The sequence below is a fragment of the Vibrio sp. 2-Bac 85 genome, from assembly GCF_037546705.1.
Lineage (GTDB): Bacteria > Pseudomonadota > Gammaproteobacteria > Enterobacterales > Psychromonadaceae > Psychromonas.
This window is the reverse complement of record NZ_JALAAB010000004.1, coordinates 173,015-288,357: the sequence shown is the minus strand read 5'-3', so window position 1 is coordinate 288,357 and position 115,343 is coordinate 173,015. Positions and strand designations below refer to the sequence as shown.

The 115,343-nt window shown below is 36.5% G+C and carries 95 protein-coding genes, 1 other RNA gene and 2 pseudogenes (2 of these 98 running past the window's edge); 35 read left to right on the top strand and 63 right to left on the bottom strand.

Annotation, left to right across the window (positions count from 1 at the left end):
- On the bottom strand, positions 1-411 hold the beginning of the coding sequence (locus MT390_RS06965) for a LysR family transcriptional regulator (RefSeq protein ID WP_499440336.1). It extends 483 nt beyond the left edge of the window; 411 of the gene's 894 nt are visible here — the first part of the coding sequence; it begins with the start codon at positions 409-411; the stop codon falls past the left edge of the window.
- A 223-nt stretch (positions 412-634) separates the two neighbouring features.
- Here MT390_RS06965 and MT390_RS06960 point away from each other — a divergent pair, with 223 nt between their 5' ends.
- A complete protein-coding gene (locus MT390_RS06960) occupies positions 635-1,432 on the top strand; it encodes an SDR family NAD(P)-dependent oxidoreductase (RefSeq protein ID WP_499440334.1) in 798 nt (265 codons plus the stop codon).
- Between the two features lie 105 nt (positions 1,433-1,537).
- A complete protein-coding gene (locus tag MT390_RS06955; protein ID WP_499440333.1) occupies positions 1,538-2,236 on the top strand; it encodes a sulfotransferase in 699 nt (232 codons plus the stop codon).
- A gap of 29 nt (positions 2,237-2,265) precedes the next feature.
- On the opposite strand, the gene MT390_RS06950 is transcribed toward MT390_RS06955, so the two are convergent.
- Positions 2,266-3,096: a tRNA1(Val) (adenine(37)-N6)-methyltransferase gene (locus tag MT390_RS06950; RefSeq protein ID WP_499440331.1), complete on the bottom strand. Its 831-nt coding sequence runs from the start codon at positions 3,094-3,096 to the stop codon at positions 2,266-2,268.
- Between the two features lie 347 nt (positions 3,097-3,443).
- Here MT390_RS06950 and MT390_RS06945 point away from each other — a divergent pair, with 347 nt between their 5' ends.
- Both MT390_RS06945 and MT390_RS06940 read left to right on the top strand, forming a co-directional pair.
- Positions 3,444-4,547 carry a phosphoribosylaminoimidazolesuccinocarboxamide synthase gene (locus tag MT390_RS06945; protein WP_299663483.1) on the top strand — a complete coding sequence of 368 codons (1,104 nt, stop codon included), beginning with the start codon at positions 3,444-3,446 and terminating at the stop codon, positions 4,545-4,547.
- Positions 4,548-4,627: 80 nt separating this feature from the next.
- On the top strand, positions 4,628-4,837 hold the full coding sequence (locus MT390_RS06940) for a DUF2897 family protein (RefSeq protein ID WP_499440329.1): 210 nt from the start codon (positions 4,628-4,630) through the stop codon (positions 4,835-4,837).
- 119 nt (positions 4,838-4,956) lie between these two features.
- Here the strand turns inward: MT390_RS06940 and bamC are convergent, their stop codons facing one another.
- Both bamC and dapA read right to left on the bottom strand, forming a co-directional pair.
- A complete protein-coding gene (bamC, locus tag MT390_RS06935; protein ID WP_499440327.1) occupies positions 4,957-6,075 on the bottom strand; it encodes an NlpB/DapX family lipoprotein in 1,119 nt (372 codons plus the stop codon).
- Positions 6,072-6,953: a 4-hydroxy-tetrahydrodipicolinate synthase gene (gene dapA / locus MT390_RS06930; RefSeq protein ID WP_166369427.1), complete on the bottom strand. Its 882-nt coding sequence runs from the start codon at positions 6,951-6,953 to the stop codon at positions 6,072-6,074. The genes bamC and dapA overlap by 4 nt, the downstream gene beginning before the upstream one ends.
- A gap of 243 nt (positions 6,954-7,196) precedes the next feature.
- Between dapA and MT390_RS06925 the strand changes: the two genes are divergently transcribed.
- Complete coding sequence (locus MT390_RS06925) at positions 7,197-8,066, top strand: tetratricopeptide repeat protein (protein ID WP_499440326.1); 870 nt, start codon at positions 7,197-7,199, stop codon at positions 8,064-8,066.
- A gap of 288 nt (positions 8,067-8,354) precedes the next feature.
- Here MT390_RS06925 and MT390_RS06920 read toward each other — a convergent pair whose 3' ends face one another.
- From MT390_RS06920 to MT390_RS06875, 10 genes are all read right to left on the bottom strand, one after another.
- Positions 8,355-9,032: a PASTA domain-containing protein gene (locus tag MT390_RS06920; RefSeq protein WP_499440324.1), complete on the bottom strand. Its 678-nt coding sequence runs from the start codon at positions 9,030-9,032 to the stop codon at positions 8,355-8,357.
- Positions 9,029-10,084: a PASTA domain-containing protein gene (locus MT390_RS06915; protein WP_499440322.1), complete on the bottom strand. Its 1,056-nt coding sequence runs from the start codon at positions 10,082-10,084 to the stop codon at positions 9,029-9,031. The genes MT390_RS06920 and MT390_RS06915 overlap by 4 nt, the downstream gene beginning before the upstream one ends.
- Entirely contained in the window at positions 10,081-10,695 is a 615-nt protein-coding gene (locus MT390_RS06910; RefSeq protein WP_166369419.1) for a hypothetical protein, read from the bottom strand. Before MT390_RS06910 ends, MT390_RS06915 begins: the two co-directional genes overlap by 4 nt.
- A gap of 2 nt (positions 10,696-10,697) precedes the next feature.
- Positions 10,698-11,540, bottom strand: coding sequence for a hypothetical protein (locus MT390_RS06905; protein WP_499440320.1), 843 nt, complete (start codon positions 11,538-11,540; stop codon positions 10,698-10,700).
- A gap of 33 nt (positions 11,541-11,573) precedes the next feature.
- Complete coding sequence (locus MT390_RS06900) at positions 11,574-12,143, bottom strand: hypothetical protein (protein ID WP_166369415.1); 570 nt, start codon at positions 12,141-12,143, stop codon at positions 11,574-11,576.
- Between the two features lie 90 nt (positions 12,144-12,233).
- A complete protein-coding gene (locus tag MT390_RS06895) occupies positions 12,234-13,100 on the bottom strand; it encodes a hypothetical protein (protein ID WP_166369413.1) in 867 nt (288 codons plus the stop codon).
- A 28-nt stretch (positions 13,101-13,128) separates the two neighbouring features.
- A complete protein-coding gene (locus tag MT390_RS06890; protein WP_166369411.1) occupies positions 13,129-13,575 on the bottom strand; it encodes a hypothetical protein in 447 nt (148 codons plus the stop codon).
- The gene (locus MT390_RS06885) at positions 13,572-15,353 is read right to left on the bottom strand and encodes an OmpA family protein (protein ID WP_205962952.1); all 1,782 of its coding nucleotides are present in this window, start codon (positions 15,351-15,353) and stop codon (positions 13,572-13,574) included. Before MT390_RS06885 ends, MT390_RS06890 begins: the two co-directional genes overlap by 4 nt.
- A gap of 19 nt (positions 15,354-15,372) precedes the next feature.
- The gene (locus MT390_RS06880) at positions 15,373-15,909 is read right to left on the bottom strand and encodes a hypothetical protein (protein WP_166369409.1); all 537 of its coding nucleotides are present in this window, start codon (positions 15,907-15,909) and stop codon (positions 15,373-15,375) included.
- Positions 15,906-16,976 (bottom strand): hypothetical protein, encoded by a 1,071-nt coding sequence (locus tag MT390_RS06875; protein WP_499440317.1) that lies wholly within the window; start codon positions 16,974-16,976, stop codon positions 15,906-15,908. Before MT390_RS06875 ends, MT390_RS06880 begins: the two co-directional genes overlap by 4 nt.
- 481 nt (positions 16,977-17,457) lie before the next feature.
- Between MT390_RS06875 and MT390_RS06870 the strand changes: the two genes are divergently transcribed.
- Complete coding sequence (locus tag MT390_RS06870) at positions 17,458-17,928, top strand: pyrimidine dimer DNA glycosylase/endonuclease V (protein ID WP_166369405.1); 471 nt, start codon at positions 17,458-17,460, stop codon at positions 17,926-17,928.
- A 57-nt stretch (positions 17,929-17,985) separates the two neighbouring features.
- Here the strand turns inward: MT390_RS06870 and bioD are convergent, their stop codons facing one another.
- From bioD to bioB, 4 genes and pseudogenes are all read right to left on the bottom strand, one after another.
- The gene (gene bioD, locus MT390_RS06865; RefSeq protein ID WP_499440316.1) at positions 17,986-18,729 is read right to left on the bottom strand and encodes a dethiobiotin synthase; all 744 of its coding nucleotides are present in this window, start codon (positions 18,727-18,729) and stop codon (positions 17,986-17,988) included.
- Positions 18,730-18,791: 62 nt separating this feature from the next.
- Positions 18,792-19,667, bottom strand: a complete 876-nt coding sequence (bioC, locus tag MT390_RS06860; RefSeq protein ID WP_499440315.1) for a malonyl-ACP O-methyltransferase BioC — start codon at positions 19,665-19,667, stop codon at positions 18,792-18,794.
- Positions 19,648-20,823 (bottom strand): 8-amino-7-oxononanoate synthase, encoded by a 1,176-nt coding sequence (gene bioF / locus MT390_RS06855; RefSeq protein ID WP_499440314.1) that lies wholly within the window; start codon positions 20,821-20,823, stop codon positions 19,648-19,650. Before bioF ends, bioC begins: the two co-directional genes overlap by 20 nt.
- A gap of 103 nt (positions 20,824-20,926) precedes the next feature.
- Positions 20,927-21,905: pseudogene (gene bioB / locus MT390_RS06850) on the bottom strand (biotin synthase BioB); the annotation flags it as partial.
- 97 nt (positions 21,906-22,002) lie between these two features.
- On the opposite strand from bioB, the gene bioA reads away from it, so the two are divergent.
- Both bioA and asnS read left to right on the top strand, forming a co-directional pair.
- Positions 22,003-23,304 carry an adenosylmethionine--8-amino-7-oxononanoate transaminase gene (gene bioA / locus MT390_RS06845; RefSeq protein WP_499440312.1) on the top strand — a complete coding sequence of 434 codons (1,302 nt, stop codon included), beginning with the start codon at positions 22,003-22,005 and terminating at the stop codon, positions 23,302-23,304.
- A 278-nt stretch (positions 23,305-23,582) separates the two neighbouring features.
- The gene (gene asnS, locus MT390_RS06840) at positions 23,583-24,983 is read left to right on the top strand and encodes an asparagine--tRNA ligase (RefSeq protein ID WP_499440310.1); all 1,401 of its coding nucleotides are present in this window, start codon (positions 23,583-23,585) and stop codon (positions 24,981-24,983) included.
- A 273-nt stretch (positions 24,984-25,256) separates the two neighbouring features.
- Here asnS and purF read toward each other — a convergent pair whose 3' ends face one another.
- From purF to sohB, 7 genes are all read right to left on the bottom strand, one after another.
- A complete protein-coding gene (gene purF / locus MT390_RS06835; protein ID WP_166369395.1) occupies positions 25,257-26,771 on the bottom strand; it encodes an amidophosphoribosyltransferase in 1,515 nt (504 codons plus the stop codon).
- Between the two features lie 88 nt (positions 26,772-26,859).
- Complete coding sequence (locus tag MT390_RS06830) at positions 26,860-27,363, bottom strand: CvpA family protein (protein WP_166369393.1); 504 nt, start codon at positions 27,361-27,363, stop codon at positions 26,860-26,862.
- 71 nt (positions 27,364-27,434) lie between these two features.
- Positions 27,435-28,085 carry an SPOR domain-containing protein gene (locus MT390_RS06825; RefSeq protein ID WP_499440308.1) on the bottom strand — a complete coding sequence of 217 codons (651 nt, stop codon included), beginning with the start codon at positions 28,083-28,085 and terminating at the stop codon, positions 27,435-27,437.
- A gap of 3 nt (positions 28,086-28,088) precedes the next feature.
- Entirely contained in the window at positions 28,089-29,456 is a 1,368-nt protein-coding gene (gene folC, locus MT390_RS06820) for a bifunctional tetrahydrofolate synthase/dihydrofolate synthase (protein ID WP_499440306.1), read from the bottom strand.
- 15 nt (positions 29,457-29,471) lie between these two features.
- Entirely contained in the window at positions 29,472-30,257 is a 786-nt protein-coding gene (truA, locus tag MT390_RS06815) for a tRNA pseudouridine(38-40) synthase TruA (RefSeq protein WP_499440305.1), read from the bottom strand.
- 237 nt (positions 30,258-30,494) lie between these two features.
- Positions 30,495-33,155, bottom strand: coding sequence for a type I DNA topoisomerase (gene topA, locus MT390_RS06810; RefSeq protein ID WP_499440303.1), 2,661 nt, complete (start codon positions 33,153-33,155; stop codon positions 30,495-30,497).
- A gap of 175 nt (positions 33,156-33,330) precedes the next feature.
- Entirely contained in the window at positions 33,331-34,380 is a 1,050-nt protein-coding gene (gene sohB, locus MT390_RS06805) for a protease SohB (protein ID WP_499440301.1), read from the bottom strand.
- A gap of 127 nt (positions 34,381-34,507) precedes the next feature.
- Between sohB and MT390_RS06800 the strand changes: the two genes are divergently transcribed.
- Positions 34,508-35,242 carry a YciK family oxidoreductase gene (locus MT390_RS06800; protein WP_499440300.1) on the top strand — a complete coding sequence of 245 codons (735 nt, stop codon included), beginning with the start codon at positions 34,508-34,510 and terminating at the stop codon, positions 35,240-35,242.
- Positions 35,243-35,396: 154 nt separating this feature from the next.
- On the opposite strand, the gene MT390_RS06795 is transcribed toward MT390_RS06800, so the two are convergent.
- The 5 genes from MT390_RS06795 to MT390_RS06775 form a co-directional block, all read right to left on the bottom strand.
- Positions 35,397-36,368 carry an LpxL/LpxP family acyltransferase gene (locus MT390_RS06795; RefSeq protein WP_499440299.1) on the bottom strand — a complete coding sequence of 324 codons (972 nt, stop codon included), beginning with the start codon at positions 36,366-36,368 and terminating at the stop codon, positions 35,397-35,399.
- A gap of 113 nt (positions 36,369-36,481) precedes the next feature.
- An RNA gene (gene ffs, locus MT390_RS06790) (signal recognition particle sRNA small type) lies at positions 36,482-36,577 on the bottom strand.
- Positions 36,578-37,048: 471 nt separating this feature from the next.
- The gene (gene pssA / locus MT390_RS06785) at positions 37,049-38,398 is read right to left on the bottom strand and encodes a CDP-diacylglycerol--serine O-phosphatidyltransferase (protein ID WP_499440298.1); all 1,350 of its coding nucleotides are present in this window, start codon (positions 38,396-38,398) and stop codon (positions 37,049-37,051) included.
- A gap of 317 nt (positions 38,399-38,715) precedes the next feature.
- Complete coding sequence (locus MT390_RS06780) at positions 38,716-39,906, bottom strand: amino acid aminotransferase (RefSeq protein WP_499440297.1); 1,191 nt, start codon at positions 39,904-39,906, stop codon at positions 38,716-38,718.
- An 84-nt stretch (positions 39,907-39,990) separates the two neighbouring features.
- On the bottom strand, positions 39,991-41,532 hold the full coding sequence (locus MT390_RS06775) for a fumarate hydratase (RefSeq protein ID WP_166369373.1): 1,542 nt from the start codon (positions 41,530-41,532) through the stop codon (positions 39,991-39,993).
- 107 nt (positions 41,533-41,639) lie between these two features.
- On the opposite strand from MT390_RS06775, the gene pabB reads away from it, so the two are divergent.
- Positions 41,640-43,070, top strand: coding sequence for an aminodeoxychorismate synthase component I (gene pabB, locus MT390_RS06770; protein ID WP_499440296.1), 1,431 nt, complete (start codon positions 41,640-41,642; stop codon positions 43,068-43,070).
- A 157-nt stretch (positions 43,071-43,227) separates the two neighbouring features.
- Here the strand turns inward: pabB and cysB are convergent, their stop codons facing one another.
- Positions 43,228-44,196: an HTH-type transcriptional regulator CysB gene (gene cysB, locus MT390_RS06765; RefSeq protein ID WP_028870139.1), complete on the bottom strand. Its 969-nt coding sequence runs from the start codon at positions 44,194-44,196 to the stop codon at positions 43,228-43,230.
- Between the two features lie 250 nt (positions 44,197-44,446).
- On the opposite strand from cysB, the gene MT390_RS06760 reads away from it, so the two are divergent.
- From MT390_RS06760 to sppA, 6 genes are all read left to right on the top strand, one after another.
- Positions 44,447-45,133: a sensor histidine kinase gene (locus MT390_RS06760; RefSeq protein ID WP_166369369.1), complete on the top strand. Its 687-nt coding sequence runs from the start codon at positions 44,447-44,449 to the stop codon at positions 45,131-45,133.
- 74 nt (positions 45,134-45,207) lie between these two features.
- Entirely contained in the window at positions 45,208-45,984 is a 777-nt protein-coding gene (locus MT390_RS06755; protein ID WP_166369367.1) for a DNA repair ATPase, read from the top strand.
- Between the two features lie 199 nt (positions 45,985-46,183).
- The gene (locus tag MT390_RS06750) at positions 46,184-46,591 is read left to right on the top strand and encodes a molecular chaperone DnaK (RefSeq protein ID WP_299663405.1); all 408 of its coding nucleotides are present in this window, start codon (positions 46,184-46,186) and stop codon (positions 46,589-46,591) included.
- Between the two features lie 75 nt (positions 46,592-46,666).
- Positions 46,667-48,364: an AAA family ATPase gene (locus MT390_RS06745; protein WP_499440294.1), complete on the top strand. Its 1,698-nt coding sequence runs from the start codon at positions 46,667-46,669 to the stop codon at positions 48,362-48,364.
- 150 nt (positions 48,365-48,514) lie between these two features.
- Positions 48,515-49,054 carry a bifunctional 3-hydroxydecanoyl-ACP dehydratase/trans-2-decenoyl-ACP isomerase gene (fabA, locus tag MT390_RS06740; protein ID WP_499440293.1) on the top strand — a complete coding sequence of 180 codons (540 nt, stop codon included), beginning with the start codon at positions 48,515-48,517 and terminating at the stop codon, positions 49,052-49,054.
- A 475-nt stretch (positions 49,055-49,529) separates the two neighbouring features.
- Positions 49,530-51,392: a signal peptide peptidase SppA gene (gene sppA / locus MT390_RS06735; RefSeq protein ID WP_499440292.1), complete on the top strand. Its 1,863-nt coding sequence runs from the start codon at positions 49,530-49,532 to the stop codon at positions 51,390-51,392.
- Positions 51,393-51,491: 99 nt separating this feature from the next.
- On the opposite strand, the gene MT390_RS06730 is transcribed toward sppA, so the two are convergent.
- On the bottom strand, positions 51,492-52,457 hold the full coding sequence (locus MT390_RS06730) for a Gfo/Idh/MocA family protein (RefSeq protein ID WP_499440290.1): 966 nt from the start codon (positions 52,455-52,457) through the stop codon (positions 51,492-51,494).
- A 66-nt stretch (positions 52,458-52,523) separates the two neighbouring features.
- On the opposite strand from MT390_RS06730, the gene MT390_RS06725 reads away from it, so the two are divergent.
- Positions 52,524-52,985 carry a DUF2919 domain-containing protein gene (locus tag MT390_RS06725; protein WP_499440289.1) on the top strand — a complete coding sequence of 154 codons (462 nt, stop codon included), beginning with the start codon at positions 52,524-52,526 and terminating at the stop codon, positions 52,983-52,985.
- A 111-nt stretch (positions 52,986-53,096) separates the two neighbouring features.
- Here the strand turns inward: MT390_RS06725 and MT390_RS06720 are convergent, their stop codons facing one another.
- The 7 genes from MT390_RS06720 to fabB form a co-directional block, all read right to left on the bottom strand.
- A complete protein-coding gene (locus MT390_RS06720) occupies positions 53,097-54,383 on the bottom strand; it encodes an NAD(P)/FAD-dependent oxidoreductase (RefSeq protein WP_205962951.1) in 1,287 nt (428 codons plus the stop codon).
- A gap of 288 nt (positions 54,384-54,671) precedes the next feature.
- Positions 54,672-55,211 (bottom strand): alpha/beta hydrolase YcfP, encoded by a 540-nt coding sequence (gene ycfP, locus MT390_RS06715; RefSeq protein WP_499440287.1) that lies wholly within the window; start codon positions 55,209-55,211, stop codon positions 54,672-54,674.
- Between the two features lie 263 nt (positions 55,212-55,474).
- Positions 55,475-56,494: a beta-N-acetylhexosaminidase gene (gene nagZ / locus MT390_RS06710; RefSeq protein WP_499440285.1), complete on the bottom strand. Its 1,020-nt coding sequence runs from the start codon at positions 56,492-56,494 to the stop codon at positions 55,475-55,477.
- 162 nt (positions 56,495-56,656) lie between these two features.
- Entirely contained in the window at positions 56,657-59,380 is a 2,724-nt protein-coding gene (locus MT390_RS06705; protein WP_499440283.1) for a FimV/HubP family polar landmark protein, read from the bottom strand.
- A 132-nt stretch (positions 59,381-59,512) separates the two neighbouring features.
- A complete protein-coding gene (locus tag MT390_RS06700; protein WP_166369349.1) occupies positions 59,513-60,526 on the bottom strand; it encodes an aspartate-semialdehyde dehydrogenase in 1,014 nt (337 codons plus the stop codon).
- A 9-nt stretch (positions 60,527-60,535) separates the two neighbouring features.
- Positions 60,536-61,675 (bottom strand): 4-phosphoerythronate dehydrogenase, encoded by a 1,140-nt coding sequence (locus MT390_RS06695; RefSeq protein ID WP_499440282.1) that lies wholly within the window; start codon positions 61,673-61,675, stop codon positions 60,536-60,538.
- 257 nt (positions 61,676-61,932) lie between these two features.
- On the bottom strand, positions 61,933-63,147 hold the full coding sequence (fabB, locus tag MT390_RS06690) for a beta-ketoacyl-ACP synthase I (protein WP_499440280.1): 1,215 nt from the start codon (positions 63,145-63,147) through the stop codon (positions 61,933-61,935).
- A 113-nt stretch (positions 63,148-63,260) separates the two neighbouring features.
- Between fabB and mnmC1 the strand changes: the two genes are divergently transcribed.
- The 5 genes from mnmC1 to oleD all read left to right on the top strand — a co-directional run bounded on the left by mnmC1 (position 63,261) and on the right by oleD (position 70,296).
- A complete protein-coding gene (gene mnmC1, locus MT390_RS06685) occupies positions 63,261-65,387 on the top strand; it encodes an FAD-dependent 5-carboxymethylaminomethyl-2-thiouridine(34) oxidoreductase MnmC1 (RefSeq protein WP_499440278.1) in 2,127 nt (708 codons plus the stop codon).
- A gap of 153 nt (positions 65,388-65,540) precedes the next feature.
- Positions 65,541-66,590: a 3-oxoacyl-ACP synthase III gene (locus MT390_RS06680; RefSeq protein WP_299663381.1), complete on the top strand. Its 1,050-nt coding sequence runs from the start codon at positions 65,541-65,543 to the stop codon at positions 66,588-66,590.
- Between the two features lies 1 nt (position 66,591).
- The gene (locus MT390_RS06675) at positions 66,592-67,473 is read left to right on the top strand and encodes an alpha/beta fold hydrolase (protein ID WP_499440276.1); all 882 of its coding nucleotides are present in this window, start codon (positions 66,592-66,594) and stop codon (positions 67,471-67,473) included.
- Positions 67,474-69,174 (top strand): olefin beta-lactone synthetase, encoded by a 1,701-nt coding sequence (gene oleC, locus MT390_RS06670; protein WP_499440275.1) that lies wholly within the window; start codon positions 67,474-67,476, stop codon positions 69,172-69,174.
- 48 nt (positions 69,175-69,222) lie between these two features.
- Positions 69,223-70,296: a 2-alkyl-3-oxoalkanoate reductase gene (gene oleD, locus MT390_RS06665; protein ID WP_499440273.1), complete on the top strand. Its 1,074-nt coding sequence runs from the start codon at positions 69,223-69,225 to the stop codon at positions 70,294-70,296.
- Between the two features lie 123 nt (positions 70,297-70,419).
- Here the strand turns inward: oleD and MT390_RS06660 are convergent, their stop codons facing one another.
- From MT390_RS06660 to MT390_RS06650, 3 genes and pseudogenes are all read right to left on the bottom strand, one after another.
- On the bottom strand, positions 70,420-70,944 hold the full coding sequence (locus MT390_RS06660) for a YgjP-like metallopeptidase domain-containing protein (RefSeq protein WP_499440272.1): 525 nt from the start codon (positions 70,942-70,944) through the stop codon (positions 70,420-70,422).
- Between the two features lie 300 nt (positions 70,945-71,244).
- Entirely contained in the window at positions 71,245-72,249 is a 1,005-nt protein-coding gene (locus MT390_RS06655) for a CobW family GTP-binding protein (RefSeq protein WP_499440271.1), read from the bottom strand.
- 406 nt (positions 72,250-72,655) lie between these two features.
- A pseudogene (locus MT390_RS06650) lies at positions 72,656-73,184 on the bottom strand (amidohydrolase family protein); the annotation flags it as partial.
- Positions 73,185-73,502: 318 nt separating this feature from the next.
- Between MT390_RS06650 and sbmA the strand changes: the two are divergent.
- Positions 73,503-74,738, top strand: a complete 1,236-nt coding sequence (gene sbmA, locus MT390_RS06645) for a peptide antibiotic transporter SbmA (RefSeq protein ID WP_499440270.1) — start codon at positions 73,503-73,505, stop codon at positions 74,736-74,738.
- Positions 74,739-75,202: 464 nt separating this feature from the next.
- A complete protein-coding gene (locus tag MT390_RS06640) occupies positions 75,203-75,358 on the top strand; it encodes a hypothetical protein (protein ID WP_499440268.1) in 156 nt (51 codons plus the stop codon).
- A 317-nt stretch (positions 75,359-75,675) separates the two neighbouring features.
- On the opposite strand, the gene MT390_RS06635 is transcribed toward MT390_RS06640, so the two are convergent.
- Entirely contained in the window at positions 75,676-76,650 is a 975-nt protein-coding gene (locus MT390_RS06635; RefSeq protein WP_499440266.1) for a LysR substrate-binding domain-containing protein, read from the bottom strand.
- Between the two features lie 252 nt (positions 76,651-76,902).
- On the opposite strand from MT390_RS06635, the gene MT390_RS06630 reads away from it, so the two are divergent.
- The 5 genes from MT390_RS06630 to MT390_RS06610 all read left to right on the top strand — a co-directional run bounded on the left by MT390_RS06630 (position 76,903) and on the right by MT390_RS06610 (position 83,066).
- Positions 76,903-77,679, top strand: coding sequence for a HalD/BesD family halogenase (locus tag MT390_RS06630; RefSeq protein ID WP_499440264.1), 777 nt, complete (start codon positions 76,903-76,905; stop codon positions 77,677-77,679).
- 483 nt (positions 77,680-78,162) lie between these two features.
- Positions 78,163-78,513 carry a RidA family protein gene (locus MT390_RS06625; RefSeq protein ID WP_166369323.1) on the top strand — a complete coding sequence of 117 codons (351 nt, stop codon included), beginning with the start codon at positions 78,163-78,165 and terminating at the stop codon, positions 78,511-78,513.
- 136 nt (positions 78,514-78,649) lie between these two features.
- Entirely contained in the window at positions 78,650-80,281 is a 1,632-nt protein-coding gene (locus MT390_RS06620; RefSeq protein ID WP_499440261.1) for a protein adenylyltransferase SelO, read from the top strand.
- A 163-nt stretch (positions 80,282-80,444) separates the two neighbouring features.
- Positions 80,445-82,154, top strand: coding sequence for a flagellar assembly protein A (locus tag MT390_RS06615; protein WP_499440259.1), 1,710 nt, complete (start codon positions 80,445-80,447; stop codon positions 82,152-82,154).
- Positions 82,155-82,343: 189 nt separating this feature from the next.
- The gene (locus MT390_RS06610) at positions 82,344-83,066 is read left to right on the top strand and encodes a YebC/PmpR family DNA-binding transcriptional regulator (protein ID WP_299663349.1); all 723 of its coding nucleotides are present in this window, start codon (positions 82,344-82,346) and stop codon (positions 83,064-83,066) included.
- 340 nt (positions 83,067-83,406) lie between these two features.
- On the opposite strand, the gene putP is transcribed toward MT390_RS06610, so the two are convergent.
- The 12 genes from putP to MT390_RS06550 all read right to left on the bottom strand — a co-directional run bounded on the left by putP (position 83,407) and on the right by MT390_RS06550 (position 99,863).
- A complete protein-coding gene (gene putP, locus MT390_RS06605; RefSeq protein ID WP_499440257.1) occupies positions 83,407-84,903 on the bottom strand; it encodes a sodium/proline symporter PutP in 1,497 nt (498 codons plus the stop codon).
- Between the two features lie 30 nt (positions 84,904-84,933).
- Entirely contained in the window at positions 84,934-85,647 is a 714-nt protein-coding gene (locus MT390_RS06600; protein WP_499440256.1) for an aldehyde dehydrogenase family protein, read from the bottom strand.
- An 11-nt stretch (positions 85,648-85,658) separates the two neighbouring features.
- Complete coding sequence (gene putA / locus MT390_RS06595; RefSeq protein ID WP_499440254.1) at positions 85,659-88,793, bottom strand: bifunctional proline dehydrogenase/L-glutamate gamma-semialdehyde dehydrogenase PutA; 3,135 nt, start codon at positions 88,791-88,793, stop codon at positions 85,659-85,661.
- 464 nt (positions 88,794-89,257) lie between these two features.
- Positions 89,258-90,022, bottom strand: a complete 765-nt coding sequence (locus MT390_RS06590; RefSeq protein WP_499440252.1) for a helix-turn-helix domain-containing protein — start codon at positions 90,020-90,022, stop codon at positions 89,258-89,260.
- A 307-nt stretch (positions 90,023-90,329) separates the two neighbouring features.
- A complete protein-coding gene (locus MT390_RS06585) occupies positions 90,330-90,560 on the bottom strand; it encodes a glutaredoxin family protein (protein ID WP_166369306.1) in 231 nt (76 codons plus the stop codon).
- 175 nt (positions 90,561-90,735) lie between these two features.
- Positions 90,736-91,215, bottom strand: a complete 480-nt coding sequence (locus MT390_RS06580; RefSeq protein WP_499440250.1) for an FKBP-type peptidyl-prolyl cis-trans isomerase — start codon at positions 91,213-91,215, stop codon at positions 90,736-90,738.
- 206 nt (positions 91,216-91,421) lie between these two features.
- Entirely contained in the window at positions 91,422-92,306 is an 885-nt protein-coding gene (locus tag MT390_RS06575; protein WP_499440248.1) for a DUF7281 domain-containing protein, read from the bottom strand.
- A 57-nt stretch (positions 92,307-92,363) separates the two neighbouring features.
- Entirely contained in the window at positions 92,364-93,608 is a 1,245-nt protein-coding gene (locus MT390_RS06570; RefSeq protein ID WP_166369300.1) for a hypothetical protein, read from the bottom strand.
- On the bottom strand, positions 93,608-94,231 hold the full coding sequence (locus tag MT390_RS06565) for a hypothetical protein (RefSeq protein ID WP_166369298.1): 624 nt from the start codon (positions 94,229-94,231) through the stop codon (positions 93,608-93,610). The genes MT390_RS06570 and MT390_RS06565 overlap by 1 nt, the downstream gene beginning before the upstream one ends.
- Positions 94,224-98,075, bottom strand: a complete 3,852-nt coding sequence (locus MT390_RS06560) for an ATP-binding protein (RefSeq protein ID WP_499440245.1) — start codon at positions 98,073-98,075, stop codon at positions 94,224-94,226. Before MT390_RS06560 ends, MT390_RS06565 begins: the two co-directional genes overlap by 8 nt.
- Before the next feature lie 269 nt (positions 98,076-98,344).
- On the bottom strand, positions 98,345-98,887 hold the full coding sequence (locus tag MT390_RS06555) for a DUF1415 domain-containing protein (protein ID WP_499440243.1): 543 nt from the start codon (positions 98,885-98,887) through the stop codon (positions 98,345-98,347).
- A 46-nt stretch (positions 98,888-98,933) separates the two neighbouring features.
- Positions 98,934-99,863: a patatin-like phospholipase family protein gene (locus MT390_RS06550; RefSeq protein ID WP_166369292.1), complete on the bottom strand. Its 930-nt coding sequence runs from the start codon at positions 99,861-99,863 to the stop codon at positions 98,934-98,936.
- Positions 99,864-100,164: 301 nt separating this feature from the next.
- Between MT390_RS06550 and MT390_RS06545 the strand changes: the two genes are divergently transcribed.
- The gene (locus MT390_RS06545) at positions 100,165-100,809 is read left to right on the top strand and encodes a DUF2913 family protein (protein ID WP_166369290.1); all 645 of its coding nucleotides are present in this window, start codon (positions 100,165-100,167) and stop codon (positions 100,807-100,809) included.
- A gap of 217 nt (positions 100,810-101,026) precedes the next feature.
- Positions 101,027-103,045 carry a sensor domain-containing diguanylate cyclase gene (locus MT390_RS06540; RefSeq protein ID WP_499440240.1) on the top strand — a complete coding sequence of 673 codons (2,019 nt, stop codon included), beginning with the start codon at positions 101,027-101,029 and terminating at the stop codon, positions 103,043-103,045.
- A 150-nt stretch (positions 103,046-103,195) separates the two neighbouring features.
- Here MT390_RS06540 and MT390_RS06535 read toward each other — a convergent pair whose 3' ends face one another.
- Entirely contained in the window at positions 103,196-103,744 is a 549-nt protein-coding gene (locus tag MT390_RS06535) for an NUDIX hydrolase (protein WP_499440238.1), read from the bottom strand.
- Between the two features lie 313 nt (positions 103,745-104,057).
- On the opposite strand from MT390_RS06535, the gene MT390_RS06530 reads away from it, so the two are divergent.
- From MT390_RS06530 to MT390_RS06520, 3 genes are all read left to right on the top strand, one after another.
- A complete protein-coding gene (locus MT390_RS06530; RefSeq protein WP_499440236.1) occupies positions 104,058-104,330 on the top strand; it encodes a hypothetical protein in 273 nt (90 codons plus the stop codon).
- A gap of 190 nt (positions 104,331-104,520) precedes the next feature.
- Positions 104,521-105,528 carry a putative metalloprotease CJM1_0395 family protein gene (locus MT390_RS06525; RefSeq protein WP_499440234.1) on the top strand — a complete coding sequence of 336 codons (1,008 nt, stop codon included), beginning with the start codon at positions 104,521-104,523 and terminating at the stop codon, positions 105,526-105,528.
- Positions 105,529-106,197: 669 nt separating this feature from the next.
- Positions 106,198-106,953: an SDR family NAD(P)-dependent oxidoreductase gene (locus MT390_RS06520; RefSeq protein WP_499440232.1), complete on the top strand. Its 756-nt coding sequence runs from the start codon at positions 106,198-106,200 to the stop codon at positions 106,951-106,953.
- A gap of 107 nt (positions 106,954-107,060) precedes the next feature.
- Here MT390_RS06520 and MT390_RS06515 read toward each other — a convergent pair whose 3' ends face one another.
- From MT390_RS06515 to MT390_RS06485, 7 genes are all read right to left on the bottom strand, one after another.
- Positions 107,061-107,660, bottom strand: coding sequence for a DVUA0089 family protein (locus MT390_RS06515; protein WP_499440231.1), 600 nt, complete (start codon positions 107,658-107,660; stop codon positions 107,061-107,063).
- Between the two features lie 192 nt (positions 107,661-107,852).
- The gene (locus MT390_RS06510) at positions 107,853-109,034 is read right to left on the bottom strand and encodes a sensor domain-containing diguanylate cyclase (RefSeq protein ID WP_499440229.1); all 1,182 of its coding nucleotides are present in this window, start codon (positions 109,032-109,034) and stop codon (positions 107,853-107,855) included.
- A gap of 150 nt (positions 109,035-109,184) precedes the next feature.
- Positions 109,185-109,940: a tRNA (adenine(22)-N(1))-methyltransferase TrmK gene (locus tag MT390_RS06505; protein ID WP_499440228.1), complete on the bottom strand. Its 756-nt coding sequence runs from the start codon at positions 109,938-109,940 to the stop codon at positions 109,185-109,187.
- 93 nt (positions 109,941-110,033) lie between these two features.
- The gene (locus MT390_RS06500; protein ID WP_499440226.1) at positions 110,034-112,241 is read right to left on the bottom strand and encodes a helix-hairpin-helix domain-containing protein; all 2,208 of its coding nucleotides are present in this window, start codon (positions 112,239-112,241) and stop codon (positions 110,034-110,036) included.
- A gap of 204 nt (positions 112,242-112,445) precedes the next feature.
- Positions 112,446-113,606 (bottom strand): cyclic di-GMP phosphodiesterase, encoded by a 1,161-nt coding sequence (locus MT390_RS06495; protein ID WP_166369270.1) that lies wholly within the window; start codon positions 113,604-113,606, stop codon positions 112,446-112,448.
- An 8-nt stretch (positions 113,607-113,614) separates the two neighbouring features.
- A complete protein-coding gene (locus MT390_RS06490) occupies positions 113,615-113,953 on the bottom strand; it encodes a hypothetical protein (RefSeq protein WP_166369268.1) in 339 nt (112 codons plus the stop codon).
- Positions 113,954-114,341: 388 nt separating this feature from the next.
- The gene (locus MT390_RS06485) at positions 114,342-114,707 is read right to left on the bottom strand and encodes a thioredoxin domain-containing protein (protein ID WP_499440223.1); all 366 of its coding nucleotides are present in this window, start codon (positions 114,705-114,707) and stop codon (positions 114,342-114,344) included.
- 413 nt (positions 114,708-115,120) lie between these two features.
- Between MT390_RS06485 and MT390_RS06480 the strand changes: the two genes are divergently transcribed.
- Positions 115,121-115,343, top strand: partial view of a DEAD/DEAH box helicase gene (locus MT390_RS06480; protein ID WP_166369264.1) — the 5' portion only. Its footprint extends 1,070 nt past the window's final position; the window shows 223 of its 1,293 coding nt (coding positions 1-223); the start codon lies at positions 115,121-115,123; the stop codon falls past the right edge of the window.

Genomic DNA, 115,343 nt, shown 5'->3' with positions numbered 1-115,343 from the left:
CCCTCCTTCTACTAAATCGACTATGGAATCAGATAACTTTAAATCAATATTCAATCCTGGGTGCTGTGCTAAAAAGTCCGTTAAAGCAGGGATTAGATGCATTCGCCCAAACGAAGCAGGTGCAGTTAAGCGTAACGTCCCTTTCAAAGCATTATCAGTAAACCTTAACGCAGCTTGTGCAGAAGCTACGCTTGCAATAACATCTTCGGCATAGGGTAAAAAGGCTTTTCCCTCTTCGGTTAACGAAACTTTACGTGTTGTTCTATGAACCAGACGAACCTTTAAATTCTCCTCTAGTTTACTTATATGATTACTTGCAACCGCTGCTGATAACCCTAATTTTTGTCCTGCTAAACTAATGTTATTTGTCGCAGCAACGCGTAAGAATAATTTTAAATGTTCGATATTCAAAATTGTATAACCTCTATCATTATCAACATAAGATATAAAGTGATTCACTGTTTAAGTATATTATCAAGATTGTCACTAGGTCATATAATTATTTAACTTAAACAACACCAACTAGAATTTATGGGTTAGCTTTTAAATCCACTACAAATTATAACTACCCCTTAACCTGGGCATATTCAATACAGGATTATTATCATCTTTCTTTTTATTTTGGAGCTATATAATGCATAAAACAATTTTAATTACGGGTGCTACAGATGGTATTGGCTTTGAAACAGCAAAGAAATTAGCATCTCTAGGGCACGATTTAATCATTCATGGTCGTAACAAAGAAAAATTAAAGTCTGCACAACTTAAACTACTTGTTTTAACGAATGTGTCTAAAGTAGACACCATGCTCGCAGATTTATCCGATCTCGAGGCAGTGAAAGATCTTGCCGCTACGATATTAGCTAAATATAAAAACATCGATGTGCTGATCAATAATGCAGGTGTATTTAAAACATCAACAACAAAAAATAAACAAGGATTAGATGTTCGATTTGTTGTTAATTGCATCGCTCCTTATTATTTGAGTCAATTGCTGACATCTGTTTTGGGTACAAATGGTCGTATTGTTAATTTATCATCAGCCGCGCAATCACCAGTAAATATCGATGCAATGTTAGGGAGACTCGACCTTGAAGACATGCAAGCTTATGCACAAAGTAAATTAGCCATTAGATTATGGACACATTCATCCAGCCTTAACAGTGAAAGCCCAGACTGTATTTCGGTCAACCCAGGATCATTATTAGCCAGTAAAATGGTGAAAGAAGGCTTTGGTATTGCAGGAAACGATTTAAGTATTGGTGCAAACATAGTGAGTGAAATTGCATTATCGCCAGATATGGCTGAGCACAATGGCCAATATTTTGATAATGACCTAGGCCACTTTGCAACTGAGCCTTTATCCAAGCAACAGCTAACGATGGCGGTTGATATTATTGATACAATGCAACACATCATTAATAATGGTTAATTGCTAATGAATGACAAAGCTGCCTAATAATTAATAATAACTTTTGATTTAACTTTACTTGGTATTCGTTACAATCCTCTTCATTAATTGATCAGAGACGAATACATGAGTAAGGTTTTTATTATCGGTTTACCTAGAACTGGCACGACTAGTATCAGCGTTGCATTTTTAAACTTAGGTTTTAAAGTGGCGCATACTGCTTTCACTAAACAGACCTTTGCTCTTGCCGATGTAGTAACTGATTGCCCATGTTTTTCAGATTATAAACAATTAGATAAATTATTTCCGGGATCCCAGTTTATCTATTTAACACGAGACTTAACCGCTTGGTTACCTTCCGTTCAACGTTTATTACAAAGAATGTTGCCACACCTAACGCTTAAAACAGGTCAATTTAGTCCCGTATTAAAACGTTCATTTGATCAAACCTTTCAGTTATCCCACCCTGATTTATTAACCGATGAACATCTAACGGCTTGTTATCAAAATCATAAAACAGAAGTAATGGATTATTTCTCAGGCAAGTCTTGTTTTCTATCCATTGATATAAGTAAGCAAAATAGCTATCAAATGCTTTGTGATTTTTTAAAAATTTCTATTGATGAAAAGAATACCTCATCGCATGTCAGTTCTTCACCACATGACAGCTCCTTTCCTCATGTAAACTCCTTTCCTCATGTAAGCTCCTTTCCTCATGTAAATAGGGGCGCACAGGTTGCACATTGGAAAGCAGTAAAACACAGCAATAAGATAAGCAGTTTTAGTGCAGGTAAAGACCATAGACAATTTTTTGATTACACCTAACAGGTTAAATAAGTTAAAAATAGCTTAACCTACATTTTCAAATAAAAGTCTTTGGTAAGTGCAATAAACTCCTTTGAATAACCATTCCCTTCATTAATTGTTAATATCTCAAATTGGGTTTCGTGTTTGCTCGCCATAGTTGCAAGAGCAGTGTTAATTTGCGGATCAGGCATTTGTGACAAGGTTGTTTTAGAATCTGTTATTTTAGAGTCAGCTACTTTAGGTTCAGGGAGTAACGACTTAGTTATCTCTATTAATAAGCGCGTTGGTTGTTTATCTTGGCGCGTTTTTACCAAAGTCAAACGTGATAATTTTAGTACATTACTACTAATAATATCGCAACTATCCAATAGTGCGATAAAATTCATGCCTTCGACTTTAGGTAAAATAAAACTAGCAGTGCCCCCTGTAATTAGTAAGTCAGAACAAGCATTAAGTAATGTTTGATGTGATAAACCCGAAGTATGCCTAGCCAAGGCTCTTTGTGATAACAGTGCTTCTTCACCATTATTAAAATAAGGTGGATTACATATAATGTTTGAGAATGTTTGAACATTTGTAACAAAATCCTGTAACGAGCTATTTTTGATCGTAATTCTATCAGACCATGGACTTTGCTCACTATTATCCGTTGCCGCACCCACCGCATTTTCTTCTATATCTATACCTGTAATAAACGCTTTTTTATTGCGTTGCGCACACATAATAGATAATAAACCTGTACCACAACCAATATCTAAAATACTTTGTGCATTACTAATATTGGCCCATGCACCTAGTAACACACCATCGGTGCTGACAGGCATACCACAAAGAGCGGCATCAATATGAAATTGTTTAAATGTGAAGCCTTTAGCCATTTAACACTTTACCTATTTTGTTAATCATTTTTTCGTTTTTTGTTCTATTGCTTAGTAATGAGTTTATTAGTATCGGCACCCCTTTGAGTGACTTGAAATTAATGATTTAAAATCACCTCATCTATAGATAATACAAAACTATAAGTACTCGATTACAGTTATTTTTATAAGTGCTAGTCGGTCTATTTATGCAACTTTTAGTATCAGGAGCTCCGCTTAGATAAGCTATTCTATTAGTTTTTTATTATAATTATCATAAAACTTTTTACATACAATCTGCTATCATCCTGACTTTATTATTTTTTGCAGAACTTTCTGCTCACTTTGACTTTTTATAGGATATTTTTATGAGTCTTGCCGACAAAGTATTAGCTGTAAACAACGATTTACCAATTCGTACTGACCAGCCAGTCCACAGTGGTAAAGTGCGTTCAGTTTATTGGTTAACAGCTGACGATAGCAAACGTTTAATTGAAGAAAAAGGTTACGATGTAGCAGCAGATGCTCCACTAGCCATCATGGTGATCAGCGATCGTATTTCTGCGTTTGATTGCATTTGGCACGGCGAAGGTGGAATGAATGGCGTACCAGGTAAAGGTGCAGCATTAAACGCTATTTCAAATCACTGGTTCAGACTATTTAAAGAACAAGGCTTAGCAGACAGCCACATTCTAGATATCCCACATCCTTTTGTTTGGATTGTACAAAAAGCTCGTCCAGTAATGATTGAAGCGATTGCACGCCAATATATTACAGGTTCGATGTGGCGTGCCTATGAAAAAGGTGAACGTGAATTTTGCGGTATCGAAATAGCAGAGGGTTTATCTAATAATACAAAATTACCTGAGTTGTTAATCACTCCTTCTACTAAAGGTATTTTAAAAGGTATTGAAGGCGTTCAAGAAGCTGATGACGTAAATATTACACGTAAAAATATCGAAGATAATTTTGCTGCATTTAACTTTACTTCAGCATCGCACATTGCTGATTATGAAAAACTACTAAAAGAAGGTTTTGATGTGATCAGTAGTGAGTTAGCTAAATTGGACCAAATTTTTGTTGATACAAAATTTGAGTTTGGTTATGTCACGGATAAAGCGGGCAATGAAAAACTAATCTATATGGATGAAGTCGGTACTCCCGATTCATCTCGAATTTGGGATGGCCCAGCCTATCGTGAAGGTAAAATTGTTGAAAATTCTAAAGAAGATTTCCGTCAATTATTACTTAAACATTTTCCTGATCCTGATATTCTTTTGAATAAAGAGCGTATGCCAGAACGTTTTGCATTAGCACAAGAAAATGCCTTACCTGAATCTGTATTAATGAAAATTTCTGAAACCTACATTGGTATTGCTGAAAAAGTGATTGGTAAAAAAATAGTACTTTCAGACAATCCAAAACAAGAAATCATCGATATTCTTCGTGAGCAATACAATCTGATCGACTAATACTAGCTAATCTACAGGTAAAGGTTAATATCGAAGCAGAACTAAGTTCTGCTTTTTTTATATCCATCGGAGAAATAATTATGTCTACAGGTTGGGTGATCTTTATCGTGGTGATTGTATTAGGAATCATCCTTAGCAATATATTACTGTTAAAACAAAGCGCGAATATGAAACTACCCGATAGTGTATTGAAAGCGATTAAAGAGAAAAAAGAAAAAGAGGCATTAGAACAGCAAAAACAACTTGAAGAAGAACAGGCACAACAACAAAAAGATCAAGATAATAAATAGTTTTAAAAGTTAAAAGATAAGGAGTGTTATTAGTAATAAAATTTTTAATGCTTACAGTGAATAGAAACAAAAAAGCCTAACTCATCACAAGTCAGGCTTTCAATATCTAAACACTATTCTTATAAAGGTTTAGTCTGAATATCATTTTCTAAAATAACACTGCGAATATTATCAGTGATACTTAAATATAACTCAGTCACTTCCTGTTCAGAAAGTTGTTTTTTATCAGAGTTTAACCAAGTTAAAGATGTATCCCCACCGGTTAATTCACCTAATTGAACAAAGTACTCGCCTTCTTCCAGGTTAATTGGATTCAAGTTTCTTTTCTGCCAATATTGTGCATCTTGAGATTCAAATTTTACTAGGAAATAACCTAGATTCTTATCATTATCAACAGGACTAAAGCTCATTAACTGCAATAAGGCAGGCAGTTTACGCCAAACTTCTGTAAATTCTGCATCAATAATCCAAGCCGTTTGATGACTTTCATCAAAACCAAGTTTAATTGGTAAAGGCTTATTGTCAGCCGCGATTAACGCCTCTGATTCTTGCTTCAAATAAGCAAAATTGAGCATGTCGTTGATAAAGCGAATTTCTATGCTGCGTTTATTGCGGCCTTCTAAAATTTCTTTAACCGGCTCATTATCATTTAACTGTTGATAGCTTGTCGCGTCAACAGATAAAGAAATACTTCGCCCATCTCCGCCTTCCGCTAATTGTAATTGATATTCACCTACTTCACGCACTGTATTTTTACTTAAACTGCCGTAACTACGTTGGTTAACAACAACACCAGTATCAATAGATAGCGCTGATCTGTCTGCAACAACATCCTTCGCATCTTTGGATGCTAAGTACTGTAGCGCTAAGTCCCACACTTTTTGTTCAATATTGGTTTCTTGTTTAAAAGCATTAAACCAAACTTTACTCTGTGTAAGATCGGGGTCGAGTAAAACACCATCAAGTACAGCCATCAATTGACTTGGAGGGCGAACATCTACATCTTTACCACTTAATCCTAGCTTTTCTTGTTGCGTTGAAAGCCCTTGAATATCAAAAGTAGAACGATTTTCTAATGTTGAAAAATCTCCACTATCAAATTTTTCTATTAGTGTAGCTTGTAGATAATCATCATTACCTTCTGCTTGTGTTCTGGTATCAAACCTAGCACAGCTAGTGATCGCTGAACTTAGGATCACCAAACTAGCAATTTTAGTCAGTGCGTTGTTTTTAATCATGACAGTAATTTTGCTTCTATTAAGGCATTTCGAACAGTACCCTGATATTGCTCAGATAATGTTGTTAATGGCAAACGTAACGTAGCCGTAGGAATTAAACCTAGCTCCGCACAGGCCCATTTAACTGGAATTGGGTTCGCTTCATGATAAAGGTTGGTATGAATAGGCATTAATTGAGTATTGATTGCTTGTGCTTTTTCAACTTCACCTGCCAAAGCATATTCACACATTTCAGCCATTTCAACGGGAGCAATATTGGTTGATACAGAAATCACACCATGACCTCCTTGTAACATAAAGTCACAACCCGTTGCATCGTCTCCACTATAGAGTACAAAGTCTTCAGGCAAGATTGCTTTTAATTCAGCAAGGCGTTGTAAGTCACCAGTTGCTTCTTTAATACCAATAATATTTGGAATTTTAGCTAAACGCGCAACCGTTTCAGGCAACATATCAACCGCAGTTCTACCAGGTACGTTGTATAAAATTTGTGGTAATTCGCACGATTCTGCAATCGCTTTAAAATGAAGGTATAAACCTTCTTGCGTTGGTTTATTGTAATAAGGAGTTACATTTAAACCTGCAACAATGCCACTATTAGTAAATAATTTGCTTAATGCAATTGCTTCAGATGTTGAATTAGCGCCATTACCAGCAATCACAGGGATTCGACCCGCAGCATAAGTGATAGTACGTTCAACAACTTTAACATGATCATCAACACTGAAAGTTGCTGACTCACCAGACGTGCCTACTGCAACAATAGCTGCAGTTTTTGATTTAATATGGAACTCTACAAGTTCTTTTAATGCATTATAATCAATTTCGCCGGTCTCATCCATTGGGGTTACGAGTGCTACGATACTACCTGTTAACATGTAAATGCTCCTTTTATTGAGCGTCTAATGTTACTTTTGCAAGCCTTTAAAAACAAGAAGAAAAATCAACTCATTACTTCTCAAAGCGAATATTTATAACATTGTTGCTGATGCTCACCTTTTTATACGTTAATCACTTGATAATAGCGCTAATATCAAACGCATAGTCTTTGCTGTCCAACAATCTTCACGTATCATTGGCAAACATTTCGTAGAATATTTAATAAAGAGGAAAAACCGAATATGCAAGCAGATATATTTGATGTAACCGTGCAAGATTTTCAAACTATTATTGCACAAGGTTCAGTGAATAAACCTGTGCTGGCTGTTTTTTGGTCAAGCCAATGCACTATCTGTCGTTCTTTGTTGCCTTTACTTGAACAACTACAAAGAGAACATGCTAATGGCTTTACACTCGCGAAAATAAACTGCGAGACAGAACAGCAAATTGTGCAGCATTTTGAAATAAAAAGTGTTCCAACTGTTTACATGTTTGTTAATGGACAAGGTGTAGACGGTTTTGCTGGAGAGCAAAATGCTGACTTCATCAATAACTTCATCAATAAACACCTTCCCGACCCAGCGCAATCGTTGTTAGGTGATGCTCAAACACTATTTGCTCAAGGTAAATTAGATGAAGCGAAAGCAACAATTGTGCAAGCGCAAAATCTTAATCCTGAAGATAACCAAATTAAACTTGCAACGGCACAAATTTATTTAGCATTGGGTGAGTTTGAAAATGCAAAACCTATCTTAGCGGTGATTCCTATGGCAGATCAAAATATGATTTATCATAGCTTGATGTCAGAGTTAAAACTCGCTGAACAATCAGCACAAACGCCAGAAATAATAGCGTTAGAAAATGCGTTAATCGATGCTTCGAATAAACAACCGATTCAATACCAACTTGCGATTCAATACCAACTTGCGATTCAATACCATCAAAACAAACGCTTTAGTGAAGCGCTTGCTCTTTTATATAGTCTGTTATGCCAGGACTTAGGTTATGAAAATGGCGATGCAAAAAAAACCATGTTAGATATTTTGGCCACAATAGATGATGCGGCATTAGTCTCTGAATACCGCCGTAAACTTTATAGTTTACTGTATTAAAGTAGGTAACATCCTTTTTATATCGCTGTTTTAAAATTGCTGGAACTTGTATTAAATAGATCAAGGTTAGAATAACGAGTAACTATCTAGTGCCGTGAATATAATTTACGGCACTAGAATAAAAACTATAAATATCGGCAGAGCTAATTTAAACAAACACTACTTAGAGTAAGTAACTTATAGTCATCGATATTCATCAAGTATGTAATAAATCAACATTTAAAATATCAAATAAACCAGTTTTTAGTATTAATAGTAGATGCTTATGGTTGTTCTAATGATCTCTACTTATGGTAATAGCTGTACAGTTTCACCCACGCTTAAAAATACAACAATTGTAGGATCCGGGTTTTGCCCGCCTATCACTGTAGTTTCATCCTCAATTTCTGTTTCAACATTAAGATCAAGACTATCCAGTATCAAAGTTGCTTGTGCCAATGTTTTTCCTACGACATTAGGCACTGGGCGACTATTTTCAATTTCACTTGAAGGCGGGATGGCCACTATATCGAAAATAATTTTTGCACTGACCTTACTTTCATAATTATATTGATTTTGAAAACCTGCATCCACAGGTGAAGCATAAAGTTTTGGTACAACACGTCGTGTTTGAGAAATGTTTAACGTTTCCAACTTATTTTTTAAATTAATGTTACTACTTGGAGCCATAACCTGGCGACTAACAAGGGATTGATTATTTATTCCCTCGCTTTGTGACGAACCCGAAATAGTAAATGCAAGGTTAATTTCTGCACTCGCTTTTGGAATGGTATAAAAGGTCGGTCGATACCCCAACTCCCGTAACGCTTTTAAATGGGCTTGATCGGAATAAAGATCTAAATAGGCTTGAATTGAGCTTTCGTCGAGCGCTTTTTGTGCTTCGGCAACACCGCGCCCAACCGATGCGATAATATCACCCAGTGGTGCCGTGGCAATATCTTGAGTTAATTTTTTAAAATCACTCATATTTTCTGCCCCCCTCTTTTAACCGCCACAAAAGCCGAAATAAAATTTTCTCCCAAAAGGATCTCTGTTCCAGGATCTGGTTTTTGCATAAAAATTCCCCCAGTTGGGCTGGTTGATTGTTCCATTTCAATAACGCGTAATTTTAATCCCAAGGGTAATAAAACACGGTTCGCAGTAGCGGGTGTAAGCCCAACAATATCTGGCGCCTTTTGCGATGAAGAACTGTCATTATTGGTGTTGCTTAGAGTAAAACTAATTTCACTTGCAGTTTCTGGATTAACACGGGCTAACTCAACAGCATCAAGCGCACGAAAACTCCTGCCACCATTAGCCATGTACCCTTTAAGTTTGACATTAGCTGTTGAGATTTTATAACCCGTACTTGCACTATCAATTTGCATCGCTTGAGATATTTCATTGGCTATGTCATTAATTTTAGGTGCTTCAGCCCCCCCTTGTAATATTTCAAGGTCACTTTGGAGTTTTTTAACTTGTACATCACCCAACTCTTTGGCTTCAATTGCAACTATTGCATTTTTTCTAACCAAACTCAGTTCTTCCTCAAGGCTTATTTTAGCCACATTTAATTCAGATACTTTTTTGCGTAAGCTATTTTCTAAATCGTTAGAAGGAATCGAATCGACAACGTTATTTACCTTTACTATGGAACCATAAAATGATGTGTCAGCTTTTTCATGGATCGTAGATATAAGCTCAAGAGGTCTTTTAGGGTCAATAAAAATAGTGCCAAAGTTTAACAAAAAACTAGTTTCTCCTTTCACAGAAATAACAGGCGATGTTAATAATATTGCAATTTTGTTGTCGAGCTCTGGATGCACAATACGCAGTCTAATTGCAGGGAAACTTGTTAGCTTGATGAATGATTCGGGGTTAACTTTATGAGAAAACACACCATTTTTATCAAATGGAAGATCAGAAACTTTAATCCAACCTTTAGGTATTGAAAAGCACTCTAATACAAATACCATTTCAACTTTTTGTAAAGGTATGTCACTAATAAACTGGCCTTCAACTACGATTACTTTGATCATGCTAATGCTCCCTTAGTGACCGCAATATAACTCTCAGTATTCCCACTAGATATACGTATGACAATCGGTTTGGTTGCATGTAACTGTGCCGTGACAATATCTATTTGGGCAATGCCGCCTGCATCTGTCAAATACTGTTGAGCAACTAAAAGAGATGTCTTTTGATTTGATGTTGGTTGTGTTCCACCTGCTTGGACCGTTAGTTCACTATCGATCTCTACACTAATCTGTGTATTGGTCATCATCTCACCAGCTTCATTTATTAATGTTGCTATTATTTTTTGTGATGCCAACTCAATTAATATTTCAATTTTAGGTAAACCGGCATTAGGAGGAATAGATACAATCCTGCCTGAAATTTTTGCACTTGTTTCGACACTACTCGATTCCCTTGGCCCCATTTTAAAGCCAACACCTGGTTGAGTAGACTGGCTAGCTTCGATATCAAAAGTAAAATCTAAGTGTGGAATATGGTAACGCGGTAATTCTCGTCCAGCTGCATCATATGCTGCCATCGAAGATAAATGAGCCTGAGATGCTCCTAGTGCATCGGTAAGCGCTGTTAACATATCTTGTATCCCTTGCGCAGTCACTTTGGTCGAATCTGGCATAGCTAACCCCTCAATCTATTTTTAATGCTATTCAATCTATTTTCGTCTCGATTTTTATCTCGAGAAGCATCTCGATCTTTCATTCCATTATCCACACCTGTTTCAGCCATTTTTTCTAAACGTTCAGAAATCAGTTTTGCTCTTGCATCCAAATCACCCGATCCCCCGTTGATAACTGAAAGTAATTTATTCCTTCTTGACTCATAACTTTCCTTAGCTTTAGCTGCTTTACGAACAATCTCTAGGCTTTGTTCTTTAGCTTTTTTACTCAATTTATCCTTTGAAAATCCATTCTTTAGTGTGTCATCAATCATTTCATTACCAACACTGTTAAGTTTTTCTTGTAACTTGGTAAGTAATTTATCTTTATGTTGCTTTAATTTTTTATCACTTTCTAAATTTGTTTTGTCTCTCAAGCTTTGCAGAGGTTTTTCAATATCAAAATCTTTTAGCGAACTACGTTGCTTGAAAGCAGTTTGCCCTGTTCGTAATTTTCTGGCAGTCCCAGTTGCAGTGGGGTGTTGTGCTCTAATAAGTTGGCGTGATGATTGCAACTCTGCTTTTGAAAAAATTTCCTTACGTTGAGCAAGCCAACGGGCATCCTCATTACGCCGTTGGGATAACGTTTGTACCGGAAATCGAGGGTCGGAGCTTGAATCATTTTCACCATTTTTTTGGGTTAGGAAACTCATCTTTGCTTCAAGATTTTTACGTTCGAGGAGCAGCTTAGAAATTTTAGAATCTTCTGTAAGCAATTTTCCTATTTCTTTTGATGGATTTTTTTCAAAATCTTTCAAGGGCTCATCAACTTCATCAAGAAGATGTTTCCAAGATTTAAGTGTCATAGCATCAAACTCCTCTGAAGTTAAATTGAAATATTAGGCTTCACCATCTGGTTTAATTACTGGTTTAACATCTCGATCAAGAATTTGACGAATGCGTTCTTCTAGCATTGGTGGTGGTGGCACAGTCACGAGTTTGGTTCGCATCAATGAACTTCCTTCTGCTGAATACTGGTATTTGCTTGAAAAACTTGCTGAAACCGATGACGCATTTACCGATGCTTTAGCGGAGAAAAAACCAAGTTTTCCTGACATATTCACTTGCCCTGACTTTATCTTCTTCGCCCGCGTAGTTTCACGACTCATGGATATTGACATTTTCACTTCTATCAAAGTATCAACAAACTGATAGAATGTTGGTGTAAATCCAAGCTCCAGTAGACTATATTCATCGTCTTCTTTAGGGCCAATTTTTACCAGGTTAGTGCGTTCTCCAGTTGTAGAAGAGTTTCCATTCTCATCCTCTTCGATATCATATCCCCCCATCAACCTTGCAATTTTCATCGATGTTAAATCAAGTTCATATTGCGCTTGAGCAATACCAACTCCCATTGATTTGACCATTTCGGGAAAGGGTACGTTTAATAGATCTTGTCCAATGCTCATGTTAACTCCTTTCTATTTATGAGCCCTCACGATTGGGCACGAATCCAAATGAAAATTAAATAGTTAGACGATTGGTCTGGGTGCGCTTATTTAACTTTCATTTGTTTTAGGTTTATTGTTCTCTATTTGCTGTGCTAGCAATTCGGCCTCGATATCCATACGTTGACGAATACGATCTTCTAACACAGCAGGAGGTGGAATAGGCACCATTTTGGTACGCAATAAAGTAGCCCCTTCAGCAGAATACGAATATTTACTTGAATATGTGGCATCTACCTGTGTAGTTTGCACACTATTACTAGTTGTATTGTTTCTAGCGGCAAGTAAGCCAAACCTCAAACCTTTAATACCCGAGAACTTTAGCCCTCTCGTTTTATCGGTACTTGAATCGTTTGTAGATTTTGATGTGGTACGAGAATAGCTAGATTCACGAGTCATTTTGATGGCAATTTTTACTTCAATAATCGTATCAACAAACTGATAAAATGTCGGACTAAACCCAAGTTCCATCATTGATAAACGTGTTGGAACTCGAATGATTTCATCTTCAAATTCCTTCAAAGCTGGTGATAACTTCCCACCATCATCCACAACATCACTCCTATCTGTTTTTGAAGTACCTGTTGAATTATTTTTATCTGCAAAAGTTGCAATGACATCGAGAATTAAATCTTTTAATTTCAATGTGTCATCATTTATTTCGCCCGTTAGTCCGTCGTCGAAAATTGCATAAGCTAATGCTTGTTTGACAGTCATATATTCATAACCAAAGAATATTCTACTATCATCAAAACTTATTTTACCTTCTTCGTCATAAACCGTTTGCAACCCTCCCATCATTTCAGCAGTGCGCATACTGCTTTGATCGAGTTGAAATTGACTGTCCGCAATAGCAAATGCCATATCTCGGATCATATCACCCATTGGTACGTTTAATAGATCTTGGCCAATACTCATTATGCTCTCCCTTTACTCTTATTGTTGGTTAACGTTCAATCACTGCATTTAGTACTTTTAAAAATTTTTCAGGTGGTGGCAGCGCGACTAATCGTGCAGCAATTGATGATGAACCAGAGGCTTCTACACTGAACTTTCGTGCATAACTAGCAGACACTGTCGCAGCAACTACTGCGTAAGAAATGGTAAGCTCGCCTGAAATCTCTGTCTCAGTACTTTCATTGATTGTATAGCTCAACTTCGCTTCAACTGTTGCTTCTGTATAGGCGTAAAATGTAGGTAAAAAACCTAGCTCTAGAAGATTGTAATTCTTACCATCAATCTCTATTTCAGTGGTGGTTAAGGTTTTTGCGATTTCTGCAGAATTCAAATCAAGCGCGAATTGTCCCTGCGCAATCGCAAGTCCAAGACTACTTACAATGTCAGGAAGTGGTGCTGAGGACATTTCCCGAACAGTTGCGCCTGCGCTACTCATTCTCCTAACCCATTTTGATATTCTTTGATCACCTTAAGAAACTCAGGAGGCGCCGGTATTGAAACCAATCTTGCAGATATTTGTGAGTTACCAGTTACTTCCATTTCAAATTGTCGTGAATAACGCGCATCTACCGATACTCCAATAGCAACAGTAGAATTACTCTGAGAATTTTCTTCGCTGTTTGTGGTGGATGATGTAGAACTATTAAAATTCTTTGTAACTTGATATGTTTCGTTACTTGTTAATTCAGCACTTTGGTCAACTTTTGAAAATAACTTAACGCTATAGGTATCGGTCGCTTTCATAATTCGTACCGTCGCACCTGTTCTTGAGGCGGCATACCCTGGCAATGCATTTACTGCCAGCGTTAAATTTTCAGCATAGGCATTTGCATGTCCCGAAGCAATGGTATTAACTGACCCACCACTGTAAGGAATATTTGCGGCACCATTATCAATATTTAGTTCCTCTCCCGAAATACTTAATGCTTCCGTTGGTGCAAGATAAAACCATCCATTTTGCAGGTTAGTATCGGTGATGGCGTTAGGTGCAATCTCTGCACTATCAAGAATGGTATTTGTAGATTGCACTTTTAATACATAGGACTCAAGTGTCGGAATATAGACAGACGTTTTACGATAATTCGCATTTGCCGTACCGTTGTTATCACCAGCCTCAGCAGCAGCGGCTTCTCCTCGACTAGGCCGTATGATAATTGAGTTTGCATTCACACCATGTGCAATAAAAACATCCTTCATCCGGTTTGCACGACTTTTGCCAAGTTCCAAATTTTTAGCAGTACTTCCTACACGGTCAGTAAATCCTTCAATTTCTACGGGTAAATTTATATATTTAGCTAAATTTGCCAACAGCACTGCCTCCTCAAGTGCGTCGCCTTCTAACTCAGCAACACCTGTAGCATATGCAACAGAGTTAAACTCATCCCCCTCTTGTGCCATTTGCGGGGTGAACATACTAACAAAGTCGTCCTGATGGGTGAACGCTACCCTAAAGCTTGCTAACACTGATGTCGCATACGTCCCTAGATCAGCGGCTGATACAGTGGGAATTGTTGTTGTATCGTTAATTATGTAATCAGTATCTTGGTTTGCTTTCATCCAAATAAAACCATAGGGCACCGTTGTTTTTAAAAATGTCACAAATGGTGATTGTATAAGTACTTTATCGTTTGTGGCTAGAGTACTTAATACAGGAGGAGTGGTAATGGGAGGCTCATATACTAAGCCTTCTATATTGGAGCTTGTGTTTCCTAATAATTGATCTCGAAGATTTTTAAGCCTTAAAGCAGGTGTCGCCCCAGTGGCAGTATAATTTGTACCGTTTAAAGACATAGTCCCAGTCTCAGTGACGTGGTATTTCATTTCGGCTGTGCGGTTAATACTTGTCGTACTTGATACAGACTCTTCACTATTTTGATTTAAACTTTCTTGCGAAGAAGCATTATTTCCATTGTTAAAGTCTAAACTTGCCTGACCACCTATTTCAAAACTTTTTCCGACCTCAAGTCTAATTTGCATAGAACAGGAAATATCAGCGTATTGATAGTGATAAAACGCTGGCATTAAACCAAGTTCAAGCAAAGATCTGTTCCCAAGCCCTTCGCGAGGCAATGAAAATTGCCCAAGTTGACTAATAGTATTTTCATCCAAAGCTTGTTGTGCGGCGGCAATACCCAACCCTAAGCTAGAAATAAATTCAGCAACACTTGCATCTGCTAGGATTTCTCCAGGTTTCATTCCATCATATTTGGCCATCTGCATTTACCCTTTTAAGTTAATGTTTTTGTCCTATTTCCGCTCGCTTTTTATCAACATTATCTTTGCGCACGGTGTAAAATTTATGGTGATTCAATATTTGATCTAACCACCTTTCGGGCATCGATTGACGTCGGACTAATGCTTGTTTCAATGCAAGATATAAGGAGCTATCTGCATACATTGTCGAATCCAGCTCTGAGACTAAAATCAAAGCCTCTTGGTGCTGTCCAAGCTGACATAAAACAATCAGCTTTCGAAATAGAAATGGTGCAATCACAACAGGACTTTCATTGCCTTTATTTGAAATTGCTTGGTCCAACAATTCAAGCGCAGCATCAAATCGTTTAGCATGCTGTAAACAATCTAAAATACAGTCTACATAGTGGCGGGCAAACACCTGGGGAGCATGTTGTGAAGCACACATAACCATGGCATTTCGATATTTTTCAAGTGCATCATCAAAGCGCCCTACAATATGCAATAGTTTACCTGACTCACAAATTCCTAAATGGAGATTATTTTGCGATTGTTGTTGATTGTTTGCGTCCGTCATTCAACCATCTCCTGTTCGAAACGATAGACCAACCCCATTGCATCAAATTGTGGCGTTAATATTTGACACTCAAGTTCAGAAAAACCGCTTTTAATTTTAGCGGGTAAACGGTTTGGCAAAGCAATATCATAAAACTCTTTTAACTCCGCAATGCTTGAGTGATGACGATATTGATCTACATAGAGAGAGTATTGTTGAAAATTATAGAGTCGATTAGTCAAGTTAAGGTTCGACTCTTTTGCGAGTTCACACATTCGAATAGATTGTTCATAATCGAGTGCTTCTGCCACAACAATTGGCGTATTTTGCATAATTCGCTGTACAATTTTTTCTGGCATATCAAGGATTTGAGCAAGTACCCTAATCGCATCAGGATCATGGTTTTCACTTTCCAGCACTAGGTCATAACTGAGTAATTTTCTTTGGAATATTCTTGAGCTATTGCCTTTTGGTAATTTAACAAATAAGGTCTTTGCATCATCATAAGAAACGCCTAGTGGTATATATCCTCGGCTTTTCCCGTATGTTTTTTCTAAACTAGTCTTTAGTTCATGAGGCAAATATTGTGTATCTTCGACAAAAATATCGTAGATATCTTCATGGGCCTTAGCAAATAGTAACTTTGCATTTTCACCTAGTCGCTTTTGCAAAGCATCAATTAAACCGATCCCGACTGAGCCAATTATGATGCCAGGAGGTAATGACGACAACGACAGTATTTTTTGAGGTTCAAGTCCAATGACGTGAGAAATGATATCAAGCGTTTCTTTTAAGTGAGAAACTTCAAGGTAACGAATTGCAACATCATAAAGCTGGCAATTTTCGATGGAAATATTGTCTTCACTGTCTACGACAGTATTCAATCCAATAGACTTCAACAATTGGTTTATTTGTTCTGCGCTTTCAAAATCAATTTCAGAAATAAGCACAGAAGGTGCTTGGCAGACTTTTTTTGCGATTTGATTTGGTGGCGTCCCAAGGCCGGCTGAAATCTGAAGAATAGCCTGAATTCCAGCAGAGCCAATATCTTCAACCAAGATACAATAATTTCCAACCGTAGCTACCATATCGACTCCTTCAGCATACGAACAACATATGATTTACTGTTTGTTTTTTAAGCTACCATGCAGATATAAAAAAATATACATTAACAAACTCTAAAAGAGACTTTAAACGGCTTTTTAATTTATATTTATTTGATCCAAAAATTAAATGGTTAATAAATTGATAAATTAGAATGTTACAGTTATTGGCTAAATCTAACCCAAGTAATAACTTAACTTTTTGTATTGGTGTGTTTATACCTAGAAATACTACTTGATCACTTTTACGAACTTATGATCTGAATCCAAGTTAGATAAAAAGACTCAATTTCCATAATTTGATAAAGTATTTTGTTGCTCATGAATAGGCCTTTAATGAGCAAAAGTAGTTATGCAAAAAAAGGATTGAATCTAGCGCACGAATTATTTGAATCTAAGTTTAAAAACAGATCCTTATATTGGTTTAAGACGTATTGCAGCATAGATAAAATTTCTAGAGGCTACTATGAACATATTTATATTAGATAAAGACATTAAACAGTGCGCTCAATACCATTGCGATCAACACGTTGTAAAAATGATATTAGAAAGTGTGCAACTACTTTGTACGGCATTAAATAAAAAAGGATTCGTTACCCCATATAAATCGACACACATGAAGCATCCCAGTGTATTGTGGGTAGAAGAATCCTACGATAACTTCATTTGGTTACGCGATTTAACTGTGGCTTTAAATGATGAGTATAAGTACCGTTATAATAAACAAAACGACCATAAGTCGATGGCCGTTTTACCAAGTATTGAACAATATGCTTTTCCTGCTATCGGTTTAACCCCCTTCCCCCAAGCAATGCCTGACATTTATAAAGTCGATGGTGACGCTGTTGCTGCTTATCGACAATTCTATCGAGGAGATAAAGCGAAGTTTGCAAAATGGACTAAACGTGCTGTGCCAAGTTGGTTTGAAAGCATCTAAATGTTAACTGTTTATAATTAACATTATGTAAAGTGATAGGTAGATGGACTAAATAAGCTAAATAAAGGTTACATTGATATATTGCGACAAATTCTGTTGTTCAATATTATCTAAATAAGGTATTTCAGCAAGTAATGGCGCATTAATGAAACTTGTTAAGGTGCCAATATTTTGTTGCACATAGGGCATCTCCGCTTGAAGATGATTGGCAATCCAACCAGCGATATTTAGCCCACTCTGTTCAATACTCTGAGCGGTTAATAACGCATGGTTTAAACATCCTAGTTTTAAACCCACCACTAAAATAACTGGTATTTCATTTGCAACGACCCATTCTGAAAATAACTGATGCTTATTAATCGGCAAATGCCACCCTCCCGCACCTTCTACAAATAAGCATTGAGGCAACTGTTGTTGTAAGAATGTTAAACCTTGATCTACCGTAGCGAGACTAATAGGCTGATTAGTTTCATTGGCAGCAATATGTGGGGCAATAGGTTGCTGGTAAGCAATGGGATTGACCGCGGCATAGTCAACTTGCAAGCTACTATTTTGCTGTAAAATTAACGCATCATCATTGCGTAACCCTTGTTCAGTTTGACTACAACCTGCAGATATAGGTTTATAGGCCAAAGTGCTTTTCCCTTGCTCATTGGCTGCTTGTAATAATGCTTTGGTGCAAATAGTTTTACCGACGTCTGTATCAGTTCCAGTGATAAAATAGGTAGTAGAAGCAAGATTTGTGTTGATTCTAGTAAGCATAGTGGGTTCAGTTATTGGGGCTAAAGTAGATTCTGACATTGATTGTTTACTCATTTTTTAAAAGGATGTTAAAAAGCGATGTTAGAAATACAAGCATTAGCTTATTTTTGTGCAACAATATAACAAACTTGATAACTCAAATTATAGTAACCGTCTTGGTCTTTAAAAGGTTGATAACCAAGCTCTAATTGATTTAATAATTGCCTATTTGAAGTTTGCTTGTTGTTTCTATCATGCACATGATTAGCCCCAATTCCTTTTAAAGCCTTAAGCACGCTGATAACATCGGGGTATTTTTTTATACGTGTTTCAATGAATATTTTAACCTGTTGATAACCTGCTAGTTTTACAGCAGTCAAAACTTGTTCTTTACTTAAAAAATGATTAACGTGTACCGCGCTATCAATACTTTTCCAAGCTTGTTGAAGTTCAAATAGAGATCCATCGATTAAGGTAGAAAAGCACAAGTTACCATCGTTGTGAAGGGCATGATTAGTTTGTTGTAATGATAAACTGAGTTCCTCACTCCACTGTAATACTAGATTTGAAAAAATCAGATCAAATTGCCCAGCAATAAATGGCTGAGCATCAATATCACCTTCTACATATTGGCATGATGTCAATTTTCTTTGTGCAGTTTGCTGCAACATCTGTGGAGACAAATCGAAGCAGGTAAGTGAAGCTTTAATATTCATTTCACGTAACAAAGCAGAAAAATAACCGGTGCCACACCCCAAATCGAGTATAGAACTCGATTGCTTGACGTTAACAGGCATCAGGTCGTAAAGGTGGTGACCTATCTCTCTTTGTAAATCCGCGAATTGATCGTAATGACCAGCTGCTTTTGAAAAAGAGGCTTTGACCGCTTTTTTGTTAATGGTCTTTTTGCTTGTATCAGTTGAAGCCACGTTTACCTGGTTAACAGAATTTTTTACAGACTGTTGCTTTAGGACTTTTTTATTGGAAGTTATTTGCATCAATAGCCTGTTTAATCTGTTTGACGAGTATTTCAATATCTTGTTTTTGATGCTGACTGGTAAGGGTTACTCTTAACCTAGCACTTCCCTTAGCGACTGTTGGTGGGCGAATCGCCGTTGTCCAAAAGCCTTTATCTTTTAAGTGTTGACTAACCGCTAAGGCAGTATCACTCGCTCCAATTAATACCGGTTGAATAGCGGTGTTTGATGGCATTAAAGGAATTTCGTAGTGTGCTGATAAGTGTTTAAAGTAGTGAATTAATTCGCCTAACTGATCTCGACGCCATTGCTGCGTTTGTGCTAGATGAGCAGCCTGACCAATGCAATACACCATTGCCGGCGGTAGGCCTGTGGTGTAAATATAAGGTTTTGAAAAGTTATTAATATAATCGATAAGTTGTGATGAACCCGAAACAAAAGCGCCGCCCACACCTAAGGCTTTACCGAAAGTGGCCATATAAATATTTACATCGCTATTATCAAGTTGCTGGTCAACAATCGTGCCTTTACCCTCTTTGCCTAATACGCCTAAACCGTGTGCATCATCAATCATTAACCAAGCATTATGCGCTGTGCATTGTTGTTTAAGTGCGTTGATAGGTGCACTATCGCCATCCATGCTGAATACCCCTTCTGAAATAATCAGTTTGTTTTCAGCTCGTTGGTGGGTATTTAAAATGCTGTCAAGGTGTTGCATATCATTATGCTTAAAACGTTGCATTTTAGCAGCACTAATGGAGCCGGCTTCCATCAAAGAGGCATGATTTATTTTGTCTTGTACTAATAAATCATTTTTTGAGAGTAGTAACTTTATCAGAGCTTGATTAGCTGAATAACCAGAGCTAAAAAGTGCAACGGCTTCTAACCCTAACCATTCTTGAAGTTGTTGGGTCACATCGTGATGCACTTTATTATACCCAGTCACCAAATAGGAGCCACCACTGCCAATACCAAATAAATCAGCACCTTTTTTCCAAGCATTAACTAATAACGGGTCTGAAGCTAAGCCCAGATAATCGTTGCTAGAAAAGTTAAGGTATTGTTTTCCGTTAACTTCAATATAACGAGCTTGTTTACCCGTGATGGGGACAGAAGCACGGTGCAAGTGTTGCTGTTTACGCTGAGCAAGCTGCTCAGCAATAAAGGAAAAGGACATGTTTATACTTTACTGGTTGCATCGTAAAATAATTCATCTTTCTCACTATGACGAATAATAGCGGCATCTACTGTTTTTTCGGTTTCGTAAGGAGATAGGTTTATTTCCTCTTTATTGATACCTAACTTATTAAACAAACGCATATCCGAATTTTCATCGGGGTTTGCTGTGGTTAGTAACTTGCAACCGTAGAAAATAGAATTCGCCCCAGCCATAAAACATAATGCCTGTGTTTGTTCTGACATATCTTCGCGGCCCGCTGATAAACGCACATGCGATTTAGGCATCAAAATACGTGCGATAGCAATAGTTTTAATAAATTCAAAATCATCAAGATCTTCTACACTATCCAATGGTGTGCCTTTGACTTTCACTAGCTTATTAATCGGTACACTTTCAGGTTGTACGGGTAAATTAGCTAATTGTACTAATAACCCTGAACGATCTTTCCCTTCTTCACCTAAACCAACAATACCCCCGCTACATACTTTCATACCAGCGCTACGCACATTGTCCAAAGTATCTAACCTTTCTTGATAACTACGCGTAGTAATAATTTCACCGTAATATTCAGGTGAAGTATCTAAGTTATGGTTGTAATAATCTAAACCAGCGTTGGAGAGTTGTTGTGCTTGGTTATCATCTAACATACCTAAGGTCATGCAAGACTCTAAGCCTAACGACTTAACTTCTTTAATCATTTCTACAAGATAAGGCATATCGCGTTGCTTTGGGTTTTTCCATGCTGCGCCCATACAAAAACGGGTAGAGCCCGTCGCTTTTGCATCTTTAGCAGCCTTAATTACTTTTTCGACTTCCATTAACGTTTCTTTTTCAAGACCCGTATCATAACGTGCACTTTGCGGACAGTACTTACAATCTTCTGGGCATGCACCGGTTTTGATAGACAATAAAGTACTAACTTGAACTTGGTTATTTGGAAAATGAGCTCGGTGTATTGTTTGTGCTTGAAACATTAAATCCATGAAAGGTAATGCATATAACGCATTCACTTCTGCAACAGACCAATCGTGACGAATTTGTGTTTTATTAACTATGTTATTTGAAATAGCATTGTGCATTGTTATAACCCTGAGCAGAAAAATATTTGGTTAGTTTAATGTTGAAAGTTACACTGTCAACTTTAAAACTCACTTTTACTTTACATGTGGTCACAAAATGAACGATAAACAGATAAATAAGCAAGAAATCGACTTATCTTATGATAAACAGCATATTTGGCATCCTTATACTTCAATGACATCACCTATTCCTTGTTATCCCGTAGACAGTGCAAGCGGATGTACTATTTCACTAACGTCAGGTGAAGTATTAGTCGATGGCATGTCATCTTGGTGGGCTTGTTTGTTTGGTTATAATGTTAAAGAATTAAACGAAGCCGCTACTCAGCAGCTCGCAAAAATGTCACATGTGATGTTTGGCGGCTTAACTCATCAACCAGCTGTTGACCTTGCAAAAACATTAGTAGAAATAACACCAAAGGGTCTAGAAAAAGTATTCTTTAGCGATTCAGGTAGCGTTGCTGTGGAAGTCGCCATGAAAATGGCACTTCAGTATTGGCAGTCACTCGGGCAAAATAAAACAAAATTTATTGCGCTTAAAAAAGGCTATCACGGTGATACCTTTGCTGCCATGAGTGTGACTGATCCTGACGGTTCGATGCATGAACTATATCAAGATTTTGTTGCTAAGAATTACTTTACTGAGCAGCCTAGTATTAACTTTGACCAAGCTTGGCAACAGAGTGCAATGGATGATCTATCTACTCTTTTAGCAGAAAATCATCAACACATTGCAGCTTTAATTCTAGAGCCTATTGTCCAAGGTGCTGGTGGCATGCACTTTTATCATCCTAATTACCTCAAAGCAGCAAGGTCTTTATGTGACCAATATGGGGTGCTATTGATTGCCGATGAAATTGCCACGGGGTTTGGTCGAACCGGAAAACTATTTGCCTGTGAACACGCCGATATAAGCCCTGATATTTTATGTTTAGGTAAAGCTATCACAGGTGGATACATGAGTTTTGCTGCAACACTTGCTACAGAAAAAGTTGCCACGACAATTAGTGAGGGTAAAGCCGGTGTTTTTATGCACGGCCCTACTTTCATGGGGAATGCATTAGCTTGTTCGGTTGCAAACGCTAATCTTAAAAAGCTCTTAAACATAGATTGGCAAAAATTAGTGTTCTCTATTTCTTCGCAATTAAATATTCAGCTTTTACCCTGTGAGCGATTACCAAGTGTTAATAAGGTGCGCGTATTAGGTGCGATCGGTGTGGTTGAATTACATAAAGCGGTTGATATGGTTAACATTCAAAAACAGTTTGTAGATTTAGGGGTTTGGATCCGCCCATTTGGTAAGCTTATTTATGTCATGCCGCCCTACGTAGCATCCAAGCAGCAAATTAATAAACTATGCGATGCTATTTACCAAGTATGTAAAAAAATCGATGGATAAAAATCGAAAGTAAAAATAAATGAGCTAAATAACATTAGCTTCAACTATTTACTTTACCTTTTATTTTAGTCTTGTATTTATCAACTGAATTAAACCCCACTAACAGAATAAAATCCTGTGGTTAGCGATGCAGGCTATTTAATGCGCTTTTATAGGACAATATTGGCATTAATATAGAATGAGAGACTTGTATCTAAAACTGGCCAAGGTAATATAAGCAGCTATCAATATTTTTAGTATAAAACAGTTAAGACTGTGATTATGGAGCACTATTTAAGATGTCAAAAACACCAATTGTTGATATTTTCAACAGCAAATTTGCATTAGGCAGCCAAGTAACAGTAAAAGGTTGGATCCGAACTCGTCGTGATTCAAAAGCTGGCATCTCTTTTCTAAATATTTATGACGGTTCATGCTTCGATCCAATTCAAGCAGTTGTACCTGCTGAATTAGAAAATTATACTGCCGATGTATTGAATTTATCAGCAGGTTGTAGTGTTGCAGTAACTGGTGAGTTAGTTGAAAGCCCAGGAAAAGGCCAGCAGTTTGAGCTACAAGCAACATCTGTAGTAGTGCATGGTTTTGTACAAGACCCAGACACTTACCCAATGTCAGCTAAACGCCATAGTATTGAATATATGCGTGAGCATGCACACCTTCGCCCGCGTACTAATATGTTTGGTGCTGTTACCCGTGTACGTAACTGTTTATCTCATGCAATTCATAACTTCTTCTATGAGCGTGGATTTAACTGGATCAGCACGCCAATTATTACAGGTAGTGATGCTGAAGGTGCAGGTGAAATGTTCCGAGTTAGTACATTAGACTTAGAAAATTTACCTAAGAATGATGCAGGTAAAGTAGATTATAAAAATGATTTCTTTGGTAAAGAGACATTTTTGACTGTTTCTGGTCAATTAAATGCTGAAACTTATGCTTGTGCATTAAGTAATGTTTATACTTTTGGTCCAACTTTCCGTGCTGAGAATTCAAATACAACTCGCCACTTAGCTGAATTTTGGATGGTTGAGCCTGAAATCGCTTTTGCTGATTTAGCAGATGCAGCTCAATTAGCAGAAGACATGCTTAAATATGTATTTAACGCGGTATTAACAGAACGCGCTGATGATATGGCCTTCTTTGCAGAACGTGTTGATAAAGACGCTATCAAACGTTTAGAGAAAATGGTGAGCTCTGAATTTATTCGCATGGACTACACTGACGCAATCGAGATTTTACAAAACTGCGGCAAGCAATTCGAATACCCTGTTGAATGGGGTGTGGATTTACAATCTGAGCATGAACGTTACCTTGCCGAAGAACACGTTGGTGCACCAATCATTCTTCAAAACTACCCTAAAGATATTAAAGCCTTCTACATGAAGTTAAATGCAGATGGTAAAACGGTTGCTGCAATGGATGTATTAGCACCGGGTATTGGTGAAATTATCGGTGGTAGTCAGCGTGAAGAAAACTTAGACGCGCTAGATAAACGTTTCGAAGAAATGGGGTTAGATAAAGAAGAATACAGCTGGTACCGTGATTTACGTAAATACGGCACGGTTCCTCATGCTGGCTTCGGACTTGGTTTTGAGCGTTTAGTTTCATACGTGACGGGTGTTCAAAATATCCGTGACGTTATCGCATTCCCACGTGCTCCAGGTAGCGCAGAATTCTAAACACGTCAGTAATTGGCACTACTAATTATTCTAGTAAAAAATTTAAACCAGCTTAATCGCTGGTTTTTTTATAGCTAAAATAAATCTATTAACAATTTGCCAGTAATATTTACCTACAAATAAGCTATCAATAATCTAATTAAATGCATGATCAAATATTACGTAGAGGATAGATAACATAATTTTTAAGATGGATTTTTCATTGAAGCAAACACTAAAAAGCACAGCCGAAGCTGTGCTTTTACATGACTCTAAAACAACTAATCAATAGGATTACGATTCGTTGTACATTTCTAAGTTAGCAATTTCTTCTTTTTGAGTTTGGATTTTCTTCGCATCTTCACTACGTAAACTTGCTAAATAATCAAAATATTCTTTATTGATACCCGCAGTAACGTACTTACCATCAAATACTGAACACTCAAATTCTTTAATCGATGGGTTTTGTTTACCAACCGCATCTTTTAAATCCTGTAGGTCTTGGAATATTAATTTATCAGTACCAATACAATCGCTGATTTGTTCAACATTACGACCATGTGCAATCAACTCTTCAGGTGTAGGCATATCAATACCATACACATTTGGAAAACGCACTTCCGGTGCAGCTGAAGCTAGGTATACTTTTTTAGCACCCGCTTCTCTTACCATTTCTATGATCTGCTCTGATGTTGTGCCACGTACAATTGAATCATCAACTAATAAAACATTTTTACCTTTAAATTCAGCAGTAATTGGATTTAACTTACGACGTACAGATTTACGACGTTGAGTTTGTCCCGGCATGATAAAGGTACGGCCAATGTAGCGATTTTTTACAAAACCTTGGCGATATGGTAACCCTAATTCAACAGAGATTTCTAATGCGATATCGTTTGAAGTTTCTGGAATAGGAATAACCGCATCAATTTCTAAATCTGACCACTCACGTTTTATTTTTGCACCTAATTTACGGCCCATTTCTAAACGTGCTTCATAAACAGAAACACCATTTAATGTTGAATCTGGGCGTGCAAAATATACATATTCAAAAATACATGGCGTTAACGATGTTTTCTCGGCACATTGCTGGGTGAATAATTTTCTGTTTTCAGTGATGTATACTGCTTCACCCGGTTCAACGTCACGTAAGAATCTGAAACCAATAGTATCAAGACCTACACTTTCAGAAGCAACAATGTACTCAATATCACCTTCATCTGTTTGACGAGATCCAAGTACTAAAGGACGGATACCATCTGGGTCACGAAAAGCAATTAAACCATGGTCAATGATCAATGCAGTCACTGCATAAGCACCACTGATTTGTTTATGTACTTCTGAAATCGCATTAAAGATATCGTCAGCGGATAAATGATCTGTTTTAGTTTTACCTAATTCAGCAGCCAGTGTATTTAACAACAACTCTGAATCAGAAGTGGTATTAATATGACGACGCGACTTGATTAATGCAGCACGTAATTGCTTGGCATTAGTTAAGTTACCGTTATGTGCTAGAGAAATTCCCCAAGGAGAATTAACGTAGAAAGGTTGTGCTTCAGCAGCGCTAGAGCTACCTGCAGTAGGGTAACGCACGTGGCCAATGCCACTATTACCTTTTAGACGTTGCATATGTTTAGTTTCAAAAACATCTTTAACTAAACCGTTTGCTTTACGTTGTTTGAAGTTACCACCATATGTAGTAACAATCCCCGCTGCGTCTTGCCCGCGGTGTTGCAATACGGTCAATGCATCATAAATACTTTGATTGACAGGAGTTGAACCAACGATACCCACTATTCCACACATAAGTTAAAGCCTTTCTATTTTTGAGAGTGTTCACAAAAAAGTACAAATTAATGTACCTTAAAATTGAGTAACTAATTTAAATCAACCGCTAAATAGTGGTCGATTTAATGTTTTTTAGAAAACTTGACGATCCTTCCAAATGTTCAAAAAACCATTCGATTACAATCCCAAACTCAGGGATTAAAGTAGATTCTTTCCACCAAGTGCTGTCATGGAATGAAGTAAAGGAATCAATAAAAAAGAGCACTGCACTGACAATTAAAATGCCACGTATTGCACCAAAAATCACACCTAACAAACGGTCTGTTCCTGATAACCCAGTGACAGCAACAAGGCGATTAATGATGTAATTAATTAAAGCGCCAATTAATAAAACCGCAATAAATAGAATGCCAATAGCAGCAATATTACGTAGTTTATCGTCATTGATTTGAGTTAAGTATTGTGTAACTTCAGGATAAAAATTGCTGGCAACAAAAAATGCAGCAAACCAAGTAACAAGTGAGATGGCTTCTTTGGTGAAACCGCGAACTAAGCTGATTAATGAAGAAAAACCAATTACACCGAGAATGGCGATATCAAACCAATTCATAAGAACCCTAATTTGTAGTAAGTATTAAACGCGCGCATTCTAACAGAGATTTTTTTGAAAGGCTTCAAAAACTAAGGCTCAATCGGTGTAAACGGTACTAATTTTCCGTTTAAACTGGTCAAGTTTTTTAATCTAGGCAATTGACTTTCAAGCTTTTCTTTGGAAACATCTGGACCAACAAATACACGGGTTAATTGCCCGTCCATCACAACTTTTGGAATGGTATGTGCCCTAAATCCAGCTTTATTAAGCTTTTTCAATAAGGCATTAATATTGGCTTTATTTTCAAATGCACCGAGTTGAATAGTCCATGCAGGGTCAGTAAAGTTCACTTTTTCATAATTTGCAACAGCATTACTGTGTTTAGTAGGTGCCGCAGTCTGCTTAGTAGATGCTGTTTCTGTTTCTAAGACAGCAGCAATTTCTTCTACTTTCCATTCTGCATTGTTGGTTTTTTCTTTAACTGACGGAGAATTTTTTTGCTCAACAGTTTTAATAGATTGAGAGACTTTGATGGGTTCGACAACCAATTTAGGATCATTAATGCTCACAGGCTCAGCGAAAGTTTTAGTATGAGGTTGTAATTCTGGTTTGATAGGCGTTGCAACAAACTCTTGTTGGTATGATGTTTTTTTACCATCAATCAATGAAGGTAAAAAGATCACCACAAGGGCAACTAAGATGGTGACGCCTACTAAACGGTTTTTAAACTGAGTTGCCACGTTTTACCCTTGCCAATTAGTTAAAATATCAGAAACGGTATGAAAAGAACCGAATACAATAATTATATCAGAAGCTGCTGCACTTTTGACGACTTGATCGACAGCACTCTGTACATTTTTATAACAGGTCACATTATGCCTATTATTGATATTGCTAGTAGTGTCGTTATTAATGTTGCTAGTAGTGTTGCTAACAATGTTGCTAGTAACATTATTATAATTTTGACTGTGTTGATAAGCTTCTAAAAGTAATGCTGAAGATGCGCCTCTCAAACAATTCAAATCAACAAAACTATAATCTGAAATAAATAAATTAGTTTCTGCTAGCGTAGCACTCATATCTTTATCAGATAACATGCCCACGACAGCATGTACTTTACAATCTTCGCCTTTGTCTGCTTTTAATCGTTGTAATTGTGTCGCTAGATATTGTGCAGATTGCGGATTATGTGCCACATCAATATAGAAGTCACAAGGATAACCCGATAATGCTTGTAGACGCCCTGCTAACGATGCCATTTCAACGGATTTAATGAGCTGTTGAGGAGCAATGTCTATCGCTAACGCTTCTATCACAGCTAAGGCAGTCGAGGCATTTTGCATTGGCATCAATGTTTGTTTAATGGGAGACAATTCTTTTTGCCCGTGCCATGACCAATTTTTATCATCAATAACCAAAAAGTTAAAATCTTTACCGGCTAATTTAAGGTCAGCTGAAATAGAAGCCGCATGTTTTAAAATGGACACTGGAGCATCTAACTCACCACAGATAGCAGGTTTGTGTGCTCTAAATACTCCGGCTTTTTCAAAACCGATCACTTCTCTATCACTGCCAAGCCAATCAATATGGTCGATACCGATGGTAGTGACTACACTCAAGTCAGATTCAACCATATTGGTTGCGTCTAGACGACCACCTAATCCTACTTCTAATAAAATATAGTCACAGTGCTGCTGTTGAAGTAAGTATAAACAGGCTAACGTAGCATACTCAAAGTAACTTAATGATATATCTAATCGAGCTTGTTCAATAATGGCAAAAGCTTCACAATGAGCTTTATCATCGAGTTCTTTTAGATTAATACGTAATCGTTCGTTGTAACGATGTATGTGTGGAGAACTATAAACACCCACTTTAAAACCGGCATCAATTAATATTTTTTCTAAATAAGCACAGGTTGTACCTTTACCGTTGGTACCAGCAACCGTGATCACTTTAGCATCGAAATGAATTAAGTTAAGACGTTTACCCACTTCAGTAATACGTGTTAATCCTAATTCTATTGCATTTGGATGTAATTTTTCTAAGTGCGTTAACCATTCACTTAATGTTTCTGAACTGAAAACCGGTTGTATGGTGTTATTAGTCATAATAAAATTGCCACATTAAATATCTAGAAATAAAGGCCCACAAGCAGGTCTCGGTAATTCAAATCTTTCTGGGTAATCTACTTCTACAAGATACAAACCACCGGGCTTTGCTGTTGCAGCCGCTTTTGAACGATCTTTGTAATCGAGTAAAGTATTTAACCAATCAACGGGCTGCTTACCTTGGCCAATTTCAATTAAACTACCCGCAATATTACGCACCATGTGGTGCAGAAAAGCATTTGCTTTAATATCAATAACGATAAAGTTACTACGTCTTGTTACATTTAAATATTCAATGGTACGTACAGGGCTATTTGCTTGGCAATGTAACGCTCTGAACGATGTGAAATCTTGTTCGCCAACTAATTGTTGTCCGGCTAAATGCATTTTTTCAGCATCTAAATCACAGTGATAATGGCTTAAGCCTTTACTTAAAATACCAGGACGATAAACACCGTTATAAATAATATAGCGATAGCGTCTCGCCGTAGCGCTAAAGCGGGCATGGAAAGAGTCATCAACTTCTTTTACCCAACGTACTGCAATATCATCGGGCAATTTGGCATTAACACCTAAGGTCCATGCACCTATCTGGCGGTCTGCATCGGTATCAAAATGCACGACTTGCCCCGTACCGTGAACACCTGCATCGGTTCGACCTGCACAATTGACACTAATCGGGTGATTGGCGATATTGGATAATGCTTTTTCAAGTTCTTCTTGTACAGAATTAACTTCTTTCTGTCTTTGCCAACCGTAATAGTTAGCACCATCATATTCAATACCTAAAGCAATGCGCATTTGAAACCACCCTTTTAAAAAACGCTAGTATATACAAATGTTTAAAAAATTAAACAAGCAAGCATACTGAAGCGAATAACATTCTTACTAGATGATGAAAAAACAAGCACTAAGCTAACGCTATATCTGGAAAAGCAATAATAGGCAGTAAATACTCAGTCACCTTTTTAATTAGTTATAAAATTCATCAGATATAAAAATGGCAGCGAAAGCTGCCATTTTTAATTCAAAGAAAAGTTACTTTTTAGCTTTCACTTTTTTAGCCACTTTCTTCTTAGGGATCTCTTCTACCCATTTATTATCGATATATTTTGCAGTCCAACCTGTTGCTTTTTTATCGATTTCGGTCATTACATATTGTTCTTTATTTTTTCTGCTATAACGAACAATTGCTAAATTTCCATCGGGATCTTGTTGTGGCGCATCAGCTAAATAGTAAAACTTTTCAGAAATTCTATCGCGGAATTTTGCTAATTCAACCACTTTAGGTGCACGTGTTTCTCGCGAACGAGGGAATGTACTCGCTGCTAAAAAGATACCTGCAGCGCCATCACGTAAAATAAAGTAAGCATCACTTTGTTCACATTCTAATTCAGGCAAATGAACAGCATCTTCTTTAGGAGGAGCAACTTCACCACTACGTAGAATTTTACGCGTGTTCTTACATTCCTCATTAGTACAGTCCATATATTTACCAAAACGACCATCTTTAAGCTGCATATCAGAACCACATTTGTCACACTCAACAACTGGGCCGTCATAACCTTTAATTTTGAACTCACCGACTTCAACCGTATGTCCATCACACAATGGATTATTACCACAAACGTGCAATTTACGGGTTTCATCAATTAAGTAGCTATCCATCGCGGTATCACATTTAGGACAACGATGTTTTGCCATTAATGCAGCAGTTTCAAGATCTTCTGAACTTAAAATATCTTCAACTTCTTCACCATCAACTAAGTTGATGGTTGTTTTACAGCGCTCTTTGGGTGGTAATGCATAACCTGAACATCCTAAAAATACACCGGTGCTTGCAGTGCGAATACCCATAGGACGCCCACAGGTTGGACATGCGACATCATCAATGATCACCGGATCATTAAGACGCATGCCACCTTCTTCTACGGGTAACTCGGCAGTATCAAGTTGAGTGGTTAAGTTTTTATAGAAACGGTCTAACTCTTTATGCCAATCAGCTTTGCCTTCGGCAATAGCATCCAGTTTTTCTTCCATTGCCGCAGTAAAGTCATAGCTCATTAAATCGGTGAAATTTTCTGTTAAGCGATCCGTTACAATTTCACCCATTTTGACCGCAAAGAAACGGCGTTTATCGACTTTTACATAACCACGATCTTGGATAGTAGAAATAATGCTCGCATAAGTTGAAGGTCGACCAATACCTTGCTTTTCAAGCTCTTTTACTAATGCCGCTTCAGAAAAACGCGCTGGCGGTTTAGTAAAATGTTGTAAAGGCTCAAGCTCAACTAATGTTAATACTTCACCCACTTTTAAGTCTGGTAAATTAACTTCATCTGCTTTACTTTTTGTAACAGGTTGAGCTTTTGTCCAACCCGCAAAACGTAATGTACGGCCTTTTGCACGTAATTTGTAATCACCTGCTTCAATGACCAAGGTAGAAGAGTCATAAAGTGCAGGTAACATTTGACATGCAAGGAACTGACGCCAAATTAATTCATATAAACGTTTTGCATCTTTATCGGTTACATCAATCAGCTCAGCACGTTGTAATACATCCGATGGACGAATGGCTTCATGGGCTTCTTGTGCTCCGGCTTTACTGCTGTAAGAAACAGCCGCTTCCGGTAAATAATTACTACCAAACTCTTTTTCTATAAAATCACGAGCAGAGGCAACCGCATCTTTACTCAAGTTTGTAGAGTCAGTACGCATATAGGTAATGTAACCCGCTTCATACAGACGTTGTGCTAACATCATGGTTTTTTTAACACCAAAACCTAAACGTGTACTCGCTGCTTGTTGCAGTGTAGAAGTAATAAAAGGTGCACTTGCTTTACTTTTAGTTGGTTTATCTTCACGTGCATGTAACGTGAAGGTTGCCTCTTTTAAGGCATCCACAGCAACTGCAGTTTCTTGTTCTGTCACTGGGGCAAATGTTTTATCGTTATGTTTATAAACTTCTAAGCGAAGTTGTGTTTTATCTTGCGCAACTGTTTGTGCATGTAGATCCCAAAATTCAACGGGATTAAACGCCTTAATTAAACGTTCACGTTCAACTAATAGTTTTACTGCAACAGACTGAACGCGTCCGGCAGACAAACCACGTGCTACTTTTTTCCAAAGTAAAGGGGAAACCATAAAACCAACAAGTCGGTCTAAGAAGCGACGTGTTTGTTGTGCATTAACACCATCAATATTTAGTTCAGTTGGATGCTTAAAAGCTTCTTGAATCGCAGATTCGGTTATTTCATTAAAAACAACACGTTGATATTTACTGTCATCGCCACCTAATATTTCTCTTAAGTGCCATGCAATTGCTTCACCCTCTCTATCCAAATCGGTTGCGAGATAGATAGTAGGAGCGTCAGCAGCTAATTTGAGTAACTCATCGACAACTTTTTCTTTACCAGGCAAAATCTCATAATTTGCTTCCCAGTTTTTATTTGGGTTAATGCCCATACGCGTAACGAGTGCAGCTTGCGTTCTTTTCGCTGTTTCTTTTGCTTTTTGCGCGGGTGTTAGGCCAGCTAAAGATTTTTTCTTTTTAGCATCGATTGATTTTTTGGCACTGCCACTTGTTGGTAAATCACGTACGTGACCAACACTTGATTTAACAATAAAATCTTTACCAAGATATTTATTGATTGTTTTTGCTTTGGCAGGTGATTCTACGATAACTAGAGATTTGCTCATATTGCTTTGATACCTAAATAGTCTTGTCTTAGACGGAATGTAAACATGTCCACTGAATTTCTCTTTTTATATAATCCAAACTTTTAACGAATAGCAACCTATTTCTTTCATTTTGTACAATAAAAATAAAAGCCGACTGGTTCATAGTCGGCTTTTGCAATTATTTCAAGGTGAGCTATTTAAACAATCTAGAAATATTAGTATGCATAATTTGTAATAAGCTGGATTCTACAGAGGTTGCGACACTCTTACCTATCTTTTCAGCTAATTTTTTACTTTTTTTGTATTGTACTTGCACAATATGTTTAGATTCGAGCTGTTCGAGTAAATAATCATCACTGGTTTGAATCTTATCGACTAACTCTAAATCCAATGCCTGAGTGCCATACCAATGTTCACCCGTTGCAATTTTATCAATGTTTAATTGCGGGCGATGCTCACTTACAAAGAGTTTAAATAATTGGTGTGTTTCTTCAAGCTCTTGTTTAAATTTTTCACGACCAAGATCATCGTTCTCACCAAACATAGTTAACGTACGTTTGTATTGTCCTGCCGTTAATTGTTCAAATTCAACATCATGTTTTTTAAGTAACTTATTAAAATTTGGAATTTGTGCAATCACTCCAATTGAACCGATGATAGAAAAAGGCGCCGCAATCACTTTATCTGCTACACATGCCATCATATATCCACCACTTGCTGCGACTTTATCTACAGCAATGGTTAATGGAATATTTTTGTCTTTTAAACGTTGTAATTGTGAAGCAGCTAGTCCATAACCATGAACCATACCACCACCACTTTCAAGTCGTACAAAGACTTCATCTTGTTCTGAGGCAACACTCACAATAGCGGTGATTTCCTCTCGCAATGACGCCACTTCTTTTGCATCGATACTACCTTTAAAATCAAGTACATAAAGTTGAGGTTTAATGGTTATTTTGGTCTCTGATTTTGCTAATGCCTTTTGTTCTTTTTGCTCAGCTTTATGCGTTTTTTTGTCTTCTTTATGTTTTGCTTTTAATTGAGCGGGTGTTAATAACTGCTCGCTTATTGATGTTTTAGTGTCATTAATTTGCTCTGATAAATCGGTAATTTCCAACTCACCTTTCTTTGCTTTTTGCTTGCTAGTTAAAGCAATAATAGCAATCAAAACAGCCACTATTGTGATCACAAAGGTCACGGCTTTGGCTAAAAATAGCCCATACTGCATTAAATAATCCAAAATAAATCCTCTTTATAAATTAATTGTGCTCATAATGACAAAAAATGTCTCAACCTACAAAAGAGATTGTGAGTTTTTTTTAAAAAAAGCTATCATATTGTTTTTTTTAACAACAAGAGAACAATAAATGGACTATATAGCGCCTGATAATTTATTAGAAAATAAAACTATCCTGATCACCGGTGCAGGTGCAGGTATAGGTAAAACCTTAGCCATCAAATGTGCAGAACTAGGTGCTAACGTTATCCTTTTAGGTAAAACAGTAAGCAAATTAGAAGCTGTTTATGACCAAATTGAAGCATTAAATAAACAATCGGCAGCTATTTTACCTGTGGATTTAAATGGAGCTTCAGAAGAACACTATCGAGATCTTGCCGATACGGTATTACGTGAATATGGAAAACTTGATGCACTTGTTCATAATGCCAGTCAACTAGGTGTATTAAGTCCATTTACGCAAGTTGAAAGTAAAATGTGGGATGAAGTAATGCAAACCAATGTTAATGCTGCATTTTTGATGACCAAGTATCTGATACCTGTATTGGCAAAAGCTCCACACGCGAGTACTATTTTTACGACATCAAGTGTTGGACTCAAAGGAAGAGCCTACTGGGGCCCTTATAGCGTGTCTAAATTCGCAACTGAAGGCATGATGCAAGTTATCGCTGATGAGTACGAGAATAGCACCTTACGCTTCAATGCGATTAATCCAGGTGCAACAAAAACCGCGATGCGAGCAAGTGCTTATCCCGCTGAAGATGTGAGTTTATTAAAAACACCAGAACAAATATTAGATGTTTATTTATATTTGTTAGGTGATGAAAGTATTGAAGTCACTGGACAACGCTTTAACGCCCAATAAGATTGGTTTTATAGCGTTTTTGATTATCTTAGATAGGCTAACAATGAAAGACAGCAAGCTGTCTTTCATTTTTTAAAACATGTGAAATAGTTTTTAAACATGTAGAATTTTATAAAATTTTAAAGAAAAAAACTGGCATTACTTTCTCCTCGCATTATCCTTGCTTATAAATTTTCAGGCCAACTTCAGGCCTTGTTTTAAATAGTTTTAAAGTCCACATGTACTGCGCCCTATTTTCATCAACAACACGTTCAATGGCAGCATTCATTAAGTCAGTATCCTTTTGCTCGTCACCACTTGGAATGTCAGTTAATGGAGCATGACAGATCACATCTACTTTACCCGTTTTGGCGTTATAAGACGTATAGGTAGGGATCACGATAGCACGCCCTAGTTTCGCTAATCGACCGATAACTGGTAAGGTTGCTTTTTGTGTAGCAAAAAATGGCGCAAAAAGACTGCTATCTCGACCATGATCTTCATCAGGCAAATAGTAGAAATGTGCTTTATCACGTAAACTTTTAATACAAGGTTTCAAACCTTCACTACGATGATACAAGGTGCCTTTATCATTAAGACGGCTAAAACGGGTTCTATAATTTGTAACAAACCAATCAAAAATAGGGTTTTTGTAATCATTAAACATGCTTGATAGAGGATAACCACGCGCAGAAATAGCGGCGACACCCGCAAAATCAATGCCATAACAATGCGGCGCTAAAAAGATGATCGCTTGCCCTGCTTCTTCCGCTTCTTTAACATAATGTTCGCCAATAAAGTTAACACGTTTTTTTAGAAATGTTGGACTACGAAATGCAATTTCACCTAAGGCAAGTGTAATTTGTGCAACTGAACGTAAATTTTCACGCATCAACAAATCTTTTTCAAGTTCACTGTATTCTGGAAAACATAAACCAATATTTATAAAAGCTATCTTTTTACGTTTATTGAGAAATTTTGCGTTATAAAAGCGATCTGCCAACCATGCTGCAAATTTATCTCTAATACCAGTCGGAATAAAGCTAGCTATGAATAGTAGGCCTAACAAAATCCATGTTCCCCAATATTTTGGTAGAAAATGTTGTGCTTTAAGGGATGTATCAAATCGAGAATTATATTGGGTCATAATTAGACCTTAAGAGACTAAAGTTGAGTAAGGAGTGTATTATTATATGGATTTAACTAAATGAGTTCAATTAACTGAATTCTAATGTGCGATTGGAGTGATGTGGGTGGTAGACCTCCCAGCAAACTCTCGGCACTTGAATCACCTACTATGGCTGCTGCCTTCCGGCTCTGACCAGGTTAATAAGTTATCAATGCGAGAAACCAAGAGGCCTACCATTGTCACTGCATCAAGTCTTAACACTTGATGCGAGGAATTATACGTAAGCCAATTGATAATTCAATAGATAAATAACAGTTTTATGTTCAAACGATTAAATAGTCAGCAGTTTATTGAAAAATAAGTATTTTTATTAAATTAGAAGCACAAAATATGAGCATTAGCAGGATCAAACCACTCACTATGAATTTGTGTTGTGAATAAATAATTAAGGTAGCAATGATTTTTGGGGAATATGGATTAATTTTATGAGTATTGACTTGTTATGAAAATAACAATACTGCCAGTGTGTCCTAGTAAAATGGAGGGAATACGGCTAATAATTAGAATTGGAACAGTCAGCGAACTATCTAATTATTATATTCAGTTTAACTATTTCACTCAGTTTAATGATTTAGGGGAGCAAAAATTAAAACGTCATCACTGTTAGCTTAAACGACAACGTTTGATTAGGAAATATCTTAAATGATACCTTTGATTATCTTATCTGCTTTTAATCTTCTTAATCGAGAGATAAGTTGTTTAACTTTATCAGGGTAAGTATCAATATCATCAATACCTTTATAACTACCAATTTGTCGAGTATGTTCAAGAATATTACTCAACTCCTCATTCATTTGCCCTGCTAACTGTTGATTTGGATCATCCACTAACAGTCCATTTTCTAGGTCTAAGCGCCAAGCACGAGGGTTAAGATTATGCCCAGTCAATAATGAAAACCTATGATCAGAATAAATACCTTTTAAATGAAAACTATTACTATCATGCTTCCATAAATGCAAATTAAGATGCCCTTGTAAAATAGAAGTATGATGTTTTTTTGCAAAGTTTCTTAAATTCACTTCATATAAAAAAGGTAAAGCACCAATTGTTTTAAATGGTTTATCTTCAGGGATATAGAAATCATTCGCAGTTTTATCACCAACAACGATAGTAATATTTACTTTGCGTTTTAATAATGCAGTTATATCACGTGACAAAGCAGTGGGTAGATTAAAGTAGGGTGTGAATAGCACTAACTCTTTCTCTGTAGAATGAAAAATGGCTCGAATAACTTTGTTTAACAAATTTTTATTGGTGCCGATCCCTGTTAACGGTCGGATAGCTAAACCATCAGTGTAAACTGGGTCGAAACGGTACCCTGCTAACTTTAAATTACGACTTAAATTTTTATGTTGTTTCTTAAAATCATTAAATTTTGGAACACTAGGCGCATTTAATTCAACCACGGCTTCACTGTTAATGATGACTTGCTGTAGGTAATCCACCATCGAATCAGCGAGAGCATGATCCTTAATCAACCAATAACGATCAAATCGGTAGCGTTGTTGTTGATGAAGGTAGATATTATTAATACTGGCTCCACTATAAAAAACCATATCATCAAAAATAAAACCTTTTAAGTGTTGGACGCCAAATAATTCTTTTCTTTTTACTGGTAGGCCAATAATTTTAACACCGCGACCTTTTAGACTAGCAATCTGCTGATACCAGGTTGTATTTGTTTCTCCGCCCTTTACAGAACCAATCAAACCTCGTTGTGCACGATGAAAATCGATACAAACAGTGATATCCATTTCTGGATGGCGTATTTTTGCCGCATATAATGCATTCAATACTTCAGCACCAGCTTCGTCTGCTTCTAAATATAGAGCTGCGATATAGATCCGTTTGGTGGCTGTATTAATTTGATTAAATAACTCAGTTTTAAATGCAGTGGTAGTTAATAAGCATTTTACTTCGTCTGCAGATATTGGCAGCTTTTTCAATTTTGTTAAAAATGAAAGACTTTGATTTATTTTTTTACTCATAGATCTCTATTATGTCATATTCTCTTTGTCTCGTGTAGCTAGATAAAGAGAATAAAAACAATATTTTGATTGCAATAATGTGCTGCTTTTTATCTTCTAGTGATCGATTCTATTGATGATTAATAAACCAACAGAAAAAATACAAAAAGGTATACATGACAGCCAAAAGATCACTGTAACAATGAAATAAATAGATGCTCAATAGTGCTGATTGTAAAAAGCGAGTTATTAGTTAACTGTTATGTGACGACAGCCCTAATTAAACTCGCTTTTGAATCTAGCTTTATTGTTGAATCACATCAATAAATCGTTATTAATTAGATAACTTTTGCTAATGCATCACACAATGGTTGCATGTTATTTTTAGTCATACCGGCTACTGAAATACGGCCAGAACCAACAATGTAAACTGCAAACTCTTCTTTAAGTTGATTAACTTGCTCAACACTCAAACCAGAGAAAGAAAACATACCTAATTGGCGACTAATGAAACTAAAGTCACCAGGGACACCTTTCTCTTTAAGTGTTGCTACAAATAAATCGCGCATTTCTTGAATACGGTTACGCATATCAGCAACTTCTTGTACCCATTGTTTATACAATTCTTTGTCGTTCAAAATTGTTGTCACAATAGCCGCACCGTGACAAGGTGGGTTTGAGTAGTTAGAGCGTATACCTGATTTAACCTGGCTAAATGCAGCTTCTGCTATTTCACTGTCTTCTGCTACCAGTGTTATACCGCCAACACGTTCATTATATAAACCGAAGTTTTTAGAGAATGAATTAGCAATCAAAAGTTCTTTATTATATTGTGCAAATTTACGTAACCCCTGTGCATCTTCTTCAACGCCATTACCAAAACCTTGATAAGCAAAATCAAAGAATGGAATAGCACCTAGCTCAGCGATTAATTTAGCAAGGATATCCCACTGCTTTGGTGTTGGATCAATACCCGTAGGATTATGACAACAGCCATGGAATAATACCAACTCGCCGGGTTCAACAGATTGCAATGAAGCAATCATGGCATCAAAGTCTAAATCTTTTGTTTCCGGATCGTAATAATCATAAGTAACAACTTCTAATCCAGCAGTTTTAAACACGTTGCCGTGATTTGCCCATGTTGGATTACTTACCCAAATCTTTTTAATACCTAATTTGCTTACAGCAAAATCAGCACCGGTACGTAACGCGCCAGTACCACCAGGAACCTGTGCAGTACGAGCACGTTTAGAAGATATTATTTCAGCGCCTTGACCAAATAATAGTGTCTGAACAGCCTCACCATAAGCTGCTATTCCTTCAATGGTTAAGTAGCTTTTGGTGGTTTCTTCAGCAAGTAGACGTTTTTCAGCTTCTTTTACTGTCGCTAGAATTGGGGTTTGACCCATTTCATTTTTATAAATACCAACACCTAGATTGATTTTATGATCGCGTTCGTCTTTTTTGAATGCATCTGTTAAGCCTAAAATAGGATCTGCAGGCGCCATACTTACTTGTTCAAACATACTTATTCCTTTATTAGTAATGATAAAATCTATACGTTGATGCTTTTATACCATTACTACTTTTTCAATCAATCAATTTAATGACTATTCTGACATTTTGCTGTCTATTTCGGCAATTTTCGCTTTCCAAATAGCAGGGCCTTGCTCATGTACGTTATTTCCTTGACTATCAACAGCAACAGTTACAGGCATATCTTCAACATCAAATTCATAGATAGCCTCCATACCTAAGTCATCAAAAGCAACAACACGAGATTTTTTAATTGCTTTAGCCACTAGGTAAGCTGCACCGCCCACGGCCATCAAATAAACAGATTTATGCTTAGCAATTGAGTCCACCGTTTGTTGACCACGTTCAGATTTACCAATCATGCCTAGTAAGCCCGTTTCTTCCAACATAAAGTCAGTAAACTTATCCATTCGAGTAGCGGTAGTTGGACCAGCAGGACCGACCACTTCATCACGTACTGCATCAACAGGCCCTACGTAATAAATAAAGCGACCTTTAAAATCAACCCCCTCTGGTAAGCCTTTACCACTGGTGATCAATTCTTGAATACGTTTATGTGCAGCATCACGACCAGTTAAGATTTTACCTGACAGCAATAATGTATCTCCACTCTTCCACTGGCTCATATCTTCTTTAGATAGACCATTAACGTTAACGCGTTTAACATTTTCGCCAACTTCTCGCGTAATTTCTGGCCATTGATCCAACGATGGTGGTGTTAATGTTGCTTCTCCTGAACCATCCAAAGTGAAATGTGCGTGTCTTGTGGCTGCACAGTTAGGGATCATAACCACAGGTTTTGAAGCCGCATGAGTTGGACAACTTTTAATTTTAATATCAAGTACTGTAGTTAAACCGCCTAACCCTTGTGCACCAATACCAAGATTATTTACTCTTTTGAAAATTTCTAACCGTAACTTTTCATCGGTATCTAAAGATTCAGGGTCAGCTTTTGCCTTAGCCTGTAACTCAAAAATATCCACTGGTTCCATTAATGACTCTTTTGCCATAACCGCTGCTTTTTCTGCAGTACCACCAATGCCTATGCCTAACATACCCGGTGGGCACCAACCTGCCCCCATGCTGGGAACTGTTTTTTCGATCCAGTCTTCAATAGAATCAGATGGATTCAGCATTGCCATCTTAGATTTATTTTCAGAGCCGCCGCCTTTAGCTGCAACCATGACTTCTACCTTATTTCCTTTGACCATTTCAACATGCACAACAGAAGGTGTGTTGTCTTTAGTATTTTTTCTTGCACCAGCAGGGTCTGCGACAATCGAAGCACGTAACGGGTTGCTTTGGTCGTTGTAGGCTTGTCTTACACCTTCATCTACCAACTCTTGTACAGTTAACTCAGTGTCAAAGGATACTTTCATGCCAATTTTAACAAACACGGTTACAATCCCCGTATCCTGACAAATCGGACGTTTTCCTTCAGCTGACATGCGAGAGTTGATAAGTATTTGTGCTATTGCATCTTTAGCCGCCGGATTTTGTTCTGCTTGATAAGCTTTATCCATGGCTTGGATAAAATCCAATGGGTGGTAATATGAAATAAATTGCAGTGAATTTTTAACGCTGTTAATAAAATCTTGCTCTTTAATGACTGTCATCAGTCGCTCCCAATAAATAGTAAACCGTTTTCAATAAAACAATGGTAATATTATTGGCCTTATCCGCCTAACTTTTTGTTATAAGAATGTTGCCTAAATACGAAAAAATGACTTATATATCAACTAATACACTCATAAAACCTCTATTTCTTTCTGAAAAGATAATCACTCTCATTAAGCAACAACTTTCTTGCTTAAACTGGTCTATGTTTTTGGAATCTGCTAGCCCTGAACATGTTGATAGTAATTGGTCTATTTTCACAGCAGATCCAATTGCCACACTCACCTCTTTAGAGAGTGATGCGATTTTTCATGACCGACTTGCTGATACAACAAGCAATATGGGAAAAGATCCTTTAACTGCACAAAAAAAGATGCGTGAACAATTATTTCACCATGATGTCCAATCCGATTATCCATTCACAGGGGGCGTAATCTCCGCTTATCATTACGAGATGGGTGAAGTGTTTGAGTCACTGCATAAACAACAACAAAATTCAGGGTTGAACTTAGGCCCATTTCATTGTGGTTTTTATGACTGGGCAATTTTATATAACCTTAAACAGCAACAATATTTTTTAGTTCAGCAACGGACAACCAATCAAAATAAAACGGTCAAAAATCTTTGGCAATCTCGATATCATTGGCTTGAACTGCTTGCAGGAGAAAAATCAGGTGTTTTGAGCTCGGCTAGCACTTTCAATTTAAAAGAATCTTGGCAGTCTAACTATACAGAGCCTGAATACAGAGCTTCATTTAATAAAATACAAGATTATATTTTAAGTGGAGATTGCTACCAAGTTAATTTAGCTCAACGATTTCAAGCACCTTATCAAGGTGATGAATATCAGGCCTATCAGGCTTTGTTACTGGAAAATCAGGCCCCTTTTGCAGCCTTCATTCGTTTACCTGAACAAGTCATTATATCCTTATCCCCTGAACGTTTTTTATTACTATCAGGTAAACAAGTTCAAACCAAACCCATTAAGGGAACAACCCCACGGCATTTAGACCCTGAGCAGGATTCAATTAACAAGCAACGATTGTTGAATTCTGAAAAAGACCAGGCGGAGAACCTAATGATTGTGGATCTATTACGTAATGATATAGGTCGAGTTTGTAAGTCAGGTAGTGTTTCTGTGCCTAAATTATTTGATATTGAGAGTTTTCCCGCCGTGCATCATTTGGTGAGCACCGTCACAGGTCAATTAGATGCTCAATATCGTTGCGAAGATTTACTACGAGCATGTTTTCCAGGCGGTTCTATTACTGGAGCGCCTAAAATAAGATCGATGGAAATCATTTGTGAACTAGAAAAATTTCAACGTGAAATTTACTGTGGCAGCATTGCGTATATTAATGGTAATGGCGATATGGACAGCAGTATTACTATTCGAACTTTAGTGTGTAAGAACCAACAGATATATTGCTGGGCAGGCGGAGGTATTGTTGCAGATTCAAATGTTGAAAGTGAATATAAAGAGTGTTTCGATAAGGTCAGTAAAATTCTTCCCGTGCTAGCCAAACTCAATCACTAATTTATCTAGTTACAGAGGGTTTAATAGCAATCACACTAATTAACCTATTTTTTTGCTTGTTAAAATAACTTACTGAATATAATTGCTACAAAATATAATAAAAGCCCATCATGGGCTTTTATTAGTTAATACTGTACTGCTAAATAATATTGCGAAACTAACGAGTGGGTAACTCGATATCTTCAAATAACTTATTTACTTCTGCGGTATATTTAAGTTGGATAGCTTTTTCAACTAAAGGTCTAGTTAGGTGTGGTGCGAATCGAACCATAAAATCATACATATAATCACGCAGGAACGACCCTTTCCTAAATCCGATACTAGTCAGGCTAGATTTAAAGATGTGGCTTGCGTCCAACACACAAAAATCATCATCCTCATTAATCGCCATAGTCGCGATCACGCCAACGCCGAGACCTAAACGGACATAGGTTTTAATCACATCTGCATCTGTTGCGGTAAAGACTACATCTGGTTTATAACCTGCTGCATTAAAGGCTTCATCTAATTCTGAACGCCCTGTGAAACCGAATATATAAGTAACGATAGGATGTTTTGCAATGTCGTCAATAGTTAAATGTTTGATATTAGCTAAAGGATGGTCTTTGGGGACAATTACAGAACGATTCCAATGATAACAAGGCAACATAATCAAATCTTGATACAAATGTAGTGCTTCCGTTGCGATTGCAAAATCTGTTTTACCCTTAACTACAGACTCACTGATCTGTGTCGGCGTGCCTTGATGCATGTGCAATGAAACTTTTGGATAACGCTTGATAAAACCTTTAATAACATCTGGTAACGCATAACGAGCTTGAGTATGCGTAGTAGCAATATTCAAGGTTCCCTGATCTGGCATAGTATATTGATTAGCCACCGCTTTAATACTCTCAACTTTGCCTAATATTTCAGTAGAATAGCGAATTATTTCTTTTCCTGCCGGAGTGACTTTAGTGAGATGCTTACCACTTCGCTCAAATATCTGAATGCCAAGTTCATCTTCCAACATACGTACTTGCTTACTGATACCTGGTTGAGAGGTAAAAAGGTTCTCAGCAGTCGCTGATACATTTAAGTTGTGATTCAATACTTCGACAATGTAACGTAATTGTTGTAATTTCATAATGTTATCAGCTTATCATTCAATGAATTAAAATTAGGGCTTATTCCATTTAATTCTATCAGAGTTCTAATATTTACAAAGTTATACTTTCCTATTTTGCATACCACCATATATTTACACTAAATATTGAATTCGCTGTTTCGTTTTGTTATTTATAACCGTTAGTATAAAGATCCAAATATTAGTCAGCTTTTACGGCCCTAGTTCTGTAAAAATAGTTCTAATTAATAATGTAACGTGAGGTATGTCTATGGATAATAATGATCAGTTAGATTTCAGCACAATATTAGCGACTAGCATCCATGACATGAAAAATTCACTATTTATGTTAATGCAGTCAATAGAAGATTTAGATCTAGCAGATAATTTGACTGCACATCAACATCAAACTGTTGCTGATTTACATTATCAAACCTCTCGTGTTAACGGTACTTTAATGCAGTTATTAGCCTTATACAGGGATGAAAAAAAACAATTACCTATTTTTATTGAAGAGAATTCAGTTAATGATCTAATGAATGATATTGTTGAGCGTCATCGACTCTACTTTCAAAGTCGTCATATCGATGTATCGCTTAATATAGATAAAGATTTATTCGCTTATTTTGATTTAGATTTAATAAAATATCTGCTCTCAGACATTTTCATTAATGCGTTACGTCATACTAAAAGTTTAGTTGCTATAACCGTTGTTCAAACGCCACCATATCTCGTTTTTAAGGTCGAGGATGATGGTGATGGCTATCCGCAGCATATGTTGGATGTCAATCATGGGACATCAAATTCATTTAATGCCAATAAGGGTCGCAGTGGTTTAGGGCTTTTATTTGCAAAAAAAATAGCAGAACAGCATATAACAAATCAACATAAAGGTTATATTTCACTTGAAAATAAACCTAACAATCGCGGCAGTATATTTACCTTACATATACCTTAATAAGATAATCCCCATGATGGGGTGGTAATGTTCTATACTCTGCCTTTCAACGCATTTTTTATTTAAGAGTTTCTATGTTATATACAATAATTTTTGGTCTGATTGCTTTATTGCTTTTTGTTTTAATTGGTTACAACATAATTGAACAATATAAACAAAAAGCTGAAGCTGAAAAACGTATTACTATGAGTAAGCAACGGGCGATCATTACTGAGGTCGACGAACTCCTATTAAACGCAACCAAAATTCCATTCACTAAATCATTGCTATTAATAATGCAAAATAGAATTAGAAATGCGCTATTAACAATGGTAAATCTGTTTCCTAGCACCCCTGCTATTAGAGAGCACCTCACTAATACTGATTCGCAAATTAAACAAATTAGAGAAAACTATACTACACCCGATAGTAATAGCTTTAGAACACCAGAAGATAACAAAGAAGCGCTGGCGTTATTGCAAGTCACTAAAAAGATACGTGCTGTGCTACGCTCAGAGCATGCAAAAGGTAAAATCAGTACTGATATATTTGTTGCAGAAGCACAACAAATTGAGATGATGCAGCTAAAAATAAACTTAGAAAATAGCATTAAACGTATTAACGAATCTAAAGCTGCACAGCAATTTGGCAGTGCGAATCAAATGATAAACAGAGTATTAAAAGCCATTGATTCTGTGCCTACCAAAGATAATTATCTGCAAAATAAAGAACAACAATTGAAACAATATGCAGAAGAAATACGATCCCATTTAGTTAAAACGAGCAATGAAGAGTTACAAGCAATACAGAAGAAAGAATCCGAAAATAAAAATGATTTAGATGCTTTATTTGCTGAAAGGAAAAAATGGTAGTCACAGCACTTTAGCTGTTATTTAAAATGAGCCTAAAAATCAAAATAGACATGATCTAAAATTGTATGCCTCTTAAGCAGATACATTTCACTTCATATTGATTAGTTAATATGTCAAAAAATAGTACTAAAAAAGATGTTCAATTTGATATAAATCAATAACTTTTAAATAATCTTACTTATTATAAGGGTACATAATAATGAGTAAGGCAATTGCTATGCAAGAAATTACAACTGAGCAGCAACATATTTTACAGCAGCACCTATTGTCTGAGTTTGCGGTGTTAAAAGAGAAAGTGAAAGCAAGATTAGCTACTTCATCAAAGTCATACCTTAATGACTTAGTTCCACAGGTAGATAATATGAATGCAGATACTTTGATAGATAGCTTAGTACACAGCGAAAGTCATTCACTTAACCTCTACAAAAAACAAATAAAAAGCATAGATGCAGCCCTGCAAGGTATGGAATTAGGGTTATATGGTTTATGTTCTGATTGCGAAACAGAATTAGACATTGATGCCCTCCTTGAATGTCCAACCAAACAGCGTTGTGATAGTTGTGAAACTAAATACCAACAACAAAAGGTAAAGGGTTTTAAACTATAAGCACATTTTATTGTTAACTTTATTAGGAGGGATGTGATAAATTGCCCTCCTTTAACGTTAACTAGAGCATACATTTTGACCAAAACTATTTCGCCTTTAACTTCAAGCAATGCCTCTAGCAAGAATGATCAGATTAGTGAGCAAATATCTCCACTGACGGCACAGCAATGTACAACACATTTTGAAGCCTACCTTAAACAGTATAAAGAAATTGAAAAGGATGAATTAGCAGAGCTCTTTCCCGACGCTGTTTCTATCGTTTCGCACTATTTAAAGTTGCCTACACCACTGTTATTAATTAATAGTCGTCACTGGTTAAGTGCAGAGCAACTGCTTAAACAGGTGATCCCTAATACATACCCTACTCAGTATCTTTTAAGTTTTAATCAAGAGACATTATTTGGACGCATATCATTAATGAATGATGGCGAGTTAAATTTTGCTGATGGACAGTTGAAAAAATCTAATGGAGGGTTACTAGTTCTTAACATTAGTCCTTTATTAGTTGACCCTGGCCTATGGTTCAAACTTAAGTCGGTATTACAACGTCAACATTTACTTGCGAGTGATGCCGTTAATGCTGAAAGAATAAAACAAGTATTACCTGATTTATCAACTCAGCTTATTACGACCAAAATCATTTTAGTCGCCAGTCGGTTGCAGCTTGAAGAGCTAATTCAAATCGATCCTGAATATACACAAGTGTCTTCATTATTTTGTGAATTAGCAAACCAAGTACCAGTGTCTCAAAAATCTGTCAATGCGATTGTTAGTTATTGTCATAATTTAACACAGCAATTAGGTTTGAAATCACTACAGGATGAAGCGTTAGCGACGTTATTAAACTTTTTTTCGATTCAATGTGAACATCAAAAACAATTGCTATTTTCACCTGAATTATTCAAACAAGTATTGCAATATGCAAACCTGTTCACTGACAATAAACAAATTACTAAACTTGATTTGATTGCTTATTTCGAAGAGATAGATCAAGCCCAGTCTTTAGCTAGGAAGTACAGTGAACAATCCTTACTTGAAGGACAAGTAAACTTGCAGTTGTCGGGAGAAAACATTGGACAAATTAATGGCTTAGCAGTTGTTGAGCTATTAGGTTATCCCTGTGAATTTGGTGAAGTATTTAGAATCTCTGCCAGTGATATGATTGGCGATGGAGAAATTATAGATGTTGAACGTAAAGTTGAACTTGCGGGTAATATCCATGCAAAAAGTACCTTGATCGTACAGGGTTATTTAAATCATTTCTTTAGCCATATCAGTGCATTCCCATATTCTTGTAATTTAGTTTTTGAACAATCTTATCAAGAAAGTGATGGAGATAGCGCTTCATTAGCTATATTACTAGCTGTTAGTTCCTGCTATGCACAATTTCCAGTGAAGCAAAATATCTTTGTAACAGGGTCATTAGACCAACATGGTAACGTACTCGCCATTGGTGGTATTAATCAAAAAATAGAAGCTGTTGCGCGTTTATTTGAATTGGGTTTGTTAGATGATCCTATTTCAATCGTAATGCCAAAGGCCAACCAAATAAATTTAACACTTAATTTAAATACTTTAGCATTAGTGGAATCAGGTAAAATAAATATTCATTCAGTTTCACATTGCCATCAGGCTTTTCCTTTATTATTAGGAAAATCCTTTGAGCAAGTAATTAAAGCAATTAATACAAGAATTGAGATCACTGCTAAAGAAGAGATGGAAGAAACATCAGCTGGCTTGTTTTCTCGGCTAAAAGACTCTATCTTCCATTAGTAGAATAAAAAACAAAATACAATCAAGGACTTTGATTATTCTTGATTGTTTTTACTAGCTCATATACAGTATGGCGCTCATTATTTCGTGGTATTAAGTTAATTTCCTCTTTAATACCTCACCTTATCAATTATCTTAAGAAAAGTGATTATGACTAAAATCGTATCCCAAAAAGAGTTGGGTAAAAACTCTTACAACAAAGAAGAACTTATTAAATGTGGTCAAGGTGAGCTATTTGGTGAAGGCAACTGTCAACTACCTGTTGATAACATGCTCATGCTGGATCGCATTATTTCTATTACTTCCGATGGTGGAGAGCATGGTAAAGGTGAATTAATTGCTGAATTAGATATTGATAAAGCTTTATGGTTTTTTCAATGTCACTTCCCTAATGACCCTGTTATGCCTGGCTGTTTAGGACTTGATGCAATGTGGCAACTAGTTGGCTTCTTCTTAGGTTGGAGCGGAGGTCCGGGTAAAGGACGTGCATTAGGTGTAGGCAATGTAAAATTCACAGGCCAAGTATTACCTACCTCGAAGAAAGTAACCTACCGCATCACAATGAAACGTTTAATTATGCGTAAACTTGTAATGGGTATTGCTGACGGTGTTGTAGAAGTAGATGGAAAAGTTATCTATACAGCAGAAGACCTAAAAGTAGGTTTATTTGTTGATACTTCAAGTTTCTAATACTAACTAATTTAAGTACACTTAAATTGCCCAAGCATTAATTAGCGAAGAAACTTTAGCTAAAAAGCACTAATTATTCAAATAATTGGTGCTTTTTTATAGTTACTATTAGTTCCTATCTGTGTTTATATCAATTTCATTAAGTGGATGGACAATTATTAACAAAGAAAAATCCATTAATTTAATATAGAAATTACGTCAAACAGCTTGTCCCCTTTGTAAAACTTATAACGCACAAACGGTGAATTTTAAGCAACAACAATGATCAGCTATTAGGCAGAATTATTTACAGGGCCGCATAAGCACCAAACCATTTACCAAAAGTTATCTAACATCTTACCTTTATTGCACTTTTAACTTAAAAAACGTTTATTATAACTACCTTATAAGAGCAATATCAGTGTGACCTAATTTACTATCACTCACCTTTTTCTCTCAATTTACATTAATCATCATTGCATTCGAAGGATCAGCTATGGCTTTTATATTTCGCTTTATTAACCAGCTTTTTAGAAAATTATTTAAACTGATTAATTGCCTCCGTTTAATCATACTTAATACCATCTTTATTTTTATCGTTTTGTTAATTGTTGTTTCATTCAACGATACAGAAGAAAAAATCTATGTTGCCGATAACTCTTATCTGCAAATAAACTTGAATGGTTATATCGTGGAGCAAAAACAACCTGCAGATCTTTCTCAAAAAATAACCGATCAACTAACCGGTACTGAACAAGAGCAGGTACAAGAATTCGAAACACAAACACTAATTAATACAATTCAACATGCACAACGAGATGAAAAAATTACTGGTCTAGTGTTAGAGCTTAGCGGATTAATATCAGGTAGTTTAGATCAACTTTCGGATGTTGGTGAAGCAATCAATGAGTTCAAGAAGTCAGGTAAGCCAGTTTACGCTTATGCAGATAATTATAGCCAAACGCAATACTATCTAGCCGCCTATGCAGACCATATAACGCTTGCTCCCAATGGATTAGTGATCTTACAAGGTTATGCCGTTAATCGTTTATATTTTAAAGACTTACTAGATGAACTATTAATCACACCGCATATTTTCAAAGTCGGTACTTATAAATCTTTTGTTGAACCTTTTACTGAAACAAAAATGTCTCAATTCAGTAAAGATGCAAACAAACATTGGTTGGATCAATTGTGGCAGGGTTATATCGACCATGTGCTAGTACAAAGAAATAATATTGACTCTTTAACTACACAATCCATCAACCCAACTTTATTTCAGCTTAAACAACAATTACAAGCAGTCTCTGGCGACGGCGCACAGTACGCAATTCGTGTAGGTTTAGTAGATGAACTTGCCTATCATGAGCAGTTTATTGCTAATTTACCGATTAAAGCAGATATGGAGAATAAACCACTAAATCGAATTAGTTATAACCGCTACGCGTCAACCTTACCTCCAGTTTATACATTTACCGGTAGCAGCAATCAGATTGCTGTTATTCATGGTTCTGGAGAAATAGTTTCAGGCAATAGCGATGCAACATCGATTGCAGATAAAAGCTTTAATGCATTATTGAAGCAAGCCCGCTTAAATAAACAGATAAAGGCCGTTGTTATTCGACTGGACACACCCGGAGGCAGTGCAACCGCTTCAGAGTTGATACGTCAGCAGATACTGGCATTAAAAGAACAGGGAAAAAGTGTTGTTGTATCAATGGGGTCAGTAACCGCTTCAGGTGGTTATTGGATAGCCTCTGCGGCTGATAAAATAATTGCCTCCCCGACCACCTTAACGGGCTCTATCGGTATATTTGGTATGTTTGCCACTATTGATAAAACTTTAAATAAAATAGGTATTCATCAAGATGGTGTATCGACCAGTCCATTATCTAACGTTGGTATAACTCAACCTCTTAACCCTCAACTTGCTGAAATTTTTCAGATAGGCATCGAGCACGGCTATCAAAACTTTTTAGAAGTGGTGGCTGAAGGACGAGATATGACAGTGCAGGAAGTAGATAAAGTCGCTCAAGGTCGAGTATGGACAGGCGTTGACGCATTGAAACTGGGTTTAGTTGATGAATTGGGAAATTTACAAACTGCGATCAACTCAGCAGCACAATTAGCGTCATTAAGTGAATATGATATTGTATCAATCCAACCTGAAATATCACCAAAGCAGCTATTCATCAATAAATTGCTATCGCAATCTATTAGCTTTTTACCGTCAGCGATCATGCAATCTTCGCCTTTAATTGAAGCTTTGCTTAGTTTAGAGAAACAAAGCAACTTCATTACACGCTTAAATGATCCAAAGAACCATTTTATTTACTGTACCCAATGTAATATAGATTAAACGTAAAATAAAGCATGCTTAAACTTGTCTCATCATCACTTATTGAAGTAATGGTGAGGCAAACTTTTTAACTCCACAGTCAGTCAAAATTGTTAAGGCTTATTTGTGCAGCGATAAATTGCTTACCAGCTTTAATACTTGATCACAAATTTGGTGCGTGATCAAAATGTCCTCAGCAATACTTTTATTAAACAAACCAATCTGTAGTTGCTGTAACCAATCTTCAATTAATGAAACGAAACCTCGCTTATATAAAGTTTGCTCCCAATCATTAAACGATAAACGTTTGAATTGTTGTTGTTGATAAACCTCACCTTCATTCAAGTTGTCAACCTGCCAACTACTATCTTTAATGGTTGCCGATATTCTTTCTTGATTGATTCCAGCGATACGGTTCATATTGGCATTCACAATTGAAAATTGGCTCTGCCACGATACTTGTAGATTTGCTAATGAATCGGATTCAAATTGAGCCATTACATTTATATTTTTGGGATGAAAATTAGACTCACCTTCTAAGTAACGCACAGTATCAATAACATGTATAAAGTCGTCAAAAATAAAAGTTTCAGCTGCAGCAGGCAAATTAAATCTATTTTTTTGTACTGTGATATCTTTATTTGCAGTAACATTTTCACTTAATGATGATTTAATTTTCTGCACCAGTGGCGAGAAACGACGATTAAATCCCACATAAATTAAAACATTATATTGCTCTGCTAATTGTATTAATAAATTAACTTGCTGAATGTTATCGCTTAAAGGTTTATCTACATAGACTGCAATATTATGCTCAATAGCAAGCTTTGCGAGATGATAATGAGCAGATGTTGCGGCGTGGATCATTATCGCATCAGGTTTGCTTTTAAGTAACATCTGATAATCATCAAACACTTCTTCAATTCGATATTTATCTGCTAATAATGACAATGTGTTAATATTTCTAGAACAAAGTACGGGCGTTATTAGTGGATGATGCGCAATGATCGGCAAGTATGCTTTTTGAGCAATATCACCTAGCCCGACCATCGCAATGCGTTTTTTAATTAGATTATTTTCGCTCATTAACAATTCCTATTAGTATTCACCAGCACTTTCAATAATAATGAGATAAAAATTATTGAGTCAGCTATGAAAAAACGTTTATATGCATTACATCATTATACAGAATCCGGTGATTTAAAGGCGCCTCCCATACTGTTATTTATTTTGTTATTCCTTTCTAGGACATGGGTATTATTAATTATCTCTGTCGCTTCACAACAAACAGGTAATACACTACTACAAATTTTTTATCCTGAAAAAAATCATTTCTATTTAGGCTTATCAGTCGGCGTACTCCCAGTACTTATTTTTGTTATTTCAGGACGTCGTCACGCACAGGACAAATGGGCAATACGTTGTTGGCCTTGGTGTTTCTTTCTTATTTTATTAACCACTTTCAGTGATTTAGCATTGCAGTTATATTATTTATATATGATGCATTTTACCTATTCAGTCGCTGCATCTTTACAAATAGTGTTGGTTACCTGGAGTTGTTTATATCTGTTCAAAAGTAAACAACTAAGAGATTGCTTTAACATTACAAATTAAAAAGGCATGAACAAAAATGCCTCAACAAAGTGAGGCATTTTATTATTTTGAAAGCGTTAAAAATAAATAAGTCGCATTAGCAATAAATAATGAAACTTTAAGAGTTTAGATTTAATGTAACTTTAAGCGTGGACGTAAAACACGGTTAATACGTTCAACTAAAGTCATTAAGCCAGTTCGAATATAACCATGTAATGCAACTTGGTGCATACGATATAAGGAAATATAGACAACACGAGCTAAACGCCCTTCTATCATCATAGAACCTTTCATTAAATTCCCCATTAAACTACCCACTGTACTGTAGTTACTTAATGAAACTAATGAACCGTAATCAGTATATTTATAATCAACTAATGGTTTATTATTCAATGTAGCTAAAATATTTTTACCCACTAACGATGCCATTTGATGAGCAGATTGAGCACGAGGAGGAACAAAGCCACCACTTGGTAATGCACAACTTGCACAGTCACCAATCGCATAGATATCTTTATCTAAGGTAGTTTGCAATGTTTGTTTAACTATTAACTGGTTAATTCTATTGGTTTCTAAACCTGCCAATGATTTCATGTAATCAGGTGCTTTAATGCCTGCCGCCCATACGATCAGATCTGCTTTGATCAACTCACCAGATTTAGTTAACAACCCTTCAGAGTTTGCTTCAGTAACCATAGTATTAATACGTACATCTACACCTAGTTTTAGTAACTCTTGATGTGCTGATGCTGAAATACGTTTAGGTAAGGCAGGTAAAATACTATCACCCGCTTCTATTAAGCTAACATGTAAATCTGCACTTTTAATATGTGAGAACCCATAGCTAGAAACTTGTTTAAGTGAATTATATAGTTCCGCAGATAGCTCTACACCCGTTGCTCCAGCACCGATAATTGAAACATTTACAGATTTTGTTTCTTGAACTCCTAACTGCAGGTATTTGTTTAACATGCGATGATGGAATTTTTTGGCTTGTTGTGGACTGTCTAAGAAAATGCAATGTTCACGCACTCCTTTAGTATTAAAATCATTACTGACACTACCTAACGCCATCACTAAAATATCATACTCAACTTCACTAGCTGGTAATATCATAGTGCCTTCTTCATCTATCAAAGGGTCAATTGAAATAGTTTTTTTAACGCGGTCAAGATTACGCATTGCGCCAAGTTTGAAGTTAAAATGATGGTTAGTTGCGTGAGCACGGTAACTTACCGCATCAATACCGTCATCTAATGATCCGGCTGCAACTTCATGTAAAAGAGGTTTCCACAGGTGAGTACTATTTTTATCCACTAGCGTGATATGCGCTTTTTGTTTACGCCCTAATTTATTGCCTAATTTAGTTGCTAACTCTAACCCGCCAGCACCACCACCAACTATTACTATTTTCTTCATAACCACCTCAATAATTTAATTTTTTTACGAAAAACAACTTATTTTGTGACAAAAAGTATTCTTTTGTAAAAAAACTGACCTAGATCTTATTATTAAGAATTTAAGGTTATAAAAAAAGGCGACTCAAGTCACCTTATTTTATAGTTTGATTGTCAATAATGTTACTTGAAAGCTATTTTAGCTGGGAAAAGTAAAATTATTACCGTAAGAAGTGATTAACGCCTGCGAATGTTATACTTATTGAGTAGATAAATCCTGTGCAAAATATCTACATATACAGATTATATATCAATCATCTTTGAATTTTTTAATTGTCTGAAGGTGAGCTGCAATATCAGAAAATTTATGACTTTGTTTATCATCAACAATAATAGGGTAATAATTCGATAACTCATAATCACCAATTTCGGTGTTTCTGACCAAATCCGTTGCAGATAAAATGCATAAACAATTAGGTTTATTTTGCTCTCTAAAGTCACTAGCGCATTTAGTTGCGATATCTAAATATTCTTCAGGCCATTCAATACGACCAACCATATTATCTTCAGGGTGTAAATTAGGATTAAAAATAACTTGTTTAATACCACATAAAAAGCCTATACGTTCACTCCAATATCCACCTAAGCCTACACCACAAATCAGTGGAGATTTGTCATCACTATCTTGCACATGTTGATGTACCTCTTTGAGGATGTGGCTCATATCATGCTTAGGGTGGATAGTACTGTAATGAACAAAACGAACATCTTGATCAATGAATTTTAATTGCATCACTTTCTCGTGATTACCAGGGCTCGTCGCATCAAAACCGTGTAAATATATGATCATTTTTAAATTCCGCCTTTATTATTCTTAACTGTTATTTAGCGATCTGTCTTTTGAGTCTATAAAGCTTGCTAACGTTATTTTATTTTTTAAAAATTAGTGAGCAAGTCTTATTGTGATATTAGTAGTATAACTAAATCTCATTGCTAGTGCCTAAATTAAAAAATGCTCTCAAAACCGGCACACAAACTAGCTTAATCTAGTCTAAGTAAATTGTTTCAGAGTGCAAGCCTTGCTTAATACTAATTAGACTCGCTTAGCAGTATTTAGCTTTGATCAGAAAATTCAAGTAGTAAGCGCTTATTTTTCAACCAAATTTGGTTCTTTTGTAAGGGCAATTTAAGTTTGTTTTTTTGTGCAAGTAGCGACAGAATTAGTGATTCATTATTTCTATCATCAGTTAATGTTAATCCGTCTAAAATTTGCATCGCGGCAGGTGTGTCATTACACGCTAAAATAAGATCGCAACCAGCATTGATAGCACTTTTAGCTCTTGAAAGGTGCTCACCTACAAAACTAGCACCATGCATTGAAATATCATCACTAATTATTGCGCCTTTAAAGCCTAATTGCTGCTTAAGGATTTTCTGCAGCCAATACTCAGAAAATCCACAGGGTAAATCATCGCATTGAGAATAGACAACATGTGAAGGCATGACCGCATCTAACTGACCGGCTTTAATCAACTCGATAAATGGTTGCATATCATTGTTAAATATTTCCGACTCACTGCGTTTATCAACGGGCAATGCAATATGAGAGTCTGCTTTAACACTACCATGGCCAGGAAAATGCTTACCTGTACTCGCCATACCCGCTTCTCTCATTCCATCAATATAAGCACTTGCTATTAAACTAACTTGATCATGGTGTTGGCTAAAGCTACGTTCTCTAATAACATCAGAAATTCCGTTAATATCCAACACAGGCGCAAAGCTTAAATCAATATCACAGGCTAGCAATTCACTGGCCATCACAAAAGCACTGGCTTTTGCTAATTTCACAGCTACTTGTAAATCATCAGATTGCGTTAATAAGTCTCCACATGCAGGTAACGATGTAAACCCTTCTCGGAAACGTTGTACTCGGCCACCTTCATGGTCTACAGCAATGATAATCTGGCGTTTTGCATAAAAGCGGATTTGCTGCACTAGTTCTTTTAATTGCACAATGTTGTCAAAATTACGGGTAAACAAAATCACCCCCGCCACTAAGGGATGAGCTAAATATTCTTGTTCTGAAGGTGTTAAAGAGACCCCTTCCACATCCAAAATAATTGGTCGCATACTATTTATTCCAATTTAAAAAAACCAGCAATGCTGGCTTTTTAGATAGACAAATATCGGGTTAAAAGACTAGTGAGCTATGTTTAAAAAAATTTGCTCAATTAAGCTTTCCAGATAATTAAGATACTTAGTTTATCTGTTTAATCGATTGATTTAAAAATATTATTTAATTCTTGCAAGTAATTTTTGAACCTCTTTTAATTTATCATCTGACGCAGTGGTTAATAATTTGTTTAAAATATCTTTGGCCCCTTCTTTTTCATCGATTTCTAAATAAGCGCGTGCCAAATCTAACTGTGCAGCCATACCATCATCATCGCTATCAAACTCGGTGAATGATTCAACCACATCCGGGAATTCATCAAGACCAAACTCTAGATTAAAGTCTTCTTCGTTTATAACATCGCCTCCACTACTTGTTAATAATGTGTCGATATCAATAAATTCATCGTCTTTACTTTTATCTATTGTAGGTAATTCAACGTCCTCATCAAAGGCCCCCTGACTTAATTGTTCTGCTAAAGAATTTTCTTCGCTTTCACCGACTTGATCATCTGATTCTTCATCATCTGATTGGTCACTTAATTGCTCTACATCAGTTTGAGCTTCTTCTGCTGCATCTAACTCGGAAATGCTTTGGTCAACACTTTTTAAAGTCGAAAGATCGACATTTTCAAATTCACTTAAATCGTCGTCAATAATGTCATCTGTATTAACTGTTTCACTTGACTCGTCTGATTCTGTTGATTCTGTTGATTCAACAACAGTCTCATTCGCAGCTTCAACTTCTTGATTAATCAGTTCGTCGATATCATCAACGGCTTCACTTGAAGTTTCTGGTTTAACTGCTTCAGTTGGTTCGCCTGATTCAGTTGATTCAACAACAGTCTCGTTGGCCGCTTCAACTTCTTGATTGATCAGTTCATCAATATCATCAGCGGTTTCACTTGAAACTTCTTGTTTAACTGATTCAGTTGGTTCGGCTAATTCAGCCGATTCAACCGATTCAGCCGATTCAACAACAGTCTCATTCGCCGCTTCAACTTCTTGGTTGATAATAGGATCAATATCATCAACAGTTTCACTTACAGCTTCTGGTTTAATTTCAGTAGCGGCTTCTTGCTCAAGCAGTGCATCAATATCATCTACTGCTTCACTGGCAATGTCTTCTTTAGCTTCAGATTCAACTTCTGCTTCTTGTTCTATTTGAGAATCGATATTGTTTACGGTTTCACTTACATCTTCTTGTTTGACATCTTCTGTATCAACTTCATTTTGCTCAGTATCAGCTATAGAGGTAGCGACATCTTCTTCTATTTCTTTTTCAGTGTCAGCGCCTTCGGCAAGTTGTGTTTCCCATTCAGCTGCTAAATCTAAATCTTCTTGGTTAATATCAGCATCTAATGAAAGGTCAACTTCAGATAACTCGATAACCTCTTCTTTACCTTCAATTAGAGAATCGATGTCAAAATCTTCGCTATCAATTAACTCTGCTATTCCAAAAGGATCATCTTCATTAGTTTCAGGTTGCGTAAATTCATCATTATTTTCAATTACTGGACTTTCTATTTCAGTATCATCAGGGCTAGCAAGCTCGATTACTTCATTGTCATCAACAACTTCATTATCATTAATAATCTCGCTATCAACTATATCGAAATCACTATCACTTTCTGCGATCAGTGAACTTTCATCTTCTGTTGATTCCTGCGGTTCTGCTTCGAGAGGAACTGCTGCAAGCTCAACATCTTCAGTGAACTCTATATCATTACTGATTTCTTCGTTTACCTCATCTTCATCCAGATCATCTGTTAATAAAGAATCAAACTGACCGTCTTCTTCCATCAGAATAGAAGTCGACTCCGCAATCTCTTGCTCTCTTGATGCAAGCTCTCGTTTAGACTTTAAACGTAAGAAAATTAAGAAAACAGCAATCAGAAATAATAAAGGGGCTAAAATTGTTAGCATTAAGCTTGAAATAGAAGCTGTCATGGTCCGTAATATTTCATTCAATAAACCTGGGCCACTAAAAGGAGGTTCTTCAAAAGCTTCTATTTGTTGGCGGTATTGGTCAATTATTGCCTGTAATTCTTCTTGAGTGGCAATATCTTCCTCTACTTGTTGTGCAAGGCTATTAACTTGATCTGTTAATGGTTGTAATTTTAGTTTTAAACTTTGATTGGCTTCTGTGGCAACTATTAGTTGCTCGCTCAATAATTGGAACTCTTTTTCTTGATCGACTAACAACTTATTTTTTGCTTCTAAAGCAGAAGCTTTATCTAACGCCTCTTTTTTTAACTGATCAATAATTTCAGGTTCAACGACCTCGGTTGATTCAGCCTCAATTTTATTAGTTTCATCTTCGTTGACTTGTGTTTGTAATTTTTCAGTCTGTGTAATCACCGGTTCAACGGGTGCCGTTTCAATTATCTCTTTTTTAACAACTGGTTTTATTACTTTTGGTGCAGGTTTACGTGGTCTTAATAACTGCTCTGCTTCTTTATTCGTTTGTTGTGCTATGAAGGCTTTATTCGGTATGGTTATCACCGATCTAGGTATAATTCTATTAATGTCACTTTGATAAAAAGCACTGGGATTTGCTTTGTATATAGCCACTAAAGTCTGAAATACAGACACACTAGAATCGGGACGCAATTTTGACGCAATAGACCATAAAGTTTCACGAGAAGAGATAGGTCCATACTTTGAAATTACCGGAGGAGTGGCCGGTGTGGATGTAGTATTTGACGAAGGTGCTTGGATTGTCTCAGCGGGTTGTGCTAATTGGTCTTGATCATTAGGACCAACTAAATCAACACTTTGTACAAGAGGTACATTGAATAACAATGGAGAACAGAAAACTAGACTAAGCAAAATGCGCTTCATAAACGTTCCTTGTGAGGAAAAGCTGAATAATAATGACTATATAATAAACTAGGACAAGTAATAGAAGATGTTTAAAGCAAGTAATAAGGCTAGAATTGAGATCTAGCCCACTTTAACGTAATTACTACAACTTTATAGATAGGTGAAAGCTAGTTTTTCCATTACTAACACTGCATTAGTTGCAATTCCGTAATGAACATTATCAGCACAAACCCACATATTAATACCAGCAGCATCACAGGTATCTTTACGTAAACGCCCCACGTGAACTTCAACATTACCGACTACATCATCAATCATATTAGCGTAATCACCAACTGATTCTGATAATACAATGTTGTCACTATGGTGTAGCGCATTTGCAACTTCGCTCAGCTCAACAGGATAATGGGTTACAACATGAACCGCTTGCGAACAACCATAAAACATAGGTACAACAACCTGTGTTGTCGACACCACCATTTCAGGGTCATTTAGTAAACGTCTTGTTTCAGCCATTAAACGTAGCTCAGAAAAAGCAATACCATCTTCATCAAACTCATCAATTTGTGGAACAACATTAAAAGCGATTTGTTGCTTAAATTTATGCTGCTCTATTCCTTTAGCATTCAATAATCGTGCCGTTTCTCCCGCCAATGCTGTGACGCCATCTTTACCAATACAAGAAACTGATTGAAATCCAGCAACGGTGACACGTTTAATACCTACTTCTTGATGGATTTGTTTAATAGCCAGCGTTAATTGTGCTGTTTCAGGACTTGGGATCGCAATAATATTTGACTCGCTATAACGAGTAATATCATCTTCATTAATTCCCATTTGCACTAATGGCACAGCTGGATCTTCTAAATAATAACCACTGATATCGATCACGACACAATGCTCTTTAGCTACAGGTATCCATTGCATTGCAACATCACGGCCAGAAAGAAATAAAGCAATATCCACTTGTTCCCAGTCAAAAGATTCAATTTCAATAACATCAACAGGCTTGCCTGAATACATCACCGAGTTTGTATCGCTTTCACCAATACTGAGAGGGAACAGGTTATTAATTGGGAAGTCACGTTTTAAAAGTACTTCCAGTGTTGCTTCTATACAACCATCAATTTCACCAATGAGTGCAATGTTATATTCTTTGTTCATGTCGACCTTTTATTTTTTATTTACTGTAAAACCGATTCTGTTTAAATCAATTGCTTTCGAACTAGGACTAATAGTATCTATTAAAGTAAGTGTTAATGTAGATAATTCCCTACGCTCAGGATAATTTTTCCGCATTTGATCAAAGCCATTCAGATCATTTACTTTTGCTCTAAATAACGCATCATCTCTGCGCACATCATATATTAAATGTACTAAAGATTTTAACAATTCTGCACTAATACTAGCCGAAATAGTTATTTCGGTAATATTTGCTTTATCTTTAAAATCAAGACTATTTAAAGTTGGCGATACATTTAAATGTTGGTTAAGTGCTTGGTATAACATTTCAGTGCCGCGTACACGACCATCTAAGCTATAACCAGCTATATGTGGCGTTGCAAGTTCAACATAAGGTAATAATGCTTTTTCTATATTAGGTTCATTTTCCCACACATCCAATACTAATATGGGGGCCTTTTTTTGTTGTGCAAGTGATAATAGAGATTGATTATCAACTACCTCACCACGACAAGCATTGATTAAGATTTGTTCACAGTTCAACTTCTGAAGTACACCTTGGTCAAAGAGATGAAATGTTTTATACTCGCCATCCATCGTTTTTGGCACATGCAAAGAGATAATATCAGCAGCGAGAACATCATCAAACTCACAAAACTCTCTTTGATCACCAGCAGCTTGTAGTGGTGGATCATACAATTTGCAAGCCACACCAACTGCCGTTAAGCACTCGTAAACCGCACTACCCGTATTACCAGCACCAACAATCGCCACTGTTTTATCATTTAATACAAACTGTTTACGCTCAGCTAAAATTAATAGAGCACTAAGTACATATTCCGCAACCGAAATTTTGTTACAGCCTGGCGCACTACTAAAAGCAATATTACGTTGTTTTAAATACGCTTGGTCAATATGATCTGTGCCGATAGTTGCAGTCCCAACAAACTGAATACGTTCGTTCAGAGCAAGTAAGCCTTCATTGACCTTAGTGATTGAACGTACTAATAAGATATCAGCATCTTTTAACTGCTCTGCTGTTACATTACGACCTGAGAAAGTAATGACTTCCCCAAAACTGTTAAAGAAATCTTTGCCATGCGGCATATTCTCGTCAATATAAATTTTCATATTCATTTAACCAATTTAATTTGTACAAATCATATCTTGAATTGAAGTAACCAGTATTCGCTTTTGCTTTTTAAAAGATCATTTATTACAACCACCCTTAGCCGTCAGGTTACATTGAGCCAAGTTAAGTTAAAATAAGTTAAATTAAGTTATTTTAATGGCCTATAAGCAAAAACTACGCTGAGCTTAAGTGCTTTAACAAACTAGTAAAACAAAAAAAGGAGCCTAGGCTCCTTTTTTAATTACAATATTAAACTTTATTGATAACGTTGAAAAATTAATGTTGCGTTAGTTCCACCGAAACCAAAGCTATTAGACATAACGATATCTAATTTAGCAGCTTCTGATTTATTTTTAACGATTGGCAAGTTAAGCGCTTTCTCATCAACTTCTTCAATATTACAAGAAGGAGAAATAAAGTCATTTTCCATCATTAATATACTGTAAATTGCTTCATGAACACCCGCAGCACCTAATGAGTGTCCTGTTTGTGATTTAGTTGAGCTAATTTTGGGAGCATCGTTACCAAATACAGCATTAATTGCTTCTAACTCTTTAACATCACCAACAGGGGTTGATGTACCATGAGTATTTAAGTAATCAACTTTACCTTCAACTGTGGCAAGTGCTTGTTGCATACAACGTATTGCTCCTTCACCAGATGGCGCGACCATGTCGTAACCATCTGACGTTGCGCCGTAACCTACGATTTCAGCATAGATTTTAGCGCCACGAGCAAGGGCATGCTCTAATTCTTCAACAACAACCATACCGCCGCCGCCAGAGATAACAAAACCATCGCGTTTTGTATCATAAGTACGAGATGCTTTATCTGGTGTTTCATTATATTTACTTGAAAGAGCGCCCATTGCATCAAACTCACAAGCCATTGTCCAATCTAACTCTTCACCACCACCGGCAAAAACAATATCTTGTTTGCCAAGTTGGATCTGTTCAAGGGCATGACCAATACAGTGCGAACTTGTCGCACAAGCAGAACTCATTGAGTAGTTGATACCTTTAATTTTAAATGGTGTCGCTACACAAGCCGAAGTAGTACTCGCCATCGTACGCGGTACCATATAAGGACCAACACGACGAACGCCTTTGTCTTTCATAATTTGGCATGCATCAACTTGGTTTTTTGAAGAACCTCCGCCTGAGCCTGTCACTAAACCAGTACGTACATTAGAAACCATGTCTTCTGGTAATTGAGCATCTGCAACTGCTTGCTGCATTGACAAATAAGTGTATGCAGCTGCATCACCCATGAAACGCATTACTTTACGATCAATATGCTCTGAAGGATTTATTTTTAAATCACCCCAAACTTGGCTACGCATCCCAACTTCTTTGAATTGTTCAGAAAATGTAATGCCTGACTTGCCACTTTTAAGTGATGCTAATACTTCTTCTTTATTGTTACCTATACTAGAAACAATACCGATACCTGTAATTACTGCTCTTTTCATTATTAAGCCTTTATTGCTTGAGGGACTAATTATATGATCATCAAAAGTAAACCAATTTTCTTAAATCAACCTGACTGTTATGAAATATGATCGCATATATAGAGGAATATAACTTGTCTCAAGCCAAAAACAATATAATTAAGCATGCACAACTTAACTGGTCAGATCAGTCAGAGCCATATTCGACTATGTTTGATGATATCTATTTTAATAATAATCAAGGTCACTGCGAATCTCAATATGTTTTTTTTGAAGGCAACCATTTAGCTCACAGATGGGTTAATTTTAAGCAAAAACAGTTCTGTATTGTAGAAACTGGCTTTGGTTCGGGTCTCAACTTTCTTAATAGTGCGCAACAATTCATCAATTTCAAAAAAAACAATATAGAAAAACCACTGCAACGTTTACATTTTATTAGCTTTGAAAAATACCCACTTACTAGCAATGATATTCAGTTAAGCCTTAAAAAATTGCCACAATTTAGCAACTTGCTTGAATCTCTTGTGGTGCAATATCCGATGCCACTACTCGGATGTCATCGATTATTCTTTGATGGTGGCAATATTATTTTGGATTTATGGTTTGGTGATATTAATGAACAAATCGACAACCTAAGTAATACCCACAATGGTATTGCTGATGCTTGGTATCTCGATGGTTTTAATCCCAGCACTAATCCTGATATGTGGCATCTAGCATTATTTAAAAAAATGGTAGCATTATCTAACCCTCAAGCAACATTAGCCACTTTTACTGCGGCAGGTTTTGTAAGAAGAGCGTTGAACGAGTCCGGTTTTATTATGCAAAAGCGAAAAGGTTACGGGAAAAAACGTGAAATGCTTGTAGGGTATATTCCTGAAGCGAATCCCATTGATAACCATGTAGCGTTCTCAACAGGAACAACTAGAGCAACCCCCAACCAAGCAGATGACATCGCTATCATTGGGGGTGGTATTGCAGGATTATGCTCCGCCCTTGCATTAGCAAAACGCGATCATAAAGTAACTGTTTATTGTGCGGAGTCAACATTAGGCACAGGCGCGTCTGGTAATTTACAAGGAGCCTTATATCCTCTTTTGAATGGACAACATGATGCACTTGGACAATTATTCAGTAATGCCTATCAGTTCGCTTTGAATTTTTATCATGAAGTTAATCAACATCATCCTTTTTCACATCAATTTAATGGATTAATTCAGCTCGCATACGACTCAAGCTCGACGAAAAAATTACAAAAGATAAAAGAAGCAGGTTTGCCTGAACAATTAGTGCATTGGATAGATACAAACTCAACAAACCAATTAGCAGGTCTAGAAATTGACCACCCTGCTTTATATTATCCACGAGCAGGATGGTTGAGCCCTCGACAGTTAATAAACTCGTTAGCGCAGTTATTAGCTGAATATGACAATGTCACTATTCATTGTAATCATCATATTGAACAGATTAGTTATAACCAGCATGCAAATGATAATGAGCAATGGATATTAAAAAGAAAGCGTACTAGTATTTCAAAAAATGCCCTACCTGAAAATACCTTAGATATATCACTACAGACAACCCCAGAGCAGAGCCAAACAGAGAACGTAACAGAAAATACAGATACCTTTAAACATCAAACTCTGGTGATTGCGGCTGGTTTTGATTCACTTAATTTTCAACAGTGTAGAGCCGTTCCTCTTTCCGCTGCGCGTGGTCAAGTCAGCCATATCGACTCGACACCTGAACTGACAGCGTTAAAACGAACCCTTTGCCATGAGGGTTATTTAACACCTGAAATAGCCGCACAACATTGTATGGGCGCGACATTTAAGCGCCATGATAGTGATACGGCTTATCGTGAAACAGAGCAAAACGATAATCACCAAAAATTGAAAAAATGTATTACTGACAAAGCGTGGGTAGATAATATTATGTTAAACGATCAAGCCCATACTGCTATTCGCTGTACAACCCGAGACCATTTCCCCTATGTAGGTGAATTAAGCGATTATGATAGCCTGAAAAAAAGTTATGATATGAATGAGTCTGCCACCTACCCTATAGCATCACTACCTAATGCTTACCTATTGACAGGTTTAGGTTCTCGCGGTTTATGCAGCGCTCCTTTATTAGCAGAGATTTTAGCAAGCAAAATAAACAAGGAAAGCTTACCTGTTGCTAATTATATTGACGAAAAAATGAAAATTCCGCGCCAATGGTTAAGTTATATAAGCAAAAACAAACCGTTAAAAGCTTAAAACTAGCTAATTTTCATCAAAATTAACAGTATTTAGAAGTCAGTTTAGGATTGGACTTTGTTAAACTCAGAATATACGGTAACCTACGCCTCCGGTTTAAGGGTTGATTAAATTGGTCCTTTTTGAAGCATTAATGAGAAAAATTACAACTTAATGAAATATTCCCGCGTTTATATCAATAGTATGGCTTATGAATTAGCCCCAGAAGTCGTTTCAAGTAAAGATCTAGAAGCTCGTCTTGCGCCTTTATATCAAAAATTACGTATACCAGCTGGTCAACTCGCTGCCTTAACGGGCATTGAAGATAGACGTTGGTGGCCTAGCGATCATCGCTTATCAGATGGTGCCATTGAAGCAGCAAAAAAATCTTTAAATGAAACAGGCATTAATGTAGAAGATATTGGAGCAGTTGTTTATACGGGAGTATGTCGCGATCAACATGAGCCTGCTACAGCTTGTCGTATCGCTGCTGAAATTGGTGTTAATAAAAGTACCGCTATTTACGATATTAGTAACGCATGTTTAGGTGTGTTATCGGGTATTTTGGACATCGCAAACCGTATTGAATTAGGCCAGATAAAAGCCGGTTTAGTTGTCTCCTGCGAATCCGCAAGGCATATTGTAGATATTACTATCGACAATATGATTTCTAACCCAACCATTCAAAACTTTTCACAATCATTGGCCACTTTAACTGGCGGCTCTGGTGCGGTAGCAGTATTGCTGACCGATGGTTCATTGCAGTTAGATAACCAACGTCAACATAAACTATTAGGTGCTAGCCACCTCTCTGCGCCACAACATCATGATTTATGTAAATGGGGCTTACAAGAAGTGGGTCTTAAATTACACCGAGAGTTTATGCGTACTAATGCAGTCCCATTACTGAAAGAAGGTGTCGCCTTAGCACTTGATACTTGGCAACATTTTTTAACACAGCAACAATGGACAGTAGACAGCGTCAATAAGGTGATTTGTCATCAAGTTGGTTCTGCCAATCAAAAGCAGGTACTTGCTGCATTAAATATTCCCGTGGAAAAAGAATTTCCGACTTATCAATATCTCGGTAACATGGGAACCGTATCACTGCCGGTTACTGCTGCATTAGCAGATGAACAAGGATTCCTACAAAAAGGTGATAATGTCAGCTTCTTAGGAATAGGCAGTGGTTTGAATTGTATGATGCTTGGATTGGAGTGGTAACATGAGTCTTGATAATTTATTGCCCTTCAAACGCAATTTTCTAGATCTAAATGGTCAAAAGTACCATTACTTAAATGAAGGTTCTGGCGAACCGGTTGTGATGGTACATGGTAACCCTAGTTGGTCATTCTATTACCGAAATTTAGTGAGCGCGTTAAGTGCACAATATCAATGTATTGTTCCGGATCATATCGGTTGTGGCTTATCAGACAAACCATCGGATAAAGACTATGACTATACCTTGGTACAACGCATCGATGACCTTGAAACCTTATTGGATAGCCTTAATATAAAAAAAAATATCACCCTAGTCGTACATGATTGGGGAGGCATGATCGGAATGGGTTATGCAGCACGTCACCCAGAGCGAATTAAACGTTTAGTTATTTTAAATACAGCTGCGTTTAATTTACCAAAATCTAAAAAATTCCCTATCCCATTATGGATTTGTAGAAATACGTATTTAGGTACGGTACTTGTGCGTGGCTTTAATGCCTTCTCCTCTGCCGCTTCATACGTAGGCGTAAAACGTAATAAAATGCCCAGTGATATTCGTAAAGCCTATGTTGCTCCTTTCAACTCATGGAAAAATCGTATTTCAACACTACGATTTGTGCAAGATATTCCGTTATTACCACATCATCGTAACTATCAGTTAGTGGACAGTATTGATGCAGGTTTACAACAATTTCAGAATATTCCGACTGTCATTTGTTGGGGATTGCAGGATTTTGTTTTCGATAAACATTTTTTAACTGTTTGGAAACAAAAAATGCCACACGCACAGGTACACGAGTTCGCCGATTGCGGGCATTATATCCTTGAAGACGCAAGTCATGAAGTGATCGATATAGTGAAAAAATTTATGGATAAGAACCCATAAATGTACAATGTACATAAGTCACTAAAAAAAAGCACTAAAAACCAAAAAAGCAACAAAGGAAACTTGTGTCGCCACTTAGTGATAGCCTCGAAAGAGTTTCCTGAAAACCTTGCGGTTAGCGTACAAAAAAAGACCTTAAAAGGCTTAACTTATCAACAGCTAAGCTTTGCTGAGTTGCACCAACAAAGTGATGATATCGCCTATGCACTAAACCGGTTGGGTCTTAAAGCAGGAGACAAAGCGGTATTAATGGTTACCCCAAGTATCGCATTTTTTAACCTTACCTTTGCTCTCTTCAAAACAGGTATTATTCCCATCTTAGTTGACCCTGGAATGGGGGTTAATAACCTCAAGCAATGCTTTGAAGAGTCACAACCCGACGCTTTTATCGGTATTCCAAAAGCACACCTCGCACGATTGCTTTTTTCATGGGGCAAGCAAACCATTAAACACGTTATTAATGTTAATGGTCCGGCCTTTTTTGGTGGTATTCAACTATCGAGTTTATTAAAAAAATACCCTCGCGCTAAACCCTACTCAATGCAACAACTTAAGCCCCATCAGTTAGCTGCTATTTTATTTACTAGCGGTAGCACAGGAACGCCTAAAGGTGTAGTTTATAGCCATAGCATGTTTGAAGCGCAAATCAGTGTGTTAAAAAATGATTATCAAATTCAACCGGGTGAAGCGGACTTAGCGACCTTTCCATTATTTTCACTATTTGGCCCCGCGTTAGGAATGACATCGATAGTACCTGAGATGGATGCCAGTCAACCCATTAAAGCTAATCCAAACTATATTTTTGCCGCTATCGAAAAATATCAATGTAGTAATCTATTTGCAAACCCCGCTTTATTAGATGTGTTAGGCCAAGCAGGACAGAAACAACAACACAATTTACCTACTATTAAGCGTGTTATTTCTGCTGGAGCCCCCGCTTCTTTAGACGCAATTAATCTATTTAGTCGCATGTTAAGTGATGATGCAGAAGTGATTAATTCATATGGTGCGACAGAATCATTACCAATCAGCAAAATCGGTAGCCAACAATTATTAACCACCACTAATATTACCGAACAAGGTGGTGGAATTTGTGTGGGTAATGCAATTGAACATGTTGATATAAAAATCATTAAGAACACTGAGCAAAACATAAATACATGGCACGATCAGTTAATATTAGCCCCCTTTGAAATAGGTGAGATTGTAGTAAAAGGTCCACAGGTCAGTGGAGCCTATTACCATCGTCAGCAAGCAACAACACAGGCTAAAATTAAAGATGGTAATAGTGTGCGTCACCGTATGGGCGATTTAGGTTATCTGGACGACCAAGGTAAATTATGGATGTGTGGTCGCAAAGCCCATCAAGTTTTGTCTAATCACCGTGAATGTAATAAACCTTACTATTCAATTCCCTGTGAGCGAATATTTAATACACATAAAAGCATTAAACGAAGTGCATTAGTGGCTGTAGTTATAGATAAAAAAGTCACTCCGGCTGTTTGCATCGAAGTTGAAAACAGCAATACTTATGATTCAGCTCGTTTATTTCATGAATTACAAGAGATAGCTAAACAACATACACAAACACAAGGTATTGAGTTGTTTTATATCCATAAAAAATTTCCGATGGATATTCGCCATAATGCTAAAATATTCAGAGAAAAATTAGCGCTATGGGCACAGCAACAAATTGATTAGATTTAATACGGTACACTTAGCTAACTACTAGCGACAACGAGATAAATTATGGCGATAACTCCCCTTCTCTTTTCTGACCTTCACCCGAAGCTACAACTTGTTCTAACAGAGCTCAGCGAGCAGGTTGATTGCGTACTCGTTACCGGTGCAGGTGGTTTTTTAGGGACAGCATTATGCCGTTGCTTACGCGCAGCAAATATTAACGTCGTTGGGTTTGCTCGTGGTCATTACCCGCATTTACAAGCACTTGGTGTAACATTAATTCAAGGTGACTTGCAGGATAAACAATCATTGATCAATGCAATGCAAGGCTGCTCTCTTGTATTCCATGTTGCCTCAAAAGCCGGCGTATGGGGAAACAAACAAAGTTACTTCAAACCCAATGTAATAGGCACTGACAATGTTATTGAAGCATGTCGAATAAACAACATTGAACGACTAATTTATACCAGTACACCTAGTGTCACTTTTAATGGCGAGGATGAAGCTAATATTGATGAATCACAGCCCTATGCAAAACAATTTCTCAATTTTTATGGTTTATCAAAAGCCGTCGCTGAACAGAAAGTGCTGCAACAAAATACAGCGGAATTAAAAACAGTTGCCTTAAGGCCACATCTTATATGGGGACCTGGCGATCCACATTTAATCCCTAGAGTAATTGAGCGTGCTAAGGCAGGTAAATTAAAACTAGTGGGGAAAATAGATAAATTAGTGGATACTATTTATATTGATAATGCCGTTTATGCCCATCTGCTTGTTGCAGTAGAATTGAATAAAGAAAACGCACAGTGTGCGGGAAAAGCATATTTTTTAAGTAACGATGAACCTATTTTAATGGCCGCAATGCTTAATAAGATCTTATCAGCGGCTAGCTTACCAAAAGTCACAGCCAGAGTATCGAGTCACCTTGCCTATGTTGTTGGTACTCTATTAGAATGGTGGTACTTACGCACCGGCAATACTAATGAACCAATCATGACTCGTTTTGTAGCAAAGCAACTTTCCACCAGCCACTACTTTAATATAAGTGCAGCAAAACAAGACTTTAACTACCAAGCATTAGTGACAATAGATCAGGGGATGGCGCAATTAAAAGATCATTTGAGAACGACTGACTAAGCGGTAAATTAGCTGCATTCCATTTAGCTTAGCCTGTTTCATTTAGCTTCATTTAGTTTAATCTGACTCACTAAATAAGTTAGCCTACAGTTATAGCAACACTATGATAGTGTTGAAGATAAACTAGTAAATCCCACCTTTCAACTCCAACTGCGTTAGATATAAGCGCATTTCAAACTCTAATTGATGGTAATCCGGCAACATATGCTCACACAATTGGTAGAAAGCTTTATCATGATTTTTCTCACGAATATGACTTAACTCATGAACCACAATCATCTCTAAAAAAGGTTCAGGCGCCACTTTAAAAACTTCGCTCACACGAATTTCGTTTTTACTTTTTAATTTACTACCCTGTACTCTTGAAACAAAAGTATGTAAACCCAGTGCGTTGTTCACTACATGGATTTTTTTATCATAGATAATTTTACTCAGCGGCGATGACTTGCGTAAATAACGATTTTTAATATCCAATACATAATCACGCAATAATTTATCATTATTAATATTATGTTGTTCAGGGTGTTTTTTTAATAAAAACTCTCCTAATTTATCTTGCTCGAGTAGTGTCTGTATTTGAGTTTGCACCTGTGGTGAGTACGCAGAAAGATATTTAAGTGTGGCAGCTTGATTTAATGGTTTAGACATATTCGAATCTTTAGGTAAATAATGAAATTATAACTTACATATTTTTAATAATGTAATGATAAGTTTAATAGTAAGTTAAGGCAGTAAAGTTTCTATAAAATAACGTTTTACTCTTTCTTTTTTATAATCACTCGTGTTTATCTGGCGATCAACAGTCTCATTACACTTTCTATTACAGTTTTGTCACTAAAATTAAAAACTCAGTTGAACAGCTATTTACGTAATTATTAATGATATACGACCTTGAAGGTTTAATTAGTCGAAATATGTGAAAAAGGCTTGTTAAGACCTTTTGTGGAATCACTTAATACACTTTAATAATTGTATTTCAAACAACTCATCAATAGTATTATTGATCAATTCAACTCGACTTTCCGAACACTCATCTAATACAACTTCAGTAAGTTGACCTGCAGTGAAATTATACCCAAAAAGACCTTTATCGGTAATCATAACGGCTTTCATACGATCAACTTTTAATTCTGTTAATAACAAGGTTAGCTTCTGATACTCAAATACTTTATCAGATGAGAAACGCCACCCGATACTATAAAAACCTTCACCTTCATTAATAGCTTTAAGCATGCCACTCTCTGGAATAGTCGCCTCTGAAGAAAGTGGTTTACTATGTAGATGCTGATGGTGTTCATGATGTGAAGATTTTTCATGAATAATAGCATCGCCTTCAAGCTCCGCGAGCAAAAAGGCACCGTGTTCTGCCAATATCACTTTCGTATTGGGGCGACTCACTCTTGCGACATAAGCTGTTAGTTTGCCTAAATCCCCCGCTTGATAAAGATCCACTTTGTTACCGACAACAGTATCTGCAATGGCAATTTGTTGGTTGAAGGTCTCATGATTGGTATATCGCGCGTCAGATAAATTACGAGCATCGACTAAAGTAATGTTTTTGTGTAGTGATAATACGTCACGATAATGGGTTGAAGTTAATACTTCCATCACCTCTTTTGGATGGCCTAGTCCTGTTGGCTCAATCAATAAACGATCTGGATTTGCTTTCAATAGCAACTGATTAAGTGCGATTTTCATGGGTAAACCAGCAGCGCAGCACATGCAACCACCCGCGACTTCACGGATGAATACTTTCTGTTTATCAATTTTTTGCCCTTTCACTAAACTACCATCGACACCAATCTCACCAAACTCATTAACTAATACGGCCCAACGTTCATCATCAGGTTTATTTGCAAGTAGATTCAAAATAGCCGATGTTTTCCCTACGCCAAGAAACCCCGTAATAATATTAGTTGGAACCCCTAAAATCGGCTGATTTTCAAAACTCATTAATAATTCCCCTATAACCTTGTACAAATGATTTATTTGCAGACACAACAAACTCTGAAACAGTTGAAGACTTGGGCCGTTCTACCGAGATATTTTTCAAAATTATCGACCCTTGAGTAATAGAACTATGTTAATAGAACTATGTTAATAGAAGAACCATGATCATAGAAAATCGATCGCATATAATAACTGCGGAATCTGTTTTTAAATGAATAACAACATTAGTATCAGAAAGCACTTTACTCAGATACTTAAAGATATTGTTTGTTAGTACTAAATATATTAACTGTTGTCCATGAAGGCTTAATTATACACATAGGTGATTAATGATATCTACATTCTAGAATGAGTCCTACTAAACGTCGAACTGTAACCTCATTCCTGAAGCAGTTTTTCCGTCCACTTGTTAATTTGCATACACCAAATCACCATTAACTCAAGTATGTTTGATTTGTGCTGAAAACGAGTGTCCTGAAAACGGCGACCAACCACAGTGATATAAACTATTTTCATTGCTAACCACTGTTGGAATTTTTGTATCTACCAAGACTAAGTCGGCATAAAACCCTCTCGAATAAATCCACAATCTTTAATCCTATAACGAATAGCAGGATTATGTGCGGTTTTTTCAACGATTTTAGCGATGCTCATGTGCCTTTTTTCACTTGGTCAAATAAACTGATCAAGGCATGTTGAACTAAAGGCAAACCTGTTGGTGCTTGAGCATAAGGAACGTGTTTTTCATTCCAAGTATGGGAAGCATGATCGGTCGCAATAATATCGATTTAATCGGTATTAAATGCCTTCAACAACATCTCACGATCACTTCCATATTTAATGGCAGGGTTGCATTTTATTTGGTTGCCAAGCTGCGCATAATCTTTATTGCTAAACCAAAGATGATGTACACAAGCTTCAGCGATGATATGTTTATTTTAAATAGGCCCTGCGTCAAGCAATGCGATTTATTGATTAACATGGATTAGCACCTTGCCCCTACCTTATTAAATTTTTACTAATAGACATGATGATTGGTTACAAAAGTCGATGACCTTAAGTTGAACAAAGTATCGCTATTTAACTAATCGACCAATGGAAAATATCACTATGGAGTTACTCGAATTACTGATCATTTCTTAAAACACGATTAATTTTTTAGTGGTGAGAACTTGTTTATCTTTTTTATTGAAAATGCAATGATGCCAAACCTAACCCTATACAATCACTACAAAATTATAAGAGCCTACTCACCTATGTTTAAATCCTTTTTTCCCGATCCTAAGATTTTTTTCATCTCTGTATTGATATTTTCCGGACTTACTTGCGCTGTTTGGTATGGGTACAATGAACAGATGGCCGCTTTGCTCGGTCTTGATATAACAGACGCAGAACCTGTTATTGGCTTAAAACATTTTGTAACAGATTCATTTATATTGTTTTACGGTTATTACTTTGTCTGTACAGCGTTGTTTGCAGTTGCTTGGTTCAAGATGTCTCCGCATAAGTGGCAATGGTGGTCAATTGTTGGCTCATCAACCATATTGTTTTCGACTTACTTCTCAGTTCAAGTGGCGGTTGCGATTAATAATTGGCGCCGTCCCTTCTTTGATTTAATTCAATCATTATTAAAACCTGTTGGCAGTGATGCACCGATAGAAGCTGTTAATGCACAAGCCACTAGTACAGCAACTGGGCAATTATTCGATTTGTTAATTGTATTTGGAGAAATCGCTTTTTTAGCTATTTTCATCTTCGTTGCAACGCGTTTCTTGGTCAGCCATTATATCTTTCGCTGGCGAACGGCCATGAATGATTATTACACTGCACATTGGCTTAAATTAAGGAAAGTTGAAGGGGCATCGCAGCGTATTCAAGAAGATACGATGCGTTTTGCCTCTATTATGGAAAACCTTGGAGTGGCATTAGTGGAGGCGATAATGACATTATTTGCTTTTCTACCTGTGCTATGGAGTCTATCTGAATACGTCTCTGAGTTACCAGTAGTTGGTGAAATTGCACATCCCCTCTTCTATGCAGCATTATTTTGGTCAATCTTTGGCACTGGTTTATTAGCATTAATTGGTATTAAGTTGCCAGGGTTAGAGTTTAATAACCAAAAAGTGGAAGCGGCATTTCGTAAAGAGTTAGTGTATGGAGAAGATAACGTTGAACGTGCCATGCCCATTACATTAAACGAACTGTTTTCAAATGTACGCAAGAATTACTTCCGTTTATACTTCCATTATATGTACTTCAACGTAGCGCGCATGTTGTATTTACAAGCAGATAATATCTTTGTGTTTATTTTGTTAGTGCCTACAATTGTTGTCGGTGCAATCACCTTCGGTATTCTTCAGCAGATCCTAACGGCCTTTGGTCAAGTTAGTAATTCATTCCAATACTTAGTAAATTCTTGGACTACCATCGTTGAATTATTGTCAGTACGAAAACGTCTCACTGCTTTTGAATCAACATTAGATAATGACTAAACGTCTTTACAGCCCCTCTAGAAATTTTATTGATGTTATTACAACTACAAAAGTTTAGTTTGGGGCTTTTCTTGCTATTCTCAAGTCACTGAACATAGTCACTTGAGCATAGTGACTTGAATATAGTCGCTTAAAATCGCTATTTTCACTTTGTTCGGTGCAATTATATATAGCATTAGTTCAGATTGGATTTGATATTGATATTGATAGCCTTTTTAGAAGTTATTATTACTTTTTACACATCTATTTAAGCATCCCTAAACTTATTGGCCTTACCTTATTGACCTTATTAGTAGTTCTTTACTCTCGCACATATTGACTTCATTCACTCATTTTTTCATCAATAATTCTACGAATACTCTAAATTAATATATTGATTTAAATTGCCTTCTTACCTCCCAATTGTATATGTTATATCATGACAATTAAGTTAATTTAAACCTATTAGACACAAGAATAATAAAATGAAAAAGAGTTCTCATAACATCAACGCTCATAACATCAAAAAAGTTGATGCCTCTATCAAGTCGTTATTATTACTCGATGTTAATTTTTCGTTAATGATTGAACATAATGAAACAACCATTTCCAAAGCTTTAATCGGTTTATGTGAAATATAAAGTAACCAAATCTATTTGATCATTTTTAAAAAAAACCTTTAAATACTCTAGATTCACACAATAAGAATATTGAATGACTATGAAAAAAACCTTAATTACTTATGTTTGATTATCATCATTAACCTAATTATATCAATAAAAGTACAAGCGCATCCTCATTCTTGGATCAGCTTAAAAACAAAATTGAAGGGATCTGATTGGTCATTGATGACCGTAGGTTAATTTATATTTACTACTGAAGTTTTATTACTTTACTTCTGTAAGAAAAAACTCACCTTTAATAATTTTTACTATTAAAGCGATTAAAAAGGATTAACTTATTCTTGTGTTAATTTACTGACTAACCAATCTATAAATGCTTTTGCTTTATTATTATCAAGAGTGCGTTGAGGATAAATAAGATAATAGGCTTCTCCTAGGGGCAAGTTAAGATCAAAAGGTGCAACCAGCGTGTTTTGTTGTAACTCATTTTGAATCAGAGAGTATTGACCTAACAATAATCCCTTTTTTTGCACAGCCGCCTCTATCGCCATACTGGATAAATTAAAACGAGGTCCCCCGTGAATACTAAACTCCCTTTTGGTTTCTTCTTTATTAGCCAGATGCCGCAGCCATTCGTCCCATTGTGGTAAATTATTATTATCGTCTCCCCAATCTATATGAATCATTGGTAAGGTTAGTAAGTCATCAACACTCGAGCTTTCCTTTAGTGAGCCATTTAATTCCTTACTTACTGATCCAATTGATAGTTCGTTTAATAGCCCGTTTGTTAGTTCAGGGCTAACCACCATGGTGACAGTATCAGTAAATAACTTTTGTTTATGCATTCCTGTGTATCCACTCTGACCAAAACTCACACACATGTCAGAAGCGCTATGATTAAAGTTTATTTTTGTATGGCCGGCTTGAATACGAATTTCAATATCGGGATGTTTCTCCATCCACTCTAAAACAAGTGGCATTAACCACTTTTGTGCCACTGAAGGTAATGCGCTAATGGTCAATACATCTAGATGACGAAATTGAGTTAAATGCTGTTGCCCTAACCTCAACTCATGTAATCCTGCTTGCACAAACAGTAGGTAACTTTCACCTGCTCTGGTTAATTTTACGCCTGTTTTCGAACGATGAAACAAGGCAAGATCTAAATGCGATTCTAATGTTTGTATCTGTTGACTGATCGCAGCAGGAGTGACGTATAAATATTTGGCGGCGTTAGCAAAGCTTTTATGTTCAGCTGCGGCCTCGAATGCTAATAATGTGCCTAAGGGAGGTAAACGAGACTTCATCATGTTGCCTTATTATTATTTTATACAGATTAAATACCATGTGTTAAGTTTTACTTATGGTTGACGATAGAAATAATCACTTTTAACTGTAGCTATCATTAACTATTCTAATGTTAAATAAAAGTTGCTCTCTTGTTAAGTTAGAAGTCGACATTATTCATTGTCACTTAGTAGCTCAATAATTACTTCTTGGATTGAGCAAAATAGCTTGAAGTTTAAGGTTTAAATAAAAATAAATATAATCAAGGAATTAAGATGAAGCTAAATCAAATTGTACAGTTAGATAAATTTCCTATTACTGACCCGGTGTTTATAAAACAATGTAAACATCAGCTAGATGCTGATGGTGCGCTAGTATTAGTTGACTTTTTATCTGACATTGCGATCCAAGAAATCACACAGGAAGCAATAGCTAATCAACATCTCGCTTTCTATTCATCTAAAAAGCATAATGTTTATCTAAGAGAAGCTGACCCGACTTATTCAGATGCACATCCAAGAAACAGACAAATTACCTCATCAAAAGGTTGTATAACTGATGACCAGATCCCAGAAAATTCAGCATTAAAAACATTATATGATGATCCGGCATTTAGAACCTTTCTAGCAACTATTTTTAATGAAGTTAGATTATATAACTATGCAGATGACCTATCTTCTATCAACTTGCATTATGCGCAGCAAGGGCAAGAGCTAGGTTGGCATTTCGATGAGTCTTCGTTTGCTGTCACCCTATTAATCCAAGCACCAGAATCTGGTGGAACCTTTGAATATATTGAGAATATGCGAGATGCAGATGCAGGCGAAATGAATTATCAAGGTGTGGAAAAAGTATTGGATAATGTATTAACCGTTAAAACCTTGATAGCACAAGCAGGCACGCTCACATTATTTAGAGGAAGAAACGCCATTCATCGTGTGACCCCTACCGAAGGCGAGACCACTCGGATATTAACGGTATTAGCTTACAACTCAAAGCCTAATGTTGCCTTATCTGAGTCTGCACGCATGACTTTTTATGGGCGCATTTGATAAGCCAGATACTTTAGTGTCTTAGCACTTACTCAATATCGAGCAACAATATCAAGTAACAATATCACCTAACGTTGCAACGCATCTTCATTTATCGTGGATGCTAAGCAGCGATAACTTCAAATTTTACAGGAGATTGAGCCAGTATAATTTCCACCAAATCTAGCCCTTTAATCGCAAGTGGTAGGAAAGCAATGGAACCAGATGCAGCAAAATACAAAAGGAGATCTAAAAATATCGAGCAAAAAGCATTACGCTTCCTTCAAAAACATAGCATTTAAACCGGCAATTACACTTCAAAGAACACCTACTTGTATTAACGTTTCTTATATTATGCTTCTAATTTTAGACTACCTCCTTACTCCTCCATTTTTTAAATCTAATTTAAATGGTGACGGGGATAAATAACCTAAAAAACTCGCCTTTTAATACTGACACGTTACAATTATTTAATATTTAAATAACAACAACGAGAGAGAAGCAATGATTGAACGTCAACAAACTAAACAACGCATGAGCCGTGTAGTAAAACATAACGGGACTGTTTATCTATGCGGTCAGGTCTGTGCCGATGCGACTAAAGATATTAAAGAGCAAACACAAACTATGTTAGATAAAGTAGATGAACTATTAATAGAATCAGGTAGTTCACGTGAGCATATGTTATCTGCCACTATTTACGTTAAAGATATGGCGTTACACTTTGCTGGCATGAACGAAGTTTGGGATGCTTGGGTTCCTGAAGGTCATGCGCCCGCCCGTGCTTGTGTTGAAGCAAGCATGGCAAGAGATGTATTGTTAGTTGAAATTTCTGTGATTGCAGCAGTTAAATAGCTATCGTTTAAACAGTTATTTTAACATGTTACTTGGTTAGAAATAATACTGAATACCCATATCGATGCTAATAGTACTTGTATGCTGTAATAGCATCGATATGTTTCCCCTCTTTTATTACCGTTAGGAAAACAGAATGAGTTCTTTATTGCCTACACTACATCCTGTATTTGTTTCACAATTACCTGCAGATCCTGAGTTAAGTAATACCTGCCGTAGTGTGGAGCATGCTGCTTACTCATACGTTCCCCCAACACCCACTAAGTTCTCTAAAATAATATGCTGCAATAATGAACTTGCTTATACACTCGGCTTTAGTAATGCGGCATTACAATCAACTGAATTTTCAGAATTAATCAGTGGTAATAACTTACCATCAAAAATGCAGCCCTATGCAATGAATTACGGCGGACATCAGTTTGGCCAATGGGCTGGGCAGTTAGGTGATGGGCGTGCGATCAACTTAGGCCAATATTTGTTGCCTAGTAATGGTACAGAAACAAAAGAATACGCCACTTTACAACTTAAAGGGGCAGGTCAAACCCCCTACTCTCGTCGCGCTGACGGCATGGCAGTACTCCGCTCATCTATCCGTGAATATTTATGCTCAGAAGCTATGTACCATTTAGGTATTCCCACTACTCGAGCATTAAGCTTAACCTTAACCGGTGAAGAAGTCGTACGCGACAAATTATACGATGGCAGAGCCGCCTATGAGCCCTGCGCTATTGTCGCCCGTGTTTCACCTTCATTTTTACGTTTTGGTTCAATTCAATTACCCTCTTCTCGTGGTGATTTAGGTTTATTGAAACAAACAATTGAATACAGTATCACTCATGACTATCCTGCATTAATACCTGAGTCAGGAGTGATTGATAAATCGGTATATTTACAATGGTTCACTGAAATCTGTGAACGCACTGCTCATTTAATTGTTGAATGGATGCGCGTAGGTTTTGTACACGGTGTATTAAACACCGATAATATGTCTTTAATTGGTGAAACTATTGATTTTGGCCCCTATGGCTGGATTGATAATTTTGATTTAAATTGGACACCAAATACATCCGATGCAGCAGAAAAACGTTATCGCTTTGGGCAACAGGGTTACATTGGACAGTGGAATTTGTTCCAATTAGGCAATGCTATTTATCCATTAATTGAAGAAGCAGAGCCTTTGCAGGCTTTATTAAACGATTACAACCATGTATACCAGAAAAAATGGTTAACCATGATGCAAGCAAAACTAGGCCTAGAAGCTAAGCGCGAAGATAGCACAATGAATGAAACGGATTTATTATTGTGTAAAGAGTTAGAAAAAGTAATGTCATTAGTTAATACGGATATGACATTATTTTATCGCCACCTTGCTACTTTTTCTCAGCAAACAGATATTACCGACCACACTGTCTTACTCTCTCATTTTACGACGTGTTTTTATCAGTTAGAAGAGATTACTCCTGAATATTTAGAACAACTTGCCAAATGGCTAGGTAAATATAAAACACGATTAAGCAAACAAAAAAATACAGATGAGCAGCGCAAAGATGCCATGAACAAAGTGAATCCTTGTTATATTTTACGCAATTTTCAAGTACAGGAAGCGATAGAACTAGCAGAGCAAGGGGATTATTCTAGGGTATTAACCTTGGCTGAATTATTAAAGACACCTTATCAAGAACAGCAACAGTATCAACAGTTTTCAGTAAAACGTCCGAATTGGGCGACTAATAAATTTGGATGTTCTGCCCTTTCATGTAGTTCATAGTTTATTAGGTAAACTCACAATATCAGCATAAATATAAACCTCAATATTTAAATTCATGCTACTTTAAATTAGTAGACTTTTAGTTGACATCTATTGATATTTGACACAAGAGTTGATATAAGAATCATATCAGCACTTAATATTCATCCCTAAATAGGTACTTATGAGCGAAACGATGACCGAGACACTCTCTTTATCTGTACAACATATAATGTTGTCTGCTGATAGTTCACAGTTAACATTAAAGATTTTTCAAACTGAATCAGTGATCTCTGTTAAAGATATTGTTCGCCTATTACAAAATCCTGCTCTGCCTCGCTATAAACTCAATATTGATGGGGTTAATAAAGCCATCGCCGCTTTTACTATGTTGCGTGAAGGGTTAGGTGAAGGTGAGCAAGAACAAAGTATCGATTTCCCACCTATTGTGATAGCTAATAAAGTAGATGCCATATTACATATTGATTTAGATAACGATAAAATGAACGCTTACGCCAGAATTACGGTCGCCTATGGGGGTAAATCAATCACCTTAGATGATATAAAAAAGCGTTGTCAGCAATTAGACATTAAGTTCGGTCTATCTACCCTGTATATAATTCAACTGTTAGATATTTGTAGGCACTCTTACCCTGGCAGAATATATACGTTAAAGATAGCTAAAGGAGTTGCCCCAATTGATGGTACCGATGCTCAGTTTAAACAATTAGTCAGCACCGGTAACCATCGTAAACCAGCTCCTTCTACTCTTCCTAATGGCAAAGTTGATATGCTTAACCTTGGTGAATTTATCACAGTTGACATGGGAACAGTGTTAATGCAAAAAACACCTGTTTATTTAGGAGAGCCTGGTAAAACAGTGACCTCAGAAACAATTCAGCAACAACAAGGCATAGATCACCCTTTTATCGTAAATGATAATGTTCAAATTAACCCTAGTAACCCACTGCAGTTAATCGCGACTAAATACGGCGTGCCAATCGATAAGCAAGGCTTCATTAGTATTGATGATGTACTGCTACTAGAAGAAGTCACCAACAAAACAGGCCATGTTGAATATAACGGCACCGTAGTGATCACTGGCAATGTAGAAAAAGGCATGAAGGTTAATGTTCGCGGTGACGTAACTGTGATGGGAATGGTTGATTCTGCACACATAACATGTGGTGGGGACTTAACCGTTCAGCAAGCAGTTATTGGCCAACATAAAAAAACTGAAGAGGAAAAATTCAGTTGTGAAATTAATTGCCAAGGTAACTTTTCTGGCACTATCGCGCAGTATGCTCGTCTCAAAATCGGTAAAGATCTGTTATTAAGTAGTCAATTAATACATTGTGATACTGAGTGTAATGGCTCAATTAAAGTACATAATAAGTCATTAACAAAAGGGTCGATCATTGGTGGGGTTACTAAAGTAAATAACAGCATAATAACGGCAATAATAGGTACCAGTGGCGGTACAAAAACGGTTATTGACTTAAAGGGTGATGTTTCTAATTTAGAAAAAAAGAAAAATATTCAGATACATGATTTACATCTAGTAAACAATATTTTAGATAAATTTAAACAGGCAGATAAAAAAGCAGACTCTATATTAAACATCGCCGAACGCAAAAAAGCGAAGCGCAATATTATGCTAGAAAAACAGCAGTATCGAGATGAGAGCGATCGAATCCAAGTAGAAATGGCAATAACTAAAGCCAACATAGAGGCAAGTTACACTTCTTCTTTTATTAACGCGACTAAAAAGCTATTTAGTGATACTACTGTGTCATTCTCTCATCAAACTTGGTCTAGTAATCAAGAATATGGTCCGAGTACTATTTCTCTATTAAATAAAACGCTGCAGGTATCTCCTTATAAACCCAATTAAGAATAATTTATTATCAATCAGATAACTTGTTTACGACATAGTATGCCTATTAACGTGCAAAACTAACAATATCATGATTTAAACCATCAATATTAGCTATCCCCCACTAGCACCATGAGCGATTACAGGCTAAAATTCTTGCCATTATTTTTCCAGACAATCATTTTAAGAAAACAAGAGAGCATTCAGATGGGAAGAGCATACCAAAACAAAAAAGAGTCTATGGCTAAAACTGCAGGCGCTAAAACTAAAGTTTATTCTAAATACGGTAAAGAGCTTTATGTAGCGGCTAAAAATGGCGGCTTTGATCCAGAGGGCAATTTAACACTTCGTCGTTTGATCGATAGCGCTAAAAAAGACCAAGTACCTGCTCACGTTATTGAACGTGCAATTGAAAAAGCAAAAGGTGGTGGCGGTGAAGATTATGAACGTGCGAGTTATGAAGGTTTTGGACCCGGCGGTTGCTCTGTCATTGTAGACTGTCTAACCGATAACGGTAACCGTACATGGACTGATGTACGTAACTGTTTTAACAAAACAGGTGCTAAAATTGGTTCACCTGGCACAGTTGCACATATGTTTGAACATCAAGCTGTATTTGTATTTGCAGGTGAAGACGATGAAGCCGTTTTAGAAGACCTTATGATGGCTGATGTAGATGTGGTTGACGTAGTTAGTGAAGATGGAAAGATTTCAGTGTTTTGTCCTCACACAGAGTTTAACAACGCAAAAATTGCATTACATGCTAGTTACCCAGATGTAGAGCTTGAAGTTGAAGAGATCACTTACGTACCGCAAACGGATACTGAGATAACTGAAGAACATGTTGAAAAATTCGAGAAATTTATTGAAATGTTAGAAGATTGTGACGATGTACAAAATGTATATCATAATGCAGTCTTACCAGACTAATTATTAACAGTTACTGACTCTGATACTGATACTGATACTGATATAAGTGATGAAACCACACTCTGTGTGGTTTTTTTATACCTGTTATCTAAGCAATTCTGCTAAATAGCTGATTATTCTTGTTAGTTAAAATACGAAACTCTTAGATTAGAGATTTTCAAAAGGAACAAGCATTCAATGCCATTGCTATAACCTAATAAGAGCCCTAGAGGATCGCACACTACATCTACAAGCAAAGTAAGTAGAGCTCATTTTTATTTTGCATAAAAAAATGCCACTAAATAGTGGCATTTTATAAATAACTAATAATCACTTAATGGACTAACGGTTAAACCATTTATTAATCAAGTGTTTTCAATTGTCTTTCATATTTATCGAACTGAGCTGTTACTTCAGCTGATGGTTCATCAGTGAATAAACTCACTGCGACAATAGAGATAGTCGCTAAAATTACCCCTGGTACAATTTCATATAAATCGAATATACCACCAGATAACTGTTTCCAAACCACAATTGTAATACCACCCACTAACATACCTGCGATAGCTCCACTTCGGTTCATACGTTTCCAATATAAGCTTAAGATAATTACCGGTCCAAATGCAGCACCAAATCCAGCCCAAGCATAAGAAACAAGACCTAATACTGAACTATCAGGTGACATTGCAAGATATAAAGCGAGTAAAGAAATAAACACAACACCTAAACGACCTACCATTACAATTTCGCTAGAAGTTGCATTAGGTTTGATCAATTGTTTATAGAAATCTTCAGCTAAAGCAGACGAAGAAACTAATAATTGTGAATCAGCAGTACTCATAATTGCCGCTAGAATAGCCGCTAATAAAATACCTGCTATCGCTGGATGGAAAATAGTATTCACTAGTACCATGAATATTTTTTCCCCATCTTCAAGACCTCCAGTTAATGAGTCATTCATATACAACATACCCACTAAACCGACTAATACCGCGCCTGACATTGATAATGCAGTCCATACCACAGCAATTCGACGTGCAGTGGTTAAATCTTTATTACTACGTGTTGCTTTAAAACGCGCTAATATATGAGGCTGTCCAAAATAGCCTAAACCCCACGCAACCAACGACACAATTGCAATCCAAGATAAAGGCTCACCATCAACACCATTCCAAATTGATAACAGCTCTGGGTTAATTGCATACAAGTCAGAAGATAATTGATCCACGCCGCCGTTCATCGCTGCAATCGGTACAATTAACAAGGCGGCTGACATTAATAAACCTTGTACTAAGTCGGTCCATGCTACCGCTAAAAACCCACCAAACAACGTATATGAAACAACACAGACAGTACCAATAATTACCGCGACCGTATAATCCATAGAGAATACAGTTTCAAACAATTTACCACCAGCCACTAAACCTGAACTGGTATAGAAAAGGAAGAACATAAGAATAAAGAAAGCCGCTAAACTTTGCACTAGTTTTGTTTTATCTGCAAAACGACGTGATAAGAACGCAGGTAAAGTTAAAGAATCGTTAGCGGTAATACTATAAGTACGTAAACGCTTAGCGACGATCAACCAATTTAACCAAGTTCCTGCTAATAAACCGCCTGCTAACCATAATGATTCTAAACCAGCAGCATAGGCATAACCAGGTAACCCTAACAACAACCACCCACTCATATCCGATGCACCTGCAGATAATGCAGCTGGCCATGGCCCTAAGCGGCGTCCACCTAAGAAGTAGTCCTTAGCATCTGAGGTTTGCTTATAAGCATAAATTCCAATAGCTAACATCATGACGAGGTACACCATAAATGTTGCTATTATAGTAAAATTGTTTTCTATCATAGATCACTCCGTTTTTGATCGTTAATGCTCTTATTGCTCACCGCAACCTAAAGCTAATAAAGTAGCGTTACCACCTACCGCAGTGACATTAGTCGACAGCGTTTTTTCGGTAATAAAGCGTAATACTAAATGTTGATCTCGTACTGTTGGTAACAGTGCTAAATCTGTTTCTGCAATTAATTGAGCAATTTGTCCTGTTCGAGCTGCTAACGCTTGATTCAAACTAATTGCCTGTGTCTCATTACCTACATAGCCAACACCGGCAATACTAGGGTCTGAAATGATAGCCTGTAATGCTTCCTTCTCTTTAACAATGAACACTGGCATTTCAACACCAGTTAATGAACAAGCTTGCTGTAAACTAGAGACAATTTCCTTATTAACAGAATTAGATAATAATAAAACACTATTGCCTGCAATTAATGCACAGTTTAATAGCCCCACTAATGCTGGAATAGAAGAATCCTCTTCCATCATCATCAAAAATATACCCCGACCAGAGGTGCTCAGTATATTACTCTCACCCGTTGGCCCAGGCATCATTTGCGATTCTGCGATGAGCGAAATAGCTTGGCGATTATGAAATTCAATCACGTGTGCCGGCATATCACCAATATTTGGATTATCTTTTAAACGCTCTCCCCACTGTGCAGTGATCCCGATGCGTTGATGTATATTGATCTCATTCCATGTTAACCATGATTTTTTTGCTTGCTGGATCATTACAGTTATTGATTCTGACATGATACTTTCTCCTAACATGAACTTACGATTTGTTGAGTAAAACGATGTAAATAACGTGGGCCACCGGCTTTGGGGCCAGTACCAGATAGACCTTGTCCACCAAAAGGTTGTACACCTACTACCGCACCTACTTGATCGCGATTGATATAACAGTTACCAACTCGGCTCATTTCTGCGATATGTGTATAAGCCCTCTCATTGCGGCTATGCACACCCATCGTTAGACCAAAACCAGTATTATTGATCTGTTCAATAACGTTATCTAATTCAGCCGCTTTAAAACGGATCACATGTAAGATCGGACCAAACTGCTCTTCACTTAATTGTCCAAGATTATCAATTTCGATGGCGGTAGGTGAAATGAAGTCACCTTTTGCACAACTGTCATTTAAAGCCACTTGTGCTAACAGTTTATGTTCAGCAGTCATCTTTTGAAGATGCGCGTTAAGCTTATCTTTTGCTGTTTTATCAATAACAGGTCCCACATCGGTGCTATGAAGATAAGGTAAACCAACGGCAAGTTCTTGCATTGCCCCCTTAATTAATTCAATGACACGTTCTGCTATGTCTTGCTGAATAAATAATACCCTTAATGCCGAACAACGTTGCCCTGCAGAAGCAAAAGCTGAACGAACAACATCACGAGCAACTTGCTCTGGTAATGCAGTGCTATCAACGATCATTGCATTTTGCCCACCGGTTTCTGCTACAAAGGTAGCGGGTAATAATGGTCGTTTAGCTAGATTACGGTTAATCACTTGTGCGGTCCCCGTAGAGCCCGTGAATACAACACCAGCAATACGGTGGTCAGCAGTTAACGCAGAACCAATTTGAGCACCGTTACCGGTTAATAATTGAATACATTGTTTAGGGAATCCAGCTTCAAGCATTAATAAAACAGTGCGTACTGCAATTAACGAAGTTTGCTCCGCAGGTTTCGCAATCACCGTATTACCGGCCACTAACGCAGCACCAATTTGACCTAGGAAGATCGCTAATGGGAAGTTCCATGGGCTGATACAAACAAACACGCCTTTACCTTGATGGCGAATTTGTTGCGTTATTCCATCAAAGCTGACATCTGTTTCAGCGTTAGAGAAGTTATCAACGGCCTGTTGTGCATAGTAACGACAGAAATCTACAGCTTCTCGCACTTCATCAATACAGTCATGAATTGTTTTGCCGGCTTCGTGGTGACATAAAGCAATTAACTCAGGCATATTTGATTCAAGTAAATCAGCAAGTTTATACAAGTACTGAGCACGCTCCTGTACTTCCGTATTAGACCACTCAGGAAAATATTGATGTGCAGTACTTAGTGCTTTTTCAATCATCTGTGTTTCAGAAAAAACCACTGATCCAACACTAATAGTACGGTCGTAGGGAGCAGTACATTGGTAAACTTCTGTTTTCTCAGTAACATCATTGTAATGAGTACCGTCAACTATAGGCCCCATTTTCCAAAAATGGCCTGTGAATACTTCTACTTTTTTCTCAAAAGGAAGTGCTTCGCTTTCTATGTCAATATTTACACTGAACGAGTTTTTGCGATCAGGGAAAATAGCAGGTGGTAATTCAATTAAACTGTTATGTAATGATTGACGCTTTAATAATGTATCAACAGGATGCTCAATTAATTCATCTATAGGGCAATCAGCATCAACTAAACGATGTACAAATGAGCTATTGGCGCCATTTTCTAATAAACGTCTCACCAAATAAGGTAATAGATCTTTGTGGCTCCCTACTGGAGCATAGATACGTACATTACTATTAGACATGGTCATTACGTGGTTATACAGCGCATCTCCCATGCCATGTAATCTTTGGAATTCAAACTCTTTGTGAGTCGACATTGAGTTGATCGCGGCTATCGTATGCGCATTATGGCTAGCAAATTGTGGGTAAATAAGCCCCTTAACATGTTCGCATAAAAGAAAACGTGCACAGGCTAAATAAGAAACATCAGTTGCTTCTTTACGGGTATAAACAGGATAAGCCGCATAACCATTTTGTTGAGATAATTTGATTTCACTATCCCAATAAGCACCTTTCACTAAGCGTAAAGGAATAACATCACCTTGAGATTTAGCTAATGCAGCCAACCAAACTAAAACAGGTAAAGCGCGTTTGCTGTAAGCTTGTACCACAATACCGAACTTTCCCCAGCCTTGTGTTTTTGGATCTCGGTATAATTTTTCAAATAATGCCAATGAAAGCTCAAGACGATCCGCTTCCTCAGCATCAATAGTTAAACCAACATTTAAAGCGCGCGCTCTTTCTATTAATGACAACACCGAGTCAAACATTTCAGTCATCACACGTTGTTTGTTAGCAGGTTCATAGCGTGGATGTAGCGCAGATAATTTAATCGACACCGTTGCAGCATTATTTGCCTGATTTTTATTAATAGACTTGCTGCCTACTGACTCAATCGCCGTTAAATATTCCGCATAATATTTTTTTGCATCACTGGCCGTTAGTGCTGATTCACCAAGCATATCAAAGGAATAACTACAGCCTTTATTGGTAAACCCTTTACCATTTTTTTGTGCTTCATCGATATTGCGGCCCAATACAAATTGGTGCCCCATTATTTTCATCGCTTGATGCATTGCTTTACGAATAACAGGCTCAGACATTTTATTAACCAAGCTGTTAACAACATTGGTCGTACTATTGGTTCTAGTTTTCTTTAAATTAACAATTTTACCCGTTAATAGAAGTCCCCACGTTGAGGCATTTACAAAAATAGAATCTGATTTTTTAAGATGTGATTTCCAGTCAGCAACGCTGAGTTTATCTTTAATTAAAGCATCTGCCGTTGCTGAATCAGGAATACGCATTAATGCTTCAGCTAAACACATTAATAAAATACCTTCTTTGGTATCTAAACTGTATTCCAGTAATAATGCATCAATCATCTGCACAGCATTTTTATCTTTACGCACGCGCTTGATCAAATCCGTGGCATAATCTGCCATCGTATTTGATTCATCTTTTGATGGTGTAGCAAGTGGTATTAGTTGCTTTAAACAAGCAGACTCATCAGCCATATACAATGGTGAAATATGTGTCCAAAGCGTTGCTAGCTCTGTATTTATAAAATCTTTGTGCAACACATCCGTTGCAATAAATGATGACATACCCGACTCTCCTAAAAATCATAACACCTGTTAATGTTATGTTATGCAAATGTAACTAAGCACGGATAGTATTGCTAAAAACGTTTAAGTTCTTACCTAAAACTACGATTTATATGTCAAAAAGTACGATCGATTTTTTTTTGTGATTAACATCACGGAAAATTACAATCCAGCTTTATAAAAAAATGATTAATAGTGAATAAATAATGGCTGTAAATAGCTCTTATGCACTCTGATACAGTCATTCGCCCTTAGGCTGGACATAAAGACCTAGCGCAGTAAACTTTACGCTTAGTGATTAATTGGGAGGGTTGAAAGGCATAGCTGCGAGACATAGTTGAGAGATATAGTTGAGAGGTATAGTAAAACCTCTACTTGTAGGCTAATAAAGGATTCAGTTGATGCAGAGGCATTAATGAATTCGAGGAGGAAGCATTGTCAACGCAACTTCGGGCATTGAACTATTAACGATATCTAGAAGGGGAAGTTCCCTGAAATTTAGTGAAGGTGTGAGTAAAACTACTTTGATTAGCAAAGCCACTAGCACTGGCAATCATCGCTAATGTCAAAGAGCGATCTTCTAATAACTGTTTTGCAAGATTCAGTCGTACTTGCATTATGTATTGATGCGGGGTCATGCCCATTTGTTGTTTAAACAATAAGTGAAATTGACTTTCGCCTAAGAACACACAACCTGCTAGCTGAGCGACGCTGATTTTAGTAGTAATATGTTGAATAATAAAATTATCAATCACTTCTATATTAATGCGATTTTTTTTACTTAGGTCGGTTTTAATATGACGCTGTAATAAAGCAATAATTGTATTTTTGCATGCTTCTGCAACCAATATATCATCAGGGGCTTGGCGCATCTCTTTAACTAATAATTGTAATAATAACTGAAACTGGTTATCTAATTTAAAATATTGATTAGAATGAATCAAAGGTTGAATATGTTGAGCAGTGTAATTATCTAATTGAGACTCAGTAGGTAAATTTAGCGTTAGTATTTCGGCAAAACCTAAACCATTAAAAGCATGATCAGATGAAGCAGTCACCACACAGCCCTGGCCTGGTACAATAATATTCTGCATACCTTCAATGCTAAATTCAGAGTTACCATTTAATGCAATCACTAATTGATGATGATCGTGGTCATGGTGCTGTATTTCATTGGGTAAAGTTATGACTTCAGCCGGTCGCATTAAAACAGCTTCAATTAAATTCATAACTCACTCCTTATAATAGATAATATTAAAAATCCAAATATAAAAGCGAAATGTTAAATTACCTAATAAAAAAATTATATTTTTGAACGACTGTCATTAAGTGGTCATTTATTAACAATAAAGTGAGCGGTTGTTAAGCATTTTACAAATGATTATTGATTATTGATGACAAGAAAAATCGAATTCGATGTTCGGCAACATGACATTGTAAATAAAATTGAATGTCGAGTGATAGAGTCTAGGGATTAACAAAATAAGTTTTATCAATTAGTAGAATTAGACAACTCCTAATCACTCCCCACAGAAATTATTCGTTCTTGTATAAGTTAAGGAAACCTTTAACACTAAAACCATTCAAAAACTGATCGCCTATTTTCACTACAGGTACACCACGGTATCCCGTTTTCGCAAATTCTTTTTGGCCTGCAGCACTTTTAACATCAACTAATCTGAAGGTGATTTTTTGTTGCTCAAGATATTGTTTAGCTGTTTTACAATGAGGACAATTTGCCATTGTATATAATGAAACACGTTTCATTTTTGTATCCTTCGGTTTAAATAATTGCTTCATGACTTGAGGTTAATAGGCCTGTGATAACGTACTTAAGAATGCATATAAACATATGAAAAGTAACACTATACACAGGCGATATTTGTAAAAGCGCGAAAAAATCACTGTAAAATATACGTAAAAATTAACTGCGCTTTATGGTCTAATGACCACAACCACCTTTTGCATGGGCATGACCATGCGATAACTCATCTTCAGTTGCCGCACGAACACTTATTACTTCAATAGCAAACGTTAATGTTTTACCCGCGAATGGATGATTCAAATCGCAATCTGCATTAAAACGCCCTACTTTGACGATCGTGACTTCTTGCTTACCTTGGTTAGATTCAACCACTGCAGTCATGCCAGCAGTCCATTTCTTTGCACCTTGTAAATGTTTAATCGGAATACGTTGTAACGCACCTTCACGACGTTCACCATAAGACTCTTCAGGAGATAATGTTACTTCAAATTTATCACCCACTGTTTTATCGACAAAGGCTTGCTCCATTTTTTCAAATAGACCACCGCCGCCGTGTAAATAAATAAGCGGTTCATTATCTTTACTGTCTTCTAATAACTCATTACCTTCTGTTAAGCGGTAATGAAATTCAACGACACTGTTTTTAGCTATTTGCATTGTATATCCTTGTTAATCTTTTATATTGTTATTAAATTATTGTTATTAAATTATTGTTATTAAATTATTGTTATTAAGTTATTTTACTAAGTTATTGTTACTGATTAATTTTTACTAAGCCGTTTAACTGACTAATTGCCACTAAGGCATTTTATTAAGCTATCTTACTAAGGAATAGTTTCTGGTCCTACTAGCATTTAATGGGGTTAATTAAATAATTCAACCACTGCCACGGGCATTTGGTGTGCTAAAATATGCTCTTGTTTAATAGTTCTTTTATGCTCACAGATTGTAGCAACCACGTTTTGGCATTCTGCTGATAAGGTACTATTTTTCAGATAATTAACTGAATTAATTTGGTTATAAAAATCTTTTTCAATGCCACTAATGTTAAAGGTTTCAACCATACTTGTTTGAACAGTTAAAATCTTAGTTGCGCTGCTACTTATAGCAATCTCTAAGCCTTTAGGGTCTACGTCCGCAAAACATAATAGCTGATGTGAAGCTTTAAATGATCTAAAAAACGCATAGGCTTGATGGGTACTTTGTATTGATTTTTGATCACCACGATACAGCCATAGGGCATTTTTTAAATGTGCTGCATTATCCATTAATACTAAATGTTGTAAATTAGCCATTACCACTAGGTTTTCAACCAACACAATATATTGATGCTCTACACTGTTAATTTTAGATGCATCAACATATAACCCCAATGATGAAATCGAACCTACCTCTATCTGCTGTCCATTAAGTTGCAGTGTTTGCATTGCGTTAACCAATACAAAGTCATTGCTAACGGACAAGGTATTAAACTTTTCATTGTTATGGCTAAGAGCAGTATCTACACGAGTACTTTTATCCGGATAATGATCAAAAAGTAAATTAATGTGTAACTCTCGTTGCACTAATTCAATAATAGCTGCTCTATCTTGTTCAGTATAAAACCACAATCCATCATGAATACGTCCGAGACGATGAGTATCAACCATCCAACGACAACTTTGGGTTGCTTTTACAGCCCCGAGATCAGCACGAAGATGTCTTGCAAAAAAATCATACTGTATTTTATTAAAGCGTGAATAATTCATGTTGGTTTTAATTATTTACCTTAACTATTTACTCTTGAATTCAAATAATAATTGACCTTAACTATTTACTTTAACGACAATATCACTGTACGACCAATTATGGGAAATACCCTTTAATTGTTGGCCTTTAGGGCGAATATCTATCAATGCTTGTTGTATATTGGTTAATTTACAATAACTACTAAACACTAACTCAACCCAAGGTGTCGGGTCGATATGTTGTTGTTCGCTATGCCATTCTGGTAACGCTTGTTGCCAATATTTAATAGCAGAAACGGGGTTTCCAGTGGTAATAGCTTGTTCAAATAAACGTTCTGTCTGCTCTTCAAAGTAATCGTAACTGAAACTCATAGCAACATTAGCAATCAATTCGACTTCCGATGTTTCACGCGCATTAGGTTTAACCACTGAACTCAATTTACGCAGTGATTGTACAATTTCAATTAATGCAATTTCATGCGCTGTTTCTTTAACATTGATATACGACTTAATCGGCATCGGCGCAGCAAAACGTAATGGTTTCGGTAAAGTTTTGTCTTCAAACACCTGTTCATTAATTTCAAATTCAGGGTGTTTGTGAAGATACCGCGCCATATTGCGTAATAGGCTTGCCTGTTTTTCATCGCGTCGTAATTTAAATAAACTTAGGCGCATACTGTCAATGATGTAACGTAACCTTGGAAGAGTCTGATTAAACCAATAGATGAAACCACTGATTTTACGCGCCAGTTCTACCGGGCAAGCCCAATTCATCCACTCATAACAAGTTTCAGGGTCAATCTGTTGTAACTCAGTTAATAGCTTTTGTGCATAGGTTAAAGCACGTTCATTTTCACGAACCTTGGCACTAATAGTAGATACAAAACCAAACTGACTGGAAATGGCATAATGCATATTATCTAAGCTAACATTTAAGTTATCTTTTGCTTCATAAAGCAGATCATCAAGTTGATCTAAATAGTATTCTGCATCGTCCTGCTGGTCGCCAATCACAGATAAACGGTAGTCGTTGACAGTATCTTCCAATACATCAATTACTTTACCCATATCAGTAAGTTGACGGTAACTACTTTGTTTACGCATTAACCGGTTTAGCATGCGTTTTAATTCAGCACTTACACGATAATCACCCGGTTCATCGTCGGGCCTTAATAACGCTTTTTTATGCAAAGCAGCAATTTTACGTGCATCGCCACCGTCGCCCTGTATCGAACCAAATACATAGGCTTCAGCAAGCAATTGGTCATTTGAGCCAAGTTGACGCAATAACTCCGCAACATCTTTGGTATCGTAGCCAGCCATTAAAACAATAACTCTTCTTGTTGTTGCTGTTCCGTTTCAGGTAACTCAATGCGTTCTGAGTCATTCAGAAACTCAATCAATAAATAGATTAAATCGAAACGCGCAGTCGCAAAATAGCGACTACTTCCAGCATTCTTACGCACAAAATATCCTAACTCTTCAAGTTTATGAAACACAAATACCAACTGTTCACGGCTTTCTAATTTATTCGTTTTAAAAGGACGTATAGCGGTTAAATGGCGCAGTTGTTCACGTAAAGTTTGATCATGTTCAAAAGGATCAAATAGCTCGTTGATATTAATAATTGATTTAGCATGGATAGGTAAATCGGTTTGACTGGCAGTGAGGATCAACTCTAAGAACTCTACTAACGGACGAAACATCCCTCTAATATCGGTAAATAAAGTGGTCAGTTCAGCACTGTTATTAGCGTCTACTTCGTTAAAAGTACAATAATAGGCATCGGCACTGTCTAAGTACGTTAAATCACGGTCTAAATTAGATAAAAAATCCGAGACACGATCCTGATTAGATTGAGCCTGCAAATAGAGGAATTCATCGGCAAACCCTGTTTCACAAATTACCGCTCCTGTTAATAGTTGCTGAACAGTTTGCTTAAACATTTTGAGGCTCCTTTGAGATCATATCTATATCAGTACTTGATGACGGTTGCTCACTCTCTGTATTGTTTTGCTCAAGTTTTTCTTGTGAGTTCTCAATAGCGCTTACGTCCGTACTTGCATGAGTGCTTACATTAGTACTTGTATGTTCATTTACTTGGTTCTTGAGCTGCTCGGCTACTTTTTTACGTTGTAGCAGTAATTCATCTAAGCGAGAAGTTGGAATATGCGCATGGAAAATCTTATTATCTTTAATCTTATAATGACGTTGATATAAAGATAAAATATGCCTATCCGTAGAAGGTGAAGCCGATAGCATAGTGATCGCATTATCGTTAAACATGGTCAATAACAGGTCGATATTTTCTGCTGCCAGTTCACCTAATTCATCCACTGGTAGGATGATTTGTGTTTTAGCATCGCTTTCACCTCGTAACATACCCAAAATACCCGCATATAAAGAAAGCATCGCTAAGTAGGATAAGCCCGTAGAACTGATTTTTTTCAACTGTCGCGCATTACGAGCGTGTTTTAACTGCCCCTTTTCTGAGATAGTAAACTCTATATCAAACAATTGATGATGCGCTAATGCAAAACCATCACTAGGTAGATAAGTCGACAATTTTTGCATCGCAACAATCAAATCATCGGGAATATCACCCACTCCTTCACGTAAATCATCACGATATTTGTCAAACAATTTTGCAAATTGCTGTAATGGTCCCCAATAATCAAGCTCTTCTTGTTTCATCACAGTATTAACATTAATGTCCGCTAACGCTTCGAAATGAGCGAGCTTAGTGACGTTACTTGATAACTGTTTACCAATGCTTTTAATGCGACGCGCAAAATTTTCTATATGCTGATAAAACTCATTGATCATATTCGCATTGACGGTGACTAGTTGATAAGTATTTTTTTGCTTTTGAGCGGCACTACTTAATAAGTCAGCGATCGGATGCTGATACTTAAACAGACTACGAGCGCCTTCATAAATATCATTATCAGACACTAATTTAACCCAGTTTTCATATAATTCACTGTTTGCATTATGCTTAGCAAAGGCGGTATTAAACTGAGTGATTTGACTTTGTAATCGTTTATCAATAGTTCTGAATTGTTTTATCCAATCGCCACAGAATGTTACTGTTAAATCGGCACTGTTATGCGGTTCAGATTCACTTAAAGTTGCTTCAATACCGTATTGCTCGCACTCTCGTTGCGCTAACCCTAATTGTAATAACAGATCGGCATCGTCATTTAATTGTTGTGATACTTTCTTAAATTGTTTTTGTTTCTCACCGATTAAATTATTTTTTTCAATTTTCAAATCCGCTAAGCTATTTTCTAAGCCACGCTTTTGCACTTCTCGGTTTTGGTTTTTTTCAACTAATTGATCACGGTGTACATAACGTTCATTCATAAACTGTTGGTACTCACGGGCTTTACGGGCCCATACAGCACATTGTTCTAGTTTTTCAGTTAACTCAACCCGTTGTTTAATGCGCTTATCAACTTCGCCATCGGGATCTAGCTCTTCTAATGCTCGGTCGCGTTGTTGCTTATAATCTTTTTGTCGTGTTTTAGCGCTGTCTTTAATAGATGTTAACTGCTCTGCTAATTGCTCTAATTGACTATCTCGATCAGATTCAATCACCATGCGTTGATCCAGCATTTGATTGCTCAACTCAAAGCGCTGCTCTTGCTGTAAAGCTTTAAATTCTTCAAGCTTAGTATGTTGATTTTTAATTTGTGTGGTGAGCTTTTTAATATTATCTTCAAACGCTAATGCCGCTTGTTTTAAATAATGTTGTTTTTTAAGCTCAAGATTTTCTTGTTGTGCTTTAAATTGTTGGCGTTTTAATTCTACTTTTTGTAAATTTTGTTTACGTTCGCTGATTAAAACCTGTTGATTTACAATCTGTTTAGTCAATTCATTAAGTTGAGATTCTAGATCTGTCACCTTTTTAATCAAGGCTGCAATTTTTTGCTCTACATCACTTAGTTTTTCTCTAAGTTCGTTTTCATTAAGTTGTAAATCATTATCTTGCAGCTGATCTAAATCTATTTTCAATCCAAATAAAGTTTCTGCGTTATCTCCCTGTGAAACCCATTGAGGATTAAGATCTTTACGTGCTAACTGTTGAGCTGATAACACTCGTCCAATATTGTTTTTCCAACCTAACGCATTTGGCTCATTGCTTAAAAAATGCTGCAGTGAGTTAACTTCAGGTAAGAGTTGTAACTGTAATTGCTGACGTGATTTTTTGACATCTTCAAGCTGGCGGTTGTGTTGTTTATGTTGCTCTAAGAGTTGAATACGTTGTTTTTCTAGCGTATTTAATTGGTCATTATCAGAGCTTAAGACCTGTAGGCAGTCACTTAGGTTATCTTTAACTTCTGACATACTGACTTGATTTGCTTCAATATCAGCTCGCAAGCTTTCTTCAACAGTAATATTTTTCTGCGCTAATTCTTCCATTTTTAACTGGTTTTGTAGCGTCTGCAGGTCCATATTTATTTTTAAAAATGATTCGTTAAGTTGTTCGTTTAGTTTACTTAACTGACCTTGATAGTTTTCGGACACGACCGATAGTTGTAGATTAGATTGTTCTTTGATCTGCGAGACTTGCTCATTATTACGTGCTTCATCCTGTACCTTTTGCAAGGTTAACGATTGTAATAATGACTCAAATTTAGCTTGAACCTTATTTAAATTACCTTCGAACGCTTCAATAATTTCATTGACATCGTTTAAGGCTTGTTGGTAACGAGGTGCATTATCGGCTTGTAATTGATAACTCGCTGCGTCATTTTCATCAAACTTTAATTTATCGTCATCTAACAAATCAATTCGGCTTTGATCCGCTTCTATCTTAGCCGCTATTTGGCTTATTTCAGTTTGAAGCAGAAGGCTTTGTTCTTTTAATTGTTTATCCAGAACCGTTATTTCATCTCTAAAGCTAGCTTTTTGATCACTACGTTGCTGTTGCAATTCAGTGATATTTTGCTGGTGCGCTAACATTTCCGCATGCAAATGCTGCAGCTTAATCAATAAACTGTCTAACTGCGTAAAATCTGTTTGCCATAACGCAATTTTATCACTTACTTTTTGAATCGAGCGACTAGCTTGGATATCAGCTAACCATAAACTAATATCTTGTTTGTTGAGGGTAATTTGTTCTTTTTCTTGTCCCACGCTGCGCGCAATGTGATCGCTAGCGATAGCCACCAGCATTTGTTTAACCGCATCGAAATCTAGATTTTTTTCAATCGTACCATTCACTACTTTATCCAGGTGAGGAGTAGCTAAATCGCTGAATGAGAAACGATTTTGTAATTGACGAACCTCTTTAACTTTACGACCACTGCGTAAGTTTTGAATCACTTGTCGGTATTTATCAACGCCTAAATAGTTAGAGCATTCCACACCTAAATTTCGATAAGCTCTTTCAACTTCTGAGACGGTTAACGGAAAATGATTTTCACCAATAAATAATCCACTTTCAAAACCACTATCAATAAATTTAAATTGCACTCCTCTCCCATCGGAGCTGGCAAGTGCCATACATGTTTGACCACTAGGTCGTTGGTATTCATAAACCAACATACTAGAGTCTCTTGGCAAATAATAATCCGCAAAGTTTTTAGCTTGATCCACTTTACTAACTATTTCACTGGGTCTCATACCATAAAAAAGTGGCAGTAAACGCATCAAAGATGTTTTACCAGCGCCGTTGGTACCTTCAAGTTGCGTATGACCAGATAAGTCTAATTCGTTAACCTGCCCTTTCCAAAAGCTATCGATAATAATAATGCGTAATAATTGATAGGCCTGTTCTGCCATGGAAAATCCTTGTTAACTTTGATTATAAAAACGTTTGTTTATGAAGCAGTCATATCTAAAGGAATAAATACAACCGAAAAACAGTGAAACTTATCTTGCTTAATAAGGTTTGTCGACCAGTTTCAAACAACACTTTGCATTAATCTCTGTAAATGCAGAATATGTAGCCAATACGATTGTTATTAGGTTAATAATCTCGCCTGTTAGCTAATTATAAAAAAGCACTTAAAAACATAAGTGTTCAAAAATATTCTTATTTGAAGTGCTAGTTACTTATTAACTAACAAACAACTCGCCAGAAGGTCAGCAAAAAAAGGACTACCTTTTTTATTTAAAAACGCAATATTCCTATCGGGGATCCCTTCCACATCAGGATGAGCCGCAATAGCTTTTTCCATACTGCTCTCTCGAATGAGATGTAATGTAGGATGTGGTGAACGGTTGCTATAATTAGAAGCTGCATTTTCATCATCGCCAGCAAAACAATAATCAGGGTGAAAATGAGCTAATTGATAAACCCCTTCATAATGACTCATTTGTAGAAGATGGTTGGATAGATATACCAAATCTAAAAAGTGCTCAAAATCACTACAGGCTTCACTTAAAATTAATAACGTAGTTTCAGTTTCTGGATGTGTATCTAAAAACTCGCATTCAATTGTTAGTCTATCTAATACACCTTCAATTTCAGTGCTGGTTTCTTCACAGTAACGAATACTGCCACGATCCACCTCTCTTTTAGCAAATGGACAAATATTATATTTAACAATGACGTTGTTAACCCAAGATTGCGTACTACTAATTACGTCCACGTGTTTCCCTTTTTACAATGTTGCACTTAACTTGAGTGCTTAATGCTTAAATAGTGTCTAAGTGTAACGCTTTCTGTGCGCTTTGATAACCTAAGGCGATCATCTCTTTTGCACGGTCAAACTCTAAAGTGCCACAGGCATTTCTGGGGATCACTATATTATAATCGGCAGGGTAAGCCGCCAATTTCAAGCGAGCAATGGTACTTTGCATAGCATCAAAGGCTTGGTCCGCAACATCATAAGCTTTCCATGTCGGCGGTTTGCTATTTGTTAATGCTAAGTTATCTCCAAACTGTTTGATGTAATGGCCAATTTTTTGCTGCAATGGTAAATCCTCAATACTATCTACCACATCCATTAACGTATCTGGTTCTACTCTATCCAGATCAATAACCCCACCCAGATTAACCGCAACAGTAAAATCAGTATTATCACTAAACGTTGGTGCTATCGGCACAGGGTTTAACACACCGCCATCAATCAGCTGCACACCTTTTCGTTCAACCGGTGTAAAAAATAAAGGTAATGAAATAGATGCACGAATCGCATCGAATAAACAGCCTGAATTAATCCACACTTCTTTCTCATTTTTTATATCTGCCGCAACAGCTGTAAATTGCAGCGGTAAGGCTTCGATGGTTTGATCACCTAATAGCTTGAATAACGTATCAATTATTTTATCGCCACGTAATAACCCACTCGTACTCCAGGAAATATCTAATAGGGAAATAATATCTAATTTACTTAACCCACAAACCCATTGTTCAAATTCATCTAATTTTCCCGCAGCATATACACCGCCAATCAAGGCTCCAATTGAGCAACCTGATATAGATTTTATTTGATAGTTATTTTCTACTAACCACTTAATAATGCCAATATGGGCCAAGCCCCTTGCACCGCCACTACCTAGCACCAGTGATATGCACTTTTTTTGTTTAGGGCTGATTTCAAGTACATGATTTTCAGTTACCATATTAAAATTCCTGTCGATGTAAGCTTTGCCATTTTAACCACCTTTTAATATTTAATTAACCATTTACATTGTTGTTTTTTATTTATTTAGCATTCTACTTTTATTAACGTTAGCTATTAACATCGCATTATTTGAATCTCAGACACTTAATATCCCTCATAGCAATAAGTTTTAGTCCGCAAATAAAGTGTTCAGTGCCTTATTTGACAACAACAAACAACAATTACCTATCTTTGCTTGTCCCTGGGTACTTAGCCTGTCATACTTTTAGCTTACTATTTTTTTAATCATCAGGATAATCATGACTAGTTTCTCAACATCAATTCATCAAGTGGTCACGACTGCTTTAGCGGATTTACATGAAGCACAACTGAAAGGTAAAATTCCTAAAAACCCACTCAGTGAAACGCATTTTCTAGCGGCATGGACAACCAATGCGATGAAGAAAAAACGTTTTGAAAGTGATGTATTGCCGACGTTAAAAATTTGGCAACGTAAAGCCCGTAGTTTAGGGAAAAATGCGGCTTTAGTTGAAACCTTTCAGGCAATTAAGGCGCACTATGAGCACGTTTTTGACCAAGACTTAAAAGCAAAACCTGTTAATAAACAACAAATAATTAATTTGTGTGATAAATTAACTGAACTACAATGGATGGTTAACACTGACCTTGAAGTAGGTGAAAAGTTAAATCGCCATAGTGCAGGTCAAGCATCTATGATTATTTGTAGTCAACAATTTGAACAAAATTTTGAAGATGGTTTATTAGTTAAACCTATTAGCTTATATATCCGTGGTGATTTACCAGAAGCATTACAAGCAGCCTTTGATCAATCATTATTACTTTACAAAGTAACTGATTATAAATCTAAAGTTAAATATCATGGTGAATATATTATTTACAACAATAACGAAGGTGAATTTTTACCTGAATTATTGATGGCTTAGTCCTTTTAAAGTGTTTGCTTGGTACCACTGTGCGAACACTTTATAAGCTTCTGTTTAACTGCTGAATAAAAATGCATTTTAATGCATAAATAATAACCCTATAAATTCATCAATATGATTAATTTAGCGTCTGAATATCCGTTATTGACCTGCTTGTAAAATATCACCGACATAAACACTATTTTATCCTTAACCAACAAAAATAAGATCAATAATAATGACAAAAAATACTGCCAACGATACTGATATCGAAACTCACTCTTTTACAGCATCGGTATTGCGTCGTTTTATCTGGATCTATTTATTAATGGCAACAGCTTTAGCACTAACTTTGGTATACGTTCAATTCCAATATACTCAAAACTTAGAAAAAACAATGCTTGCGCAAGAAGAAGCATTTGTAACCTCTACTACTCAAGCACTACAAAAAGAGATGCAAATACAATTAATGGTATTGCAAATGGTCACTCGCTCCAAAGCATTAGTTGACTTCCTTGAAAATGGCACGCTTTCAAGCAAAAAAGGATTAGAATCTCTATTTTCTAATTTAGCATCCACATTTTTCCGCTACGACCAAGTAAGGCTACTGGATATTGAAGGTAAAGAGCGTATTCGAATAAATTATATCAACCCTTCTGTAGAAATCGTCAAACCTAATAACTTACAAAGTAAAAAACATACTCATTATTTTCAAGAAGGTATTAAACAACCACAAGGTAAAGTTTATGTCTCTGCTATGGAACTTAATGTAGAGCGTGGTGAAATTGAATTTCCCTATAAGCCTGTTATCCGCTTTGCAACACCGGTTATCAATAGCGAAGGTAAAACGGTTGGTTTAATGGTAATGAATTACCTCGCCACTGAATTATTACAAAACTTTAGAGACCAAATGGGGCTACGTATCAACGGTCAAGGTATGTTGATAGACCCAGAAGGTTACTGGATAAGTAATCATGATAGAAGCAATGAGTGGGGAGGAAGCCTTGATACAGTCTCTCAGAAATTTCAAGATAAATATCCTCAAGCGTGGCCTACAATTCAGAAAAATGACAGTGGTATCTATCAATCAGATCACGGAATATTTCGCTACGTATCGATCAATCCCTTTAGTTTAGATAGCATCGGTAAATATCAAGCAGAACGAGCCATTAACCTTTCTGTTAGTGAACAATCTAGGCAACAGAATAATTGGAAATTAATTATCTTCTTACCCTATGATGTAATGAATGAAAGTTCGTTTTTTTATAAACCAGTGGGCCGTGTGATCATCGCTTCATTATTCATCGGGTCTGCTGCTATTTTGTTACTGCTTTTAATTATGTCAGAACAAAAACGTAGGCGACTGCGTTACGACTTATTCATTAAAAATGAATTAATCGATTTATATGAGAATGCTCCCTGTGGTTACCACAGTTTAGATAAAAATGGCTATGTCATAAAAATGAACCAGACTGAGTTAAGTTGGTTAGGTTACACACGCGAAGAAGTTGTTGGATCGTCTTTTACTGATTTTTTAACCAAAGGCAGTGTCCCTGTATTTGAGCAGTTTTTGAAAAATCTACACTTGGATGAAACCATAGAAGGTGTTGTATTAGAAGTACAATGCAAAGACGGACATACTTTTTTTGTTTCTACATCGGCCACTTCAATTCTAGAAAAAGGTTATTTTGCTATCGCCCGCACCTCAGCATTTGATATTACAGAACGTATTGAACTGGAAAAGCGTCTTGACCATATTGCTAATACCGATGTGCTCACGGAAATCAGTAATCGCAGGCACTTTTTCAAGCAAGCGAGTCAAATGTTAGAATCCAATGACCATGTTTCTTTATTAATGATAGATGCCGATCATTTTAAAAGTATTAATGACAACTTCGGACATGATGTCGGTGATTTAGTCTTAAAATTCATTGCTGCTTCACTACAAAAAGCATTACCTGAGGAAGCTATTTTGGCTCGTATAGGCGGTGAAGAGTTTGCCATACTGACGAGAGGAATAAATAAAAAAGACACACTCGAACTAGCAAACAACATTTGTGAGCGATTAGCGAATAACAAGATAAAAATAGATGATCAACTCACGGTTGAAATAACATTATCAATCGGAACTACTCAACGTATTAATGCCAACGAAGACTTAAATGATCTACTTAAACGCGCTGACGTTGCACTGTATTTCGCAAAAACAACGGGACGTAATAAAGCAGTCCAATCAACAGATGAAATCGAAGCCTAATACTTAGAGCTAAAAAATCCTATATAACTGAAGTTATTAAACTAATTTCAGTTATCTACCTTCAGTTATCTAGCTTCAGTTATCTAGCTTCAGCAAGCTACTTTCATAAACCTATCTTCAATCAATAACCTAGATTCGCATAAGAAGTCGTCAATCTAAGCTAAATTGTACTTTTATTTGTTGCATTAAATAGGTTTCTCTTTGAATCGATAACCCCTGCTTTTTGTCATTTTGCATGGTGTTAATATTATGTTGAATAGCATCGTCAATGTGAACCCAGCACACTTGCATACCATTATTAACTTCATAGTCTTCCAGTTTATTCGCACCAAGGTGCTCTCCTATTTCGCAGCTGTAGCAATACGAGAGCATATGCATGATAGAACATTCAGGGTTATGTTTATCACTCTTATGTGGCCGGTACTCTTCATATAATCCAAAAGCTTGTACACTCTTTATTCCAACAGCTCCGGTTTCTTCTGCAAGCTCTCTTTTGAAGCCCGTTAATAAATCCTCGTCCTCATCGACACCTCCACCTGGTAAGGAATAGTCGTTATAGCGCTTAGTGAACATTAATAAAATTTTGTTATCTCTGATCACTATCGCTCTTGTTGCTATGCGAGTAAAACTTTGATGATGACAGGGGGACAAGTTTTCAATTTGAATCGAAGGATGGACCACTCGTTGCAGTAAACGCATTACACTCTCTAAATATATTAAATTCAATGACGCCTATTTTAATGAGTAATGTTTAATTAACCAAAAAAATGAACAACCTAAAACAATATAATGATTAATTATTTATATCATTCGTTTAAAAATATTTAGATTCGTATAATAAACGCACGAATAACTTTATAACATGCTAAATAGAGTGTAATCGCGGCTTAATAAATTGAGGCTAAAATAGATAATGATGCATTTATTCAAACGAATAATTCGTATTTAACATTCATTTGTACCATAATCACAGAATCATTTTATATTTAATTTTAGGTATTGGAGGGGGTATATGGACATTAACGGCAGTATTAACCTACATAGCCAGCCAGTTACCGCCCTAAGAAATGCGCCTGAAACCTCTGACCTTAAATACCTAGCGATCGAGACTCAAAAACAGACACAAAGTGTTGACCAAGTAACAACACAACAACCAATATTACAGGCTCAAGCACCGAGTGAAGATGTGATCAGTTCAAGAGTTTCCGAGTACCAATCGCTTACAACAAATAATCAACATCAAGATGATAAACCGGTAGGCAGTTTATTCGACATAAAAGTTTAAATGCATGTTTATGATGGCGAAGTTTATTATGGTGAAGTTTGTAATGATGAAGTTTGTAATGATGAAGTTTGTAATGATGAAGTTTGTAATGATAAGGTTTTGGCAGCGATAGAGTTTAGTAATAAATCGACATAGGAATTAAAAATAGAACTGAAACTGAAATCGGTACTGGAATAGGAATAGAAATTTTATGAACATATCAGCAGCTACCCCACTTCCTATCAGCATGACAACAAGCTCAAAAATGGCAAGTAATGTCGTTTCCTCTGCCAATATCTCGTCTGAAACTCAGAGCTCTAAATCAGCACCGATGCGGCCAAACATAGAAGGGTTCTCCCTTTCAGTATCAACAACTCAAGCATCAACTTATCAAAGGCCAACTATCGATGGCAGTATTAAAAGTGCTCAACAAATCGTTACACCTCAACAGAATAAAGAATCATCACACTCTGATCCAGAAGTAGCTGCAAAGGCTGAGGGAGTTGAAAATAGCAAACAAGTAGCAAATACAGAAGCCTCCAATAAAGAGTCAAATGACGACTCAAATGGCAACTCAGATAAGGGCAAAAATCAAACGTATAGCGAAGATGAGTTAGCCGTCATAAACTCTTTAAAGACACGTCATAATGAAGTAAATATCCATGAACAATCTCATGCTGCTGTAGGTGGGCAATATGCAGGTTCACCAAGTTATAGCTATCAAACGGGGCCTGATGGCGTAAAGTATGCGGTGTCGGGCGAAGTCGCTATCGATACATCTGCTATTGAAGGTGATCCTGAAGCAACATTAAAAAAAGCACAACAGGTCAAAGCGGCAGCACTTGCGCCTGCACAACCTTCAGCTCAAGATATAAAAGTTGCGGCTGAAGCAGATCAAATGGCGACACAAGCACGCAGTGAGATCTCAGTAGCAAACCGTCCTGATTCCTCTAGTGACGCCAGTAGCGAGCATTCGTCAGCGGGTTCTTCAAGAGGCTCTTCAGCTGATAGCGTCGACACACAACAAAATTTTACCGATTCACAGAATATTGAACCGTCAGTTTCCAATAATCAAACAATAAATAATGATAAACGTGAAGATAAAAGCCCTCAGATAATAAGGGATAAGATGATTGCACGGAGTTTACATATTAATAATGTATATCAAAGTAGCAGCATTAGTTCTACGCCCTATTCTAGCTTCAATGTACAAGTATAAACACGTAATACATTAAAATGCCCATATCCAATTCCCTGTCTACATTTAGAAAATACTTATTCACAATACTTATAGAAAACTCTTAGAGAAAACAGCTTATAAAATCATTCATACAAAAACAATCATCGAAACACACTTATTTTGTATGATAAATGATAGTTAATTTTGCGTGTGCTCTCACAAATATAAAACTAATAAATTAGCATTTATTTTAAGCCTTTGAACATTTGGTGAATAAAAGGCTAACGTATTAATTTTTCAACCTCACTCTATGCTTAATTAACAAACAACCCAGCATAAATAAAAATAACCCACATATACAGTTAGATAGCATTTTATTTCTTATGTTTAATTACTTCTAGATTCGCATAATAATTGCATTAATATTAATAAAACTCCTATTAAATATTTGATTATGATTTTTATGATCAATATAAAAGTATGCTTTATTTCAATAATAGGTATTTAAATATAGAGATAAGGATTGATAGTTACTATTTACAAAATATTTACTTGTATTACAATAAAACCATTGTTAAATAGGTTTTTTAGTATAAATGGGTACTTTGAGTATAAATTAACTATCAATCAACTTTAAATTACATTTTATCAATTAATAATGCTTCATATTTATTGCAGCATGAACTTAACGAATAGTGAGAAAATAATATGTCTAAAAAAATTGCTTTAATCACTGGTGCAACTGGTGGTATTGGTTTCCAAGTAGCTAAACGCCTTGGTCAAGATGGTTATACTGTCGTATTAAATGGTATTGAAGATGAAGTTGGTGCAGCACGTGTTGCAGAACTAAAAGCTGAAGGAATCGAAGCGGAATACTACGGCTTTGATGTCACCAATGATGTAGCTGTTACAGAAAATGTTAATGCTATTGGAAACAAATACGGTCAAATTGATGTTGTAGTCAATAATGCAGGTGGCCTCGGCGGACGAAGCTCTATCGAAGAAATGACCACTGAATTCTTTCGTTTTGTAATGGCATTAAACCTTGATAGTGCTTTCTTTGTATCTCGTGCTGCCATTCCGTTCCTGAAAAAAACCGAAGGTGGTTCAATTATTAACTACACTTCAAATGCAGCATGGAATGCAGGTGGACCTGGTGCTGGTATTTACGGTACATCAAAAGCTGCGGTTCACACTTTAACTCGCGCACTTGCTAAGGAATTAGCACCAGCAGGCATTCGTGTGAATGCAGTTTCTCCTGGAACTATTGATACACCGTTTCATCAACAAATTAAAGATACAAAACCCGAAGTATTTGCATCATGGAAAGATAACATTATGTTAGGTCGTCTAGGACAACCTGAAGATGTATCTGGAGTGATCTCTTTCTTAGTCAGTAAAGACGCAGCGTTTATCACCGCAGAAACAATCCAAATAGGCGGCGGTCAAGCTTTAGGTATTTAGTCTTAGCTTATTAACATTATTTAAAGCATTAAAAACCTCAAATACCTTTAAAAGGGCTCAAAGGTTTTTAATGCTAATGTTCATACAGATACTGAAACTGGGCTCACTTATTTAGACAAACAAACTAAATTAGATACTGCAGGTAGTGTTAGAGGTGATCTTCTTTGGCGAGAATAAGCAATGCCAAATAAACCAATTGCTAATAAAATAATAGATACCGGTTCCGCTACATTTATAGGTGCAATAGTCCCATCCGTACTAACATAATTTCCACTAATATTTAACGTATAACCCGTTTCATTATTGGAACTATACCAATTTTTGTAATATCCATACTTATTATCATAAGAAGACGTAATAGCAACGGAGTAATCACCAGCAGTAAGGTTAACAGTCATAAAACTCTCAAGACCATATCCACTATTATCATAGTATTTAATAAGGTCGTCCCAACTTAAATACCCATCGTCTTTAAACAAATATAAAGAGCTATCGAATTGGTTATATTTGTTGTATTTGCTATTCCACCAATGATTATTTTTATTAGTTTCTACTGCAGATAAAGATACCTTTCCTGTCTCGAAGGTAGAAAAATCATACCAATCTACTTCACCATATTTCACAGTACCAGTCTCGGTTATCAGCCCTGCATATGCAATATTAGGCAGTATTAAATAAAATAGACTACCTATTATTAATTTTTTCATTGCATTTTCCTTCATTAAAATTAACTGTTATATCTAATATACAAATTTAATTTTGATATCATAAAGCAAATACCTAATAATGGCTATTCACTCCAAGATAAAAGAAAAATATTATTTTATGACAAGAAATAAACATAAAAAAACAGTAGGTTAACTATTTTAGCGATTAAATCATAAATTATGTTTTTAATATCATAATTGATTAGTTGTGCAGTTGCTTGTGCTGATAGGATCAGCATTTATTTTTTCGCATTGCACACTATTACGGCCATTATTTTTAACGCGATAAAGTGCTTGATCCGCACGATGAAACAAGTCTTCAACCGTGTCTGTATTATGATATTCGCTAACACCAAAGCTACAGGTTATATAGACGCCCTTTGATAATTCTGTCTGGCTAATTAATTGACGAAGTCTTTCGCTGAAATTTAATGCTGCTTCAATGGTTATACAAGGTAATATTAAAACAAACTCCTCACCGCCCCATCGTGCAAAAACATCTATATCTCTAATATTATTTACCACTACTGAAGCCATATTTTGTAACACCTGATCTCCAATTTTGTGGCCAAATGAATCATTAATGAGTTTAAAATGGTCAATATCAAAAATGACAAAGCTTAGTGCGTGTTCATATCTGTTCGCGCGCGAGATTTCGCTGTTTAATGCTTCCTCGAATTTTTTACGGTTTGCAATGTTAGTTAAAGAATCGGTATTAGCTAAGCGCTCTATTTCAAGGATTTTTTCTTCAAGCTGTTTGTTTTTTGCTTCTAATTGCTCTGTTTTGATAGATATTAATTTCTCGAGTGTAGTGTTGCCTAACTCTAACTGTTGATTTTGTTTAAATAGTGAAAGTTGTGCTTTTTTTTGTTGATGAATATCTTGATGCGCCCCGATAATTCTAGCAACGGATCCATCTGGGTTGTATTCAACCGCTTTAGATCTATCTGTGATCCAAAGGTAACTACCATCGGATTTTCGGCAGCGATAATCGATACAATATGAATCAGTTTGATGTGTAATTATTTTTTCAAAGCTCTGCATCACTTTATCGTAATCCTCTTTGTGGATTACATTTTCCCAAGTATAGACATTTTGTTGAAATGTCCCCACTTCATAACCTAGCATCTCAAACCAGGCGGTACTTCTTACTACACTTCCCGTTTTACCATCCCAATCCCAAGTGCCTTCTGCAATAACATCTAAAATACAATTCAAAGTTTTATCTGCATCTGCAATTGTTTTATGCTGATAGGTTTGGTGTTGATAAGTTATTTGAGACGCGCCAGGTTCAATTGACTTTAAGTCTAAAGGATCAGGGAGCGATGAATGAGAACGTTCATTATGTTCAAGACTTGGATTGCTTTTATTCATAGGGAATTCTTTTTCATTAAAAAATTATTTATCAGTTTTAATCTATCAACATAAAATGCTAATTAGCTTAACCAATGAAAGCCTAGCATCAGTAAATTAAGTCAACACAGACTTCTAATACACAAAAGTGAAATACGAGCTTAAGCTCTATTATTTCTTCTTATATAAGCGATTTTGTAAGCTTAAATAATCTTTTAAGGCCAATCTTTCCATTTTTAGTTCATCCCTATTACTCTTATTAATTTTTTGATAATGATGAATCAATTTACTTAAATAAGCTTCATGGTCAACCTCAGGTAGCCAAAGCTTATTACCTGTTACTGATAGTGGCTCGCCATAAATTTGATTTATAAGCATAAGCTCGTAGCCACGATTATTTTCAATAACCAATTGTTCTTGTTTTAACTTAAAACCTAAATCTATTAGCGTGAGTCGCAGCTTGTAGGTATGTTGTACAGGACATAATAAAAAATCGATATTGTGGCCAGAATAACGCCGCATCATTCCAGTCAATATATCTATCATCAATTCCCCTCCCACCCCACTAATGATAATTAGATGAGCAGGCCAATCTCTATCATGTACAACATGCTCTGAAATAGAAAAATTTGAACTCACACAATGCGTTCCCAATTCGACGTTGGACTCTAGTGATATTTTAGCTACATCCATGCACCATGTTTGCCAACGACTATCAGCAGGTAACTGATCAGCATACTTGATTAACTTTTGTGATAATTGATCAATTAACTCAGGCACAACATCTACAAAATTAACTTGCTTTATTAACCCATTAGCTAAAATTTTAAAACCTAATAGACCATGGTCACAGCAACAATCCCAAACCACGTTATAAGGTTGATTGACCATTTCAGAGAGAGCTAATAAACGTTTATTTAATTTCATTATTATTTTGCTTTATTTTACAATATTTAAAGGATTGAGTTGATAATTTAATTGATTTAAGTGGCTTTCCTTTCAAGGTTTATAATTTACCCGCTAAGGTTGTTTAATGTTTTTCATGGTTAACGCGATTCGCTTACGTTGTTGGTCAATGCTCGTTACTTTAACATTTACAACTTGCCCCACTTTCACGATTTTATGAGGGTCATTTACAAAACCATCGCTCAACATTGATATATGAACCAATCCATCTTGATGCACTCCTAAATCAACAAAAGCGCCAAAGTTCGCGACATTGGTAACAACCCCTTGCAATAACATGTCCACTTCCAAATCACTGACTTTATGAATACTCTGGTCAAATTCTGCCACTTTAAATTGTTCTCTTGGGTCGCGCCTCGTCATGCTCAATATCGTTAAAATTTCTTGATAAGCCTGTAAGATTGATTCTTGATCACTGTCTTTAACTTGCTTGATAGGAGGTAATATTAATGCTGATGCATCTTTATTTATAAGCACGTCTTGAGTTGATTTATTATTAAACGCAATTAATTGTTTTGCTAATGGGTATTGCTCAGGATGAAGTATGGTTTCATCTAAGCATTCATCGCCTCCATTGACAGTCAAAAAGCCTGCTGCTTGCTGAAATGCTTTAGTCCCTAAACGCGGCACTTTAGTTAATGCTTGGCGAGATTTAAAACGGCCATGCTGCTGTCTATAAGTAATAATATTTTGAGCAAGTGTCGCATTTAATCCTGCAACATGCATTAATACATTGGGTGAAGCAGTATTAAGATCCACGCCGACTTTATTCACACAATCTTCAACCACAGCTTGTAATCGTTTCGTTAATAACGTTTGTTGAACATCATGTTGATAAAGGCCAACACCAATAGCTTTTGCTTCAATTTTAACGAGTTCTGATAACGGATCTTGTAAACGTCGCGCTATAGATACTGCACCACGTAAAGTAACGTCAAGTTGCGGAAATTCCTGTGCTGCTAACGCTGATGCAGAATAGACTGAAGCCCCGGCTTCGCTGACTGAAACAGATTGAAGGTTTGCATCGATTGACGCTAATATCTGCGAAATAAATTGTTCACTTTCACGCGATGCGGTGCCGTTTCCAATGGCAATTAATTCAACATTGTATTGTTCAATCAATTTTTTAATTGTTTGTTGGGCTTGTGTTGTTTGCAATTGTGGTTGATGAGGATAAATCGTAGCAGTTTCTATTAATTCACCTGTTTTATCAACAACAGCTATTTTACAACCACTTCTAAAGCCTGGATCTAAACCTAGCGTCACTTTTTCACCTGCTGGTGAAGCCATTAACAATGCACTTAAATTGCTAGCGAATTGTTCAATCGCCTCATGATCCGCTTGTTCTTTTAATTGAACAAAAATTTGCTTCTCTAAACTCACTAACAATTTTGTTCGCCATGCGTGGTCAATGACTTGTCGAGCCCATGAGTCATGGTCATCTTTGGCAAGGTAAACATTAAGATGCTTGGCTATTAAGGTTTGGCAATAACTATAAGCTTTTTTATCTTTTTGAAATGGATCTGGATTAATTTTAAGACGAAGATAACCTTCAGCTTTACCGCGTAACATAGCGAGTACACGATGCGCCGGTAACCTGTTTAAACGAGAATTAAAGTCAAAATAGTCTTTAAACTTAATCGCGTCATCTAGTTTAGATTTTACCACCACTGAAGACACTTCGCCTTGGTCAAATAAATGCTGTTTTAATAAGTTTGTTAATTCAATATCTTGAGCTAGTTTATCAACCGCAATCGCTAGTGCACCTTCTAATACTTGTGCGCTATTGGTAAAGCCTTTTGCATCATTAATATAACGTTGTGCAATTTTATTTAAAGGTTGTTTAGGTGAAGCCCAAAGTAGCTCTGCTAACCCATTTAAACCTGCTTCTTCGGCTAATTTTGCTTTGGTGATACGGGTAGTTTTAAAGGGAGCATAACAATGCTCAAGACTGACTTTATCTTGTATTGCTTGAATTTCATTTTTTAGTTTATTGGTTAATTTACCGGCTTTATCAATTGCTTTTAAAATGCTTTGTTTACGCGTGGCGAGTTCTCTAAAATAAATTAGCTTGGTCTCTAATAAGCGCAGTTGATTATCGTCTAAGGATTGCGTTAAGTGTTTTCGATAACGGGCAATAAATGGGACTGTATTTCCATCATCTAATAAATGGATGGCAGCTTCTACTTGAGACGCTGAAATTTGACACTCTTTTGCTAATTGATCTTTGAGTTCAGAGAGTTGAGTAACAGAATTAGGCATATTAGCGGATCTTATAATCAAATAAATAGCGGCTATTTTTAGCATACTTACACGATTTTTTCGACTTACTTTTATTTTACTTTCTATTAAAAAGTGTTTTCTCTTACACGGTTAGCAGATTTAAATGTGATATCTAAATTTAAAAGGAATAAAAGCCAGAAAATAAAATTATTTTAGGCTTTTATAAGAGGCTAATGTAAGGAACTAAGCGATTAAAGGTTTAATGTTCCAATTTTCATAACTATCTACATTCTTTACTTTAAGGTCAGTTGAGCTACTCAAGTCGATCAACTCTTTTTGCACGTTTTGTTTTGTCTTAGTATTAAAGAAAATCTCTACAATTGGTTTTAACATATTATCTTTTATTTCAATGACGGTTGCTAAATAACCATTGTTTAATAACACAACCGATCCCGCGGGATAGATACCAACCGACTGTATAAATTGTTGTACTAGTTGCGGATTAAAATGGCTGCCAGATCCTTTTAATAAAAATTGAAGCGCTTCAGATGGTTTTTTACCTTTATGATAACAACGGTCTGCTGTTAGTGCATCGTAAACATCAACAATGGCCGACATTTGACCTGCTAAACTTATTTGGTCTTTATTTAAACCCAGTGGGTAACCGTTACCATCGTATTTTTCATGGTGCATTGCCGCAACATCCATTGATATTTGCGATAAACCTTCGGTCTTTTCAAGAATAATACGACTATGCACTACGTGTTCTTTCATGATCACGAATTCTTCAGGCGTTAATTTCCCTGGTTTATTTAGAATATGATCTGGTGTGATCGTTTTACCGATATCATGTAATAACCCACCTATTCCCACTGCACAAATAAACTCATCAGATTTGCCCATACCTTTTGCAAAAGACATCATAAGTACAGAAAAACTAACCGAATGTTCAAAAGTATAATAATCCATATTACGAATATGAGTGAGGCCGAGTAATGCATTTTCGTTGCGTAAAATCGAGTCGCTTAGGTCTTTAATGACGGGCTCAACTTGTTCTAATTCAACGCATTGCCCCATTTTTGCACTATTCATTACACCACTAATAAACTGCCTTGCATCTTCAAAGGCAGCTTTAGCTGCTTCCATTTCTTCTTTGGCACTTTTGGTTTGTTGCTTTACTGAGGCTTCGACTTTTGGTCGAGTACTTTTAACAAGTAAAGTGTCTAGCCCCTTACTAGTATCAATCTCGACCCATTTTATGCCAGCATCACGTATTTTTTGAATATCATTTTTAGATTTAAGTAAGAACTTACTTGATGTAAAAGGATTGTTTAACCAACCAACTACAAGGTGATGAATGTACATACCAACTTGTAGTTGGTCTGCTGTTATTTTTTTAATCATTGTAATCCTTAACGACCAAAATATTGGTTAATAATAGCTTCAAGGTTATCCTCAAGCTGCTCTTCAAAATGTAAATAACTTTCACCAAATAGGGATAAATATTTTGTTGCCTGCTCTTGAGTGATTGTTTTATTGCCGAGTTGAAACTTCATTTCACTTAATGTTTTGTCAAATCTAGGCACAATAAACCAATTCAAATAATGCGATGCACTAGCTTGTAATTGGGTTTGGGCAAATTCACAGAATTCATTAACATATACTTTTCCATCAGGCCCTAGTGATCCAGGTTCCATTCTAAAAATGACCGTCATTTTTTTTTCTGGAGCAAGATTATTAAGCAATGGCATTATCGACCTTTAATAAGTAGTGTTACAAAATCAATCATATAAAAACAATAACGATTTAAGAATATAAAATTAGCATAACTTTGAGATTTTTGTGGCCGTTTGTAAATTAATTTTTGTTTAAGATCAATTATTGAGTAATTGATGGTTTTTACAGTTAATGATTAACTCATTACAACGCAACGTTGAATAAGTTAAATGCGCAAGCATAACTACTAAGCAAAAAAACTTAGGATAATAACTAATGGGCACAACTCTTGTACACATTAGTAATTAGAATAGTGGGGAACAAGTAGACTAGTGCAGACCTTGAATTCTTTATTTCTTGAATTAAAGTACTAATTACACATCGTTTTATTGATGTGCAGATTAGATACGAATCGTTAAGTAACTATATATGTTGTTTAAATTTCTTTGCTAGTTGTAATAATGCTTGTTCACTGATTATTTCAACATTGTCTGCACTGATTATATTACCCTTGCTAATGAGTACAGTACGAGGAAAACCATGCCCTCCGAATTGCTCAATCACCCCTGCTATTTCAGGACTGATATATTCTCCTTTAGTTTCCTGAGCAGTCAATTCAAGTACCGACAAATCATATTCTGCGACAGAGGCAACAAATGACTCAAGATTAAGACGTTGGTCTGTGCAATCAGAGCACCAAGTGGCAACGACATTTAAGATAAAAGATTCTTTATTTGATATTTTTTGTTCAAATTGACTAACGGTTATGGGTACTAGTTTTAGAGACATCTTGTATTTCCTATTTTGTTGATTTTTTTGTTCGGTTTGAAGTATCGAATAGAAGTGATAATTACTTATGAGTGTGAATTCATTAATAAACACAGCTCAATGCCAGGACAGTTCTTAGCTCTGTAAATTAACAGCTCACACGGCGTAAATAAGCATCACAGCGAGACACTCAATAGTAAAAATATCATCCTGAAATAAGCAAATGAATAACAGGCAAATACTATTCACCAATTCTACAATAACGAAATAGTATTTACTTAAATAAAAGACCTTAAAGCAATATTTGATAGCACATCAAAAACTCTACAACGTAATCAATAAAAAACGTTTATTAGCGCCTATGTTTTTCATACATTATAAATTGATTTTGTTATACTGCGCGTTGATTTTAAGCGTATAAATTAGGTAACAATATGAGTGTTGATGCAGCAGGACTATCTGCGAATCTTTTAAAGGCAGTGAAAGCCTGTGGTTATTCAAAGCTAACCCCAATCCAACAACAAGCAATTCCGATCATCAAAGCAGGCCATGATGTATTGGCAAGTGCACAAACAGGTACCGGCAAAACAGCTGCATTCACCCTTCCTTTATTGGATATTTTAGCTAAAAACCAACCTAATAATATTGGCACTTCAC

Coding starts and splice junctions, on each gene's coding strand:
- topA (WP_499440303.1), bottom strand. CDS start 33,155: ATGAGCAAATCTCTAGTTATCGTAGAATCACCTGCCAAAGCAAAAACA.
- MT390_RS06900 (WP_166369415.1), bottom strand. CDS start 12,143: ATGAGCATTGGACAAGATCTATTAAACGTACCCTTTCCCGAAATGGTC.
- MT390_RS06610 (WP_299663349.1), top strand. CDS start 82,344: ATGGGAAGAGCATACCAAAACAAAAAAGAGTCTATGGCTAAAACTGCA.
- MT390_RS06830 (WP_166369393.1), bottom strand. CDS start 27,363: ATGAATTGGTTTGATATCGCCATTCTCGGTGTAATTGGTTTTTCTTCA.
- bamC (WP_499440327.1), bottom strand. CDS start 6,075: ATGATTAAAAACAACGCACTGACTAAAATTGCTAGTTTGGTGATCCTA.
- MT390_RS06675 (WP_499440276.1), top strand. CDS start 66,592: ATGAGTCTTGATAATTTATTGCCCTTCAAACGCAATTTTCTAGATCTA.
- MT390_RS06940 (WP_499440329.1), top strand. CDS start 4,628: ATGTCTACAGGTTGGGTGATCTTTATCGTGGTGATTGTATTAGGAATC.
- MT390_RS06485 (WP_499440223.1), bottom strand. CDS start 114,707: ATGTCTCTAAAACTAGTACCCATAACCGTTAGTCAATTTGAACAAAAA.
- sppA (WP_499440292.1), top strand. CDS start 49,530: ATGGCTTTTATATTTCGCTTTATTAACCAGCTTTTTAGAAAATTATTT.
- MT390_RS06635 (WP_499440266.1), bottom strand. CDS start 76,650: ATGATGAAGTCTCGTTTACCTCCCTTAGGCACATTATTAGCATTCGAG.
- MT390_RS06530 (WP_499440236.1), top strand. CDS start 104,058: ATGGACATTAACGGCAGTATTAACCTACATAGCCAGCCAGTTACCGCC.
- MT390_RS06625 (WP_166369323.1), top strand. CDS start 78,163: ATGATTGAACGTCAACAAACTAAACAACGCATGAGCCGTGTAGTAAAA.
- MT390_RS06500 (WP_499440226.1), bottom strand. CDS start 112,241: ATGCCTAATTCTGTTACTCAACTCTCTGAACTCAAAGATCAATTAGCA.
- MT390_RS06525 (WP_499440234.1), top strand. CDS start 104,521: ATGAACATATCAGCAGCTACCCCACTTCCTATCAGCATGACAACAAGC.
- MT390_RS06570 (WP_166369300.1), bottom strand. CDS start 93,608: ATGGCTGGCTACGATACCAAAGATGTTGCGGAGTTATTGCGTCAACTT.
- nagZ (WP_499440285.1), bottom strand. CDS start 56,494: ATGCGACCAATTATTTTGGATGTGGAAGGGGTCTCTTTAACACCTTCA.
- MT390_RS06630 (WP_499440264.1), top strand. CDS start 76,903: ATGAAGCTAAATCAAATTGTACAGTTAGATAAATTTCCTATTACTGAC.
- ycfP (WP_499440287.1), bottom strand. CDS start 55,211: ATGATCATATATTTACACGGTTTTGATGCGACGAGCCCTGGTAATCAC.
- MT390_RS06730 (WP_499440290.1), bottom strand. CDS start 52,457: ATGAGCGAAAATAATCTAATTAAAAAACGCATTGCGATGGTCGGGCTA.
- MT390_RS06660 (WP_499440272.1), bottom strand. CDS start 70,944: ATGTCTAAACCATTAAATCAAGCTGCCACACTTAAATATCTTTCTGCG.
- MT390_RS06750 (WP_299663405.1), top strand. CDS start 46,184: ATGAGTAAGGCAATTGCTATGCAAGAAATTACAACTGAGCAGCAACAT.
- MT390_RS06545 (WP_166369290.1), top strand. CDS start 100,165: ATGACTAGTTTCTCAACATCAATTCATCAAGTGGTCACGACTGCTTTA.
- MT390_RS06885 (WP_205962952.1), bottom strand. CDS start 15,353: ATGGCCAAATATGATGGAATGAAACCTGGAGAAATCCTAGCAGATGCA.
- MT390_RS06895 (WP_166369413.1), bottom strand. CDS start 13,100: ATGAGTATTGGCCAAGATCTATTAAACGTACCAATGGGTGATATGATC.
- MT390_RS06580 (WP_499440250.1), bottom strand. CDS start 91,215: ATGCAAATAGCTAAAAACAGTGTCGTTGAATTTCATTACCGCTTAACA.
- asnS (WP_499440310.1), top strand. CDS start 23,583: ATGTCAAAAACACCAATTGTTGATATTTTCAACAGCAAATTTGCATTA.
- MT390_RS06565 (WP_166369298.1), bottom strand. CDS start 94,231: ATGTTTAAGCAAACTGTTCAGCAACTATTAACAGGAGCGGTAATTTGT.
- bioC (WP_499440315.1), bottom strand. CDS start 19,667: ATGCAAATAACTTCCAATAAAAAAGTCCTAAAGCAACAGTCTGTAAAA.
- MT390_RS06695 (WP_499440282.1), bottom strand. CDS start 61,675: ATGAAAATTTATATTGACGAGAATATGCCGCATGGCAAAGATTTCTTT.
- MT390_RS06705 (WP_499440283.1), bottom strand. CDS start 59,380: ATGAAGCGCATTTTGCTTAGTCTAGTTTTCTGTTCTCCATTGTTATTC.
- bioD (WP_499440316.1), bottom strand. CDS start 18,729: ATGTCAGAATCTACTTTAGCCCCAATAACTGAACCCACTATGCTTACT.
- MT390_RS06875 (WP_499440317.1), bottom strand. CDS start 16,976: ATGGTAGCTACGGTTGGAAATTATTGTATCTTGGTTGAAGATATTGGC.
- MT390_RS06775 (WP_166369373.1), bottom strand. CDS start 41,532: ATGACAGTCATTAAAGAGCAAGATTTTATTAACAGCGTTAAAAATTCA.
- fabB (WP_499440280.1), bottom strand. CDS start 63,147: ATGAAAAGAGCAGTAATTACAGGTATCGGTATTGTTTCTAGTATAGGT.
- putA (WP_499440254.1), bottom strand. CDS start 88,793: ATGTCATCATTTATTGCAACGGATGTGTTGCACAAAGATTTTATAAAT.
- MT390_RS06955 (WP_499440333.1), top strand. CDS start 1,538: ATGAGTAAGGTTTTTATTATCGGTTTACCTAGAACTGGCACGACTAGT.
- bioA (WP_499440312.1), top strand. CDS start 22,003: ATGAACGATAAACAGATAAATAAGCAAGAAATCGACTTATCTTATGAT.
- MT390_RS06620 (WP_499440261.1), top strand. CDS start 78,650: ATGAGTTCTTTATTGCCTACACTACATCCTGTATTTGTTTCACAATTA.
- MT390_RS06700 (WP_166369349.1), bottom strand. CDS start 60,526: ATGAACAAAGAATATAACATTGCACTCATTGGTGAAATTGATGGTTGT.
- MT390_RS06915 (WP_499440322.1), bottom strand. CDS start 10,084: ATGATCAAAGTAATCGTAGTTGAAGGCCAGTTTATTAGTGACATACCT.
- MT390_RS06890 (WP_166369411.1), bottom strand. CDS start 13,575: ATGAGTAGCGCAGGCGCAACTGTTCGGGAAATGTCCTCAGCACCACTT.
- MT390_RS06515 (WP_499440231.1), bottom strand. CDS start 107,660: ATGAAAAAATTAATAATAGGTAGTCTATTTTATTTAATACTGCCTAAT.
- MT390_RS06490 (WP_166369268.1), bottom strand. CDS start 113,953: ATGCCATTGCTTAATAATCTTGCTCCAGAAAAAAAAATGACGGTCATT.
- MT390_RS06510 (WP_499440229.1), bottom strand. CDS start 109,034: ATGAATAAAAGCAATCCAAGTCTTGAACATAATGAACGTTCTCATTCA.
- MT390_RS06550 (WP_166369292.1), bottom strand. CDS start 99,863: ATGGTAACTGAAAATCATGTACTTGAAATCAGCCCTAAACAAAAAAAG.
- fabA (WP_499440293.1), top strand. CDS start 48,515: ATGACTAAAATCGTATCCCAAAAAGAGTTGGGTAAAAACTCTTACAAC.
- MT390_RS06870 (WP_166369405.1), top strand. CDS start 17,458: ATGAACATATTTATATTAGATAAAGACATTAAACAGTGCGCTCAATAC.
- MT390_RS06905 (WP_499440320.1), bottom strand. CDS start 11,540: ATGACACTTAAATCTTGGAAACATCTTCTTGATGAAGTTGATGAGCCC.
- oleC (WP_499440275.1), top strand. CDS start 67,474: ATGTACAATGTACATAAGTCACTAAAAAAAAGCACTAAAAACCAAAAA.
- MT390_RS06925 (WP_499440326.1), top strand. CDS start 7,197: ATGCAAGCAGATATATTTGATGTAACCGTGCAAGATTTTCAAACTATT.
- MT390_RS06575 (WP_499440248.1), bottom strand. CDS start 92,306: ATGAATTATTCACGCTTTAATAAAATACAGTATGATTTTTTTGCAAGA.
- MT390_RS06505 (WP_499440228.1), bottom strand. CDS start 109,940: ATGAAATTAAATAAACGTTTATTAGCTCTCTCTGAAATGGTCAATCAA.
- purF (WP_166369395.1), bottom strand. CDS start 26,771: ATGTGTGGAATAGTGGGTATCGTTGGTTCAACTCCTGTCAATCAAAGT.
- pabB (WP_499440296.1), top strand. CDS start 41,640: ATGACTTATATATCAACTAATACACTCATAAAACCTCTATTTCTTTCT.
- putP (WP_499440257.1), bottom strand. CDS start 84,903: ATGATAGAAAACAATTTTACTATAATAGCAACATTTATGGTGTACCTC.
- sbmA (WP_499440270.1), top strand. CDS start 73,503: ATGTTTAAATCCTTTTTTCCCGATCCTAAGATTTTTTTCATCTCTGTA.
- cysB (WP_028870139.1), bottom strand. CDS start 44,196: ATGAAATTACAACAATTACGTTACATTGTCGAAGTATTGAATCACAAC.
- truA (WP_499440305.1), bottom strand. CDS start 30,257: ATGCGCATTGCTTTAGGTATTGAATATGATGGTGCTAACTATTACGGT.
- MT390_RS06600 (WP_499440256.1), bottom strand. CDS start 85,647: ATGTCAGAATCAATAACTGTAATGATCCAGCAAGCAAAAAAATCATGG.
- MT390_RS06680 (WP_299663381.1), top strand. CDS start 65,541: ATGAAATATTCCCGCGTTTATATCAATAGTATGGCTTATGAATTAGCC.
- MT390_RS06795 (WP_499440299.1), bottom strand. CDS start 36,368: ATGACCCAATATAATTCTCGATTTGATACATCCCTTAAAGCACAACAT.
- MT390_RS06720 (WP_205962951.1), bottom strand. CDS start 54,383: ATGAAGAAAATAGTAATAGTTGGTGGTGGTGCTGGCGGGTTAGAGTTA.
- MT390_RS06800 (WP_499440300.1), top strand. CDS start 34,508: ATGGACTATATAGCGCCTGATAATTTATTAGAAAATAAAACTATCCTG.
- MT390_RS06760 (WP_166369369.1), top strand. CDS start 44,447: ATGGATAATAATGATCAGTTAGATTTCAGCACAATATTAGCGACTAGC.
- MT390_RS06725 (WP_499440289.1), top strand. CDS start 52,524: ATGAAAAAACGTTTATATGCATTACATCATTATACAGAATCCGGTGAT.
- MT390_RS06615 (WP_499440259.1), top strand. CDS start 80,445: ATGAGCGAAACGATGACCGAGACACTCTCTTTATCTGTACAACATATA.
- MT390_RS06960 (WP_499440334.1), top strand. CDS start 635: ATGCATAAAACAATTTTAATTACGGGTGCTACAGATGGTATTGGCTTT.
- MT390_RS06655 (WP_499440271.1), bottom strand. CDS start 72,249: ATGAGTTTTGAAAATCAGCCGATTTTAGGGGTTCCAACTAATATTATT.
- MT390_RS06950 (WP_499440331.1), bottom strand. CDS start 3,096: ATGGCTAAAGGCTTCACATTTAAACAATTTCATATTGATGCCGCTCTT.
- MT390_RS06560 (WP_499440245.1), bottom strand. CDS start 98,075: ATGGCAGAACAGGCCTATCAATTATTACGCATTATTATTATCGATAGC.
- MT390_RS06910 (WP_166369419.1), bottom strand. CDS start 10,695: ATGCCAGATTCGACCAAAGTGACTGCGCAAGGGATACAAGATATGTTA.
- MT390_RS06640 (WP_499440268.1), top strand. CDS start 75,203: ATGAAAAAGAGTTCTCATAACATCAACGCTCATAACATCAAAAAAGTT.
- MT390_RS06590 (WP_499440252.1), bottom strand. CDS start 90,022: ATGAATTTAATTGAAGCTGTTTTAATGCGACCGGCTGAAGTCATAACT.
- MT390_RS06780 (WP_499440297.1), bottom strand. CDS start 39,906: ATGTTTGAACAAGTAAGTATGGCGCCTGCAGATCCTATTTTAGGCTTA.
- folC (WP_499440306.1), bottom strand. CDS start 29,456: ATGACTAATAACACCATACAACCGGTTTTCAGTTCAGAAACATTAAGT.
- MT390_RS06755 (WP_166369367.1), top strand. CDS start 45,208: ATGTTATATACAATAATTTTTGGTCTGATTGCTTTATTGCTTTTTGTT.
- MT390_RS06520 (WP_499440232.1), top strand. CDS start 106,198: ATGTCTAAAAAAATTGCTTTAATCACTGGTGCAACTGGTGGTATTGGT.
- dapA (WP_166369427.1), bottom strand. CDS start 6,953: ATGTTAACAGGTAGTATCGTAGCACTCGTAACCCCAATGGATGAGACC.
- MT390_RS06880 (WP_166369409.1), bottom strand. CDS start 15,909: ATGACGGACGCAAACAATCAACAACAATCGCAAAATAATCTCCATTTA.
- MT390_RS06945 (WP_299663483.1), top strand. CDS start 3,444: ATGAGTCTTGCCGACAAAGTATTAGCTGTAAACAACGATTTACCAATT.
- MT390_RS06535 (WP_499440238.1), bottom strand. CDS start 103,744: ATGCGTTTACTGCAACGAGTGGTCCATCCTTCGATTCAAATTGAAAAC.
- MT390_RS06540 (WP_499440240.1), top strand. CDS start 101,027: ATGACAAAAAATACTGCCAACGATACTGATATCGAAACTCACTCTTTT.
- MT390_RS06495 (WP_166369270.1), bottom strand. CDS start 113,606: ATGATTAAAAAAATAACAGCAGACCAACTACAAGTTGGTATGTACATT.
- bioF (WP_499440314.1), bottom strand. CDS start 20,823: ATGTCCTTTTCCTTTATTGCTGAGCAGCTTGCTCAGCGTAAACAGCAA.
- MT390_RS06920 (WP_499440324.1), bottom strand. CDS start 9,032: ATGAGTGATTTTAAAAAATTAACTCAAGATATTGCCACGGCACCACTG.
- pssA (WP_499440298.1), bottom strand. CDS start 38,398: ATGAGTAAAAAAATAAATCAAAGTCTTTCATTTTTAACAAAATTGAAA.
- MT390_RS06585 (WP_166369306.1), bottom strand. CDS start 90,560: ATGAAACGTGTTTCATTATATACAATGGCAAATTGTCCTCATTGTAAA.
- oleD (WP_499440273.1), top strand. CDS start 69,223: ATGGCGATAACTCCCCTTCTCTTTTCTGACCTTCACCCGAAGCTACAA.